This is a genomic window from Alteromonas sp. KS69, assembly GCF_003989595.1.
In the GTDB taxonomy this organism is placed as follows: Bacteria; Pseudomonadota; Gammaproteobacteria; order Enterobacterales; family Alteromonadaceae; genus Alteromonas; species Alteromonas naphthalenivorans.
In genome coordinates, this window is the sequence record NZ_PYHU01000017.1 from 1 (window position 1) to 115,343 (window position 115,343).

107 protein-coding genes and 3 tRNA genes (1 of these 110 running past the window's edge) are annotated in these 115,343 nt (G+C 44.4%); 54 read left to right on the top strand and 56 right to left on the bottom strand.

The annotated features are described in order from the left end of the window. The 3 genes from C7Y69_RS12110 to C7Y69_RS12120 form a co-directional block, all read left to right on the top strand. The coding region (locus C7Y69_RS12110) for a hypothetical protein (protein WP_221885331.1) at positions 1-282 on the top strand (282 nt) is incomplete at its 5' end. 440 nt (positions 283-722) lie between these two features. Beyond that, positions 723-935, top strand: coding sequence for a hypothetical protein (locus tag C7Y69_RS12115; protein ID WP_013785567.1), 213 nt, complete (start codon positions 723-725; stop codon positions 933-935). Between the two features lie 149 nt (positions 936-1,084). Continuing rightward, positions 1,085-1,573 carry a GNAT family N-acetyltransferase gene (locus tag C7Y69_RS12120; protein WP_013785568.1) on the top strand — a complete coding sequence of 163 codons (489 nt, stop codon included), beginning with the start codon at positions 1,085-1,087 and terminating at the stop codon, positions 1,571-1,573. A gap of 399 nt (positions 1,574-1,972) precedes the next feature. Here C7Y69_RS12120 and C7Y69_RS12125 read toward each other — a convergent pair whose 3' ends face one another. After that, positions 1,973-2,884: a 2OG-Fe(II) oxygenase family protein gene (locus C7Y69_RS12125; RefSeq protein ID WP_013785569.1), complete on the bottom strand. Its 912-nt coding sequence runs from the start codon at positions 2,882-2,884 to the stop codon at positions 1,973-1,975. Positions 2,885-3,140: 256 nt separating this feature from the next. Here C7Y69_RS12125 and C7Y69_RS12130 point away from each other — a divergent pair, with 256 nt between their 5' ends. The 3 genes from C7Y69_RS12130 to C7Y69_RS12140 all read left to right on the top strand — a co-directional run bounded on the left by C7Y69_RS12130 (position 3,141) and on the right by C7Y69_RS12140 (position 4,826). After that, the gene (locus C7Y69_RS12130; protein ID WP_126872888.1) at positions 3,141-3,800 is read left to right on the top strand and encodes an NADPH-dependent FMN reductase; all 660 of its coding nucleotides are present in this window, start codon (positions 3,141-3,143) and stop codon (positions 3,798-3,800) included. Positions 3,801-3,980: 180 nt separating this feature from the next. Continuing rightward, positions 3,981-4,235, top strand: coding sequence for an RNA recognition motif domain-containing protein (locus tag C7Y69_RS12135; RefSeq protein WP_013785571.1), 255 nt, complete (start codon positions 3,981-3,983; stop codon positions 4,233-4,235). A gap of 105 nt (positions 4,236-4,340) precedes the next feature. Then, positions 4,341-4,826, top strand: coding sequence for a GNAT family N-acetyltransferase (locus C7Y69_RS12140; RefSeq protein WP_013785572.1), 486 nt, complete (start codon positions 4,341-4,343; stop codon positions 4,824-4,826). Positions 4,827-5,118: 292 nt separating this feature from the next. On the opposite strand, the gene C7Y69_RS12145 is transcribed toward C7Y69_RS12140, so the two are convergent. The 4 genes from C7Y69_RS12145 to C7Y69_RS12160 form a co-directional block, all read right to left on the bottom strand. Further along, positions 5,119-6,381, bottom strand: a complete 1,263-nt coding sequence (locus tag C7Y69_RS12145) for an NRAMP family divalent metal transporter (protein WP_013785575.1) — start codon at positions 6,379-6,381, stop codon at positions 5,119-5,121. 114 nt (positions 6,382-6,495) lie between these two features. After that, positions 6,496-7,932 (bottom strand): alginate export family protein, encoded by a 1,437-nt coding sequence (locus tag C7Y69_RS12150; RefSeq protein ID WP_126872889.1) that lies wholly within the window; start codon positions 7,930-7,932, stop codon positions 6,496-6,498. 268 nt (positions 7,933-8,200) lie between these two features. Continuing rightward, positions 8,201-8,998: a substrate-binding periplasmic protein gene (locus C7Y69_RS12155; protein WP_126872890.1), complete on the bottom strand. Its 798-nt coding sequence runs from the start codon at positions 8,996-8,998 to the stop codon at positions 8,201-8,203. Between the two features lie 9 nt (positions 8,999-9,007). Further along, the gene (locus C7Y69_RS12160) at positions 9,008-10,126 is read right to left on the bottom strand and encodes a hypothetical protein (protein WP_126872891.1); all 1,119 of its coding nucleotides are present in this window, start codon (positions 10,124-10,126) and stop codon (positions 9,008-9,010) included. Positions 10,127-10,344: 218 nt separating this feature from the next. Between C7Y69_RS12160 and C7Y69_RS12165 the strand changes: the two genes are divergently transcribed. From C7Y69_RS12165 to C7Y69_RS12175, 3 genes are all read left to right on the top strand, one after another. After that, the gene (locus C7Y69_RS12165) at positions 10,345-10,746 is read left to right on the top strand and encodes a VOC family protein (RefSeq protein WP_013785579.1); all 402 of its coding nucleotides are present in this window, start codon (positions 10,345-10,347) and stop codon (positions 10,744-10,746) included. 37 nt (positions 10,747-10,783) lie between these two features. After that, complete coding sequence (locus C7Y69_RS12170; RefSeq protein WP_013785580.1) at positions 10,784-11,086, top strand: hypothetical protein; 303 nt, start codon at positions 10,784-10,786, stop codon at positions 11,084-11,086. Positions 11,087-11,277: 191 nt separating this feature from the next. Further along, a complete protein-coding gene (locus C7Y69_RS12175; RefSeq protein ID WP_126872893.1) occupies positions 11,278-11,967 on the top strand; it encodes a YitT family protein in 690 nt (229 codons plus the stop codon). A gap of 350 nt (positions 11,968-12,317) precedes the next feature. On the opposite strand, the gene alr is transcribed toward C7Y69_RS12175, so the two are convergent. Then, positions 12,318-13,385 (bottom strand): alanine racemase, encoded by a 1,068-nt coding sequence (gene alr, locus C7Y69_RS12180; RefSeq protein WP_126872894.1) that lies wholly within the window; start codon positions 13,383-13,385, stop codon positions 12,318-12,320. A 306-nt stretch (positions 13,386-13,691) separates the two neighbouring features. On the opposite strand from alr, the gene murQ reads away from it, so the two are divergent. From murQ to C7Y69_RS12195, 3 genes are read left to right on the top strand one after another with little or no spacing between them, the layout of a single operon-like run. After that, positions 13,692-14,633, top strand: coding sequence for an N-acetylmuramic acid 6-phosphate etherase (gene murQ, locus C7Y69_RS12185; protein ID WP_013785583.1), 942 nt, complete (start codon positions 13,692-13,694; stop codon positions 14,631-14,633). Positions 14,634-14,649: 16 nt separating this feature from the next. Further along, positions 14,650-16,026: an exo-beta-N-acetylmuramidase NamZ domain-containing protein gene (locus tag C7Y69_RS12190; RefSeq protein ID WP_126872895.1), complete on the top strand. Its 1,377-nt coding sequence runs from the start codon at positions 14,650-14,652 to the stop codon at positions 16,024-16,026. Beyond that, on the top strand, positions 16,023-19,136 hold the full coding sequence (locus tag C7Y69_RS12195; RefSeq protein ID WP_126872896.1) for an FAD-binding and (Fe-S)-binding domain-containing protein: 3,114 nt from the start codon (positions 16,023-16,025) through the stop codon (positions 19,134-19,136). Before C7Y69_RS12190 ends, C7Y69_RS12195 begins: the two co-directional genes overlap by 4 nt. Here the strand turns inward: C7Y69_RS12195 and C7Y69_RS12200 are convergent. Together C7Y69_RS12200 and C7Y69_RS12205 are read right to left on the bottom strand one after the other, a co-directional pair. Beyond that, entirely contained in the window at positions 19,089-20,111 is a 1,023-nt protein-coding gene (locus C7Y69_RS12200) for a mechanosensitive ion channel domain-containing protein (protein ID WP_312847919.1), read from the bottom strand. The two genes, C7Y69_RS12195 and C7Y69_RS12200, sit on opposite strands and share 48 nt — an antisense overlap. Before the next feature lie 247 nt (positions 20,112-20,358). Next, a complete protein-coding gene (locus tag C7Y69_RS12205) occupies positions 20,359-22,221 on the bottom strand; it encodes a glycoside hydrolase family 3 N-terminal domain-containing protein (protein ID WP_126872898.1) in 1,863 nt (620 codons plus the stop codon). Positions 22,222-22,562: 341 nt separating this feature from the next. Here C7Y69_RS12205 and C7Y69_RS12210 point away from each other — a divergent pair, with 341 nt between their 5' ends. After that, positions 22,563-23,939 (top strand): Na+/H+ antiporter NhaC family protein, encoded by a 1,377-nt coding sequence (locus tag C7Y69_RS12210; protein WP_126872899.1) that lies wholly within the window; start codon positions 22,563-22,565, stop codon positions 23,937-23,939. Between the two features lie 129 nt (positions 23,940-24,068). Then, positions 24,069-25,703: a gamma-glutamyltransferase gene (gene ggt / locus C7Y69_RS12215; RefSeq protein ID WP_260563509.1), complete on the top strand. Its 1,635-nt coding sequence runs from the start codon at positions 24,069-24,071 to the stop codon at positions 25,701-25,703. A gap of 56 nt (positions 25,704-25,759) precedes the next feature. Here the strand turns inward: ggt and C7Y69_RS12220 are convergent, their stop codons facing one another. From C7Y69_RS12220 to C7Y69_RS12235, 4 genes are all read right to left on the bottom strand, one after another. Then, positions 25,760-26,179: a VOC family protein gene (locus tag C7Y69_RS12220; protein WP_126872901.1), complete on the bottom strand. Its 420-nt coding sequence runs from the start codon at positions 26,177-26,179 to the stop codon at positions 25,760-25,762. Positions 26,180-26,188: 9 nt separating this feature from the next. Beyond that, positions 26,189-27,595: an aldehyde dehydrogenase family protein gene (locus tag C7Y69_RS12225; RefSeq protein WP_126872902.1), complete on the bottom strand. Its 1,407-nt coding sequence runs from the start codon at positions 27,593-27,595 to the stop codon at positions 26,189-26,191. A gap of 237 nt (positions 27,596-27,832) precedes the next feature. Next, positions 27,833-29,131 (bottom strand): adenylosuccinate synthase, encoded by a 1,299-nt coding sequence (locus C7Y69_RS12230; RefSeq protein WP_126872903.1) that lies wholly within the window; start codon positions 29,129-29,131, stop codon positions 27,833-27,835. Positions 29,132-29,304: 173 nt separating this feature from the next. Beyond that, positions 29,305-29,487: a DUF2065 domain-containing protein gene (locus C7Y69_RS12235; protein WP_013785593.1), complete on the bottom strand. Its 183-nt coding sequence runs from the start codon at positions 29,485-29,487 to the stop codon at positions 29,305-29,307. A 283-nt stretch (positions 29,488-29,770) separates the two neighbouring features. On the opposite strand from C7Y69_RS12235, the gene C7Y69_RS12240 reads away from it, so the two are divergent. After that, on the top strand, positions 29,771-30,196 hold the full coding sequence (locus C7Y69_RS12240; RefSeq protein ID WP_013785594.1) for a hypothetical protein: 426 nt from the start codon (positions 29,771-29,773) through the stop codon (positions 30,194-30,196). 28 nt (positions 30,197-30,224) lie between these two features. On the opposite strand, the gene trxA (C7Y69_RS12245) is transcribed toward C7Y69_RS12240, so the two are convergent. Next, positions 30,225-31,094 carry a thioredoxin gene (trxA, locus tag C7Y69_RS12245; protein WP_013785595.1) on the bottom strand — a complete coding sequence of 290 codons (870 nt, stop codon included), beginning with the start codon at positions 31,092-31,094 and terminating at the stop codon, positions 30,225-30,227. 175 nt (positions 31,095-31,269) lie between these two features. Here trxA (C7Y69_RS12245) and C7Y69_RS12250 point away from each other — a divergent pair, with 175 nt between their 5' ends. After that, positions 31,270-31,599 carry a DUF962 domain-containing protein gene (locus C7Y69_RS12250; protein WP_126872904.1) on the top strand — a complete coding sequence of 110 codons (330 nt, stop codon included), beginning with the start codon at positions 31,270-31,272 and terminating at the stop codon, positions 31,597-31,599. 150 nt (positions 31,600-31,749) lie between these two features. Here the strand turns inward: C7Y69_RS12250 and C7Y69_RS12255 are convergent, their stop codons facing one another. The 6 genes from C7Y69_RS12255 to purE form a co-directional block, all read right to left on the bottom strand. After that, entirely contained in the window at positions 31,750-32,883 is a 1,134-nt protein-coding gene (locus C7Y69_RS12255; protein WP_126872905.1) for a PQQ-dependent sugar dehydrogenase, read from the bottom strand. 29 nt (positions 32,884-32,912) lie between these two features. Further along, positions 32,913-33,386, bottom strand: a complete 474-nt coding sequence (locus C7Y69_RS12260; RefSeq protein ID WP_013785598.1) for a Dps family protein — start codon at positions 33,384-33,386, stop codon at positions 32,913-32,915. A gap of 139 nt (positions 33,387-33,525) precedes the next feature. Continuing rightward, positions 33,526-34,011, bottom strand: coding sequence for a copper chaperone PCu(A)C (locus C7Y69_RS12265; RefSeq protein WP_126872906.1), 486 nt, complete (start codon positions 34,009-34,011; stop codon positions 33,526-33,528). Between the two features lie 170 nt (positions 34,012-34,181). Next, positions 34,182-34,257: transfer RNA gene (locus C7Y69_RS12270), tRNA-Thr, on the bottom strand. Positions 34,258-34,318: 61 nt separating this feature from the next. Continuing rightward, positions 34,319-35,455, bottom strand: a complete 1,137-nt coding sequence (locus C7Y69_RS12275; RefSeq protein ID WP_126872907.1) for a 5-(carboxyamino)imidazole ribonucleotide synthase — start codon at positions 35,453-35,455, stop codon at positions 34,319-34,321. Beyond that, positions 35,452-35,946, bottom strand: coding sequence for a 5-(carboxyamino)imidazole ribonucleotide mutase (gene purE, locus C7Y69_RS12280; protein WP_126872908.1), 495 nt, complete (start codon positions 35,944-35,946; stop codon positions 35,452-35,454). Before purE ends, C7Y69_RS12275 begins: the two co-directional genes overlap by 4 nt. A gap of 241 nt (positions 35,947-36,187) precedes the next feature. On the opposite strand from purE, the gene nhaA reads away from it, so the two are divergent. Further along, positions 36,188-37,465, top strand: coding sequence for a Na+/H+ antiporter NhaA (nhaA, locus tag C7Y69_RS12285; protein WP_013785602.1), 1,278 nt, complete (start codon positions 36,188-36,190; stop codon positions 37,463-37,465). On the opposite strand, the gene C7Y69_RS12290 is transcribed toward nhaA, so the two are convergent. The 4 genes from C7Y69_RS12290 to trxA (C7Y69_RS12305) form a co-directional block, all read right to left on the bottom strand. Then, on the bottom strand, positions 37,427-40,237 hold the full coding sequence (locus C7Y69_RS12290; protein ID WP_126872909.1) for an ATP-binding protein: 2,811 nt from the start codon (positions 40,235-40,237) through the stop codon (positions 37,427-37,429). The genes nhaA and C7Y69_RS12290 overlap by 39 nt on opposite strands. Before the next feature lie 27 nt (positions 40,238-40,264). Further along, positions 40,265-41,554, bottom strand: a complete 1,290-nt coding sequence (locus C7Y69_RS12295) for an amidohydrolase (protein ID WP_126872910.1) — start codon at positions 41,552-41,554, stop codon at positions 40,265-40,267. Between the two features lie 211 nt (positions 41,555-41,765). Continuing rightward, complete coding sequence (gene rho, locus C7Y69_RS12300) at positions 41,766-43,031, bottom strand: transcription termination factor Rho (RefSeq protein WP_013785605.1); 1,266 nt, start codon at positions 43,029-43,031, stop codon at positions 41,766-41,768. 279 nt (positions 43,032-43,310) lie between these two features. Beyond that, complete coding sequence (gene trxA / locus C7Y69_RS12305) at positions 43,311-43,637, bottom strand: thioredoxin TrxA (protein ID WP_013785606.1); 327 nt, start codon at positions 43,635-43,637, stop codon at positions 43,311-43,313. Between the two features lie 99 nt (positions 43,638-43,736). Between trxA (C7Y69_RS12305) and rhlB the strand changes: the two genes are divergently transcribed. Next, positions 43,737-45,044 (top strand): ATP-dependent RNA helicase RhlB, encoded by a 1,308-nt coding sequence (gene rhlB, locus C7Y69_RS12310; RefSeq protein WP_126872911.1) that lies wholly within the window; start codon positions 43,737-43,739, stop codon positions 45,042-45,044. A gap of 13 nt (positions 45,045-45,057) precedes the next feature. Then, positions 45,058-46,569, top strand: coding sequence for a guanosine-5'-triphosphate,3'-diphosphate pyrophosphatase (locus C7Y69_RS12315; RefSeq protein ID WP_126873000.1), 1,512 nt, complete (start codon positions 45,058-45,060; stop codon positions 46,567-46,569). Positions 46,570-46,733: 164 nt separating this feature from the next. Here C7Y69_RS12315 and hemB read toward each other — a convergent pair whose 3' ends face one another. From hemB to tatA, 7 genes are read right to left on the bottom strand one after another with little or no spacing between them, the layout of a single operon-like run. Further along, positions 46,734-47,732, bottom strand: a complete 999-nt coding sequence (hemB, locus tag C7Y69_RS12320) for a porphobilinogen synthase (protein WP_126872912.1) — start codon at positions 47,730-47,732, stop codon at positions 46,734-46,736. Positions 47,733-47,735: 3 nt separating this feature from the next. Further along, positions 47,736-49,637 (bottom strand): diguanylate cyclase, encoded by a 1,902-nt coding sequence (locus C7Y69_RS12325; RefSeq protein WP_185864171.1) that lies wholly within the window; start codon positions 49,635-49,637, stop codon positions 47,736-47,738. A gap of 5 nt (positions 49,638-49,642) precedes the next feature. Next, a complete protein-coding gene (locus C7Y69_RS12330; protein ID WP_126872914.1) occupies positions 49,643-50,422 on the bottom strand; it encodes a TatD family hydrolase in 780 nt (259 codons plus the stop codon). A gap of 1 nt (position 50,423) precedes the next feature. Beyond that, positions 50,424-50,957 (bottom strand): hypothetical protein, encoded by a 534-nt coding sequence (locus C7Y69_RS12335; RefSeq protein ID WP_126872915.1) that lies wholly within the window; start codon positions 50,955-50,957, stop codon positions 50,424-50,426. Between the two features lie 26 nt (positions 50,958-50,983). Beyond that, the gene (gene tatC / locus C7Y69_RS12340) at positions 50,984-51,739 is read right to left on the bottom strand and encodes a twin-arginine translocase subunit TatC (RefSeq protein ID WP_013785613.1); all 756 of its coding nucleotides are present in this window, start codon (positions 51,737-51,739) and stop codon (positions 50,984-50,986) included. Beyond that, positions 51,740-52,039, bottom strand: coding sequence for a Sec-independent protein translocase protein TatB (gene tatB, locus C7Y69_RS12345; protein WP_013785614.1), 300 nt, complete (start codon positions 52,037-52,039; stop codon positions 51,740-51,742). It lies immediately after the preceding gene. Further along, positions 52,039-52,278 carry a Sec-independent protein translocase subunit TatA gene (gene tatA, locus C7Y69_RS12350; protein WP_013785615.1) on the bottom strand — a complete coding sequence of 80 codons (240 nt, stop codon included), beginning with the start codon at positions 52,276-52,278 and terminating at the stop codon, positions 52,039-52,041. Before tatA ends, tatB begins: the two co-directional genes overlap by 1 nt. Positions 52,279-52,457: 179 nt before the next feature. On the opposite strand from tatA, the gene C7Y69_RS12355 reads away from it, so the two are divergent. Beyond that, a complete protein-coding gene (locus C7Y69_RS12355) occupies positions 52,458-53,417 on the top strand; it encodes a hypothetical protein (protein ID WP_126872916.1) in 960 nt (319 codons plus the stop codon). A 71-nt stretch (positions 53,418-53,488) separates the two neighbouring features. Here the strand turns inward: C7Y69_RS12355 and ilvN are convergent, their stop codons facing one another. The 8 genes from ilvN to orn form a co-directional block, all read right to left on the bottom strand. Further along, entirely contained in the window at positions 53,489-53,986 is a 498-nt protein-coding gene (gene ilvN / locus C7Y69_RS12360) for an acetolactate synthase small subunit (RefSeq protein WP_013785617.1), read from the bottom strand. Then, a complete protein-coding gene (locus tag C7Y69_RS12365; protein WP_013785618.1) occupies positions 53,986-55,704 on the bottom strand; it encodes an acetolactate synthase 3 large subunit in 1,719 nt (572 codons plus the stop codon). Before C7Y69_RS12365 ends, ilvN begins: the two co-directional genes overlap by 1 nt. 202 nt (positions 55,705-55,906) lie before the next feature. Continuing rightward, the gene (gene maoP / locus C7Y69_RS12370) at positions 55,907-56,287 is read right to left on the bottom strand and encodes a DUF413 domain-containing protein (RefSeq protein ID WP_013785619.1); all 381 of its coding nucleotides are present in this window, start codon (positions 56,285-56,287) and stop codon (positions 55,907-55,909) included. A 260-nt stretch (positions 56,288-56,547) separates the two neighbouring features. Continuing rightward, a complete protein-coding gene (locus tag C7Y69_RS12375) occupies positions 56,548-57,042 on the bottom strand; it encodes a DUF4442 domain-containing protein (RefSeq protein ID WP_013785620.1) in 495 nt (164 codons plus the stop codon). A gap of 139 nt (positions 57,043-57,181) precedes the next feature. After that, entirely contained in the window at positions 57,182-60,553 is a 3,372-nt protein-coding gene (locus C7Y69_RS12380; RefSeq protein WP_126872917.1) for a TonB-dependent receptor, read from the bottom strand. A gap of 751 nt (positions 60,554-61,304) precedes the next feature. After that, positions 61,305-61,380 (bottom strand) — tRNA-Gly (locus tag C7Y69_RS12385). Between the two features lie 183 nt (positions 61,381-61,563). Further along, positions 61,564-61,639, bottom strand: a tRNA-Gly gene (locus tag C7Y69_RS12390). 104 nt (positions 61,640-61,743) lie between these two features. Further along, complete coding sequence (gene orn / locus C7Y69_RS12395) at positions 61,744-62,289, bottom strand: oligoribonuclease (protein ID WP_013785622.1); 546 nt, start codon at positions 62,287-62,289, stop codon at positions 61,744-61,746. Positions 62,290-62,373: 84 nt separating this feature from the next. Between orn and rsgA the strand changes: the two genes are divergently transcribed. The 4 genes from rsgA to C7Y69_RS12415 all read left to right on the top strand — a co-directional run bounded on the left by rsgA (position 62,374) and on the right by C7Y69_RS12415 (position 66,117). Further along, complete coding sequence (rsgA, locus tag C7Y69_RS12400) at positions 62,374-63,420, top strand: small ribosomal subunit biogenesis GTPase RsgA (RefSeq protein ID WP_126872918.1); 1,047 nt, start codon at positions 62,374-62,376, stop codon at positions 63,418-63,420. 168 nt (positions 63,421-63,588) lie between these two features. Continuing rightward, positions 63,589-64,539: an archaetidylserine decarboxylase gene (gene asd, locus C7Y69_RS12405; protein WP_126872919.1), complete on the top strand. Its 951-nt coding sequence runs from the start codon at positions 63,589-63,591 to the stop codon at positions 64,537-64,539. Positions 64,540-64,542: 3 nt separating this feature from the next. Further along, on the top strand, positions 64,543-65,427 hold the full coding sequence (locus tag C7Y69_RS12410; RefSeq protein WP_126872920.1) for a DMT family transporter: 885 nt from the start codon (positions 64,543-64,545) through the stop codon (positions 65,425-65,427). Beyond that, positions 65,428-66,117: a glycerophosphodiester phosphodiesterase gene (locus tag C7Y69_RS12415; protein WP_126872921.1), complete on the top strand. Its 690-nt coding sequence runs from the start codon at positions 65,428-65,430 to the stop codon at positions 66,115-66,117. 97 nt (positions 66,118-66,214) lie between these two features. Here the strand turns inward: C7Y69_RS12415 and C7Y69_RS12420 are convergent, their stop codons facing one another. Both C7Y69_RS12420 and C7Y69_RS12425 read right to left on the bottom strand, forming a co-directional pair. Next, on the bottom strand, positions 66,215-66,643 hold the full coding sequence (locus tag C7Y69_RS12420; protein WP_126872922.1) for a MerC domain-containing protein: 429 nt from the start codon (positions 66,641-66,643) through the stop codon (positions 66,215-66,217). A 396-nt stretch (positions 66,644-67,039) separates the two neighbouring features. Beyond that, positions 67,040-67,840 carry a divergent polysaccharide deacetylase family protein gene (locus tag C7Y69_RS12425; RefSeq protein ID WP_260563508.1) on the bottom strand — a complete coding sequence of 267 codons (801 nt, stop codon included), beginning with the start codon at positions 67,838-67,840 and terminating at the stop codon, positions 67,040-67,042. Positions 67,841-68,184: 344 nt separating this feature from the next. Between C7Y69_RS12425 and C7Y69_RS12430 the strand changes: the two genes are divergently transcribed. Then, a complete protein-coding gene (locus C7Y69_RS12430; protein WP_013785629.1) occupies positions 68,185-68,517 on the top strand; it encodes a hypothetical protein in 333 nt (110 codons plus the stop codon). Between the two features lie 70 nt (positions 68,518-68,587). Here the strand turns inward: C7Y69_RS12430 and C7Y69_RS12435 are convergent, their stop codons facing one another. Continuing rightward, on the bottom strand, positions 68,588-69,688 hold the full coding sequence (locus C7Y69_RS12435) for a murein hydrolase activator EnvC family protein (protein ID WP_409513431.1): 1,101 nt from the start codon (positions 69,686-69,688) through the stop codon (positions 68,588-68,590). Positions 69,689-69,999: 311 nt separating this feature from the next. On the opposite strand from C7Y69_RS12435, the gene C7Y69_RS12440 reads away from it, so the two are divergent. The 4 genes from C7Y69_RS12440 (at position 70,000) to gpsA (ending at position 72,283) form a co-directional block, all read left to right on the top strand. Further along, complete coding sequence (locus C7Y69_RS12440; RefSeq protein ID WP_013785631.1) at positions 70,000-70,425, top strand: rhodanese-like domain-containing protein; 426 nt, start codon at positions 70,000-70,002, stop codon at positions 70,423-70,425. A 12-nt stretch (positions 70,426-70,437) separates the two neighbouring features. Continuing rightward, complete coding sequence (gene grxC / locus C7Y69_RS12445) at positions 70,438-70,698, top strand: glutaredoxin 3 (RefSeq protein WP_013785632.1); 261 nt, start codon at positions 70,438-70,440, stop codon at positions 70,696-70,698. Positions 70,699-70,760: 62 nt separating this feature from the next. After that, on the top strand, positions 70,761-71,267 hold the full coding sequence (gene secB / locus C7Y69_RS12450) for a protein-export chaperone SecB (protein WP_126872925.1): 507 nt from the start codon (positions 70,761-70,763) through the stop codon (positions 71,265-71,267). Between the two features lie 11 nt (positions 71,268-71,278). Then, on the top strand, positions 71,279-72,283 hold the full coding sequence (gene gpsA / locus C7Y69_RS12455) for an NAD(P)H-dependent glycerol-3-phosphate dehydrogenase (RefSeq protein WP_013785634.1): 1,005 nt from the start codon (positions 71,279-71,281) through the stop codon (positions 72,281-72,283). 59 nt (positions 72,284-72,342) lie between these two features. Here the strand turns inward: gpsA and trmL are convergent, their stop codons facing one another. The 4 genes from trmL to C7Y69_RS12475 all read right to left on the bottom strand — a co-directional run bounded on the left by trmL (position 72,343) and on the right by C7Y69_RS12475 (position 76,037). Beyond that, the gene (gene trmL, locus C7Y69_RS12460; RefSeq protein WP_126872927.1) at positions 72,343-72,807 is read right to left on the bottom strand and encodes a tRNA (uridine(34)/cytosine(34)/5-carboxymethylaminomethyluridine(34)-2'-O)-methyltransferase TrmL; all 465 of its coding nucleotides are present in this window, start codon (positions 72,805-72,807) and stop codon (positions 72,343-72,345) included. 84 nt (positions 72,808-72,891) lie between these two features. Then, positions 72,892-73,857 carry an alpha/beta fold hydrolase gene (locus tag C7Y69_RS12465; RefSeq protein ID WP_126872928.1) on the bottom strand — a complete coding sequence of 322 codons (966 nt, stop codon included), beginning with the start codon at positions 73,855-73,857 and terminating at the stop codon, positions 72,892-72,894. A 72-nt stretch (positions 73,858-73,929) separates the two neighbouring features. Beyond that, on the bottom strand, positions 73,930-75,246 hold the full coding sequence (locus C7Y69_RS12470) for an ATP-binding protein (protein ID WP_232363150.1): 1,317 nt from the start codon (positions 75,244-75,246) through the stop codon (positions 73,930-73,932). Between the two features lie 50 nt (positions 75,247-75,296). Continuing rightward, the gene (locus tag C7Y69_RS12475) at positions 75,297-76,037 is read right to left on the bottom strand and encodes a response regulator transcription factor (RefSeq protein ID WP_013785638.1); all 741 of its coding nucleotides are present in this window, start codon (positions 76,035-76,037) and stop codon (positions 75,297-75,299) included. A 249-nt stretch (positions 76,038-76,286) separates the two neighbouring features. On the opposite strand from C7Y69_RS12475, the gene C7Y69_RS12480 reads away from it, so the two are divergent. Beyond that, complete coding sequence (locus C7Y69_RS12480) at positions 76,287-77,099, top strand: Spy/CpxP family protein refolding chaperone (RefSeq protein ID WP_126872930.1); 813 nt, start codon at positions 76,287-76,289, stop codon at positions 77,097-77,099. A gap of 53 nt (positions 77,100-77,152) precedes the next feature. Here C7Y69_RS12480 and C7Y69_RS12485 read toward each other — a convergent pair whose 3' ends face one another. Both C7Y69_RS12485 and C7Y69_RS12490 read right to left on the bottom strand, forming a co-directional pair. Continuing rightward, positions 77,153-78,343: a flagella assembly protein FlgT middle domain-containing protein gene (locus C7Y69_RS12485; RefSeq protein ID WP_126872931.1), complete on the bottom strand. Its 1,191-nt coding sequence runs from the start codon at positions 78,341-78,343 to the stop codon at positions 77,153-77,155. Positions 78,344-78,355: 12 nt separating this feature from the next. Beyond that, a complete protein-coding gene (locus C7Y69_RS12490) occupies positions 78,356-79,105 on the bottom strand; it encodes a flagellar basal body L-ring protein FlgH (protein ID WP_041453066.1) in 750 nt (249 codons plus the stop codon). A 159-nt stretch (positions 79,106-79,264) separates the two neighbouring features. On the opposite strand from C7Y69_RS12490, the gene C7Y69_RS12495 reads away from it, so the two are divergent. Then, positions 79,265-80,104 (top strand): hypothetical protein, encoded by an 840-nt coding sequence (locus tag C7Y69_RS12495; RefSeq protein WP_013785642.1) that lies wholly within the window; start codon positions 79,265-79,267, stop codon positions 80,102-80,104. A 65-nt stretch (positions 80,105-80,169) separates the two neighbouring features. Here the strand turns inward: C7Y69_RS12495 and C7Y69_RS12500 are convergent, their stop codons facing one another. Further along, positions 80,170-80,580 (bottom strand): methylglyoxal synthase, encoded by a 411-nt coding sequence (locus C7Y69_RS12500; RefSeq protein ID WP_013785643.1) that lies wholly within the window; start codon positions 80,578-80,580, stop codon positions 80,170-80,172. A gap of 527 nt (positions 80,581-81,107) precedes the next feature. Between C7Y69_RS12500 and argC the strand changes: the two genes are divergently transcribed. The 8 genes from argC (at position 81,108) to C7Y69_RS12540 (ending at position 91,147) form a co-directional block, all read left to right on the top strand. Continuing rightward, positions 81,108-82,121 carry an N-acetyl-gamma-glutamyl-phosphate reductase gene (argC, locus tag C7Y69_RS12505; RefSeq protein ID WP_013785644.1) on the top strand — a complete coding sequence of 338 codons (1,014 nt, stop codon included), beginning with the start codon at positions 81,108-81,110 and terminating at the stop codon, positions 82,119-82,121. Further along, positions 82,121-82,927: an acetylglutamate kinase gene (gene argB / locus C7Y69_RS12510; protein ID WP_126872932.1), complete on the top strand. Its 807-nt coding sequence runs from the start codon at positions 82,121-82,123 to the stop codon at positions 82,925-82,927. The genes argC and argB overlap by 1 nt, the downstream gene beginning before the upstream one ends. Continuing rightward, the gene (locus C7Y69_RS12515; protein ID WP_126872933.1) at positions 82,924-83,835 is read left to right on the top strand and encodes an ornithine carbamoyltransferase; all 912 of its coding nucleotides are present in this window, start codon (positions 82,924-82,926) and stop codon (positions 83,833-83,835) included. The genes argB and C7Y69_RS12515 overlap by 4 nt, the downstream gene beginning before the upstream one ends. A 14-nt stretch (positions 83,836-83,849) precedes the next feature. Then, complete coding sequence (locus C7Y69_RS12520; protein WP_013785647.1) at positions 83,850-85,055, top strand: argininosuccinate synthase; 1,206 nt, start codon at positions 83,850-83,852, stop codon at positions 85,053-85,055. Positions 85,056-85,065: 10 nt separating this feature from the next. Continuing rightward, positions 85,066-86,448: an argininosuccinate lyase gene (gene argH, locus C7Y69_RS12525; protein WP_126872934.1), complete on the top strand. Its 1,383-nt coding sequence runs from the start codon at positions 85,066-85,068 to the stop codon at positions 86,446-86,448. A gap of 4 nt (positions 86,449-86,452) precedes the next feature. Next, positions 86,453-87,763, top strand: a complete 1,311-nt coding sequence (argA, locus tag C7Y69_RS12530) for an amino-acid N-acetyltransferase (RefSeq protein ID WP_126872935.1) — start codon at positions 86,453-86,455, stop codon at positions 87,761-87,763. A 146-nt stretch (positions 87,764-87,909) separates the two neighbouring features. Beyond that, complete coding sequence (locus C7Y69_RS12535) at positions 87,910-90,165, top strand: EAL domain-containing protein (protein WP_126872936.1); 2,256 nt, start codon at positions 87,910-87,912, stop codon at positions 90,163-90,165. 91 nt (positions 90,166-90,256) lie between these two features. Continuing rightward, complete coding sequence (locus C7Y69_RS12540; protein ID WP_126872937.1) at positions 90,257-91,147, top strand: alpha/beta fold hydrolase; 891 nt, start codon at positions 90,257-90,259, stop codon at positions 91,145-91,147. Positions 91,148-91,260: 113 nt separating this feature from the next. On the opposite strand, the gene C7Y69_RS12545 is transcribed toward C7Y69_RS12540, so the two are convergent. Both C7Y69_RS12545 and C7Y69_RS12550 read right to left on the bottom strand, forming a co-directional pair. After that, positions 91,261-92,376 (bottom strand): DUF2855 family protein, encoded by a 1,116-nt coding sequence (locus C7Y69_RS12545; protein ID WP_126872938.1) that lies wholly within the window; start codon positions 92,374-92,376, stop codon positions 91,261-91,263. Between the two features lie 18 nt (positions 92,377-92,394). After that, complete coding sequence (locus C7Y69_RS12550) at positions 92,395-93,816, bottom strand: NAD(P)/FAD-dependent oxidoreductase (RefSeq protein ID WP_126872939.1); 1,422 nt, start codon at positions 93,814-93,816, stop codon at positions 92,395-92,397. Between the two features lie 152 nt (positions 93,817-93,968). Here C7Y69_RS12550 and C7Y69_RS12555 point away from each other — a divergent pair, with 152 nt between their 5' ends. Continuing rightward, positions 93,969-94,559 carry a TetR/AcrR family transcriptional regulator gene (locus tag C7Y69_RS12555; RefSeq protein WP_126872940.1) on the top strand — a complete coding sequence of 197 codons (591 nt, stop codon included), beginning with the start codon at positions 93,969-93,971 and terminating at the stop codon, positions 94,557-94,559. A 97-nt stretch (positions 94,560-94,656) separates the two neighbouring features. Here C7Y69_RS12555 and yghU read toward each other — a convergent pair whose 3' ends face one another. Then, positions 94,657-95,514, bottom strand: coding sequence for a glutathione-dependent disulfide-bond oxidoreductase (yghU, locus tag C7Y69_RS12560; RefSeq protein ID WP_126872941.1), 858 nt, complete (start codon positions 95,512-95,514; stop codon positions 94,657-94,659). Between the two features lie 521 nt (positions 95,515-96,035). On the opposite strand from yghU, the gene C7Y69_RS21575 reads away from it, so the two are divergent. Then, positions 96,036-96,173: a hypothetical protein gene (locus C7Y69_RS21575; protein WP_185864172.1), complete on the top strand. Its 138-nt coding sequence runs from the start codon at positions 96,036-96,038 to the stop codon at positions 96,171-96,173. A gap of 118 nt (positions 96,174-96,291) precedes the next feature. Here C7Y69_RS21575 and C7Y69_RS12565 read toward each other — a convergent pair whose 3' ends face one another. Together C7Y69_RS12565 and C7Y69_RS12570 are read right to left on the bottom strand one after the other, a co-directional pair. After that, positions 96,292-97,983 (bottom strand): NAD-dependent malic enzyme, encoded by a 1,692-nt coding sequence (locus C7Y69_RS12565; protein ID WP_013785657.1) that lies wholly within the window; start codon positions 97,981-97,983, stop codon positions 96,292-96,294. A 71-nt stretch (positions 97,984-98,054) separates the two neighbouring features. Beyond that, a complete protein-coding gene (locus C7Y69_RS12570) occupies positions 98,055-100,733 on the bottom strand; it encodes a penicillin-binding protein 1A (protein ID WP_126872942.1) in 2,679 nt (892 codons plus the stop codon). A gap of 139 nt (positions 100,734-100,872) precedes the next feature. On the opposite strand from C7Y69_RS12570, the gene pilM reads away from it, so the two are divergent. From pilM to C7Y69_RS12615, 9 genes are all read left to right on the top strand, one after another. After that, positions 100,873-101,940 (top strand): type IV pilus assembly protein PilM, encoded by a 1,068-nt coding sequence (gene pilM / locus C7Y69_RS12575; RefSeq protein WP_126872943.1) that lies wholly within the window; start codon positions 100,873-100,875, stop codon positions 101,938-101,940. Further along, positions 101,928-102,512, top strand: a complete 585-nt coding sequence (locus tag C7Y69_RS12580; protein ID WP_013785660.1) for a PilN domain-containing protein — start codon at positions 101,928-101,930, stop codon at positions 102,510-102,512. Before pilM ends, C7Y69_RS12580 begins: the two co-directional genes overlap by 13 nt. Further along, positions 102,509-103,120, top strand: a complete 612-nt coding sequence (locus C7Y69_RS12585; protein ID WP_013785661.1) for a type 4a pilus biogenesis protein PilO — start codon at positions 102,509-102,511, stop codon at positions 103,118-103,120. Before C7Y69_RS12580 ends, C7Y69_RS12585 begins: the two co-directional genes overlap by 4 nt. Further along, entirely contained in the window at positions 103,120-103,650 is a 531-nt protein-coding gene (locus C7Y69_RS12590) for a pilus assembly protein PilP (RefSeq protein WP_013785662.1), read from the top strand. Before C7Y69_RS12585 ends, C7Y69_RS12590 begins: the two co-directional genes overlap by 1 nt. Further along, a complete protein-coding gene (locus C7Y69_RS12595; RefSeq protein ID WP_126872944.1) occupies positions 103,650-105,410 on the top strand; it encodes a type IV pilus secretin PilQ in 1,761 nt (586 codons plus the stop codon). The genes C7Y69_RS12590 and C7Y69_RS12595 overlap by 1 nt, the downstream gene beginning before the upstream one ends. A 272-nt stretch (positions 105,411-105,682) precedes the next feature. Then, the gene (gene aroK / locus C7Y69_RS12600) at positions 105,683-106,198 is read left to right on the top strand and encodes a shikimate kinase AroK (RefSeq protein ID WP_013785664.1); all 516 of its coding nucleotides are present in this window, start codon (positions 105,683-105,685) and stop codon (positions 106,196-106,198) included. A gap of 27 nt (positions 106,199-106,225) precedes the next feature. Then, the gene (aroB, locus tag C7Y69_RS12605; protein ID WP_013785665.1) at positions 106,226-107,293 is read left to right on the top strand and encodes a 3-dehydroquinate synthase; all 1,068 of its coding nucleotides are present in this window, start codon (positions 106,226-106,228) and stop codon (positions 107,291-107,293) included. 88 nt (positions 107,294-107,381) lie between these two features. Then, entirely contained in the window at positions 107,382-108,908 is a 1,527-nt protein-coding gene (locus tag C7Y69_RS12610; RefSeq protein ID WP_126872945.1) for an SPOR domain-containing protein, read from the top strand. Positions 108,909-109,119: 211 nt separating this feature from the next. Then, on the top strand, positions 109,120-109,998 hold the full coding sequence (locus C7Y69_RS12615) for a Dam family site-specific DNA-(adenine-N6)-methyltransferase (RefSeq protein ID WP_126872946.1): 879 nt from the start codon (positions 109,120-109,122) through the stop codon (positions 109,996-109,998). Here the strand turns inward: C7Y69_RS12615 and C7Y69_RS12620 are convergent, their stop codons facing one another. The 3 genes from C7Y69_RS12620 to C7Y69_RS12630 form a co-directional block, all read right to left on the bottom strand. Continuing rightward, positions 109,999-110,199 (bottom strand): DUF2970 domain-containing protein, encoded by a 201-nt coding sequence (locus C7Y69_RS12620; RefSeq protein WP_013785669.1) that lies wholly within the window; start codon positions 110,197-110,199, stop codon positions 109,999-110,001. It abuts the gene before it with no gap. Positions 110,200-110,244: 45 nt separating this feature from the next. Then, entirely contained in the window at positions 110,245-110,523 is a 279-nt protein-coding gene (locus tag C7Y69_RS12625; protein WP_126872947.1) for a hypothetical protein, read from the bottom strand. A 193-nt stretch (positions 110,524-110,716) separates the two neighbouring features. Continuing rightward, positions 110,717-111,442 carry a TorF family putative porin gene (locus C7Y69_RS12630; protein WP_126872948.1) on the bottom strand — a complete coding sequence of 242 codons (726 nt, stop codon included), beginning with the start codon at positions 111,440-111,442 and terminating at the stop codon, positions 110,717-110,719. A 387-nt stretch (positions 111,443-111,829) separates the two neighbouring features. On the opposite strand from C7Y69_RS12630, the gene rpe reads away from it, so the two are divergent. From rpe to C7Y69_RS12650, 4 genes are all read left to right on the top strand, one after another. After that, positions 111,830-112,507 carry a ribulose-phosphate 3-epimerase gene (rpe, locus tag C7Y69_RS12635; RefSeq protein WP_126872949.1) on the top strand — a complete coding sequence of 226 codons (678 nt, stop codon included), beginning with the start codon at positions 111,830-111,832 and terminating at the stop codon, positions 112,505-112,507. 30 nt (positions 112,508-112,537) lie between these two features. Then, complete coding sequence (gene trpS / locus C7Y69_RS12640) at positions 112,538-113,545, top strand: tryptophan--tRNA ligase (protein WP_126872950.1); 1,008 nt, start codon at positions 112,538-112,540, stop codon at positions 113,543-113,545. Positions 113,546-113,575: 30 nt separating this feature from the next. Then, positions 113,576-114,151, top strand: coding sequence for an anthranilate synthase component II (locus C7Y69_RS12645; RefSeq protein WP_013785675.1), 576 nt, complete (start codon positions 113,576-113,578; stop codon positions 114,149-114,151). A gap of 231 nt (positions 114,152-114,382) precedes the next feature. Then, positions 114,383-115,343, top strand: the 5' portion of a protein-coding gene (locus tag C7Y69_RS12650) for an HDOD domain-containing protein (RefSeq protein ID WP_126872951.1). Its footprint extends 206 nt past the window's final position; the window shows 961 of its 1,167 coding nt (coding positions 1-961); it begins with the start codon at positions 114,383-114,385; its stop codon lies beyond the right edge, outside the window.

Consider the following 115,343-nt stretch of genomic DNA (forward strand, 5'->3'; position numbering starts at 1 on the left):
AGGGAGTCATTGTGTCTATGTAGTAAAGTAAATTTTAAGGAAGTAGAGAATATGCCTGAATGGGGAAAGACTGCGACGTGGTTAATGTTAGTTACTGCTATCGTAGTGTTTTTGGCTGCTGTATTTGTAGTTGGTTCAACGATTGGGAGGCTATTCATATTAGGGGCTATTGAACTATCCATTCCCCAAATCGGAATCATTTGTGCTGGGGTCACTTCTGTTTCTGTTTTTGTACGTTGCGTTAAAAAATTGGAAGGTCGGGTAAAGAACGTGGGTGTGTAACATGCCACTTTATAAACAGCATGGATATAAAATTCAGTGGGTTTAACACGGGTATTCTAAAACAGATTGTAAGTAAAGTACTGCTAATAAGGTTTTCAAAATGGGCAATGAAAGTCATAACATGCACCTGCATTCATACTCACTAAGGTAGTTATGAGTATTGAAAAACCAACAATTTGGGGGAATGGTTCATACAAGCCTTCAGCTAAATGTCCTCAATGCGCATTGATAATGCACCTCAAAAACCAATGCCCACACTGTCATTATTGGTTAACTGATTTTGAAAAGCGGAAGCAGCAATACTTTTGGAAACAACAAAAGAGAGCTTCAATTCTAAAAGGTATTGTACTATTTCCTGCATTGCTCTTATTGTTGTACGTGGTTTTTACGTTATTTCTATACTGAGATAGCTATTTTGTATATTCACGCAAGGATGTTCCATGAATATTAGTGTAAATTTCATTTATATCGTTTTAATAGTTTTCTCCATCGCTCCAACCATCCTGTCTGTTTTTCTAGCTCGAAAACAAAAGCGCTCAATGTGGATTGCGGGTCTGGTCACTTTTTTTCTTGGCCTGTTCACATGGATAGGTAGTTGGATTTATCTTGGTGTTATGAATCTCATGCCTCCCAAACATGCAGCTAGTGAGTAGCCGTATAGCATCGCGCTCAACGTTTTACATGACCACATGAGCAAACCATTTGAGCACACGTCAATACGCCTTACACTTCGGCGTCTATCGGGCTAAAAAAGAGTGATAATTTTGCTTAGGTGAGTTATTGAAATATAGAAAGGATTAGAATGGTTACCCTGAGAGACTTCAATCAAAACGATATTGATAGGTTAGTGCACATCTTAAATGATGAGGCGGTCACCAAGTTTCTTTCTACTAAAATCCCTAATCCTTATACAAAAGAGGATGCGGCTTGGTGGGTTAATGAGGGCAGTCAATCTGGCATCATTAAAGCCATTTCTTACGACGATGTTTTAGTTGGTTGCATTGGCGTTAATCGAGGGCAGTTTGAATACGAGCGTTCTGGTGAGGTTGGCTATTGGCTTGATAAGCGCTATTGGCGTAAGGGCATAACAGCCGAGGCTATTCGGCAAATATCTGACTTTGTATTTACCCATACCAATATCGTGAGACTGTTTGGCGCTGTGTTTGCGGGTAACCACGCCTCTATGCAGTTGCTTTTGAAATCAGGCTTTAGCGAAGAAGCTATACTGAAAAAAGCCATTTATAAAAATGGAGGTTTTTACGACAAGCATGTTTTCGCGAAATTGAACTAGATTCATTACTGACTTTTTAACGCTATGTATAGTTAAAGAGCGCTTCTCAGGTAAAACCATAAAAGCTGTAGGGAAATAAAACACTTCTTTTAATACATCCCTAGCGAGCATATATCTCAGCCTTCGTTCAAGTAACAATATGATAACAACATGGGCTAATCACACGTAGTGATGGTATAAATAGAAATATTGTCACTGCGAGCGCCGGTGTGCTCGCCAATAACTTAAAAATTAAGGTGCTATTGTGGACTTTTTACTCAATATTTTAATTTCAGTTGGGTTTGTTATTTTTATCATTTTTATTGTCGGGTTGATGGCGGCAAAGAAGCTAAATTCGAAACAAGATTAACGGAGGCTCCCTCCCCCGTTATTACTGCTACTTATTGATAGATACCGCACTTAAAAAGGCGCAAATTTATCTTGCGGTTGAGATGGTACTGTCCACCTTTCAAGGGCATCAACATCAACGCTTTTTACACTTTGTGGTGGCATCTGACCGCGATTACCATACAACCAGAGTACGAAGTTGGTTCTTTCGCCACTGGTGATAGGCTGTGCCGCATGCGGTACGTTTCCACGGTGAAGCATAGCGCTGCCAGGCGTAAACGTTAGTGGGTTTACTTTCCCTGCTTTTACATCATAAAAATCCACTGTCGAACCCGTAAATGTTTCACCCGGAACGTTTAGATTAATATTTAACGTTACTGCTGACGCGTCGGTATGCGGTCTTATCGACGTATCGGTATTTGGCTGATAATGAATTGAAAAGCCAAAGGTTTGCGCGTCGTATCCCATAATTTCTGGAAACAACAATCGAGCGATAGGGCGCATATATGTGTCTAGCATAGTGCGATAAAACGCTTGGAAACTTGGCGCAGCCAAATAACCTTCTGAACGCTTATCTAGCATGGCACCACGGCGATTTAATACTATGCCGTACGGCGGTCTTAGTGCAATTTTGGCATCCCACACTTTTTCAAGATAGGCGCGTAACTCAACCAGCCTTTCAGGGTCGAAGAATTGGAATTGATACACGTCAGGTGATACCTCTTCTAATAGCGCTTTCACCTCTGTTTCTTTTTCAGGATTTTCCCACGCTTGCGTGACTGCGCTGCGTAATTTGGCATCTAGTAAAGAATCATCAAGGGTGAATAGGTTGTCTTTTTCACTGGCTTCCCACTCGCTCCACGCGTTGCTAAGCAACTCGTTATTTGAACTCCAAAACTGTTGCACGGATGGCGCACGATGAAGCATAGCCTCGCGGCTTGGTAAATCTAAAGCACGTGCTTGCTGTAATTGAGTAAATGTCATAATAAATTATCTCCAATGGCAAAATGGGGGCCAGGCGTTGTATTTCAAACCGGGCCCCAAACCTATGCCTATAATCTATTACACCTGATTTAGTTAATAAATGCGGCTATTCTGGAAACAGAATTAAGATTTAGAAGATAATCAAAAATGGATATTCGCTGCGATGATTTGCGATTTTCGCTTCAGTACATCAGTATTGTTTCCACCAGCGGTGTTAGTAAACTACATCGAATAGTTTTGGAAAAGGAGCATACCAATGAAGTTTCTTATTTTTTTAGGCACTGTTCGGGATAGCACGCCACCTAGGCCCGCTCGTCTTGGGGAGCGCGTGGCAAAAGCGGTAATGGCCTGTTTGCAGCTTCGCTATGACGAGCATGAAGTGGAGTTAATAGACCCATTAGATTATCCCTTAGACGCTATCTTTAAGCCCCATTTTGCCTATGCCAAAGGTAAGGCGCCTGCAGAATTAAATACATTGGCAGAGAAAATTGCCAATTGCGATGGTTATGTCATGGTTAGCCCCGAGTACAATCACTCTATGAGCCCTGCCCTTGCTAATTTGCTTAATCACTTCGGTAGCTCGTTATTTGCTTACAAGCCTAGTGCTATTGTCACTTATTCAGCTGGGCAATGGGGTGGTATGCGGGCAGCGGTAGGCATGCGTACTTTTTTGTCTGAGTTAGGCTGCTTGCCAGTGTCGGCTATGATTCATATTCCCAAGGCGCAACAAGTATTCGAAGAGAATGGTGAGATGTGTTCAGGGGAAGACCAGTCTTCGTGGTTTGATTACTTCACTCGTACTTTGAATCAATTGATGTGGTGGGCAGAAGCAGCCAAGCGCCATAGTGAAGATGTTAACCCTCATGAGGTGATTCAAAATTTTAAAACAGCACCGTCAGAGCGTAATGCGCCCTAAGGTAAAAAGCGCAATGCCTTCTAAATTAAAGAGGGCAATCGGGGCAAACTACCCAACCCGCACGTTGACGTGCTTTTAATTTGAGTTACTGCCGGTAAGTATGACGAAACCTATCTACATCGCTTTAGCTTTGCTGTATAACAAGCCTCTTCTTACCTTGTCGAGCGCACAGGAAACAAAATGAAAATATTAATACGTAATTTAGACAGACAAACTACACAAGAAGAGCTTGCGAGTTTATTCGAAGCTTTCGGTTCTGTGCAGTCTTGCACCATTGTGGTTGATGAAAAGAGCGGTGCCTCTAAAGGCTTTGGATTTGTAGAAATGCCTAAGCCAGGTGAAGCTAAAGCGGCCATTAAGTCGTTAAACAATCATGCGTTAGGCGATGCGAATATCCGCGTTAAGAAAGCAGAAGATAAACCCGAAACAAAGTAAATCCGATACAAAGAAAATAGTGGTAGTGCAAACCCTCCAGCATTGGTTCTCATTTTAAGTGGGATCTATATCAAGCTGGGGTCATATAAAGAAGTGAAGGTATGTATGAATATAGAAATCATAAAAGCAGATTATTTTGACGACGCACATAAGCAAGCTATTCCTTATTTGCTAAACGAATATGCGAAAGATCCTATGGGCGGCGCTGAGGCACTTTCTAAACATACCTACGACAACTTAGTCGATAAACTCTCTACACTACCCCATGCCTTTAGTATTCTTGCTTATGTTGACGGCAAACCCGCTGGGCTAATAAATTGCTTTGAAGCATTTTCTACTTTTGCCTGCAAACCACTTATTAATACTCACGATATCGCTGTGTTGCCAGCGTTCCGTGGTTTAGGGCTTAGCCAAAAAATGTTAGATAAAGTAGAGGAAATAGCGCTAGAGAAAGGCTGCTGCAAGATTACCTTAGAAGTATTAAGTAATAACACAGTGGCAAAATCGGCCTATGAAAAGTTTGGCTTTACCAGCTATGAACTGGCGGAAGGTGAAGGCCACGCGCTATTTTGGCAAAAGAAGCTAGGATAGCCTAAACGTGGAAAACGCACTTTTAATTATAACCACCGTGGTAGTTGGCCTAATTTGCGCCACGGCACTTATATTAGGCGCTATAGACTTACTTGCTAGGGCGTCTGAAATAGGGGTGAAAGGGCTTGTTCTTTACGTGTTGTGCTGGCTCTTGTTAAGCCCATTTATTGCAGCAGTTTCATTGCTGTAGGCTTTTACGTACTGTACAAGATAGTTGCACTTGCCTTCACAAAACGCACGCCATCGTAACTTGCCGCGCCTAGCTCAGTCTTAGCCAAACCTAAGTTCCAGCCTAGCCCCACTTCCACCAAACAAACAGCAGTAAAAAGCCAAACAAATACACCAAGCCTACATAGCTAAGCAATGTTACCCACCAGCTGGCTTTTGCATCTTCATGCAGCGAAGCACTTTTTACCAAACGATGATTTAGCCATGCAAACATGGGCGTGGTAACAAAGGCCAGTGTCATAGCAAAGCCTAACATGGCCAGCAGCGCAGATTTGAAAAACAGTACGATACTAAAACTAATGGCTGCCATAGCCAGTAGCACGGGAACGAATACTGCGTCACGCGCCATTTTCTTTGGTAATACCAACGAAATGGCTTCGGCAATCACGCGGGCATAGCCATCATAAACGGTTAATGCCGACCCGAATATACAAAGAAAGGCTACCACGGCAATAAGCCAGTGTGCCCAATCGCCAATGGTATTGGCGTAAAGGCTAACTAATTGCTGGGAAAAGCCTATACCGCCTGTTGCAAGTGTTTCGCCACTTCCGTGTAATACCAATGCGCCTAAGCCTAAAAAAAGTAAGGCTAGAATGGTGGTCACCGCATAACCTAGGTTAAAGTCGAACAAGGCATTTTTTGGCGTTACTGGTTGGTTTTGGCACTGGCGCCTTAACCATAACGACGTGATGCTAGATATCTCTATTGGTGCGGGCATCCACCCCATAGTGACCACTAAAAACCCTACGGTCGCGAGCGTCCAGGGTGATGGTGATTCAAAGCTAGGTGGCCTAGGCTCTAAATTCACCACTGCGGCGCAAAAGGCAGCGACGGTAGCCAACACCAGCACCCCCATGATGGCTTTTGCCACCCCTTCAAGGGCTTCAAAATGCCCTGCTAGCAATATAAACAGTATAGCCCCTAAAATAGCGGCCGACGCGATGGCAATAGAGACATTGAAAGGCAAAAAATAAGACAACAAACTTGCAGCAAATAACAAAAGTGCGGCGGCATTCACCACTGAAGCCAAGGCATTTAGGCACAATGCCACAATTAAATAACCCTTACCCATCTTATGGTAACCGAACTGCAAGGTTTGCCTAGTACTGATGGTATAGCTAACGCCTGCACGGAAAAAAGGGTACTTTAAAACGTTAACCGCCAGAATAAGTACCACCAACTGCCAACCGAATTTCGCACCAGCTTGGGTGGAGGCAACAAGATGGCTTCCGCCAACGGCGGCAGTGGCCATTAGAACGCCTGGGCCAAGTAACTGCACCATGCGCATGAAGCGTTGATAATGTGTGAGTGAAGTACTGTCGCTCAATCTTTTCCCTTAATCGCAAACTGCTAGAAGCGGTTACGGAGTATACCTATTCCCGTCACAAAATTGCGAGCTTCCAACAGTATTAGATTAAAATGAGTAAGAATTAGTACTTATTTAAAACGTATATAGCGCGCCGGTAAATACAAATTGGCTATCATCAGGGTAATCCCCTCGCTCGAAGCCGTCGCCTTTCAGCAGATAAGCCGCACCAATAGCTAGCCTAAGTGAAGGTTTTACCTCCCAACGCCATCTTGCTTCTAACTGTTGCCCAATGAAGTTATCTACAGACTCTGGGGCTTTTTGATACCACATGGCCTTATAGCTCACCATGATATTATGTTCTTTCGAAGGTTTGGTCACACTTCTCGCGCCCACTGTGTATAAGTTTTTTCGGGGCATAGCCTGATAAACATCTGTTGGGCCAAAATCGAAACGTCTTACACCATAAAGGCTATCAAAGTCGGTAATGGTATTATCTGCGCTATCATTGTCGCCGCTAATCGCGTCTATTTCCGCCCTTAGAAAGGTAAAGTCAGTGATTTTTTTACCCAAATTAGCGTGCACCATCCAGCTTTCTACATCTAGCTCAGTAGTATCACTTGCACTTGCGGTTTGGTGTGACGTGCCGGTTTGCCCAATCACTTCAATATTGGCTTTCCATAACTCTGCAAACGGTTTGGTGTACTCAACGGCAAGTGTATATATGTCACGATTTTTCGTGGCAAGTTTTTCAGAGTCTTCCTCTTTTAACCAGTAACTGTGAAGCTTCACGTTTTTATCTGGTGAAGTGACATATAAACCAAAGAACTCACGCTCACTGTAGCTTTTATCAAAAGCCCGTTCTGCGTCGGCCACTGCCCCGCTGTCGCTGGGTAATCGACTGACTGGCAGCAAGTAAAAACCACGGATGTTCCAATCGCTAACTTGATAATCTACCAGTACCCCATCGAATGCATTTTTGGTATTGCGGTACACGCCTTGTCCTATCAGCCTTCGACTGCCATGATCAAAGGTCACTCGTCCCGCCGTAATACCTTTTAAATATTGACTGTCTTGGGGCGTATAACGAGCGAAAAACTGTAAGGGCTCTAGCGTATTCACCTGCGCTGATTTTAACGTGGGGTCATTATCATCTAGCCATACGCGGGAGTCGGCTAACTCAAGAGTTACATTGAACACATCCCAATTAGCCTGTGCTTTCACTAACAGGCGAGATGAAACTCGTCGATTTACTTGGGCTCTATCTTCACTGGATGAAGGAAAAATAGGGTTATTGAGGTGTTCGTATTTAAGTCTATAAGAGCCACTAATATCAAATCTGGGGGCCTGGGCTTTCAAGGTCTGAGGTTTCAATGTTTTGATTTTCAAACTGTCAGCAGAGCTGATATTTGGGCTAGACGTAACACTTACTTCTGGAATGGGCTCTGCGCTGGCATTGGCATTGGCGGAAAACGCGAATGCGGCAGCCACAACAGTGCAGGGTAAAAAAAGATAAAACGCAACATTCTTAACTGGGTTTAGCCACCCATTTATACTACTGCATGTATACATTTACTGCTCTCTCGCTGGTTTTCCGCCGCTTTGGCAATGCTTATAGCTTGGTTAAAATACCAATTGGCAGACTAATCATTGAGCATATTCTCAACGCCTGAAGTAAATATGTGCATTGAAAGTTTTCCTTATATCTTTGGTATACACAGAGAGTAAATATATGTTTTACCTTACTTTGAGCTCACAAAAAAAGAGAGCAAGCTCTCTTTTTTAATAAAACTCTGGTATAGCCTTTACCGGTTATCGCATTGTCGCAAGTACTAAACCGTTAGCGCCTGTCGAAGTTAACCGGCTTTTTAGGATCTTGGTAAAAACCGTCTTTTAACAACCGTTTAAAGCGAGTTAGTTTCCCTTCTAATGTCAGTTCTTCTAAGCCTTTGTTGAAAAGCTCAATAAGAAGCCTGTCGTCATTTCTCCCCTTTGCTACCAGTAAATGCGTGGTGACGGTAGAGATAAACGGGTCGATAGTCATTACCGCTTGGCGCTGCTCTGCTGTAAAGTCTCGTTGAAGCAAGTACCAACCAGTAAGATCATCTATTGGAAATAAATCTATTTCACCGCTTACTAATGCCTCTAAATTCTCTTTGTCTGTAGCGTAAGTCGTTACTGTTGGGGTATTTTTAATATAAGTCGCTAGCTCGTTATTGTACAAATAGCCTTCTGTCACCCCCATTTTTTTGTCTTTAAGTTCGTCAAAACTCGACCATGACGCTATGTCAGACTTAGCATTTACATAAAAGACTAAGCTTTCGGCAGTGATAGGGTCGCTGTGCCAGAATTTCTCGCCTCTAGCGCGCACAAAATTACCGTAAGACAGTGCATCAAATTCGCCATTCAATGTGGCTTCTACCGCTTCATCCCACGGCATTGAGACAAATTCAACCACCACTCCGGTTTCTAAAAAAGCCTGTGAAATAATGTGGTTAATATAGCCGTTGTGCTCCATCTCTGAAGAGGTGTAAGGTGCATATTCAGTGGTAGCAATTTTAATTTTTAGCCAGGCATGCCCCCAGCTTTGCAGTGGGACTAACGCCAAAAGTAGTGTGAAAATAGCTAATAAACGCATAATCTTCCCTTAGAAATAGATACCTAAATTAATATTCAATCTGTGTGTTGTTTCTTGTCGACCACCTAGGTCTAAGCCCACGCCTGGACCGCCAGAAAACCACATATTTTTCCCTTGAATACTATCTACATAAACAAACAATTTGTCCCAGCCAAAACTACAGCCATTTATCCACTGCGATGAATCTCGGCCTGACGCTTCGTCACCCTGCGCCACACTGTACTCGGTATAACACGTAAGTGAGTTAATACGGGTGAATTTATAAGGTACGGAATACACCAAATTCGCCGAATATGTCGACCCATCGGCAGCCGCTAAGAATGGAAAGGTAAATGCAGAAAGCGAAATTCTATCGGTCGCTTGGCCTTCCGGTGCAGCTAAGTCGTACTCGTAATCAATGTATTGTAGTTCTACTTTAAAATCACCTTGCTGATGACGAACGTGAACGGCGTAAGCCGTCATGTCACCCTCTTCTAGTGTATCTAAATTTAATATATCGCCATATTGGTAAGACACACCAATGTCGGTAGTACTCCTAGGCAGCAGCTTCGCGGTATAGTTTGCACGTAAGTTGTATTGCCCATCTTCTTGGTTACGAAACTCACCATCATCGGCCACATCGAATGAGTAACGGCCAAATTCAGCGGCATCGTTATATTCATCATTCATGAAGTAAGCAGCTTGAAAGTCCCAATTACCGTAATCATGATTTATCTTAATACCGGCTTCATAGTCATCTTCAAAGCCTAAGTAGTAATTTACCGAAAACCAGAAGTTGTTTGAACCAAAGGGCTGTAAGCCGAAAGGAGTTTGGGTGATACCTGCGGTAATGTCGGTCGATTCGTCCCAATGGTAGGTAAGTTCGGCAAAGCGAATAGTGTCGAAATCGGTATTCTCGTACCATCGGTATTCTGCTTTATAGCTAAACTGATCTGACTCGCCAGCGACACCTAACTTAATAGATTCAAATTCGAATCCATCTCTTATCTCAGGTAGCTGCCAGTCTTGATGACCATAGTTAACCCGCACGTGGCCGCTTAAGGTAAAGGGCAGTTCGTCCGCCTTCACTGTTTGCGTATTGCAACCAAGAAGTACAGCTAAGGAAAGTAGTGGAAGTTGTCTGTTCATTCCTTGTCCTAATGTCAATTTACTCACAATGTGATGCACTCCATCATGGAAACCATTACTGTGATATATATTCCTTCAGTACAAATTATATAGAGTGAACCTTACAAAAAGATCATTGTCGTACACGAAATATGTAAAGCGCATTTGTCGATGAAGTACATTTCATTTGCGTTAAATAGTCGGTAATATTTCACAAAATTTACGTAAAACAAGATTCTATGCAGCATCACATTTCAGCTATTACCTTCCTTGTAGACAATTACGACAGTGCTATTGCCTATTTCACCCAAACCCTTAATTTTTCACTTACCGAAGACAGAGATAAAGGGGAAGGATCGCGCTTTGTATTAGTCACACCGAAAGGCAGTGCGACGTCACTCTTGTTAGCTAAAGCTAAATCGGACGAAGATAAAGCGATGATTGGAAAGCAAGCTGGGGGTAAAGTTTTTATGATTTTACATACCGATGACTTTTGGCGCGATCATCAATCAATGTGTGATAAAGGCGTTGAATTTTTAGAAACGCCGCGAGAAGAAGCTTACGGTACAGTAGCTATTTTTAAAGATTGTTTTGGCAATAAGTGGGATTTACTTCAGCCTGCGCCTGCCAACCTTAATTAGGTGTAACTACACCCTCTGGAGATTTGTTTTGTCCCCCATGAAGCGTTCAATCATTACCGACATTGTGGCTATATTAGCCATTGCGATACTCATTGCAACGGCGTTTTATGGGCTTGAAGCCAGAAAAGAAGTTATCTATTTATGTGATAACTTTACGCCAGGGGTATCGAAAAATAGTGTTGAACGACAATTAAATACCACCAATTTACTGGTATGGGATACCGAATTTTTAGCGGTTGGTAGCCGAATAGTGGCCTATAGCCCGCTAAACTTCGGCTACATGCACTGCCGTGTTGAATTCAACAGACAAGACATTGTGGTGTTTTCAGTGGTGGAATAACCCATTTTTCGCTCAGAAATAGTGCAATATTTACAAGTCAGCAACTTACCGTTTACTCTGCGGTTAAAAGTCGTAAAGCTGTGCGTACCAATAGATTTTAAGCTAAGCATGTTATCTAACCACAGCCCTGTATACCCTATCAGCGTAAACGTATAATTACAGCGTGTCTTATCAACTAAGAATCGCCACTTATGCAAAACTCCAATCACAGTGTTATCGAAGATATCTTTGCATTAGTTAGTGCCGGGTTATTCGTGGCATTTGGTGTATTTCTATTCCAGTCTCAAGATTTGATGGTGGGTGGCGCTGCGGGTATCGCATTGCTGGGGACTTACGCAATTGATATGGACTTTGGTGTTCTATTTTTCCTAATTAACTTGCCCTTTTATACCCTTGCTTGGACTCGCATCAGCAAGCGCTTCACATTGAATACGTTTATTTCTGTGACCACGGTATCGGTCTTAACTGAGCAGATCCCAGCCTTCGTCGACATTTCTAGCATTGATCCTATTTTTGCTGCCATTTTTGGTGGCTTGCTTATAGGCGTGGGCATGCTGATTATGTTCAGACATAGCTCTAGTTTAGGCGGCTTGGGTATTTTAGCGTTTTACCTGCAGTCTCGATTTAATGTGCGCGCAGGTACATTTCAACTTACGGTAGACAGCGTTATTCTGCTTTGCGGGCTTTTCTTTATTCCATGGCATTTAGTGCTTATTTCGATTCTAGCCGCGTTCTGCTTAAATATGGTCATTTCGTTAAACCATCGCCCAGAACGTTATATACCTGCGAATAAAGAGAGTGAAAAGTCGCCTGAAAAAAAGGGGCCTAGCGTGCAGTCGTGTGCAACAGTAAACACTAATCTACACGCTCAAAACAACTAGTCTGTTAATTTTTCACCTGCGCTAAACGTAAAAAACCCGGCCATATCAATGCCGGGTTTTTATATTATTCCTAACGTAACGCTTTGTATCCTTGTCGCTACCCTACTGCTTTTTTCTGCACAGGCTTAAACGGTCGACTTACTAGTCCTCGATTCACCCTAGGGCGAGAAAACGAAGTACGCATACAAACCTCACTTACGTGATATACCCACAACAGTCGAAGATGAAATATTCATCTCAATACTGAAAGTGGGACGTTAGTATAGGCACAAGCGAGTGAAAAACACCCCATTGTTTCGGTGAATGGTCATTCATCAGCGCATTTACAAGAATGTAAACTACTGTAAGTACTAGCGATATTTCACTATGCGAGGTACACGGGCTGATACTCGGGTTAACAATTCGTAATCTATGCTACCGGCAGCTTCTGCCACCTCGTTAATAGGTACATTCTCACCCCAAAGTTCTACCCTATCGCCAATGTTAACGTTCGAAATATGGGTAACGTCGATGGTGATCATGTCCATAGACACACGCCCTGCTAGGCCAACGCGCTCGCCGTTTACGGCAACAGGCGTACCGTTAGGGCAATGTCTTGGGTAACCATCAGCATAACCAATACCTACCGTAGCAATGCGGCTATCTTTTTGCGCCACCCAGTTTTGACCGTAACCAACCGACTCGCCTTTTGGCACATCGCGAAGGGCAATAATACTAGAACGTAACGTCATGGTAGGGGCTAATGCCACATTGGCCGTATTTGGCTGGCCGCCGTAAACCGCAATGCCTAGGCGGTTCCAATCGCCACGGCTTTGTGGCCATTCAATGGTGGCCGGAGAATTAGCGATACTGACAGGAAGCGCTAACTGTGTAGCTATCTGTAAAAACGCACTAAGTTGCTTCTGCGTGAAGTCGTTACTGGTGTCGTCTGCACAGGCTAAATGAGTAACTAGCACGGTATCTTGCGTAATAAGCGACGCATATTGCTTAACAATACTCGGTAGCGTGTTCAGCACGAAACCCAACCGATGCATACCACTGTCGGCTTTTAGCCAAATAGTAGGCCGACGGTCTTCAGGGCAGGCTAACATCCATTCTAATTGCGCTTGATTGTGCATTACTAGAATACAGCCATGTGATGCAGCCATAGCGCACTCTTTAGCTTGGTGTGCACCTTCTAACACTACGATAGGCGCTGTTATCCCTGCCTCTCTAAGTGCAATAGCTTCTTCAATAATTGCCACTGCAAACCGAGGGGATACATGTTGTAGAATACGTGAAACGTTAACTGCACCATGCCCATAAGCATCTGCTTTTACCACCGCCATAGAACGGCTTGTAGGGGCTAATTCTGCTAATAGTTTAAAGTTACTTAAAATAGCATCAGCGTGAATAATGGCTTGGGTTTGACGGCTCACAGTAAACAGATAATCCTTTGTATTTGCATAGGGGCAGAGTGTATCACGAGTTGAATGAAATCGAATTCTCGGTACACAAATTTATGAACGCACGTACGAACTATGCTTCTGTTATCTTTTGCCCTATGGAGCACGCCTTGTTGGTTTGCGCCTCTCTGGTTTACGCTACAGGTTCGCCACATTATAATGCGTTGTAAATATGGTTAATTTGCTCTTACACATATATGCAAATTCAGTATGCTAGCCAAGACCTCCAGCATGAATGTATAGCAAATTAACTCCCATTGTCTTTCGTAAGGTATCACCATGCAGCCCACCGACTCATCACGCAGTATTCACCACCTCGCTAAAGATTTAGAACGGGTAGTGTCTGAAGGGCGAAACCCCAATACTGTAGATATTGATACCCTTTCCACAGAAGGAATGCTGGCGCGAATTAATCATGAAGACGCCAAAGTTGCCCCAAGTGTGGCAACCGAAATTCCTGCCATCGCCAAAGTGGTAAACGCCGCTGCACAAAGCATCGCAAAAGGCGGGCGACTCATTTATATAGGCGCGGGCACCAGTGGCAGGCTAGGTATTTTAGATGCAGCTGAATGTCGGCCAACCTTCAGTGTGCCAGATGGGGTTGTAATCGGCATTATTGCTGGCGGCGAACGAGCGGTTTTACACGCAGTTGAAGGGGCAGAAGATAATCGAGAAGCCGGCAAGCAAGATGTTATTAATATTACGCTTAGTCAACACGACACACTGGTTGGGTTGTCAGCAAGTGGGCGCACGCCTTATGTTTCAGGCGCCCTTGCGTATGCGCAATCTATTGGCGCGGCTACTGCGGCTATAGCCTGTAGCCCAAACTCGGCCATATTTGAACATGCCGATATTGCCATTTGCCCAGTGGTGGGCCCCGAGGCACTTACCGGTTCAACAAGAATGAAATCTGGCACTGCGCAAAAGCTGGTACTTAACATGATAAGTACCGCTACCATGATCAAGCTGGGCAAAACCTTTGAAAACTTAATGGTGGATGTCAACGCAACTAACGAAAAGCTAAAAGCCCGCGCCCTACGCATTGTGATGCAAGCCACTGAATGTAATGAACACGACGCCGCTACCGCGCTAAAAGCATCGAACAACAATGCAAAGCTGGCTATCTTAATGGTGCTAACGGGGGCTAATGCCGACGACGCGGCTAAACAATTGGTGGCCAGCAATGGCTATTTGCGTCACGCTGTAAAACAACCGCTTTAAAAGGCCACCTTCATAAATGCCTATCAAGTCGCTACTTACATTCGTTTTGCTATTAAGCGCTGCTATTACTTTTAGTACGCCAGGCTATGCCAAAGTTCATGAGGAGGCTGACGTTGCCGAACGTAGGTTACAAGTGGGCGCAGCGCAATTTGAAGAATACTTGCCTTTACTTGAAGGCAAACGAGTCACACTGGTAGTTAACCAAAGCTCGATTATAAAAAACTCAACGATAAAAAGCTCGGGTGTAAAAAACAGTTCGTTGGAGCCTATTCACTTAGTCGACGCGTTGCTAAGTCGTGATATCAATGTGGTGAGTATTATGTCGCCCGAACATGGCTTTCGCGGCAAGGCGGGAGCGGGTGAAAAAATAGATAACGATGTTGATGCTAAAACGGGTCTTCCTATTCACTCCCTTTACGGTAAAACGAAAAAGCCAACGGACGACATGTTAGCCAATACCGATATTTTGGTGTTCGACATTCAAGATGTAGGGGTGCGTTTTTATACGTATTTAAGTACCTTACATTACGTGCTGGAGGCCGCTGCTCAGGCGCATATTCCTGTCATAGTATTAGATAGGCCCAACCCTAATGGCACCTTTACTGATGGCCCTATTTTACAGCCTGATTATGTATCGTTTGTAGGCATGCACGCCATTCCTGTATTGCACGGCATGACGTTAGGCGAGCTCGCATTAATGATAGTGGGTGAACAGTGGATTGCGACCGATGCCATTGATGCGAAACAGCCAGCGCAGCAGCAATCTAAGTCGCTGGCGCATCAAACCAAGCAGCAGGCGCTGTTAACGGTTATTCCCGTGGCAAATTATCATAAACAAATGCCTTACTCTCTGCCTGTTGCCCCCAGCCCGAATCTACCTACTGATGCTGCCATTGCCTTATACCCCACCCTTTGCTTTTTTGAAGGCACGGACGTAAGTGTAGGAAGAGGTACACCGCTTCCTTTTCAACTTATCGGCCACCCTGTGGTAGCGCTTGGCGATGAAAGTATAGACGTAGCTGCTAACCAAGCAGCCCCATCCCCTAAACACAATAACACTGCCCTGAAGACTTCGTTATTCGTAGATGCCCCCTTTTCAGGAATAGATGTTGAGATCCTACTTAGCGCTTATGCTCAGTTTAAAGAAGAAGGCATTACCTTTTTCACTCGCCCAGATTTTTTCGATAAGTTAGCCGGAACGGATTCACTCCGACAGGCCATTATCGCGGGGAAAACCAGCAACCAAATACAAGCAAGCTGGGCTGAAGGCTTGGCTACATTTAAACAGCTTCGCGCTCCCTATTTGCTATATCCGGCAACGGCTTCTGAATTACCTAGCGAAGGAAAAGGCAGCGTTGTAAACCGTAAATTTCAAAGCGATGACGCCAAATGAATAGCCACAATACGCCGGAAAAAGCTCAAACCGAGATAGCAGTGGATCACGCAACTGATAACTTTCATGCCTTTTTAACGGGCATTAGTGAATGGTTAGCGCCTGAAAATATTATTGGCGATAAACCTAGGCTAATTGCCCTTGCTACTGACGCCAGCTTTTACACCAAAATTCCTAAGTTAGTCATAAAAGTGCCGAGTATTCACGTTATGTGCCGCGTATTAGCAATGGCAAATCGCTTAAATATTGCCCTGACATTTCGAGCGGCGGGCACCAGTTTATCTGGTCAAGCAATTACAGACTCGGTATTGGTCATGCTAACCCCAGATTGGCAACAGTATGAGGTAATAGATAACGGCGAAGCAATATCATTAGCGCCAGGGGTTATTGGCGCAAAAGCGAATCGAATATTGGCAGGCTATGGCCGAAAAATTGGGCCAGATCCGGCTTCGATTAACGCCTGTAAAGTGGGCGGCATTGCAGCGAATAATGCATCGGGCATGTGCTGTGGGGTGAAAAACAACTCGTATCACACTCTGCGTCACATTCACGTATTGTTGCCCGACGGCAGTGAAGTCAATACCGCTGATGCACAAAGCATTTCCGCGTTTGAGCAAAGCCATAGTGTATTGTTAGCCTCTCTTGCTGCGCTTCGCAACTCGCTACTAGCGAATACAGCATTGACTGAAAAAGTACGCTATCAATATCGCCTTAAAAATACTATGGGGTATGGCCTCAACGCCTTACTTGATTATGACAACCCGCTAGATATTTTTACACACCTAATGATTGGTTCAGAAGGTACATTGGGCTTCATTGCTAACATTACCTACAACACCGTACCTTTGCCTCGGGCGCGAGAAACCGGGTTGTATTTATTTGAAAACTTCAAAGACGCTTGTGCAGTTATTCCTGCGCTAAAAGCCTGTGATGTAGATGCTGTAGAGTTGATGGACGCCAGAGCATTGCGCGCCGTTGCGCCGTTGCTAGACAAGGTGGTGGTTAGCAAACGCAATATTAGCAATCCAGATGCTGTTGCCCTACTTATTGACGTGGGTGCCCCGTCACAGGCTGAACTAGATAGTACGCTTAAGACGGTGCGCAAAATTTTAACCCAGCCAACAGTGGGTATAAGTAAAGAATATGAGCACCCACCTAAACAAGAGCATAAGCAAGAGCAGAAGCAAGGCCAGCCTCTGCAAGATTTTACCGCAGAGCCCAACATCATCGAAAACTTGTGGAGCATTCGAAAAGGGCTATTTCCCGCAGTAGGCGCAGTAAGGCCCACTGGTACCACGGTCATTATTGAAGACGTGGCCTTTCCATTAGAAAGTTTGGCCGATGGGTTAAATGCGTTAGTCGCCTTATTCGAAAAACACGATTACCACGACGGCATTATTTTTGGTCATGCACTCGATGGCAATGTGCACTTTGTGTTTAGCCAAGGTTTCAATACCCCAAATGAAATCAACCGCTATCAGGCCTTTATGGCCGATATAAGCGTGCTAGTGACACAGCGCTTTGCGGGGAGCTTAAAGGCCGAGCATGGAACGGGGCGTAATATGGCGCCGTTTCTTACTGCACAATGGGGTGATGAAGGTGTGGCGTTAATGCGCGCGCTAAAAGACATTATCGATCCTAAGGGTATTTTAAACCCAGGGGTTATTTTAAATGACGACCCTCAAGCGCATATTACTCACCTTAAGCCGATGCCTGCAGTACAAGACACGGTAGATGCCTGTATTGAGTGCGGCTTTTGTGAGCCTCAGTGCCCCTCGCTTAATTATACGTTGTCGCCCCGTCAACGTATTGCATTAAAGCGCCGACAAACGTCTTTGACAGAACCTGCGGCTGTTAATGAAATTAACGAAGCGTTTTCACACCTAGCCGTAGATAGCTGTGCAGCAACGGGGCTATGCGCTAGCGCTTGTCCGGTAGGCATTGATACTGGGCAGTGGATAAAACAAATACGTGGCCAGCGTACTAGAGGTTCTGCGACCAAATTAGTCAGTGATCTTGCCGCTAAACATACCGATAAGGCGTTATCAATTGCACGTTTTTCACTAAACATCGGCCATAAAGTAAAAGGGGTAATTGGCGAAAAGGCATTTAATTCTATTACAGGTGCACTACATTTACCCCAGCTTCATAGTGCTGTTCCCCAAGCTTCGCAATATAACAAAAATACTTCGCAGTATAAAAACGAACCAGATTTTAACGCTACTACTCACGCTAATGAAACAGCTTCTGAAGCACATAAAGCGACTGAAAAAGAAGCTGGGTACATCGCCGAGTTACCTACCCATTTAGGGCAGCAAAACTGTTCTGAGAATACCGCTGGGAAAGTGACTGAGAAAATGGCTAGGAAAGCGCTTTCTGAGGCGCTTTCTCAGACGGTTTCAAAAGTAGTTTACATGGTAAGTTGCCCAAGCAAAGTTTTCGGTGGCAACGCTAATGAAAAAAGTGTTATTCAGGCTGTGGTCTCTTTGTGTGAAAAAGCCAACGTGGAAGTGGTGTTCTCTAGCGCAAAAGACCATTGTTGTGGCCAGCCTTGGGATAGTGAAGGTGAAGCAATCACCGCGAGAGATAAACTCGCGGCGTGGACACAAGAAGTTTACACACTTTCAGAACAAGGACGCTGGCCTGTCATCATTGACAACAGCGCTTGTGCTTATAACGTAACTTCAAAAAACACCAACAACTCAGACTTCAACAAAATAGAGATATTGGAAGTTAGCAAGTATTTACTTCAGTACATTTCACCTCGGGTAAAGGTGGTTAAAACAGATGCCCCTACAATGCTTCATATTGGATGTTCAAGTACTAAGCTAGATTCAGGGGTTGCTATTAACGCGTTGACGAACCTTTGTACTTCAAACGTTATTGTTCCTACTGACATCACCTGTTGCGGCTTTGCGGGTACTAAGGGCTTCACTAATCCGGGTTTGAACCAAAGTGCACTGGCACCGCTTGCCAGTCAGGTGCCTGAAGATTGTTATAGAGGGGTATCGAATAGCGCAACCTGCGCGATTGGTTTAAGCCTGCACAGTGGGGTGATTTATTCACACATCGCGGTGCTGCTCGACGAGGTCAGCCAGCCGCTTTTCTAACGTCGCTTTGTGTGTTTTCAACTGTTCTTTTTCGTCACCCTCTGCGGTCTCAAGTTGCTTGCTGATAGCCACAATTTGCTCGGCTAATCCTTCTCGATTTTTCTCGTGCTGCTCAGCCTCTTCCGCTTTATCAAAAATGATGGCCTCGGGATTAGTTTCCTCATCTTCCTGAGAAGCAGCTGCCTCTTTTGATGAGCCAGGTTGCCGAGGAATCATTTGCACACCGTCTACTTGAGGCCGCTGATTCATGAAGGTCGGTGAGACAATTTCAATGCCCGTGTTATGCAATGCATCAAGCACCGATTTGTGTAATCGCGAGCGCGCACTTAGCATGCTTTTCACTTCTTTAAGCAAGCCTGCAACTCGGTAGCTTACCGAGAAATCTCCTAAGGAGATCACTTGAACGAAAGGGTCTTCTAATTCAGCATTGGCCGCTGCAGTTAGTAAGTGCTTCTCAACCTCTGAATGGTGAATATCGTATCCTAAACTTAAATCAACCGAGACAATCGCACCTGAGGCACGTGTTACTCTCACCGGTGTGTTCACCATTAGGGTGTTTGAAAAAGCAATTAACTCACGAGTTTCGGTTTGAATTTCCGTATCTAGTAAGCCCATCTCAGCTACCCTTCCGCTGTAATCTTCTACGCGAATAAAGTCTCCCACTTTGAACGGTTTATTTACCCGTAATACCAAACCCGCCATCAAATTTCCCACCATGGTGGTAGATGAAAACGCGATGACACCGGATAACAAAACGCCAATTAAGGCGATCACCTGATTGCGCGTACTTTCGTTCACCGGAAGTGCCATGGAGATGACGACCAAACCTACAATAGTAAGTACTAACAAAGTAACTTGGCGTGGCAATTTTTCTTCACTGGTTAAGTGAGATTGTCGCGCAAGTAGCACGTAATGAAGTGCACCTAGCCCCAATACCACCAGTACAATTGCTAGTACTAGCGGAATAAAAGGCATGAGAAAAGCCACCACTGTATCCACACTGAAACTCCATTTTATTCTTATTGCCAAGTCACACTTAACTTAGTGTTTCGCCGTATGGCGTCGTATTTTTACGTTACTTTGTTTTTAGTTTATTAGCACGAATCACTGTAAACCACTAAACTTAATTATTTATTATCAATAATTTACACGCAACATCGATTATTTGAATTTCTACTAACTGGCCGGCGCTATAACACTAACACTAACACTAACACTAACACTACTCAGATGCGCCGCTCCACTGAACAGGCACATAGTCGTTGGGTCTGTTCAGGCCTAATATGGTTTCTATTAGAGCATCAAAAATAGGGCTATATATCTCACTATCTACGTTGTAACTGAATGTAGCAATAGCGATATCGGTGTGCGGCTGCATTTCTTTAGCTATATAGGGCATACGAAGCGGCACTAAAACCGTGGTAAGCCCTTGTTTTTTAGCTTGTTGCAAGGCTGATTTAGTAAATCTATGCACATCATCTAGCGGTGCCCTTGAAGCCATCGCTTCTTCATTATCGAAGCCTTTCATCTCATAAACGGCATGTTGCGGTGAGATATCCCCCACGATTAACAGGTCAGCTTGCTTCAATGCATATTCGAAGGTGGCTTTGTTTGGCAGCTTAGTAAGCGGCAGGCAAGCCATTCCCAGCGTGGGCGCAATACTAGTCAAACTTTTTTCAAGCGCTAAACACCTAAGCGCATCAGGCATTAACGCCAGCCAGGTTTTCTGAGTAACAGGGAGTTTTTCGGCGCCATAAAGTGATGTGATCGCCGCCCTAGAAAGCGCTTTCTCAATTTGAATATTACGTGTTTTTTTAACATTATTCTGTACGTCTGAAACCCGCCAGGAAAGCGCTTTCTCAGCGTACCTATTCAGGCTAAATTTAGCTTTAAGCAACGCAATGCGTTGTACGGAAGTTGCAAGCTGTGTTGAGGGCACTTCACCACTGCTTATTCGCTTACTTACCTTGCCCATTAATGCAGCAAACATGTTGATATCTTGTGGCGTTCTAATGGTGAACGGCATTAAGGCAATGTCGGCACCCGCTTGATAGGCTTTTATCATGGCATCTTCTGGTGAGAAGTATTTAGCAATGCCCGCCATATCTAATGCATCGGTAACAACCACGCCTTGGTAACCCAGCTCGTTTCGCAATACATCGTGGAGAATCTTTCGTGACAAAGTTGCGGGAATGGTCATCTCCCTTCCCTGTTTGTCTTTGACGGTAGTGCTATCTAATGATGGGTATTGGATATGCGCACTCATCAACATACCTGGCGGGTTTCCACCGCTGATAATTCGGCTAAAAGGTAATAGGTCACCTTTTAGCGCTTGCGCTTTTGAATGCTTGACGTTGGGCAGGCCGGTGTGGCTATCTGTTTGTGTATCGCCATGACCAGGAAAATGTTTAATAGCACTTATTACACCACTTGATTGCAAGCCATCTACAAATGATTGCCCTAGTACCGCAACATCGCTAGGTGTTTCGCCAAAACTACGTACATTAATGACTGGGTTTTTAGGCTCACTGTTAATGTCTACGGACGGGGCGAAATTTGTATTTATCCCTAAGGAGCTCAAACTACTACCAATGCCCTTCGCTACGTTTTCGGAAAAAGCCGTGCCGTGCTGATAGTAGCTTGCCCCTATTGCCAAATTTCCGGGAAAAGGCGTGAGCATAGAAGAAGGTAAGCGAGCCACTCTTCCCCCTTCTTGGTCTACAGCAATAAATAGCGGTGGCAGCTTCGCTTTTGCCATGGCCTGTTGCATGGCGTAGTTCAACGCTATTAGCTGCTTGTTGGTTTTAATATTTTCAGAAAATAAGATAACGCCACCAATGTTGTGGGTGATGAGTAAGTCTTTAAGCGCATTTGGTAGCGTGGTTACCGGCTTTTTACATGCTTTCGAGCTAGTGCCATCATCGCAGTAGAATCGAAAATCTAGAATGATTTTTTGGCCAAGAGATTTTTTTATCTGTTCATGCTGGTTTGATTGGTTCGCATAAGTACTAGGCAACAGTAAAATGCATAGACTAAATAAAAAAACGCGAGATAAAACGGTTGCTAACGAGGGAATAAGGCGCAAATAAGATCCTAGGTAATTATAGATTTTTTAACAGTTAACGGTGTACTTATAACGATAAGTTAAGCTTTGATACGCATAATAATTGCCATAGTATCAAAAACCAATGCATACAGAATAAATACGTGTCATTCTGTGGAATTAACCGTGTGCTCTGCGGTACGCTAGTCGCTATTGCTCACATTAATGCATATGAATGGCTAATAGATGTGCAGTTTACTAGCAAGTCGATGGTTTCACATTCTCGAACATCGACGTTTCGATTTAGTATCAACGTACAAGCTCAGATATTCGCTCTTTAAGCGAATGGCAGTATTTCACAATAATAAAGTATGGAAAGTAGTATGGATTGGGTATCAATTATCCCCCCATTGGTTGCGATCATTGTCGTATTCTGGAAAAAAGAAGTTATCTTGGCATTGCTATTAGCGGTGCTGTGCTCTGAAGCACTTATTTTGTTAACTGCAAGCCCCGCCACCAGCTTTCTTGCGCCAATCAATGCTATAGAGCGCGTTGTCGATACCGCTTCAAGCCCAGGTAATACCCGAGTCATTTTATTTTCTGTTTTAGTTGGCGCCCTGCTGGCGTTCATTCGCGACTCCGGCGGTGTAACCGCTACGGTTAATTACTTAGTGGGCAAAGGGGTGGCCAAGAACAAGAAACAGGTTGGCAGCCTGACAATGTTTACTGGTATCGCAGTATTTATTGAATCGAATTTAAGTGTGTTAACGGCAGGGATCTTTGCACGAGGTTTATTCGACCGCTTCGGCATGAGCCGGGCTCGCTTAGCCTATATTATCGATTCTACCAGCGCACCAGTATGCATACTCATTTTACTTAATGGTTGGGGAGCGTTCATATTAAGCTTGCTCGACACCTACGAGCTACCAGCATCTTCAGCCTCAATATTATGGGGCAGCGTGTTTTTTAATTTCTACGCTATTTTTACCTTACTAATTGTGGCTTACACCATAGCCGCAGACAAAGTGCACGGGCCATTGGCTTTAGAAGAGAAAACCCTATCGAAAACAGACATTCCCCAACAAACTGAAACCGCCACTAAAGCGCGTTATATGTTAGTGCCATTGTTAACGATGGTATTCAGCATGGTGGGCTTTATGTTTTGGACCGGCAACGGCACCTTGTCTGAAGGCAGCGGCAGTAAATCTGTGCTTTATGCCACGGCACTTGCCACTGCTATCGCTTATGGCCTTTTACTTTGGCACAAACGATTCACTCACAAAGAAGCCGTAGAAATTGGCTTTAAAGGTATGGGCGAATTACTACCACTGGTCACCATTGTTTTGCTTTCTCTTACCTTGGGCAATAGCTTAAAAGACTTAGGCACAGGTGTATTTGTGGCAGGCGTGGTAGGTGAATACCTTCCCCTTGTTTTCATCGTACCTATGTTATTTATTGCAGGGGCGGTGATGTCTTTTACCACAGGCACCTCATGGGGTACCTTCGCTATTCTTATTCCCATCGGCGTACCATTAATTCAAACCCTTGGATTACCCCCTTCTTTGGTTGTTGCGGCCATTCTAGGTGGCGGAATTTTTGGTGACCATTGTTCGCCTATTTCCGATACCACTGCCGTGTCGTCACTAGCCGCAGGCTGTGATGTATTAACCCATGTAAAAACCCAGTTTCCTTACGCGCTTGTGGCGGGCGGGTTAACCTTGGTGGGTTATCTTATTGCTAGCATTATTATGATTGGCTAGCGCGAGTTACGACAAGCTTGTGCTAGGTCTATTTTTCACAATTCTGATAATAAGTTTTATCTAAGTTTTTTAATTTTAAGGAGTTAGGCAGTGTTGAAGAAAACGTTTTTTCTATTCTCATTTGTATTTCTGACAGCATGTAGTCAAACAGGCGGTGATTCAACGCCAACTCAACAACAAGCCGTAGCGATGCCCGATACCTTTAGCGCCGACGCCGCTTATGCGGTACTAGAAGAGGGTGGAAATGCGGTAGATGCTGCCATTACTGCGCAATTTGTTCTGGCAGTAACCCTACCTGAAGCGGGTAATGTAGGCGGCGGTGGCTTTATGACCATTGCGTTTGAGGGCAACACTGATTTTCTCGATTACCGCGAAATGGCCCCCTCTGAGGCACATCGAGATATGTACTTAGATGACGAAGGAGATGTAAAACCCTACGAGTCACTTTTTGGCGCGAAAGCATCAGGTATTCCAGGTACGGTTGCCGGTATGTGGGCTGCCCATCAGAAATACGGCAGTTTGCCGTGGAGTCGCTTAGTAGCACCTGCGGTTGAACTTGCTGAAAATGGCTTTTTAGTGCCTGAAAAACTTGCTAGCAACATCACTCGATATTTAGCTCGTACCCGCGAACAAGGATTAAACAGCAACTTTGCTAGTTACTTTGAACAAGCTAAAGCCAATACAATATTCAAGCAACCTGAACTCGTCACTACGTTAAAAGCAATTCAACAGCATGGCCAAGATGGGTTTTACCAAGGCGAGGTTGCTGAGAAAATTGTTTCTTTTATGCAAGAAAACGGTGGGCTAATTAACCACAGCGACCTTGCGGCTTATAAAGCGGTATGGCGTAAACCTCTTGAACTGAATTGGCAAGGCTACACCCTAGTAACAGCACCACCACCAAGCTCAGGCGGCGTGGCTGTGGCGCAGTGGATTGGCATGCTAGAAAGCTACGGCAGCAATCATACTCTGCCAGATCATAACAGCGCCGAATACCTGCATGTTATGTCTGAAATTGGTAAACGCGTATTTGCAGATAGAGCAGAATACTTAGGCGATCCTGACTTTGTCGAAGTCCCTGTAGCTAAGCTTGTTGCCCCTGATTATATCAAAGCCCGCGCAGCCCTTATTCAACCCAATGGTATTTCAGACACGCCAAGTGTTAAACCTGGCTTGAAAGAAAGTGAAGATACCACTCACTTTTCTATTATGGATAAATGGGGCAATGCTATTGCTAACACCACCACCATTAACCTTACCTTTGGTAGCGGCGTGGTAGTAACGGGTGCAGGGTTCTTGCTTAATGATGAGATGGATGATTTTAGCGCTAAGCCTGGCGTACCCAATTTCTTTGGTGCTGTCGGCGGTGAAGCGAATGCTATTTCGCCTTATAAGCGCATGCTATCCTCAATGACACCTACCCTAGTAACACAAGGCGGTGATGTGGTTTTAGCAACCGGTTCGCCTGGTGGCACTACGATTATTTCATCGGTAGCACAGTCGTTATTAAACGCGTTATTGTTTGATTTTGATGCCACAAAATCTGCTAATGCTCCTCGTTTTCACCATCAATTACTGCCTAAAGATACCATTCGTGTTCACCCAGGGTTTGATGAGTCAACATTGGCTGAATTAACTGATATGGGCTACACCATAGATGCCCGCCGCTTTGGAGATGTGCATTTAATTAAGCGCACAGCGCAAGGTGTAGAGGCCGCTTCTGAAGCAAGTGGTCGCGGTAAAAGTATAGTGTCTGCACGCTAAATCATGCTGTTGTTGTAGCGCTTTCACCTATGAAAGCGCTCACGGCTCAATACAGGCTAATCAGTCGCAAATAACTGTTCGATAGCGGCAAATGCTTTGAACTCCAGCGCATTACCGCAATAGTCCATAAAGAACATAGTGGCTTGTTCTCCTGGCTGGTCTTTAAACCGAATATACGGCTCAATAACAAACTCTATATCGGCGGCACTTACTTTGTCAGCCAATGCCTGCCATTGAGACATTTCGAGCACCACGCCAAAATGCGGAACTGGTACAGCATGGCTATCTACCCCATTATGGGAAGGGGGTGAAGGCATTTTCTCAACGCAATGGGTGACCAACTGATGACCGAAGAAATTCCAATCAATCCATTGGCTATCACTACGCCCTTTTTCACAGCCTAATAGTTCGCCATAAAAGGCCTCTGCATTGGCAAGGTTACTGACGGGTATTGCTAGATGAAACGGCTGCGCCATGGTCACGTCCTATAAGAATTTCTTCAATAACGATAGTTTGAATTTAGAAAATGGCGCATAACGTACGGGAGCATCTAAAGCGAAGGCCCGCTTCATTACGGTCTTAACATGGCTAAAGGTATCAAACCCAGCTTGGCCGTGATAACTGCCCATGCCGCTATTACCCACGCCGCCAAAAGGAAGCTCTGGGTTAGTCATGAAAATCATCGTGTCGTTGGTACACACACTGCCCGAGCTGGTTTTTTCAATGATATTATTAAGTGCTTTATCGTCATCACTGAACGCATACAGCGCTAGTGGTTTTGGCCTATCGTTGATAAACCCGATAGCTTCGTCGATAGAGGCGACGGGCACTATGGGTAAAATAGGTCCGAATATCTCTTCTTGCATGATTGCGCTGTCTTTCGCAGGGTCGAGCACCAAGGTGGGTGTCATCGCAGGTCGCGCTTCGTTGATATCGCCACCATAAACTACGTTAACCCCATCTAAGTACCCTTGCAGGCGATGCAAGTGGCGAGTATTGATGATATTGCCATAGTCTTTTGACGAAAAAGGATTTTTACCGAACTGGGATTTAAGCTCTTTCTTAATGGCGTCTATTAGCTTTTGTTCAAAACCTTTCACTACTAGCACGTAGTCAGGCGCAATACAGGTTTGCCCTGCATTCATCCACTTACCCCAAACGATTCGACGCGCGGTAATTTTCAAGTTGGTGCTGCTATCAACAATACAGGGGCTTTTACCGCCAAGTTCCAGCGTAACAGGGGTTAGATGCCTAGCGGCTGCAGACATGACAATTTTGCCAACCGCTTCGCCGCCAGTGTAGAAAATATGATCCCATTTACACGCAAGTAACGCCGACGATTCTTCCTTCCCGCCCTCAATCACTTCTACACATGAAGTATCCATGTACTGGGGGATGAGTTTTGCCACAATCGTTGAGGTTTCAACGGCCAGCTCGGACGGCTTTAAGACCGCGCAATTACCCGCTGCTAGTGCTGCTATGTAAGGCGCTAGCAACAACTGAAGGGGGTAGTTCCATGCGCCTATGATAAGCACTGTGCCCAAGGGCTCTGGTTGCTGAAAGCTTTTACCCGGCCACGCAATAAGTGGGGTGGATACCTTACGAGGCTGCATCCATTTATTTAAATGCTTAAGGGTATGCTTAATATCCGATAGCAAAAAGCCATGTTCAGCCACGTAGGCTTCACTTTCGCTTTTGCCTAAGTCTTGATGAAGTGCGTGCAATATCTCTTTTTCGTTTTCAATCAGCAGGCGCTTTAGCGCGTCTAATTGACTCTTACGCCATTCTAGTGAGTGGGTTTTGCCAGATTTAAAACTAGTTTGAAGCGAGGCCACCGTATCAAGAAAGCAAATGCTGGGTTCTACGGCGTGAAGCGTTGGTTGATTAGACATAATACATTCCACCTACATATGAAGACTGTTGACCTGCTGGGATTTAAATTCAGGTTCAGGGGCAATCGGATAAGCTGTTATTCATCTTATAGTAATGAGGGCGATAAAACACAACCCAATTATTTTGTTAATTGATGTTTAATTATTACCTGAATATCAGTTGACTGCCTACACGAAAAAGCCCGGTACTTAAAAATAAGTACCGGGCTTTTAAAGTGTCTAACTAGACGGGTTAGTTTACGCGTCGTATGGGTTACGTAAAACAATCGTCTCGTTTCGATCAGGCCCGGTAGAAACGATATCTACTGGAACACCGGTAAGGTGCTCTAGGCGCTGAATATAATTTTTCGCAGCTTGTGGTAAGCCCGCAAACGTAGTGACACCATACGTGTTGTCGCTCCAACCTGGCATTTCTTCATACACTGGGGTGACTTTATCGTAACCGTCAGCCGCCATTGGAGGCACGTCTTTTACGTTACCGTCTGCATCTTTATAACCGATACAGATTTGTAAAGTTTCAAGGCCGTCAAGCACGTCTAGCTTCGTTAAGCAGAAACCGGTAATCGAGTTGATTTGTACCGCACGTTTCATTGCCACGGCATCGAACCAACCAGTACGGCGTTTACGACCGGTAGTCGCGCCGAACTCATGACCTTTAACACCTAAATGATTACCCACTTCGCAATCAAGCTCGGTAGGGAATGGGCCAGAACCTACACGTGTGGTGTATGCCTTAACAATACCCAATACATAATCTAACTTTAACGGACCAAAACCAGCGCCGGTGGCTACGCCGCCAACAGTAGTATTAGAAGACGTTACATAAGGATACGTACCGTGGTCGATATCAAGTAATGTACCTTGCGCACCTTCGAACATGATTGGCAAACCCGCTTTGTGGGCTTTATCTAGTTCGTCGGTAACATCAACCACCATCGCTTTAAGGATGTCAGCAACGGCCATGGCACCTTTTAAGGTTTCATCAAAATCGACCGCTTCTTCACCGTAGTATTTAGTCAATGTGAAGTTGTGTACATCAAGTACTTCTTTGAGCTTAGCTGCAAAGTCTTCTGCATTGAATAAATCGCCAACGCGCAAACCACGGCGAGCCACTTTATCTTCGTACGCTGGACCAATACCACGGCCAGTAGTACCAATTGCTTTAGCACCACGGGCTTTTTCACGCGCCACATCTAAAGCAATGTGATAAGGAAGAATAAGCGGGCATGCTTCACTGATTTTCAAACGCTCACGAACTGGAACACCACGCTCTTCAAGCATAGTCATTTCAGTCATCAGAGCGTCAGGGCTGAGTACTACGCCGTTACCAATAATGCAGGTAACGTTGTCACGCAGAATGCCTGATGGGATTAAGTGAAGAACGGTTTTTTCACCGTCGATTACTAGAGTATGACCTGCATTGTGACCGCCTTGATAGCGAACCACAAATTTTGCTCGATCAGTAAGTAGGTCTACTACTTTGCCTTTACCCTCGTCACCCCATTGAGTGCCGAGTACCACAACGTTCTTTGCCATGAATCATATTGTGTAAGAAAATTAGGCGGGGATTCTACCAAAATTTCATACCCTTTATCATCTGTTTTATGCGCAAAAATACGCCAGTTATTGCAGATTTATGGACTTTATTAGTCTGAACCTCGCTAACCATCTGTATATTAGAGCTATTTTTAGTTACGCATTCGAGCTTATTAAGACAAGTAAAAAAGGCAAACCACACCGATGACAACTAAAACACCGCCGGTTTGGCGTAATTGATTGGTCGGCATCTGACTTATTTGCAATAAATATAAGCGCCAGCGCGTAGGAAATAACAAAGGGCCAATTCCCTCTACAATAAGCACTATTGCTAGCGCGGGCCAAAGCCAGTCCATTCTATACCTCATTGTTTTATTTAAATTATTGTTACCTAAACCGTGTAACATACCATAAAGCGTACTAGCAGCTAGCGGCGCTTAAGGTAATCACGTAAGCATAGTAATCACTCATCAGAGAATAACGCACACATAAATACCTTATTTTGCTAACCTAATGGTTATTTGAGTATTTAATATTCAACCTACTGAAATTTTTCACTTTTTTTAACGCAAAATAGTGCAAAAAATCTATCATCTGCTATACGTAAAGTATTGCACTTAATCACACGGAAACAAATTCATGCGTTTTCCTAAATATGGAAACTATGCGTTAGATATCTCTGGGAATGTATTGGAAGTGTTTGCTACGGGTGCGTGGAATTTAAAAACCGCTGAAGCCTTTTCTGAAGAAATGCATGACCTAGTGGACAGGTTCGAAGATAAACCATGGGGCGCCATTCTAGATGGCCGCAGATGGGTATTGTCTACGCCAGATACACAACAAGTCGTCATTGACGCTATTAAATATAGCATTACTAAAGGGCTACGACGCTCTGCCTATGTGTTAGACACCGGCATGGTAAAGCGCGCGCAGCTAGAATATACCCACCCTGCCAAAGAAAGAGACTTTAATCTTCAAGGCTATGAAAGAAACTACTTTCAGCATTACTTCTCGGCGCTTAATTGGCTAGACAAAGAAGGCTTTTCACCTATAGCCAAAACGTAAGGGCACATAAGCGCCCTTACATTCAATGTTAATAAAGCAAGCTGTAGACCTTGCGTCTATATTCAGATTTGAGCGCATCACCGTCGGTTAATGCATTAATCATATCCAGCATTATTTTACGTGCATCCCCAAAGCCTAGCTCTTTTTTAAGTACGCTGAGCAACAAGGATAACGCCTCTTCCGATTTATTAGCTTGGTGTAACTGCACAGCCAAATCCACTTTAAGTTGTAAGTCATCTGGATTAGCCGCTACCGACGCCTGCAATTGGCGAATTTCAGGTGTATCAGCTGCCTGTTCAGCAAGTTCTATTTTACCGTTAAGGGTATTATAACGCGCATCTTGATCGACTAACTTAATCTCGTCCAACATGGCTTTAGCCTGTGTTATCGACCCTGTCTCAATGTAGCAATCAATAACCATATACTTGGCATTGATGTTGTCAGGGCTCATCTCTAAAACTTGTTTCGCATTCGATAAGCCTTCTACATAGTCGCCCCGTTGAATAGCTTGTCCTGCCGCCGCAAGAAAATCATCTTCTGGATTAGGCAGATACTTAGCTAGCATCTCACGAATTTGCGCTTCGGGTTGCACACCCGCAAAGCCATCTACAGGTTGACCGTTTTGCACTACCATTACGGTCGGCAAACTACGGATACCAAATTGGCCTGCAACTTCCTGCTGCGTTTCACAGTCTACTTTGGCAAGAATAAGGTGTTCGGCATACTCTCCTGCTATCTTTTCTAAGATAGGCAGTAAATCTTTACATGGCTCACACCAGTCTGCCCAAAAATCAATAAGCACTAGCTTTTCTTGTGATGCTTCTAAGATAACTTGCTGAAAATTTTCAACAGTGATATCAACGATAGTTGCCGCATTGTTCGCAACAAGATTGTCCATAACGTGGGCCTTTTAAAACATTTATTTTCTGACAATGAATATGGGGTAACTGATAGCAAAAAACAACCGCTACAAAAAATCGGCAACAATGTCGTATTCACGACATACTTACCTTGGCTGGCGTGTTAATTTGTTGTTAACTCACGCATAACGATACTCACTGGAGGGCTACGTCATGGCTACCGAGTCAAACGTTCAAACTCAATTTCAATCTTTTAGCGAGTTCTATCCTTATTACCTTGCAGAACATGCCAATGTAACCTGCAGAAAATTACACTTTGTTGGTTCTTGGTTAGTGTTAGGTGTCATCGCCAGCAGCTTAATTACGAGTAACTTCGCATTGTTATGGCTGATCCCAGTAGTAGGCTACGGCTTTGCGTGGGTGGGGCATTTCTTTTATGAGAAAAATAGGCCTGCGACTTTTCGCCACCCGCTTTATAGCCTGCTGGGAGACTGGGTGATGTTTAAAGACATTCTAATAGGTAAAGTAAGTCTTAGCGCTTAACGACGGTAAAACCCTACCACCTTTTCAGTACAAAAAAACAAAAGAGCCAGACGCACGCAGTGAAGTGACACCCAGTACGCTGGCTTTTGAAATCATAGTCTCAGTATTTAGCCGTTTTCAACACGGCAAAAATAAGGCTACGCCACTCATTTACTTGGCAGGGGTAAGCTTTAACACTTTGCCGTTGGTGGCATCGGTTAGCAGATAGATAGCGCCGTTAGGCCCAACTTCTACATCACGAATACGGGCTTGATTGTCACGCACATATTCATGCTGCTCACCAGGCTTACCGCCATCCATCTCGATACGTCGTAAGTGAGTGAACTTTAACGAGCCTACCAACAAATCTCCGTTCCACTGTGGAAACAAGTCACCTTGGTAGAACGTCATACCGCTTGGTGCAATAGAAGGGTCCCAGTAAAGTACTGGTTGTTCCATGCCATCCATATGCGTTTTATCACTGATAATGTCGCCGCTGTAATCAATACCATAGGTAATGACCGGCCAACCGTAGTTTGCACCTTTCGACAGCAGGTTAACTTCATCACCGCCCTTTGGCCCGTGTTCCATTGCCCATACTTCACCCGTTTCTGGGTGAATGGTAATGCCTTGAACATTTCGGTGGCCGTAACTATAAATTTCAGGCGCTTTACCGTCAGTAAAAGGGTTATCGCTAGGCACACTGCCATCGCGGTTAATTCGCACAATAGTACCGAAATGGTTATCGGTATTTTGCGCTTCCTTCATATATTTATAACGGTCGCCCAGGGTGATAAACAATTGCTTGTTCGCATCAAACGCTAAGCGACAACCAAAATGAAAGCCATTATCAATAAGTGGCGCGGCACTAAAGATAGTTTCTACATTTACCAGCGCATTACCGCTTAGTGTTGCTTTGGCAACACTGCTGCCACTTCCACCCTCGCCAGGTTGGCTGAAACAAAAGTAAACCGTGTTGTTAGCTTCAAACTCAGGGTCGATAGCAATATCTAACATACCGCCTTGGTTGTTCGCTTCTACCTTAGGCACATTTGATAAGCGTGGCGATAGTTCACCGGATTGACTTAGGCGCCTAATACCGCCCTCGCGCTCGGTAATCAGCATGTCACCGTTAGGGAGGAAGGTCATCCCCCAAGGGTGAACTAACCCTTGTGCTAATTCAGTAACAACAAGATTTTCATCTGTCGGTGTTTTAGCGTCTGCTTGTTGCGAAAACGCTGGCTGAGTTGCCCCAGCCAGCGTTAATGTACAAACAGACAGCACGTTAATCATAGTGCGTGTCATAATTTTTCCGCCGTGAAGTATATTCCGACTTATTTTGCCAACATTGCGCGAAGCATCCAAGCAGACTTTTCGTGAACGCGCATACGATCGCCAATAAGTGCAGCAGAAGACTCGTCATCTGCGTCTTGCGCTAACTTAAGTGAATCACGTGATGTTTTAACTACTTGCTCATGACCATGGGTAAGTAACGCCACCATTTCTGATGCTTCAGGTACACCTTCCACTTCATCAATTGCGCTTAATTCAGCGAATGATTTGTAAGTACCTGGCGCCGAAACACCCAGTGTACGAATACGTTCAGCAATTTCATCTACGGCTTCTGCAAGCTCTGTGTATTGCTCTTCAAACATCAAATGTAGTTGTCTAAATTGTGGACCTTCTACATTCCAATGGAAGTTATGGGTTTGTAGGTAAAGCGTGTAAGAATCTGCTAATAGTTTTTTAAGGCCTTCAGCCACTGCATTACGATCTTCTTCTGAAATGCCGATATCAATCTTGCTCATATATCTCTCCTTGGGTTAGCAACTAATTCACTAATTTAGAATTGGAAATACCATTCAAATGTTACCTTAATGATACTCTAAGAATATTGATTTGGATTATAATTTTAACGATTGTACACATCTACTTTGACGATTTACTTCAATGATGATGCTGATGACCTGCTTCTTTATCCATTCCTTTTACCGGTAATTCTACGATGTAGTCAGCGGCGGAATCAAAAGACAAGGTCAATGACACACTATTGCCTTCAACAAGACCTTTTTCTAATCCCAACAACATCACGTGATACCCGCCAGGCGCAAAGGAAAGCGAATCATTTGGCGCAATGACTATCCCTTCTTTTACTTCTCGCATACGCATCATGTCATCATTCATTTCGGTGGTATGAATTTGCGCGTCGCTGGCAATATCACTGCTGACCGAAACGCCCGTTATTTTAGTCGGTGTTTCGCTTTGATTATGCAAAGTGAAATAAAGTGCTGCAGATTGTGCCATTGGAAACGTAGCGCGGGCGTAACCGTCACTAATAGAAATAGGGTGCGTAGCTTGAACCCTGCACGCCGACAGCGCAAACATAAACAGGGCGAGTAATTTAAAGGGTAAAGAATGAGTAATAGGTGTCATACCGCTGCTTCCAAAAAAAAGTTGGCTGCTAGTGTACGGTAGGTTTATTTAATAAAGAAGAGAATATAGAAAATCTGGAGATATATCCCGAAAGGGAAAAACTATAACAACGAAGCTAACCTAGAAAGCACTAGGTCAAAACATTGTATGAAGACCTTTATGTGAGAGAATGGTGCCGACTGCCGGAATCGAACTGGCGACCTACTGATTACAAGTCAGTTGCTCTACCAACTGAGCTAAGTCGGCACACTTTTCACACCCGCTGGGTTAACAGCGGATGCGTATAATAGCCACAATTAAAAGGTTGTCAACCTTTTAAACGTTTTGCCTCGCCAATCAGTTTCGGAAAGTACTCTAACGGCAAATATTGGCTCAAATCGTGTAATTTTTCGCCCAATTTTGCGTAGTTGTCAGTAGTCACATTAATATGACCCATCTTGCGTTTTTCGCGCACCGACTTTCCATACCAGTGCAAATGACTGCCATCAATACTCAAAAGTTCTCTTGAGAAACTGCTGCAGCCAATAATATTAATCATTGCGCTTGGGCCAATAGCCGATGTGTCACCCAAAGGTAAACCACAAATGGCACGAAGATGATTTTCAAATTGACTGGTTACTGCTCCCGATTGACTCCAATGACCAGAATTATGCACTCTTGGCGCAAGTTCATTAACCAGGAGTTCATCACCACACTGAAATAATTCCACCGCTAACACGCCGACATAGTCCATGCCTTCAGCCAGTTTCACGAAAATATCGTGCGCTTTGGCTTGAAGTGCTTCGTCCACGTGGGTAGCAGGGGCAACCGACACATGAAGTTGGCCTTGATAATGTAAGTTTTCAGCAAGCGGGTAAGTGCGCACATCACCCTGCTTATTTCGTACTCCAATTAATGAAAGCTCACGTTCAAAAGGCACCATCTTCTCTACCACAAGAGGCACTTTCTCTAAATTTAAGGTAGCTAAAGCCCGTTTAAGCTCAGGCAACTCTTCTTTATTGGCTAATCGCCATTGGCCGTAACCATCGTAGCCATCACGACTGGATTTTAGAATGAGCTTTTCACCAAGCGTTTCAATGCATTCATCAAGCTGTTCTAGGTGAGTCACAATGCGGTGCGCACTGTTAGCGACCTTCATGCCCTCAAGCAATGCTTTCTCTCGCACTCTATCAGCACCGACTAAAATGCTTTCAATGCTGGGCATTAACTTACCCGTTTTGGTAGCTTCTTCAAGCAGGTGCTCTGGCACGTGCTCAAATTCTACCGTGAGTGCATCAGCACCTTCTAAGGCTTGATCTAAGGAAGTATCTAAAGGGCTTTTACTTACAGGGTGCACGACAGTATCGTTGTTTACGTCGACAGCCTGCACTTCAATGCCAAGCGGACTGCCCGCCAAATACATCATTTGCGCCAATTGGCCTGCACCGTAAACGACTACTCTCATTCGTCAAGCTCCAAAGTATTGCTAGAAGCCAATACTGTTTCAGTCTGCTGCTTTCGAAAGGTAATAACCGCATCGCGCACATTCGTATCTTGCAATGCCACCACTTGCGCCGCTAGCAAACCTGCATTGGCTGCACCCGCTTCGCCGATGGCTAATGTGCCAACCGCAACGCCTTTGGGCATTTGTACAATTGATAACAGGGAATCAAGACCACTTAATGCTTTAGACTTTACTGGACAACCGAATACTGGCAAGTGCGTGTGCGCAGCAATCATTCCCGGTAAGTGTGCTGCACCACCTGCGCCAGCAATAATGGCACTAAAGCCTTCATCTGCTGCCCCTTCGGCAAATTCAACCAACAAGTTTGGCGTTCTGTGTGCTGACACCACTTTTGCGTCGAATTCAACACCAAACGACTTCAGCATTTTTGCTGCTTGTTGCATGGTGGGCCAGTCTGAGGTCGAGCCCATAACTATTGCGACTTTTGCCATCTAGAAATCCTCTGAGATAGGTAAATTGGATAACCGGAAAAGCCCGCGATTGTAGCCTAATTCGCCAACAAATCCCACATATTAGCCGTAAGTGATCTGGCAAGGCCTTCATTTTCGTAAAACCCCTATATAATTACAAATAGTTAATCCTTCCAGTGCCACTTGGTATTCTTTATGACTACCTTTTTCACTTGGCTGGTTGTGGGCCTTCATAAGGCTAAGGTAAACGGAGGTATCGATAATGTCGAAAGCACATCAAACAGACGTAATTGATGACGCGATTAAAGAAGTACAGGTTGTAGTATCAGATTTTCTCAATCGAGAAGCCGCGCCTGGCATTTTACTGATGATTGCTACTGTACTGGCACTTATCATTGCTAACTCCCCTCTTAATCACCTATACGACCAATTAATTAGCCTTCCAGTGCAAATTTCAGCGGGCACGTGGGCAATTGATAAACCCTTATTGTTATGGATTAACGACGGCTTTATGGCCGTTTTCTTCTTTCATGTTGGATTAGAGTTAAAACGTGAAATATGTGAAGGCGAGTTATCAAATCCTAAAGACATTGTTTTACCTGCCACCGGTGCGATTGGTGGCATGCTTTTACCTGCTCTGATTTACGTAGGCATTAACTGGGATAACCCTGTGGCCATTGCCGGTTGGGCAATTCCAGCGGCAACCGATATTGCCTTTGCATTGGGTATTTTGGCGTTATTAGGAAGTCGAGTACCCACTAGCCTTAAGATTTTCTTAGTCACCTTAGCCATTATTGATGATATTGGCGCTATTGTGATAATTGCGCTTTTCTATACTAACCACATCACTATGGGGGCGCTGTTAGTGGCAGCGGCGTGCTTACTGCTGTTGTGGCAAATGAACAGACGAAATGTAGTGGATATTCCCGCCTATATGATGGTAGGTATTATATTGTGGGTAGCCATGCTCAAATCTGGGGTGCATGCTACGCTAGCAGGTGTGATATTAGCGGCTTTTATCCCTATGCGAGATAGTAGGGATGAAACCTATTCACCGGTTACGCGCTTAGAACATAGCTTGAATAGCACGGTAAGTTTCGCCATTTTACCCCTTTTTGCTTTCGCTAATGCAGGAATAAGCTTCGGTAATATTAGCCCCGAGGGTATTTTCCACCCCGTTACTTTTGGCATATTTTTAGGCCTAGTACTCGGTAAGCAGGTTGGTGTATTTGGTTTTTGTTATCTGATGATTAAACTCAAGCTAGCGACCTTGCCTGATGACCTTAACTTAAAACATATTTACGGGTGTGCACTGCTGTGTGGTGTGGGCTTTACCATGAGCTTATTTATTGGTGGTTTGGCTTTTGAAGAAACCGGTATTAATCAGATTTTTGATGAGCGAGTAGGTATTTTGGCCGGGTCAGTTGTATCAGCAATCTTGGGTTACATTGTATTGTATTTCGTAGGCAATAAACCGGTTAACAATGAAGGTAAGATAGCCTCAAACGCGAGCAAGCTCACGGGCAATACTGTCGATTAATACCTGCTTCCTAATTGGCTTGCTTAAATGTGCATTCATACCCGCGGCTAAACATGCCGCTTTATCATCTGCATAAGCATTTGCCGTTAGTGCGATAATGATTACTTTGTCTTTATTTTTAGCTTGTTGGCGAATGTGTTTCGAGGCAGTCAGCCCGTCCATAACGGGCATTTGGTAATCCATCAAAATGACATCAAACGCATGACGCTTTGCGGCTTCAATCGCTTCCATACCGTTTTTAGCCCTGAAGCGCTTAACGCCAACAGAGCCAAGCATATCCATTACAATATCGGCATTTACATCGTTGTCTTCAGCAAGCAATACCCGTAATGTACTTGGTAAAGACTGTACTTTTAAATTGGAGGAAGCTTCTTGCGCTTCGCCTTTCTCACACGGAAAACTAAAACAAAACGTGGTTCCCGTGCCTTCATTGCTATCAACTGAAATACTGCCACCAAGTAGCTCCACTAAGCCTTTTGTGATGGCTAAGCCCAATCCAGTTCCACCATAATCTCGGGTTATAGTGGCATCAGCCTGTTCAAATTGGTCGAATATACTCTCTACTTTTTGTGCAGATATGCCAATGCCCGAATCAGTAACCGAACAAGAGAGCTCGCCCTGTCTGTACTTGGCCTCAACCAAAATGATGCCTTGGTGAGTAAACTTAATTGCATTACTGACCAGGTTATTAATGATTTGACTAAGCTTACCACCATCAGTAATGACCGCTTTTGGCACACTTTCATCAATATTAACGTTAATCGAAATGCCCTTCTTACTAGCACTTCGCTCATATAGCACACTACATGCATCGATAGTTTGCGCGACGGAAATACTACGCTTATCTAGCAACATTTTACCAGATTCAATTTTTGACCAATCTAAGATGCTATCAAGGATCATTAATAGGCGGCTGGCAGAAGTCGAAATCGTTTCCGTTCTATGCCGTGCCCCGCTAGGTAAGGGTAATTCCATCATTAATTCACACGATCCAATAATGCCGTTCATTGGGGTACGTATTTCATGGCTCATATTGGCTAAGAATTGGGTTTTAGCCACGCTCGCCGCTTTTGCTTCTTCGAGCGCCTTAGCTAAATGTCGCGTTTTCTCTTCTATCTTATTTTCTAAGCTATGGTTAAACTCAGCAAGCTCTACGTTCAACGTTTGTTCTTTAACGCGGGCAAATTCAAGGGCTTTAAATGCATCAACTAGGCGCCCTTCTAAGCTGCTGAACTCGTCATTAAGTGAAGCGAGTTCCTGTATATGCAACGTACTCCCCACCAAGTTAGGCTCTCTACGCACTTCTGAGGGCGTAAAATTGGCAATATAACGTATAAGCCCGCGAATAGGAGACTCAATCATTCGTGCCACCACAGAGCCCATAAATGTACCAAATACAGACAAGACAAGTAGCAACAATAAATCAGTCAACAAATACTCACTCATTACCGACAACAAACGTCGATAATCGTAGTAATAGCTAACCTGCCAATTTGCAGTAGGCAGCTGACCTTGCAGCCTCAACCACTCCTTATTGAGCGGTCCGTCTTCAATTTTTATATCACACTCACCTTCGCACAAATACGAAGGTGCTTTGTTCAGTGGTTTTAAGCCTAGCTCTGATGATGCGTAAATAACCTCGCCCTTTGCATCTTCGAGCAAAAGCGAAAACCCATCGAGATTAAGGGCATCTACTGAAGAGAAGCTGCGTAAAGATAATGAGCCCTCCACGATACCAACAGGTACGCCATACTCATTAATAATAGGTGAAGACATGGCGACAATGGCGTCGTTTCCAAACCCTTGGCCTTGGAAAACGTTAGAAAGATACGGCCCGCCCATTTCCATTGCCTGAGAAAAATAAGGCCGATAAGCCACATTTGCAGCCCCAGCTACCTGTGCTTTATTTAGCAGCCCAGGTGGGTAGGAATGGGTTATATTCCCACTTTCATCAGCCACTAAGAAAGTGATGAATTCAGGATAGTGCGCGGCTAAAACTGAAAGTTGATTGTTGCTAGCCTCTTCTAATTTTTCAATTGCATAGGGCGTAGAAAGTGACTGCGAGGCAACCGCTATCGCTTTTTGGTGTTGCCCAATAAAATCGGATAGTTGTTGCTCTAATACCGCGACACGTTGTTGCATGTAGCGAATAATTTGTGCTTCTTGATCGTCTTGATAAAGTGCCACAGATAAATACACCACCGCCATGGAGGCGGCAAAAAAACAACCTGAGAAGAAATAACTGAACAGGAAATGCAGTGAAACTTTTTCTTTTGAACCTGTATTAGTGTGTTTAAGCCCTTTATTCGCTAGAAAGACAAAATGCCCAGAGATAAGCCCAAACACGCCACTTACCCAAGTAACAAGCACGCCAGAAAACATCATCGTTGGCTGGTCGGCTTCGTAAAGCGCGTGCTCTAATAATAAAATGGGGAGGAAAATAAGTGACCAAAAACCAGCACCAACTTTAATGACTCGGCTCAGGGATTTTTTATATCCAAATAAACTTACTACGATAGGCAGTAAAGACAGGCTTTCTTTACCCACAATACTGCCGTGAGTTAGCCATAAGGGGACGCAGATAATTAACGCAATAGGAATTGCGACTATAGGAGGGAACCGTAGTGCGGCGTATACGCCAACCCCTACCCCGAATACAGCGATACCGCTGCTATCAAATGGCGCAGGCACTGCATTTAATGCAATACCCACAACCACTACAAGTAACAGGTGTAATACCAGAGATAACGACCACCGATGTTTATCGTACAACAACGCCCCCCACTGGCATCACCATGATTAATGTTGCGCCATGTAATCTAACGTAAAGTTAGTCAGTAGTTTCACGCCTAACTTCATACCCGAATCGTCTACGTAAAATTCAGGTGTGTGGTGAGCAGGGCTATCTTGCTCGGAAACATCTAGAGGCTTACCACCTACCCAAACGTACAAACCTGGTACTTTTTCTTGGAAAAAGGAAAAGTCTTCAGCACCGGTAACCGGCTTTGAAACGATAGCATTTTCAGCCCCTGCGGTGCGTTGCATGGTTGGTACCATGGCTTGCGTAAGTGCGGGATCGTTATAGGTAATGGGGTAGTAGTAATCTAAAGGAAGCGTAAGTTCCGCTTTTGCGCCCATGCTCTCGGCGATAGCGTTCACTTTTCGCGGAAGCGATTCGTAAATATGTTCACGGGCCGCTTTATTTAGTGTGCGAATGGTGCCTACCATCTCTACTTCATTGGGAATGATGTTAGAGCGGTTTCCACCATGAATTGAGCCAATAGAAACCACTGCTGCATCGTCAATAAGCTTAAGTTCACGACTAACAATGGTTTGAATAGACATGATCATTTGCGCCGCAGTGACCACTGGGTCGACACTTTTCCACGGGTATGCGCCATGGGCTTGCTTACCATGAATAACAATTTTGAACGGGTCTACCGCAGCCATGGTGCCACCAGAATTGTAGCGCACTGTGCCTACATCAGTGTTCGAACTAATATGTAACCCGAAGATAACGTCTACATCAGGGTTTTTAAGTACCCCTTGTTTAACCATGACTTCAGCACCGCCGGTTTCACCAGCAGGGGCGCCTTCTTCAGCAGGTTGAAAGATAAACTTCACTTTACCTTTAAGTTCGCCTTTAATACTGGTCAGTATTTTTGCCGCCCCCATTAGCATGGCCATGTGCGTATCGTGCCCACATGCATGCATAACAGGCACTTCTTGGCCGTTATATTCACCCATTTGCGTAGAACGGTAGGACAAATCACCCTGTTCTTTAACCGGTAAGCCGTCCATATCTGCACGAAGTGCAACTACAGGGCCTGGTTTGCCGCTATCGAGTATTGCAACTACGCCAGTGCTGGCCACACCCGTTTCAACTTCTAGGCCTAGCGATGTTAGGTAGTTAGCTACGTATTTTGCGGTGTTAAATTCGCGATTAGAAAGCTCAGGGAATTCGTGAAAGTGGTGGCGCCATTCAATAACGTCTGTTTCTACTTCCGTAGCCAATGCATCAACATCGACTTGTGCAAAGGCAAAAGTGGCACAACTTGCCATTGCGAGCGAGATTAACTTTCGATACATAACATCTATTCCGTTGTAGAGTAAAACGCCAGAATAAACTATCTGGTAGCTAAAAAATACGAGTACCAATTGCGGTGTGACTTTTAAAACTAACCTATTTAATGGGCAGTGAACATTAGACAGAAGTATAATAAGAATTATTTCGATTAAGTGGGTAGTGAAATTCGGACACAAAAAAAGCGCCCTTAGGCGCTTTTTCTATAAAAACGGGTTAGCTCTTTTGACGCTTCATTGCGTTGAAGAACTCATCGTTAGTCTTAGTCATAGCGAGCTTATTAATAAGGAACTCTATGGCATCAATCTCTGACATCTCGTGCACAATTTTGCGTAAGATCCACATTTTCTGTAGTTCTTCTTGTGACGTTAATAGCTCTTCACGACGGGTACCTGAACGGTTGAAGTCGATAGCTGGGAATACACGCTTTTCAGCAATCTTACGATTTAAGTGTAATTCCATGTTACCGGTACCTTTAAACTCTTCATAGATAACTTCATCCATTTTAGAGCCAGTATCGATAAGCGCTGTAGCGATAATAGTTAAGCTACCACCTTCTTCAACGTTACGTGCAGCACCAAAGAAACGCTTAGGCTTATGCAGTGCATTGGCATCAACACCACCGGTAAGTACTTTACCTGATGATGGGATAACCGTGTTGTAAGCACGTGCCAAACGAGTAATTGAGTCAAGTAAGATAACCACATCTTTTTTGTGCTCAACCAGGCGCTTCGCTTTTTCGATAACCATTTCAGCTACCTGAACGTGACGGCTTGCAGGTTCATCGAACGTTGAAGCAACCACTTCACCTTGTACCAGGCGATGCATTTCTGTTACTTCTTCTGGACGTTCGTCGATAAGCAATACCATCAATTCACATTCTGGGTGATTGGCTGCGATAGACTGGGCAATATTTTGCAGTAGTAATGTTTTACCTGCCTTTGGCGGCGCAACAATAAGACCACGCTGACCTCTTCCGATTGGCGACGCTAAATCAAGTACACGAGCCGTGATATCTTCGGTTGAGCCATTACCACGCTCCATACGCAAGCGATCGTTTGCGTGTAAAGGTGTGAGGTTTTCAAATAAAATTTTGTTTCGTGAGTTCTCTGGTTTATCAAAGTTTACTTCACGAATTTTAAGTAATGCGAAATAACGCTCACTGTCTTTCGGAGGACGAATTTTTCCTGCGATAGTGTCGCCGGTTCGTAAGTTAAATCGACGAATTTGGCTTGGTGATACGTAAATATCATCAGGCCCTGCTAAATACGAAGAGTCTGCTGACCGCAAGAAACCAAAACCGTCCTGTAAAATTTCCAGAACCCCGTCACCGAAAATATCTTCGCCGCCTTTCGCATGCGATTTCAGTATCGAGAATATGATGTCTTGTTTTCTAGCGCGAGCCATATTTTCCAGGCCCATTTCTTCGGACATGGCGACTAATTCGCTAATCGGTTTGTTCTTTAATTCTGTTAAATTCATACTGGTGGGTCTTTGTGCTTGGGGTTTGCTTACAGGACTGGTAGTCACTCTGTTCTAATTTTTGATTTGATTATGCCTGAATAGAGGCTAAGCAGAATGCTGCTCGGGTGAGCGCTAAGGAAAAGTTAGCACTAAAATTAATCAACGTCCAGCGTTTTACTCGTCAATTGTTAAATAACTTGTATTCACACTGTTGTAGGCGTTGTAACTACTTATTTTCACGTGAAAATAAAAAACCGGTAGCTCGGCCACCGGTTTTTTCTGTACTACTCTATTTTACTAAAGGTTTTCGTTTAAGAACTCAGCTAACTGAGTTTTAGATAACGCACCTACTTTCGTTGCCGCCACGTTACCGTTTTTGAAAAGTAGTAATGTAGGAATACCACGAATACCATATTTAGGTGGAGTTTCGTTATTTTCATCGACATTCAACTTGCCAACTGTTAACTTGCCTTCAAACTCGTTCGCAACTTCTTCTAAGATTGGCGCGATCATTTTACAGGGGCCACACCATTCGGCCCAAAAGTCAACCAGTACAGGACCTTCAGCATTGATAACATCTGCTTCGAATTTATCGTCAGATAACTGGATAATTTTGTCGCTCATTCTTTTCTCCATTTTTGGTCGGTCGCTGATTTGTTTCAGCTCTACCATAAGTGTTATATAGAAACCGTTTTTAATGCAAGCACTGATAAGCTATAAGCTATGCCTACTCACTTAACTGATACTCATTTTTCCGACCTGCCGATTAATAGCAAGGTTGTTGACGCCTTAACGGCGGCAAATTTTAATAATTGTACACCAATACAGGCGTTATCTCTGCCTCCGTTGCTTGAAGGCTTAGATATTGCCGGACAAGCTCAAACGGGTACAGGTAAAACTATTGCCTTCTTGGTTGCTACTTTTCACTATTTGCTAAGCAAAGCAGATAATGACGAGAACAGCAAATCAAAAGGACCTCGAGCCATCATAATGGCACCGACGAGAGAGTTAGCCGTTCAGATTTTCAACGATGCCAAACTGCTCAGTGAGCATACCGGTTTATCGCTTGGATTGATTTATGGGGGCGAAGGTTACCAAAGTCAACGGGAAACCCTAGAAGAAGGGGTAGATATCATTATTGGTACGACAGGACGCATTCTGGATTATTATAAACAGAACGTGTTTACCTTGAATAATATTCAAGTTGCCGTACTTGATGAAGCCGATCGCATGTTCGATTTAGGCTTTATTAAAGATATCCGCTTTTTGTTCCGTCGCCTACCGCCTGCTACTGAACGCCTAAGCATGCTGTTTTCAGCTACACTTAGTTATCGCGTTCAAGAACTCGCTTACGAACACATGAACAACCCAACTCACGTTCAAGTTGCGCCAGAGCAAACGACGGCGACACGGGTCTCGCAAGAGCTGTTCTACCCTTCAGATGATGACAAGATGCTGCTGCTTCTTTCGCTATTTGAAGAAGAATGGCCAGATAAAGCTATTGTGTTTGCTAACACCAAATACAGTTGTGAGCGCGTGACCGACTGGCTTACCGCCGATGGCCACCGTGTGGGCTTGTTAAGCGGCGATGTACCACAGAAAAAACGCTTGGGTATTTTGGAAGACTTTACCAAAGGTAAGCTAGACATTTTAGTGGCTACGGATGTTGCCGCACGTGGCTTACATATTGATTCTGTCACCCATGTGTTTAACTATGACTTACCTGATGATGCAGAAGACTACGTTCACCGAATTGGTCGAACCGGTCGCGCTGGTCAAAGTGGAATAGCAATAAGTTTTGCGTGCGAAAAATACGCGATGAACTTGCCAGATATTGAAAAATATATTCAACATGCTATTCCTGTTACTGATTACGATGCGAGTGCTTTGCTTGATGATGTAAATGCGCCTAAACCAAGACGCAGACGCACACCAAACACGAGAAACTCGTCTCGACGCGGCAACGGTAAAGGTCGTGGCAACAGTGGTGGAAATAGAGGTAAGCCGTCTAACCGCGGAAATAGTAACTAACATTCGAGACAATATGCAGGCAGAACTTCAACACGACTCTGAAAGCTATGGCGAGTATTACGCCGCTGTAGACTTAGGCTCTAATAGCTTTCACATGGTCATTGTTCACGTAGTTAATGGTAGCGTTCAGATCATTGGTAAGGTGAAACAGAAAGTACGTTTAGCGGCAGGGTTGAATGACGACTTTGCACTAGATGAAATGAGCATGGAGCGTGGTTGGCAGTGCCTGCAAACCTTTTCCGAACGGTTACAAGATATTCCTCCCTCAAATATTAAGGTAGTGGCTACCGCTACCTTACGCCTTGCGACTAACGCCCAAGTGTTTATTGGGAAAGCCGAACAAATTCTCAAGCATAAGCTCAACGTGATAAGCGGTGAAGAAGAAGCGCGCCAGATTTATCTTGGCGTAGCCTATACCTCTGCGAATCAAGGTAATAGCTTAGTGATAGATATAGGCGGTGCCAGTACTGAAATTGTTATTGGCAACGACATGCAACCCATCCACTTAAAAAGTTTAGATATGGGCTGCGTGACCTTTATGGAACGCTATTTTGATGGCGGAAAAGTCACTGCTGAAAACTTCGAAAATGCCAAGCAAGCGGCGAAAGCATTACTTTTACCCGAAGCGGACGCCTTTCTTTGTTTTGATTGGGAAAATTGCTTAGGTGCCTCTGGTACTCCACAGGCCATCACTGAAATACTGGTGGCGCAAGGCATTAGCGATTCAATACGACTAGATTACCTTTATCACCTAGAAAAACAATGTGTTGAATGTGGTGAAATTAACCAGCTTAACATTGAAGGTTTAGAAGAAAATCGCAAGGCCATTTTTCCTTCTGGCTTAGCCATTTTAATTAGTTTATTCGAAGCCTTAGCCATTCAAAATATGAATATTTCTGGTGGCGCCCTTCGTGAAGGGCTTATTTATGGCATGTTAGATAACATGCAGGAGAATGACCGTCGCGATCAAACGCTAAACCAGACGATGGCGCGTTACCATATCGATAAAGCACAAGCGAATTCAGTTAAAAGTGTAGCAACCCAGCTGTGTTCACAGTTATGTTCACAGCAAAATATTTGTCACCTTGATACCGAAGCTATTTTAGGTGCAGCGGCACTTCTTCATGAAACCGGCTTGCATATAGAGTATAAAAAGCATCATGAGCATGGCGCTTACATTCTGTCTTTTATTGACTTGCCAGGCTTCACACGCTTGCAGCGAGCGGCTATTCGCGACCTTGTTGCCCATCATCGTTTAACCATCCCCACTGATGCTTTTAGCAATTACCATGATGACTCTCAACCTATGTTACAGGGTTTGCTTAGGCTATTACGTATTTCTGTGGTGCTGTGTTTACGAAGACAAAACAAGCATATTCCCCATGTAGACTTAGTCTGCGAGGGTGATAAATGGGAAATCTCCTTCCCTGATGGCTGGCTGAAAGCTCACCCGTTGATTAACGCTGAATTGGCCAATGAAAGCTGGTTACAGCACAAAGCAGGCTGGGAACTCGTCTGTAAATAGCCGGTGCAATAAAGAACCAAGAATAAAAAAGGGATGCGACATTAAGTCGCATCCCTTTTTTTTAGCAACTGGCCTATTGGCCTATATGCTTTTCTCTTTATTTCTCTATTCGCTTTTCTCTTTATTTCTCTATTCGCTTTTCTCTTTGCTTTTCGGTCGCTGCGCTAGTTGCCAGCGAGAAGTGCTGCCGCTTTAGGGGCGAAGTAAGTAAGAATGCCGTCTGCGCCAGCGCGTTTGAAAGCCAATAAAGATTCTAGAATTACCGCCTCTTCGTTTAGCCAACCATTCGCAAATGCCGCTTGATGCATGGCATATTCGCCGCTGACTTGATACGCAAAGGTAGGTACCTTTAACTCGTCTTTGCAACGGCGCACAATGTCTAAATAGGGCATACCTGGCTTCACCATCACCATATCAGCACCTTCTTGCACGTCTAAGGCAATTTCGTGTATGGCTTCGTCGCTGTTAGCAGGATCCATTTGATAGGTTTTCTTATCACCGCCTTTTATGTTCGCTGAAGAGCCGACAGCGTCGCGAAATGGTCCATAATAAGCAGATGCGTATTTTGCTGAATACGCCATAATGCAGGTGTTAATAAACCCCTCGCGTTCAAGTGCATCACGAATAACCCCAATACGTCCATCCATCATGTCAGAAGGTGCCACAATATCTGCGCCTGCTTCTGCATGTGACAATGCTTGTTTGACTAACACATCGATAGTCACATCATTCATCACGTAACCGGCCTCATCCACCAAGCCATCTTGCCCGTGAGACGTAAAGGGGTCTAATGCGATATCTGACATTAACATCACATCAGGAAAATGTGCTTTTAATGCACGCATAGCCGTTTGTGCAAGGCCATCTGGATTAAACGCTTCTTTGGCACACTCAGTTTTAAGTGACATAGGAGTAACAGGAAACAGGGCTAGCGTACGAATACCAAGCGCTACCCATTTTGCCGTTTCTTCTAATAATAAATCGATAGATAGACGCTCTACCCCTGGCATTGAAGGCACTTCTTCACGCTGGCCAGTGCCAGGAAGAACGAATACAGGGTAAATAAGATCGTTGGTAGTAAGATGTTGCTCGGCAACTAAATCTCGCAGTGCATCTTTGGCACGAAGGCGTCGCATACGACGAGCCGGGAATGAAGCATTCATAAATTATCCTGAAATCGGTTTAAAGAGTACTTTGTTTCGTCCTGATTCTTTCGCAGCATAAAGCTGCTCATCAGCCAACCGAAGCAACGCTGCAGCATGATCTTCATCCGTGATAACACTGGTGGCCAGCCCTGCACTTATGGTTAGTTGTATTGCTTCTCCATCGAACGTGATGGGAGATTTTTCGATACGATCGCGAATCGCTTCTACCACATGATAGGCGCCATCGCTGTCGGTATTCGGGAGAATAAGCGCAAATTCCTCCCCGCCTATTCGACATAAATCATCGGATAAACGAAGCAGCATACTTTGAATAATACCTGTTATATGGATAAGACAAGCATCTCCGCCAGCATGTCCGTACTTATCATTAATACGTTTAAAATGGTCAATATCAATGACTGCAATAGACAAAGGTGTTTGCTCGCGTCGACTCCTTCTGCCTTCTGATTTTAACTTTTTATCAAAGTGACGACGATTATTAATACCAGTAAGCGGATCGATTGCCGTTAGGCGCTCTAATTCTTGGTTAACTTCAGACAGCTCACGCAAGGTAATTTCAAGCTCTAACGTTCGCTCTTCAACTTTGTATTCTAAGTCATCTTGGTAACGCTTTTGCACTGCTAGTAAATCTTCTTTTGCCTTACTCGCCTGCTGCTCTTGTTCAAGGGCAAACGCTTGCGTGGTAATGAGTTCATCGTAACTGTGGCTATAATTAATTGCCAAAATAAGGGCTAAAATCACTGTTTCGACGGTGCCAGCGATAATAAGTAAATAACTCGTAGAAATACCTAAATTAATTATATTCACGCTATCTAGGCTAACAACAAAGCCGCTAACCAATAAAAATAGCCACGCCACAGAGAAATATCGAGCAATCGCCACGCCTTTAAAAGATAGCCAACCACCTGTGTACATTGCTACAAACACAATTATCGTCAACATAACTAAATACAGCTTTATCGCGAATGGGTAAGGCAGCAATGTACTCGTTAATATACAGATCCCAAATGCCCACGCTGCTACCTTGGAAATTTTATCGACCAAAGGGCTAAATTCAGCAATAGGCAGTAAATGCCGGGAAAACAGTACGGCAAACAAAATCGTCGCATTACCAAAAATGAGTACCGCCTTACCCTGCAACCATACCTGTTCAGGCCATAAATAGGCATACCCCAACCCCTGCAATGAAGCCAAGGTTAAGCCTAAGCTCAGTGCATAGCCGGTATAGAATAAAAACGAGCGATTTTTGGTAGTAAAAAATAAGAAAATATTGCTTATGGCCATGGCACATAAGAAGCCGAAAAACAGCCCTAACGCTAGATTTTGGCTTGCTGCGTATTCTATAAATTCTTTTTCTTCCCATACCGCGATGGGCATGCGAATAGTGCCGCTAGATTCAACGCGAACCACTACGGTTTGCGGTTTAGCACTTAAGGGCAAGGAAAATAGCGGCGTATTATTTGCGATGGGACGTACATCAAAGGCGAGGTTATCTCCCGCGTGGTAACGCACAACGGGTGAACTTGATGACGGCGGGTAAACCGCAACTTCCACACTATCTAGCAAAGCATAGTCAATCTCGAAAAGGTAACTTACTGCGAGGGAACTATCAGGCGTGACAACAAAAGAAAACCAATGTACGTCGCTGCTCATTCCTAAATTAACTGGCGACAGCGTTGGCGTCCACCGTTCTGGGGAGTTATCCGCGGTGTTATCAAGTACTGTTTCAAAAGTTAACCGCTCCTCGGGATCGCTAATAAAGGCTAACTGAGAAATTCGGCTATTTGTGGTTCGCTCGGGTACTACACTCAGTGCAACAAACGCAAAAATCGATACCGCAATAACGGTAATAATGAAGAGATAAAGATCGTAATTGCGAACCTCTTGACGATTTATGTGCATTACCATTAATCACTGATACAAAATAAACGACAAGTATTAGCATAACTGCTATCTCGCAATTTATCAGGGGCAACCTGCATTAGTTCGCTAATTTGTTCACCAATATGGGGTAATAGCGCAGGCTCGTTGTTACGTTTTCTTGGACGTAGGGTTTTGGGGAATAAGTAAGGGGCATCAGTTTCTAAAATGATACGTTCTAAGGGAATGGTTGGAATGGCGCTACGAAGGGCTTCTCCGCGCTTTTCATCGCATGCCCAGCCGGTAATGCCAATATACAGCCCCATGTCTAAATACGTAGTAAGCTGCTTGGTATCGCCTGTAAAACAATGGGCAATACCGCCGCTAAGAGACGGCAGCACCTTTTGCAGACAGGACACTTGTTGTTCAAACGCATCTCGCTCGTGAAGATACACTGGCAAGTTCAATTCTACCGCCAACGCTAATTGGGCCTCGAACACACTTATTTGAACATCTTGGGGAGAAAAGTTGCGATTAAAATCTAAGCCACACTCGCCCACTGCCACTACGCCAGGCTCTTTTGCCATGCTTCTTAATCGCGCGTAATCACTATCAACGACATCTTTAGCATTATGGGGGTGTATGCCTAAGGTATAGCTGCATATCTGCGGGAACTGCTGATGAAGTGCTGCTGCCGCATCCCACTCATTAGGGTGAGTGGTAATGATACACAGCTTGGAAACACCGGCGTCCAGAGCATTTGAAATAATCTCTTGAGGATTAAATCTGCGATCTAATAGATTAACGCCAGCGTCAAACCAGGGCATATTATTTTACACGTTTTACTTTCATGCGTTTGTTAAGCCCTTCTTTTTTCAAATAGAAAGCACCTAATAATCCACGCTCAATGAGCACGGTTTCACCCTCTTTTACTTTCAACGTGGTATCTGTAGTTTGCTGCCAAACCGAACCGTTATCAAAGGTTAAAATGAGCTTACCCCGAGCGGTTTTCTTAATCTTAGTTACCTTACCTGCGAATGTGTCGGCTAAGGTTTCGGTTTTTACTTTGTGCTCTAAACCAAACTGTTCGTCTTTAGGCGCTGGGGTTTTGGTTACCGGTGCTTCGCGGCGACGTTCAGAGGCAACAGTCGGTGTATTGCTAGGTATTGCTGCGGGTATACCCGCCTGAGTACCTGAGAGGCGGTTTACTTGCTTTTCTACGCGGTCATAACACACTAAACGTTGAAGGCTATTCTTAGTCTCGCTGCACTTAGCTAGTGCCTCGCCTACGGTTTCCGCTTGTGCTAAAAAGGCACTAAAAGGGAGCACACTTACTAGTAGTAATAATGCACGTTTGTTCATAGTAAATCCTTTGTTCTACTTAATTGTTATTCGATTTCAGTGCCAGTTTCTTCGTCGCTATTCCGGCGGCCTTTACCCGCATACAAACTGCCTACCACGACACCTATTTCAAACAGTATCCACATAGGAATAGCTAAGAGCGTTTGAGAAATAATATCTGGTGGCGTAAGTAACATGCCCACCACGAACGCACCAACTACTACATAGGGGCGTTTTGCTCGAAGTGACTTTGCATCGGTTACCCCTGTCCAGCACAGTAAGATAATGGCAATGGGAATTTCAAATGAGACCCCAAAAGCAAAGAAGAGTTTCAATACAAAATTAAGATAACTAGAGATGTCGGTACTGACCGTAACACCTTCTGGTGCCACACTATTAAAGAACGCAAATGCGATAGGAAATACCACAAAATACGCAAAGGCCATGCCCGCATAGAACAATAAAGTACTTGAGAGTAGAAGCGGCGCAACAAGCTTTTTCTCGTTACGATAAAGCCCCGGCGCAACAAAGCCCCATACTTGGTAAAGTACATAGGGAATAGCGATAAAGAATGACAACACCAGCGTAAGTTTAAACGGTGCGAAAAAAGGTGAGGCAACATCGGTAGCAATCATGCTAGCGTTTTCTGGCATAGAATCCAGCAACGGCAACGCGAGCCATTGATAGAGGTCTTGCGAAAAGTACGCCAAACACAAAAATACCACCAGCACACTTAACAGTGCTTTTAGGATGCGGCTACGAAGCTCAATTAAATGAGATATTAAATTGTTTGCGTCAGACATTTACTGTTTTTTATATGGTTCCTGAACCGACTCAGCCGCTTTTTTAAGCTCATCAACACTTTGTTCAAGCTCTGGCGAGAGATCTTTCAAGCCTTGCTGCTCAGCTTTCTTCAGGTTTTCGTGTAATTCGTGCACGCGCAACTGATGCTCAACTTCTTGCTTAAAGCCCGTTGCTGTATTTCGTACACTTCGAATAGTGTTAATGGTGGACCGCATGGCACCTGGCAAACGTTCTGGACCTAGTATCAACAAGGCCATCACACCAATTACCAATAGCTCCCAAAAGCCAATGTCAAACATCAGGATTTTTCTTTAACGTCGCTCTGCGTTTTCGTTGAAACAGTGTCAGCAGTATCATTGTCTTCTACCTGCTTCTTCTGCTCGAAATCGGCATCTTGTTCGTTTTCAGTTACTGCTTTTTTGAAGCCTTTGATTGCGCCACCTAAGTCGGTGCCAATCCCTTTCAAACGTTTTGTGCCAAAAAGTAAAACTACAATTACTAAGATAATGAGTAACTGCCAGATTCCAATACCGCCCATAAAAATAATCTCCGATACAACAGTAAGGACAGTATGCCACCCAAAGCGCTAGCTTTCACGTGAATATTTACGTGGATGAATAATCGTTGACGTTTATTATCACAACAAGCATCCTGATGGTAATTAACTGATACGGATATCATTTCACCGAGTAATCGTTAGAGGGAGTTTGGGTTGTTATGTTGTGTTTAGCAGTCTCATTGTGTTTATTGCTTACTGACCAGAGTGATAACCAGCCTATTCCTACCCATGAGGTAGTGAATAATGCACAAAACAATGTTGAACCTCACCAGCCTATGCAATGGTTTGATGTGTGGCAACGCAGCTTCACCGACTCTATGGACTTTACCGTAAGTAAGTTCGATGGCTTGTTCTCCGATGGTTCACAAGCCAAAGGAAAGGCGAAAGCAGAAGGGAGAATTCAACTTAGCTGGGAGCCTAGAACCAGAGATATCGCAGAAACCGATCTTCGTTTTCGTATTCGTGTTTCACTCCCCCACCTCGAAAATCGCGTAGACTTGCTATTAAGTGACAACGAAGATGAAACCCAAAGCGATACGATAAAAGCGGCGCGTTCTCCCTCACTGGGAAGACAAGACAATACGACCATTTCGCTGCGGTTTCGCCCCAATATAAACTCTCACTATTCATTTCGTGTTGGTGCAGGAAGACGGGATCAGCTCTATGTAAAAGCTCGTTACCGTGATGCCTATGCATTTAACTCCCATTGGGCCATGCTTTACGACACTGAAATATATCAATACACGCGGGATCAATTTGGCGCAGAGTTAGGCACCTCTATCCAGCATGTTAGTAGTAACAACAACGTCACTCGGTTAAACAACCGCTTTTATTTTCGAGACAATAGCAACGACTGGTTGTGGCGACACGAGATACAACACTTGTACCCTATCAACAACCACAATGCTTTGGTTTATAGCTTTATGGTGGAAGGCTTGAATAAACCTACCTATCAAGTAGAAGAGGTGTACACAGGTTTACGTTGGCGCAGCAATCCAATAAGAGAATGGCTTTATTTCGAGGTAGAACCATTTGTATTATGGCTTCGAAGTGAGGACTTCTCGCCGTCTTATGGTATGGCACTTCGCTTAGAAGCTTATTACGGAAAAGGCGAGTAACTCTCGTTACTCGCCCTTTTTCATTTCTTTGGCGCTTTATGTGCTTCGCTTTGCACGTTAATTTTCACCCGTTAAGGGCGTAACGCGCGCTCGCCTCTTGCTAAACCACACACGCCTGTGCGTGATGATTCAATCACTTCCGCACATTGGGCCATGGTAGCCGCAAAAGCGTCTAGTTTGTCGGTAGTGCCCGTAATTTCAATGGTGTAGTTATTCGCATGAACATCTAAGATGCGCCCACGGAAAATATCACTATTGCGCTTTACTTCAGCACGTACTGATTCAGTGCGAGTCGCCACTTTAATTAGCATCAACTCACGCTCAATATGAGTGCCTTCAGTTAAATCCACCACTTTAAGCACATCAATAAGCTTATTCACTTGCTTAGTAATCTGCTCAATGACTTTATCATCACCATGGGTAATGATGGTAAGGCGAGATAAGCTGCCATCGTCAGTAGGGGCTACACAAAGAGAGTCTACGTTGTAACCACGCTGTGAAAAAACACCTACGATACGAGATAACGCGCCAGGTGCGTTTTCCATTAATACAGAAATTATACGTTTCATTAGGTACGCTCCGTCTTACTTAAGCGCATATCATCCATAGCGCCAAACTTAATTTGCATTGGATATACGTGCTCGTTCTGATCTACCGCTATGTCCATAAACACAAGGCGGTCTTTAAGACTGAAACATTTCTCCATCGCTGCATCTAATTCATCTAATTTATCTACTTTGATACCTACATGGCCATAAGACTCTGCAAGCTTCACAAAATCTGGCATTGAGTCCATATAGGAATGCGAGTGACGACCTTTGTAAATCATATCTTGCCACTGACGAACCATGCCTAATGCGCGGTTGTTCAAGGTAATGATTTTAATCGGCAAGTTGTACTGCAAACAGGTAGATAGTTCCTGAATATTCATTTGAATACTACCGTCACCCGTTACCACTACCGAGGTAGACTCAGGGTGTGCAAACTGTACGCCCATCGCTGCAGGTAAACCAAAGCCCATGGTGCCTAAGCCACCTGAGTTAATCCACTGGCGAGGTTTATCAAATGGATAATATAAGGCAGCGAACATTTGATGTTGACCAACATCAGAACTTACATAAGCTTCACCATTGGTGTGCTTGTAAATGGACTGGATAACTTGCTGTGGCTTAATTACCGTATCGCCTTGCTCGTAGTTCAAACATTCACGAGAGCGCCACTGGGTAATTTGTTGCCACCAATCCGCTAACTTCTCTTTTTGACCAGACAAGTCTTTATTAACAAGCTGTTCTAAAATTTGGTCGAGTACTTTATCGACTGAGCCAACTACCGGAATATGCGCGTTAATGGTTTTAGAGATAGACGCCGGGTCGATATCCACATGAATAATATCGGCATGCGGACAGAATTTCGCTACGTTGTTAGTAACGCGATCATCGAAACGTGCACCCAAGGCAATAATGCAATCAGCATTATGCATGGTTTTGTTTGCTTCAAGTGTGCCGTGCATACCTAGCATACCCACGAACTGCTCGTGTGTGCCTGGCATGGCACCTAGCCCCATTAACGTACAGGTAACTGGTGCATTTAACTTTTCAGCTAATTCGATAACTCGTGACGACGCTTCAGATGTAACCGCGCCACCACCAACATAAAGTACTGGACGTTCGGCTTTTACCAAAGAAGCGACGGCTTTCTTAATTTGCTTTGTATGCCCACGCTCGGTTGGGTTATACGAACGCATTGTCACATCGGTTGGGAACACGTAAGGGTGATCTTCAGCAACATTAACAATGTCTTTTGGTAAATCGACTACCACTGGGCCAGGGCGACCCGTATTTGCAATGTAATACGCTTTCGCAATGGCTTCTGGAATATCTACCGCGCGCTTTACTAGAAAGCTGTGTTTTACGATTGGACGAGAACACCCTACCATATCAGTTTCTTGGAAGGCATCTTCACCAATATGCATTGAAGGTACTTGCCCAGACAATACAACCATTGGAATTGAATCCATATAAGCGGTAGCAATACCGGTGATGGTATTGGTTGCGCCAGGGCCTGAAGTGACGAGGACTGTGCCGGTTTTGCCAGTTGAACGTGCATAACCATCCGCCATATGAGCGGCTGCCTGTTCATGACGCACGAGGACATGTTCGACATCTTCTTGCGCATATAAAGCGTCATAAATGTCTAGTACGGCACCACCTGGGTAGCCGAACACATGTGTTACTCCTACATCTTTTAGCGCTTCTACCACCATGGCAGCGCCCGACATCATTTTCACAGTTCTCTCTCCTGTATCGGTTTGGTGTATTGTCAGCGAATGTTGACGATGAGCGGACTATAACGAAGGAAGTAGGAAGATAAAACACCAAACCGCACAAAAGTGAGATATATATCCCAATATTCAAGATAATTAGGATGAATCTTTTGATGCGATGAAATTAATAGCTAATATTAGGATAAGCTTCACAATAATTTAACAATTAATCGTCATCTATATTTATTTCTAGGTCATTATCGTCATCTATTTCGACAGTATCGTCTGTATCTTCGGTAACTACTCGCTTTGAACCATAAATACTGGCTGCTTTGGGCCGGTTAATTCGGTTTTGATATTTTATCCATGCTTTTGCCTGAGGCGTTTGTGGCTCACATTGCCCTAACGCAGCATTAAGATAGTTAATTTCGACATCAGAACTAGGTTCAATCTTGCCATCTACTAAGGCTGCAAACAAACTACCATGGGCTTGCAATAACTTACTTTCAGAAATTGAAAAATCACCGGAGCGAGCGAAGCCATATGGGTAATGCTTTTTATCAGCAAACGGACGGTTGATCAGTTTCTCTCTGGATAATGTTGTCATATGACCCCTTATCTCAGCCTTTATAGCTATTATCATACTCCCCATCGTGCGCCGATGAGGACCCATTAGCCGCGCATCTGTGTCGCTTGGCTCATTACACTGATAATTAGATAGTTGGGATTAAGAATGCTGTCAAACTGAAAAACGAGATAAGAGAAAACTTAATAAAACTGTAAAATGCTTAGATTGAACATGCGCGTTACATACGCAACGCACACATGGTAATCAGGCGTACTCGGCCTATTTTTTAAATACAGGTACTACTTCCTGCTTTTAGGCACCCAAGCCCAAATCATTTCACACAGAACAGGCTCGATACCTTGAGCATCGGTTACTTTAACCGCTACCGTAACTTCACCTTTCTCTTGAGTTTGCATTAACGCTATTTGTTCATCGGTAAGGTGCGCTACTGCATGCATATCGCCCTGTGCGCGCTTCACATATTTAAAATTCATTTCTTTAATCAGCGGTAACTTGTCACCAGGAAGGTTAACTCCAACTACAAAGCCCGTAGAAGACTCCGCTAGCAATGCCATTGCAGCCGCATGCACACTGCCAATATGATTTTGTGCTTTCTTGTAGTTTTTTTGACGAAACGTTACCGATTTCAAATCGGTTTCCAGAATATCGATACTGACCGTGCCCGTTAGTTTCACTTTGTAGCGGAACATCCAAGTCAACATGCGTTGGCGAAGCCATGTTGGATAGGTATTGGCTTTTTTCGCAAAGTTGCGCAACGGGTTTGGTACGGACATAATTTTCTCTCTGAAATACACTTCTTCTGGTTAGACCAGTTAACTTAATATTAACGCTGTGCTGTTGCAAGTATATTTGTTGTATAGAACAAAAAAGCAGCGCTGAGCGCTGCTTCTTAAGTCACTTAACTAATTAATGTTACTCAAGTCGCATATCTATCCCTACGAAGTAGAATCGACCTCGAGCACTAGCTGGGTAGGCGAAATTGGTCAAAAACGGCTCTTCGTTAGTCACATTTTTGATTCCACCATACACCATAAGCTCTTCGTTAATATTGTAAGAGAAATTGATATCGTGCTGCCAAAATTCATCCATAACGACCGAGTCATCATAATCGCCTCGTTCGTAGTCTTCAATTTCCACGTAACCGACTAGCTGCTCATCCATATATTGTGTTTGCCAACCAATTTGAATGTCTTCCCACTGCCAAGTCAGATTAATGTTGCCAGCAAGCTCTGGTTTATTAACCTCGCCCAACTCTGGATTTACATCGTTTAGATCATTAGGGTTAGTGTACTGATCAATCTCATTAACTTTAGTACCAGATACTTTCGTCATAAAATTATGTGCACCGACGGCGAAATCGTAACCTACGCTAAAATCAACTCCTGATGTTTCAAGACGTGCAAAGTTAACCGCCGTTGTACGAAGAAAGTTGAACCCACCAAATTGTGGAGAGCTTGAATCAGTATTTCTTGTAAATAACGAACAAAAGTTTTCGTTCAGCGTTTCGCCAGAATAACAGCCATTAACTATATCGTCTGATGTTACTGAACTGATTGCTGATTCAATTTCGATACTCCAGTAGTCTGCGGTTAACGAGAAGCCTTCTAGCCAACTCGCCTGATATACAAAACCTAGGGTTGTGGTATCTGCCGTTTCTTCTTGAAGTTCAGCGTTACCTCCGGTCACACCAGGGAAAGCTGCCGACAATGGATCGGTGTAGATATAATTGCCATTTTCATCAATAGGATCGAAGCCGATGGACTGAAGGTCAGCAACACAGTTTGCTTGAATAATATCGGCAGCATTTGCGTCGTTGCCTCTTATCCCTTCGATAACACTCGCATTACATGGATCGGTAGGACGGAACGTGGCTCCGACCTCAGGCCCGAATAACTCATTGATATTCGGAGCACGGATGGCTTGCGACTGAGACAGACGAATCATCAAGTCATCAAACGGCGAGTACATTAAATTTGCTCTCCACGTTGTTGTATCACCGATGGTAGAGTAATCAGAATACCGAGCTGCCAAATCTAAAGTAAGCTCTTCTACCAGCATCTCTCCTTCTATCAGAGGTAAAGACACTTCAACAAATATCTCGCTAACATCAAAATCACCTGTTTCGTTCGCAACTTTGATTGAAGGTTGAAACACTAAGGAGTTATTGGTCGAATACTCAGATATTAACGTACCAGATTGGTATTGTGAGCCTTCAGGAAGGACACCTAACTGCCAATTATCAAACGTTGCTTCAGATTTCTCTTTGCGATATTCACCACCTAGAGCGAAAAAGACTGGGCCGTAAGGCAACTCAAAGTAATCAGAAGAGTCGCCAGCAATAGAGCCGCTTATAACTAGCTGTTCTAGCGTGGTTTGATCACGGCTATCATTGGTGATCCAATCTACTGCTTCTTGTGAAATACCCGTCGCACCTGCCCATATATTCAGTGGGACACAGCTACCGTCTCCGGGTGTAAATGAAAAATATCCAGGGTCATAAACCGGAATGTTAAAGGCGGTTGTTACCTGAGGAGTATTCGCGTCTAGATTGACGCGACAAGTAGCTTCACCGGTAGAGGGGTCGGTAACAGCGTCAATTGCTGAGAAAAAGCGATCAACAATAACGTTATTTTCAGTTCCTTTTTGTTCGAATTCGAACCTGCCATAATTTACAGCTAAGTTGTATTCCCAATCATTTTCAAAATAACCTTCAATACCTAAAACCGCACGAAGTGTGCGACGTTCGTTTTCAATTTTACCTTGGCCAATGCCAATAGGGTCTGCGGTAATTGCAACACCACCAAGCTCATTAGCAATAGGTTGGATAAACTCTGGCAAATAAGGGTTATCAGCTGCACCAAAAAGTAGATCCCAATAAGAGGACGGTTGGCTTTCATTTTCTGTTGTTTGCACCACGTACTTTAATTCACCAAAAACTGTCATGCTCTCGGATAAATCGTAGTGACCTAAGAAATTAAGCGATATTTTATCGTTAGGCGTAATAAGGTAACCGCGTTGCTGTTGAATTGTATTAAAAGAGTCTCCACCGAAACCTTCAAAATTCCCAGAAACTAAACCATCTTGAATAGGTCGGTATGAACCGTTTTCTGTAACATTCCAACACCCACCTAATGCACCGAATGACGCGGCACCAAATGAACTGTTGTAGCCTGAAAATGAGTCTAAACAATCGGGAGTTCCGTTGCCATCTAAGTCTATGTTGGTTGAAGGATCGAACCCTTCAAACGTGTAGGGGTTACCCGGCACGATATAGCCATACCCAGATGTAAATGGAAATGTCCTGTAAGGAAGAACTGCACGAGGATTAACGCTAGTAGCACGTTGGAATAAGGCTAATTCTTCAGCGGTAAGATTGGGCGCACTACCAAATTGATCAGTGAAATTTTGTATAAAATCATCTTGACTTGGTATGCTTAAACCAAAGTTGAATAGGCCTGTATTATCGTAGTTGTAATACTGTGACAAATTCGGAGTACTGCTTCCAATATCCCCTTGCTGAAAGCGTAACGCAGGGTTTGTCCAATCTCGTGCTGAGCCAATGATCAACCCATTATCACGCTCACTTACCCTTACACCTTCGTCATTCTGATACTCAACACTAACGGCAAAATTACCTTTATCGTTATCAAAGTTCCTACCATACAAGGCCGACATGCTAATTTGCTCACCGTCGCCTTCTGATGAAATCCCAGAATTTACATCAAATTCGAACCCTTCATAATCATCACGAAGAATAAAGTTAACTACACCTGTAACAGCATCGGCACCGTATACAGCAGACGCGCCACCGGTAAGCACCTCAACAGATTTGATAAGCTTAACCGGAATAGAACCAACATCAACGGCGGCCGAACCCGCTACGCCACCAACATGTCTTCTACCATTTACCAAGGTTAACGTACGGTTGGTCCCCAAACCTCTCAAATTTAAAACGTTTGCCCCATCAGCGAAAGTTCCTGAGTCGATAGAGCTTTCTGAACTCGTAGATGAAAATAACGCAGGAATATCATTGATGACGTCAGTAATTGAGAATTCGCCTGAAAGCTGAATATCTTCTTCTGAAATAGATTGAACAGGTGAAGGAGATGCTAAATTTGGATCTCTAGCAATACGTGAGCCCGTAACAAGTACCTTCTCAACATCCTGTTCTTTTACTTCGGCATCTTCCTGTGCCTGTGCTAAGCCTGCATTCAGTGCAAGCGCAGATGCTATTGCACTTGCTAATAATGTGGTGCAGTAATGCTTCGATGATTGAAAAGCCATTTGTGTGTTTCTCCAGCTAGTTTTTATTATTCGGTAACGATTGTGTTTTATAATGTTTCTTAACAATGCATGGGCGCGAAAATGGTGCGTTTACGAAAACTGTTGATTTATAGTTTTTATTTCGACAATTTATGCAGCTCAATTGCAAGGTCCATGCCTATGTAAATTAGGCGTAAAGTGCATTGACGGCCTTATTGCGCCGAGAATTATGCATAAGTATTTAATAAAATCTATTTAAAATGCAGAGAAATTAATTTGAACAACATGGAAAGCTCTAAATAAGTGCAAATGTTTTTTTAAAAACACAATTAAGCTTAATTTGCACTACAGAAATGCACAATTGCACTAAATTTAAACAATTACTTGTACCTAACTTCGAATAAGTATTCACTATTGAATAATTGGAGCGGGAAAAGTGATTTGTGACTGGCCGACATTCGCTGGGCCGACACTCGCACGCCGGGAACCGGTCGCGGGCCCACGGGGGTCGCATTATTCAAACTGAAGTAGGTTGATTTAATTTTACATTTGAAAATTTGGAGCGGGAAACGAGATTTGTGACTGGCCGACATTCGGTCGCGAGCCCACAGGGGTCGTATTAATCAAACTGAAGTAGGTTGATTTAATTTTACATTTGAAAATTTGGAGCGGGAAACGAGATTTGTTGCTCGCCGGGAACCGGTCGCGGGCCCACAGGGGTCGTATTATTCAAACTAAGTAATTTTAATTGATTACTTAAATCATGAAAATTTGGAGCGGGAAACGAGATTCGAACTCGCGACCCCGACCTTGGCAAGGTCGTGCTCTACCAACTGAGCTATTCCCGCATAGAGTCGATGCTGTTGCATCTGATGATACTCACTACCATTTGGATTGTGATAGGAGTTTTTTTTGGAGCGGATAACGAGACTTGTAACTGGCCGACACTCGGTCGCCGGGAACCGGTCGTGACCCGTGGGGTCGCGCTTTCACACTCTGAGTATAAACCTTTCGATTCACACTAAGTTTTTTGGAGCGGGAAACGAGATTCGAACTCGCGACCCCGACCTTGGCAAGGTCGTGCTCTACCAACTGAGCTATTCCCGCATACAAAAAAAGGCACTTCGTTTTGAAGTGGTGCGCATTGTACAAAAATATTTTTATTTGGCAACCATTAATTGGATTTTTTTGTACAAACGCACCTTTCCCGCTTAAATCGTGAACACTTTCTCACGATAGTAGCGCATTTCTTCAATAGACTCTCGAATATCATCAAGGGCTAGGTGAACCCCCTTTTTATCAAATCCATCTAATACTTCTGGCTTCCATCGCTTAATCAGCTCTTTTACGCTGCTCACATCAATACTGCGGTAATGAAAGTAATCTTCTAGCTCTGGCATGTACTTCACCATAAAGCGTCTGTCTTGCCCTATAGTGTTTCCGCACAAAGGAGATTTACCGGCATCAACATAGTCAGATAAAAACGCCATCGTTTGACGGGCGGCTTCAGCTTCATTCACCGAACTGGCTCGACAACGTGCAGTAAGCCCAGTTTCACCGTGTACACGGGTGCACCACTCATCCATATTATCAAGTACATCATCAGGCTGATGCACTGCAATAACGGGGCCTTCAGCAAGCACATTTAGCTGTGCATCTGTCACTATGGTTGCAATTTCCATCACCACACAAGTCTCTGGATCGAGCCCTGTCATCTCCATATCAATCCACACTAAATTACTGTCGTGCTTTGTCATCGGCTTCCTCTTAGTACTGAGGCATGGCAACCATGCCCTACAAACGTTATTATAAGCGCAGTATACGTGAACTAGAAAAGAATCGTGGCGAAAAAACCAAAACTTACACATAGACAGAAACGCCAAGTCGCAGCTAACAGAAGCAAACGGCTGCAAGATAAGCATGGTGACAACAAGCAAACGTCAGTAGATGAAAGCCAACTGATGAGCGGCGTTGTGACGGGTCGCTTTGGCAAACATGCCGATGTTGAAGACGCCGAGGGCAATGTGTCACGGTGTCATATCCGCCGTACAGTAGACTCTGTGGTATGTGGTGATAAAGTACTATTCAGTAAAGGCGACGATGCCGACTCTGGTAGTGTACGTGGTGTTATTGAAATAGTTAACGATCGCCATTCAGTCCTCACCCGCCCCGACTTTTACGACGGCATAAAGCCCATTGCGGCTAATATCGATAAAATTATTGTGGTAAGCGCTACCCTTCCATCACTCTCTACGCACATTATCGACCGCTATTTAGTGGCTTGTGAAGACATTGGCATTACCCCTTTTATTGTTTTAAACAAAGTGGAGCTTCTTTCACAAAGCGAAAGAGAAACCATTAATGAACAATTAAAGGTTTATAACGATTTAGGTTATGAAGTGCTTTTCACCAGCTGTAAGACCGGTGAAGGTATTGATGAACTTAATGCCTATCTTGATAACAATGTAAGTGTTTTCGTAGGTCAGTCGGGTGTAGGGAAATCTAGCTTAATTAATAAAGTATTACCTGGTGCCGACATACTCACCGGGGAAGTATCAGATAACTCAGGCTTAGGCCAACACACCACCACCGCAGCCAAGCTACTGCATTTACCGGCTGGCGGTGATTTAATAGATTCTCCAGGCGTCCGAGAATTTGGCTTATGGCACATTCCTACCGAACGCATTACTTGGGGCTTTATTGAATTTAGGGATTACTTAGGTGGGTGTAAATTCCGTGACTGTAAACACCTTAACGACCCTGGCTGCATTCTTCGGGAAGCCGTAGAAGAAGGTAAGATTAATGCCGAGCGTTTTGCTAGCTACCACAAAATATTAACCACCATGGACGAGCAACGTCCGAGCCACAGCCAACCACCTGGCGCATAAGGCTTATATTTACGCTTTGTTTGGCTTGTTGAAACAGAATATAGACACGACTTCAACAAGCCCAACCTTTCTGGCTTATTCCAAGTTTGTAGCATACATAATCTTAAAGTTGCTTACGCGCTTATAAGTTAGGGTACAATTAACCTGTCTTTTTAATGGAGAGCTTTCGTGCTGGACTGGCTTAAAATAAACTTACAATACATTACCCCTAAACATTTGTTGTCTCGCCTAGTAGGCAAATTAGCGGCAGCAGAGCTTGGTGGTTTCACTACGTTTCTTATCAAGCTTTTCATCAAGCAATATAATGTTGATATGAGCGAGGCATTGCATTCAGATCCTGCGCATTATCGCAGTTTTAATGCCTTCTTTACTCGCCCACTAAAACCTGAAGCGCGCACCGTTGACCCACGAGAAGACGTGTTAATTCAAGCGGTAGATGGGGCGGTAAGTCAATTTGGCGACATTGAAGCTGACAGTATATTTCAAGCTAAAGGACACGATTACAGCCTAACCAGCTTATTAGGCGGTAAGCCAGATTTAGCGGCGCCGTTTAAAGACGGAAAATTTGCCACCATTTATTTAGCCCCTCGAGATTACCACCGCATTCATATGCCGGTAGAGGGCACGCTTACCGACATGGTTTATGTGCCTGGTGAGTTGTTTTCTGTAAACCCGCTTACCGCACAAAACATTCCAAGTTTATTTGCCCGTAACGAGCGCGTTGTGGCGTTATTCGATACGCCAGTAGGCAAAATGGCTATGGTACTAGTGGGCGCTACGATTGTTGCCAGTATAGAAACCGTTTGGGCAGGTACTGTGTCGCCGCCTACAGGTAAAAATGTACAACATTGGACTTACGAGAAAGATACCGAAGCGAGCGTACACCTTGCAAAAGGTGACGAACTAGGTCGCTTTAAACTAGGCTCTACCATTGTGGTATGTTTCGAAAAAGACATGATAGATTTTGATGCATTAGCGCCTGGGCAAATAACTCGCCTAGGTGAACCCATGGCTTTTGTTACGAACGCGCCAGTAAATACTGATGCGAGCGCTGATTTAGGCGATAACACTGGCGATGACGCAAGCGCTGATTTAGGCACGCAAGCGACAACAAGCTAGTTTATGAATGCAGTAAAACGAAGTTTGATATCACTGCACTTTACCGTTGTATTATTGGGCGGTACCGCACTTTTTTCACATTTAGTGCCCCTGAGTGCCAGTGATATTACGCTAATGCGATCGGTATTTGCCTGTATCGCATTATTTCTCTTCCTGAAATTTTCTAGCGAAAATTTGGCGCTGGCAAGCCGCAAGGATTATCTTATAGCCATAGGGCTAGGTATCTTAATGGCCTTGCACTGGGTAACCTACTTTGCGGCGATGCAATACTCTAGTGTGTCGGTGGGTATGATTGCACTATTCACGTTTCCGGTGATTACGGTACTGATAGAGCCGTTCTTCGAAAAAGTAAGCTTGGTATGGCAAGATATTGTATCTGCGCTGACCGTTATTGCAGGCGTGTATTTTATTGTGCCTGAAACGTCACTGGATAATGACATCACTTTAGGGGTGCTGATTGGCGTGGGTTCTGCGGTGCTTTACGCGTTCAGAAACCTAATACATCGAAAACACTTCAAACAATACAGTGGCGCTAAAGCCATGGCATGGCAAACCTTGGTGATTGCTATTTTCCTGCTACCTACCGGCAGTAATGAAATTGCAAATGCCCCGATGAGTGCATGGTTAATGCTTTTGCTATTAGGTACGGTTTTTACCGCGTTGCCACATGCACTCATTGCGGCAAGTTTACGGCATTTACGCGCTAAAACCTTTTCGCTGATTGCCTGTATGCAGCCTTTCTACGGGGTTATTCTTGCCGTATTGCTGCTAGATGAAAACCCCAGTGGGAGCACACTTTTAGGTGGTATTCTTATCACCTCAGCATCTATCTACGAAACCTTAAATACCCATAAGCTACACGGTAAGTCAGAAAAGGACAGCGACTAAATGCTTATTATTGCCCACAGGGGCGCGAGTACGCTTGCGCCTGAAAACACGCTTAAAGCATTTACGCTAGCCTTCGAGCAGCAATCTGATGGTATAGAATTCGACACCTACCAGCATGATGACGCCATTATAGTATTTCACGATAAAACCCTTGGGCGCACCACAAATGGTTCAGGATTTTTATTACAAACTTCACTGGCGGATTTAAAGCAGCTAGATGCTGGGGAAGGTGAAGTTATTCCTACCTTGGAAGAAGTGCTGGCTACCGTACCAGATGGTGCGCTGTGTAATATTGAAGTGAAGCACTTGCGCAATGCTGAAGCTTGGGTGCAAGACGTAAAGCGTGCAGTAGAAGATGCACAGATAAACCCAAATTCCCTACTTATTTCTTCGTTTAATCACCATTGGCTAGCCGAAATAAGCGCATTATGGCCACAGGTGGCCATTGGCGCATTAACCGCCACCTACGCACTTGATGCAACGTACTGTGCCCGTCAGCTTAAAGCGAAATCTATTAATATTGCGTTAGATGTGGTGAATGCTGATTTTGTAAATGCGGCGAAACAAGAAGGATTGGATGTGTATGTTTATACGGTAGACGAGCCAGAAGATATGCTTCAATTGAAGCTATGGGGCGTAACCGGTATTTTTACCAACGTGCCCGAAATTGCAAAGCGAGTTGTGGGTTAAGGGCTAAGGATTAAGAAGCTAAAACTTAGCGTTATTTATAAAGCTTTGGGCGTAAAGCTTGAGTTAAAAATTTACGCCGGTTGGCTTACAAAAGCGCCTATTCTACTTCGGTAGATAAGTGACTAGAAAATACCGTTTCTTTACAGCACTTACATTGACGGCACAAACGCATGTTAACCCAATGCCCCGCCACGATAAGTAGCGCACCCACAGCGATGGTGAACGGCTCATAGGCTTCACCAAACATGTTTTTGTTCCAATAAATTGCACCACCCGTAAACAGCAATGCCAACGGATAATAACGGCCATGATAGCGAGTGGCCCCGCCGATAAGTGCAACCGCACCAATAATTAACGATATAGTTAATATGGTTCGTTCAAACCAAATTTGGGCGAAAAACGAAGAACCGATAAGTGGCAATAATGGCACAACAACAGGTAACGCTAGGCAATGCAACGCACACAAGCTCGACACCCAAATGCCCAGTCTGTCTAATTTTGTTGGATTGTCTTCTACCGGATTCATTTACTGTACCTTTACAACATCAAAAACTTTAAAACACGCCACTTCACACACGCTTTAATCATATGACTTGTGTCACAGAAGCTCTTGTTATAAGCGCTTTCGTGATATCACAATAGCCGCACGTGCACTGTAGCCGCAGAATAACTCTGCAAGAGACGTTATAATATAACATTTTAAGCAAATGCGAAACTTTCCCCTATGATATTTTCAATCTTTAAAAGAACAAAATGCCATAAGTGGAGATTAGAGTCGGGAAATGGCTGATTATTAATAAAATTAAATGCCGAGGTGCGAATCACTGAAAAAGTAGAAAGGAAGAAACTTATGCTTGTTGCACGAGTAAAATTAACGAGGGCTATTCATTTGGCGCAGAGACTATTCACTTCGGCGCGGAGACTATTCATTCGGCGCGGCCGCTTCAGTTTCTAACAGCGGCTTTGTATGAACCTCTTTAACCAAAGCGTTATTGGGGATGCTATTGGGGGTATTAGCCACCTGTGTGAAATAATCGTTTACTGACGCTAAAGCAATTCCTTCGTTTGCCAGGCTAGGCAACGTGTGCGCTAAAAAGGTAATTGTTTCTGGGTAAGGATGTGCAATAACCACAACGGTGCCGTTTCGTTTGGCCAATCGTTTTGTGTATTCGAATTGCTTACTAAGCGATGCAATCGAGCGATCATTATCAAGAAATACCTGCCGGCTTGCATTCGGCACCCCCACTCTATCCGCTACCTGTTGCGCTGTAGTATTTACGCTAGTTCTGCTATCTACAAAGAAAAGTCCTTGGCGCTTTATCTCTTCCATAATGGTTTGCATGGCGGGTTCTTCAACCGTAAATGCACTGCCCATGTGATTGTTCACTCCTACTGCGTTTGGCACACTTTTAAGTGCTGCTCTTAGCGTGTGAGTAATGGCAGCAGGATACATATCGGTAGATAATCCTAAGGGCCCCATGGCTTTGCCGCTGGTCGACTGCATCGGCATGTGTAACATGACCGCGCGGCCTTGCTGCTCGGCTTTACGTGAAATTGTTTGTGCAAGAGGGGTTCGCGGTAAAATGGAAAAGGTCACTTCGCTGGGAAGCGCAAAGGCCGCCATATCTGATTTTCTGTAACCCAGATCATCAAGAATAATAATAACACGAGGCTTTACCGGGATAGTCGCTGACGCCGCAGCATGACTCGTAAAACTCGTCATTATAATTAACGATAAAACACACAGACGCCAAAGCACCTTCATCTACGTTTCTTCACTTCCATTATTGATTTTATTATTTCCACGCGCACTGCTGATATTAACAACGAGATACTAAACCGAATAAGAAATAAGTCTTATAAGAACTGAGCCAGACAACAATAGTATGGCTGCATCTCGGCTCCATTGAACCAGCATTTATGCAGCATACCAATTTACAAAAAGGAAACAAGCACTGCTCAGCCGTTCTTAGTGTGTAAAGGTTGCGTAAAGAGTGACCGCCAAGCTCAATTTCAGCTTTAATTGTCGATAAGGTTACAACGTATACTATTTATTGTGGAGTAATTATGATTTCTTCTGTTAACAGTTCAACCATGCAAGCTGGCATGCCGCCACGCCCTGAAGGCCAAGCCCTTAGCGATACACAAAAAGAATCTGTGAGCGCTATTTTGTCATCTTACGATCCAGAAAATTTATCAAGCGAAGATGCGGCTTCTATTGTAGAGCAATTCAAAGAGGCAGGTATTGAGCCAAGTAAGTCTTTGAATACGGCGTTAAGCAGTGCAGGTTTTGAAGGTAAAAATATTGCTGAATTAGCAGGAATAGGCAAACCACCGCCGCCTCCACAACAAGAAGCATCGAATTTACCAGACAATTCCACATTTTCAATAACGGTATAACCGTCAAAAATGTTTAACTCTTCACTGAGTCGTCTGCTTAAGTAGCCTGTTTATATAGCGTGCTTGACGATTAGTTAAACCAAGCGGTGGGATTTAACGCTTTTCCCTTATGGCGTATTTCAAAATACAAATTAGGGTAATCTTGTCCGCCGCTTCTTCCTACCAAAGCAATACTTTCGCCTAAAAGAATATCGTCACCAGCTTGTTTCAACAACGCTTGGTTGTGCCCATAAACACTCATGTAACCATCGCCATGATCGACAATGGCCACTAAACCAAACCCGCGAAGCCAATCGGCATAAAGTACTTTGCCCGATGCCACGCTCTTTACCGCTTCGCCTTCCGAACCATCGATAATAATGCCTTTCCAGCGCACTTGTCCTTGCCTGCGATTGCCAAAGAGTTTACGAATGTGACCTTCAACAGGCACTGACAACTTCCCCTTTAACTTGGCTAACCCATCCAGCGATACCTTAGCTCTAGCCGCAGCGCGTTCAGCAGCAATACGGGCAGCTTCAATAGCATCAAGTAACGCCTTTTCATTTGCCTGCAAGGTGGCAATTCGTCCGCTTTCACTGGCGATAGTTTTATTAAGTTTGGCTAAGGTTTGCTTTCTATCATCTTGGCGAGTGAGTAACACCCCCCGCTGACTTTCTTGTGTCTTGCGAAGGGCAAGCAAGGATTCCGCTTTTTCAGCAAGCTCTTCGGTTACCGCTTCAAGGCGAGCCACGTTGTCTCTAAATCGGGTAATTTCTTGCTGACGTGCCTTTGCCAAATATTGATAATACGTAATGACCCGTTCGAAATTACGGGCATCTTCTTGATAAAATAACATTTTGGCGTAGTCGTAATGCCCCGCCATAAACGCACTTTTCAATTGACTTGAAAGCAAGGACTGTTGCTGGCGAATAGCTTCTTTTAACCCTTCCTGCTCTTTTACAAGCACTTCTTCTTCCGCTAACACACTATTTAATTGCTGTTTGTTTTGCGCCAAGGCTTTCGCCACTTTCGCTATTTCAAGCTCTGAACGCTTGAGCACTTGCTCTAGTTCTTGTGCGCTAGCTTTGTTATTTTCTAAAACCTGCTGACGCGCTCTTAATTCAACTTGTAGTTCTGCCAGCTTCTCTTGGCTAACATCTTGCGCCTTTACGGTAGATGAGACTAAACCCATACCGAATATGACAGCAAGTAAACAGACAATTGGGCAAAATCGTTGAATAAACATAAAAAGGTAATAGCGGCCTTTGGCGGTGTATTGGTGGCAAAAACAGATTGCAGAATTCGCCTACAATCATGATGATAGTTAGCGTATCAGTGTATCTGAGGGCTAGATTAAATCCCAGTGCAATTTGGTTGTAATATCAATCCGCTATTGTACCGCACACAATTACAAGACACGCTTGACTATTGCAGGGTGGTTTCTCGCCCGTTTTTCTATATACTTTGCACTCTTTTTATGGTCTGTAGACAAGGTTAGAAGTAATGGATCAGCTAATAGCGTTTGCCAGCGATAATATTGTACTTGCTGGTGTATGGGTTGCTTTGGTGGGCATGTTGGTGTTTAGCTACATTTCAACGTTTACCTCTTCAATCAAAGAAGTTAATACACACGAAGCCACTTTGTTAATGAATAAAGACGACGCGATTATCTTTGATACTCGCGCGGCTAAAGACTTTAAAGCGGGGCACATTTTAGGTGCTAAGCAAATAAAACCAGAAGAATTGCGCGAGAAAAACTTCGCTAAGCTTGAAAACAGCAAAGATAAACCCATTATCGTTGTATGCGCTATGGGCAATCAAGCTCGTGGTACAGCCGGTGCGATGTCAAAAGCGGGCTTCACTAATGTCAAAGTCCTTAAAGGCGGCATGAACGCGTGGCAGAGTGCAAGTTTACCGATTTCAAAATAATAGGTGATCATAGTGAGTAAAGTAGAAATTTACACCAAGGGCCATTGCCCATACTGCCATCGTGCTAAAGCACTTCTCGCACAGAAAGGTGTTGAGTTTCAAGAGTACCCTATTGATGTTCAACCAGAATTGCGTGACGTAATGATTGAGCGCGCGAATGGCGGTTGGACAGTGCCACAAATTTTCATCGACGATAAGCACGTAGGTGGCTGCGATGACATGATGGCACTAGAAGCACAGCAAAAACTAAATCCTATGCTTGGGTTAGCATAACGCGTCAGCGCGTAAAGCAACGCAATACATTAAAGTAAAACGACAATTAAACAGGAAATATCATGGCTGACGATAATCAGACTACTAACGGCGCCGCAGCAGGCGACCAAGTGCAAGCCCCTCAATTCAACATTCAGCGTATCTTCACTAAAGATATCTCTTTTGAGTCGCCAAATGCGCCAGCTATTTTCACTAAAGAGTGGAAGCCAGAAATTAAGCTAGATATTGACACTAGCACCAACAAACTAGACGAAAACGTTTACGAAGTAGTGTTGTCAGTAACCGTTACCGCCACACTTGGCGAAGAAACTGCATTCTTATGTGAAGTGCAGCAAGCCGGTATTTTTGCCATTGGTGAAATGCCTGATCAGAACAAAGCGCATACGCTAGGTTCATTCTGCCCGAACATGCTTTTCCCGTATGCACGTGAAACGATTTCAAACCTTGTGAACCGTGGAACTTTCCCTCCACTAAATTTAGCGCCAGTTAACTTCGACGCTATCTTCGCTGCTTACGTTCAAAAGCGTGCACAGCAAGCCCAAGGCGAAGCGCCTAAGATGGACGCGTAAGCACCATTATGATGAACCCGAATTCGGTTTCAGTATTAGGGGCGGGGTCGTATGGCACCGCCCTTGCTTTTTGCTTAGCCAGAAATGGTAACCCTACCTTGTTGTGGGGGCGCGACGAAAAGCATATGGAAGCGCTGGCTTCAAGCAGAGAAAACGCGCGCTATTTGCCAGGTGCTACCTTTCCTGATGCGCTTAATGTAGATGCCAATTTAGAAACGGTCATTGCCACTAGCCAAGATATTCTTGTGGTAGTGCCAAGCCACGGCTTTGCGGCAATGCTTCAAAGCATTAAGCCTTTGTTGCAGCCCAACCATAGAATTATTTGGGCAACCAAAGGGCTTGAACCTAAAACCGGCAGATTGCTTCGAGAAGTTGCAGAAGAAATTCTGGGTACTGCCTATCCGCTAGCCGTATTATCTGGCCCCACATTTGCCAAAGAAATGGTGGCAGGCTTGCCTACGGCTATTTCGTTATCGTCCACTGACGAAACCTTTGCTGACGAATTTGCCGCTAAGCTACATTGCGCGAAATCGTTTAGGGTATACAAAAACCCAGACTTCACCGGCGTACAATTAGGCGGTGCAGTGAAAAACGTGATTGCCATAGGCGCTGGTTTGGCAGATGGGTTAGGTTTTGGTGCGAATGCCCGTACCGCATTGATTACTCGTGGTCTTGCAGAGCTTACTCGTCTTGGCGTGAAGCTAGGTGCTCAGCCAGAAACCTTTATGGGCATGGCTGGCCTTGGCGACTTAGTGCTCACCTGCACCGATAACCAATCACGTAACCGTCGATTTGGCTTAGCCTTAGGCCAAGGTAAATCTGTCGACACGGCGATTGAAGAAATTGGGCAAGTGGTAGAAGGCTATCGCAACACGGAAGAAGTACATGTGTTATCGCATAAAGTCGGTGTTGAGATGCCAATCTGCGAGCAGATTTACGCGGTACTTTATCACGGTAAATCGCCAAAAGAGGCCGCATTAACCTTACTGGGTCGCGATCTTAAAAACGAAGCCTGATTAAAAATTATACAAAACTGATAAAGCGCGCAGCATCAACACTGCGCGTTTTTTTATGTCTAGCGTGCGCCGTCGTAGCCTAGTTGACGCCAGCTTTCATAAACAAAAACCGATACCGCATTCGATAAATTCATACTTCTGCTGTCGGGTAGCATTGGAATACGTACTCGCTGTTCTGGCGGTAGCGCGTCAATAACATCGTCGGGCAAACCTCTGGTCTCTGGCCCAAACAATAAAGCATCGCCTTTTTTGTATTGTGCATCGCTGTGAAATGCTTTGCCTTTGGTAGTACAAGCAAAGATTCGGCTTGGCTTTTCACTTTCAATGTAAGCTTCTAATGATGCATGACGCTTAACGTGAGCAAATTCGTGGTAATCCAGCCCTGCCCTACGTACACGCTTATCGTCCCACTCAAACCCAAGAGGCTCAATCAAATGCAGCATAAAGCCGCTATTGGCGCATAAGCGGATAATATTTCCCGTATTGGGGGGAATTTCTGGCTGGTAAAGTACGATGTCTAACATGCTGGCTCACTGTCGAAATGCTAAATTGCCACGCTTTTAAATGGCGATATGACGAACGGGCGCTCATCGCCCATTAGCGTTATTTTACGCGCTTAAAAAATCAAATACAGTAGAGAGTGCAGCATCACGAATGTCGTCCGATTCGGTAAGCACCTCATGATACGCCACAGGAATAATTTCTACCTGAGCATTGGGGAACTTAGCGGCTACGCGACGTTGGCGTTTATTCTCTATAATACTGTCGCCATCTGCACTTAAAATTAACGAGCGCGTAGTAATAGCAGCCGCATTAAGTTCAATGGTATTCATCGCGGCTTGTGCTGCCCGCAACCATTCAGTGGTTACACCACCAAGTTGAATTTGGCGCTCTTCATCATAAAGCTGGCGAAATAAGCTATAGCGATTCTTACTATGCGTAAGTTTATTTAAGGCATAAGGAAATGCAATGTAAGGCGTTTGCCCAAAGAAATAACCTGACTCACGCTTTTTCATTTTATTAATACTAAGCCCTACTTTTATAAGGCTATTGGCCAACCAATTTGGTAGTGCAGGCTTAATACCGAACATCGGGGATGCGAGTACTGCTTTGTCGAATAAGCTAGGGTCTCTTAATAGGGTTAGTGCGCCAATTGCGCCGCCCATAGAATGGCAAAGTAACTGCAACTCACCCTGTTGGCGCGGCTTCACAATATCGTTTACGAAGGTGATTAAATCATCCACGTAATCGGCGAAATCCGCCACGTATCCATGTTGAGGATCGTGAGTCATACGCCCCGATAACCCTTGCCCTCGGTGATCAAGAATAAAAACTGCAAAGCCATTTTGATACAAATCGAAAATGAGTTCTTTGTATTTTAAGTAGGACTCGATACGTCCAGAACTGATCACCACCGTGGATTTGGGGGTTTCTGGTATGCACCACGCGTAATGCACATCGATGTTATCTTTACCAACAAACTCGCCAAGGGTGACAGAAGTTTGCCAAAAAGGGTTTATTTCAGTGGCAAAGGTCGAAGCTAAGTCTTGCTCTGACGTAAACGTCCAGCTCATACAGGCATATCCTAATAGAATCGTGAGGCAGTGATAACTTGAACGCTACACGGCAATGAAAATTTATGCGCGTTAAGTGTTTTCTAACTTGCGAGGGAAGGACAGTGTGACGCTTAGGCCACCTTCTTCTCTTGTCACTGCTTTTATTGCGCCATGATGCAATTCTACAGCAGCTTTTGCAATGGATAAGCCCAAACCTACCCCACCAGAAGCTCTTTCTCTGGCTAAGGTTGCACGATAAAAAGGGGCAAATACCCGTTCGCACTCTTCACTTGATAAACCTTCACCGTCGTCGCAAACGGTCACCGACCATTCGGTGTCGGTGACGGTAAACTCAACCGTTGTTAAATAGGTGCTGTGGCGGATGGCGTTACGTAGAACATTCTCAACTGCACGGCAAAGTAAAACTTGGTCTACCAGCACGGTCAGCTTGGGTATTTCATTTATATCGAGGGCTTTATTGCTATTTGCGGCTTCAAACTGACCATCAGTAAAAATATCGCGAAACAACAGAGATAAAGAATAAGATGAGAAGGTGGTTACCCCATTTTCAGCGCGGCTTAATTCCAGCAATTGGCTCACTAAAGCTTCCATACGCTCAGCCTCTCGCTCAATACGGGCCAGCGATGCTGGGTCTACATTTTGCTGATGTGCTAAACCAAGTGCCATCTGCAGTCGAGCCAAGGGAGAACGAAGCTCGTGAGATATATCGGCCAGGAGCCGTTTTTGTCCGGTCCACATTTTCTCTAACTGACCTGCCATTGAATTGAAGTCGCGACCTAGTTGACCAAGCTCATCCTGTCGCTTCTCAGTATTATCAATTCTCGCTTCCCAGTTACCAGTAGATAATGAACGCGCAGACTTCTGCAGCCGAAGAATTGGTCGTGTGAGAGATTTCGCAAACAGCCAAGATAACAACGTCGTTGTCACTAAGGCGATACAAAGAAACAATACAAAGGGAGGAGCATTTTCACCAGGCAAATCCATTTTGGCAAAGAACAAAGCAAACCTTTTACCATCACGCTCAAAGAGCATTGGCCCAGTTATTTTTAGCGCGCCCCGATTTAGTGTGATTGGTACTTTTTGATCGACGATGCGCTCTATATCTCTTCGGTCGTCTTCACGTAAAGGCGGGCCGCCAGCAGCGATCATCCGGCCTGTGTCGACATCAACTGCGATTGCTCTTCCTCTAACGGCACGTCCATTTCTATCTAGCGCTACTCTTAGCGGCGCTTGCATGGCGCGCTCGCTAGTTATGCCGCCAAGCAAACGCTCTAAATGTTGAATTTCCTGTGGAGACGCGGTGTTTACCTGAAGTTCTTCAAAGAAGAATCGACTTCCCCAAACAGCCAGTACAGCAGTAACAATGAAGGTAGCCCAGAACCACAAAAAAAGGCGCCCCACAATGGCGCGAGCAGGGTTTATTTTACGGAAAAACGTCATTGACCAGATAGCAACATATAACCCACGCCGCGGATGGTTTTAATTTTTTCGATATTACTAATAGCGGCTATTTTTTTGCGCAAGTTACTTACGTGCATATCGATACTTCTATCAAACGCTTGAAGAGATTTACCTAATACCTTCAAACTGATTTCTTCTTTCGTCACTCGGCTTCCTGTGTTTAGCATAAGCAACCGAAGTATAGAAAATTCTGTACTGGTCAAGGTCATTTCAACCTCACCGACTTTGGCGACTTGGCTACTACTACTTAAAAATAATTCATTCACAATCAAGTCTTGTTCAATAGTACCACCGCTGTGAGTCAATGACAGTCTTCGGAATATGGCTTTTATTCGCGCTACCAACTCTCTATGATTGAACGGCTTTGGCAAGTAATCGTCTGCTCCAAGCTCTAACCCTAGAATGCGGTCGTAGTCATCACCGCGCGCCGTTAGCATAAGCACGGGTGTCGCATGACTCACTCTTAACTTCTTAAGTACATCGAAACCGTCCATTTTAGGCATCATGACATCAAGCAGAATGAGGTCGTAATGACCACCTGCCGTTGCTTCTGCTAACCCTGCTTGGCCATCATTACTGACCTGAATTTGATACCCCATGCTTGATAGATAGGTGGCTAGCATGTCAGTTAGTTCATTATCATCATCGATAATAAGAATGGACTGTAAATGAAACTCTGAACTCATGTTTTTGAAACCTACGACGGCTTGATTCATCTTTCGGATACCCAAGTATAATGCATAGAGGAATGACAACGGTTAAATACTGCGCGTTGCGTTAAAAAAACTAGGAAACGCCACAAGCGACGACCTAGCCATTCCCACACACAAACGATGGAAATGATAAGCTTTGTGACCGATAGAATCTGCGCATGGTTCAAACTTTACACAAGCTTTACAATGCGTTGACTGCTTTTGGCCGCAGAGCTAGTAAGATTCTGGGGTGCGAATACAAAGGAGACGCCCGTGAAATCAATTCTCATTGCTGGGTTATTAGCGACAACTTTTAGCCTAGCCCACAGCGCAAATGCGGCCCCTCAAGGCCCCAAAATGCGTGATCATGCTCCTGGGATGGAAATGATCAAAACCTTAAGCCGCCTTTCTCTTTCTTCAGAGCAAATGGATGAGGTGAAAAAGCTTGTTACCGCGTTTAAAGCCAATCATGAACGCCCAGACGCCTCGTCGGAGCACCCAGATAAGCCCGACCTCGCTACCCTTTCAGAAAGTGAAATTCGTAGCCTTGTTGAAACCAGGATACTGAAACAACAATCGCGTCATTTTGCTATTGCAGAACTTCGCAGTGAGATTTACAACCTGCTTTCAGCGTCGCAACGTAACATGCTAACCGAGTTTGAAGCTAAACGAGAAGCCAAACGAGAAGTCGCGCACGGTGGGAAAAGAAATACTGTCAGAAGCGCTATGCGAGGCCAGCCGCCAAGAGGACCTCGCCTGCCGTTTAAAGAACTGCAACTGACTGACGAGCAGTTAGTATCACTTGAAACCTTAAACGCCACTTTTCGTGAAACCCGCTTTCAACATAAAGTCACAATGGATGCACTCAGAAACGCTGAGCAAGCCCTTGTGCGAAGTGGCAATTTCTCCGAATCTGCATGGGATGCACTTTATGCTGAATATAAAGATGATCTCGTTAATGCAGCAATAGAAAACATGACTCATAAACAAGCCACGTTTGCAGTGCTTACCGACGCACAGCAAGCCGAGGTATTGGAGAAGCGCGAAAACGTAGACGCGCTTCGCCGTTTGTTTAGCGATAATTAAGACTACTCGCTAGAAAAAGATAACAACTTGGAACGTAAGCAAAGACGCAAACTTTAGTTTGCGTCTTTTTTTTGTACTGGCGAAACGATGTCATATAAGTGAACTGCCGATTCTGCGCCTTCAACCTTTAATACACTCACTTCATCACCTAAATGGGTAATAGCAAACTGCCCATTCTCTACCGGCAACATCACGCTCTTAGTTGGCGATAGAAGTACCGGCAACGACTGCTGTTTGTATAACTGAAAGCTATCGCCTTCGCGAATACCTTGGGCAATACCTAAATCGACAATCAACTGCTGGTTACTGGTATTAACCACCCGCGCAAAGGTAGGCTCGCAGGTAATGGCGGCAGAAATATCGGTTAGCGCAGCATTTACGGTGTTTAATACCATTCGCCCGTACTCGCTACGCCAAAATAAGCTGTTATTGGTATCCACTTGGTAGCTGTTTTCAAACTCCCAATCTGCTTCACTGTGATAACTGTCGTTATAAATGATACGTTGCCTGAAGGTATCTAGCACGAACACTTGAAGGGTAAAGTTGCGCCTAACCGCCACCTCGTCGCTGTCGAAAAAGGACTCACTTTGTGCTATTTGCTCAAACAAGCTTACATCTTTAATGTAGCCGAATAGTGCGAACTGCTGACCATAGGTATCGCGTAAGTAAGTCGATTTTTGTTGTAACTCTACGCCTGAGAGTGCTTCGGCAGACCACATATCGGCGCTAGCCATGGCTTGTGATATCTGCATGACATTAGGTGTATCCGCGGTATTTTTCAGTTGCTGCGCAAATCGTTGTGTAATGTGTTTACCAATATTATAAATACCGCCTGTGGCCGCCTGTCGTGAGTCGAGTAGGGCAAAATGAGTCACCAGTAAGCGCTTTTGAAAGCGATTGGGTTCACAATCAAACAAGGGGGTTAAATTGACATTCACCACTACCGATAGCACATTATCTTGAACACTTTCGCTAATGATTTCGACTCGCTGTATTCGGCCTGCGGTACGAAGCTCTGCTTTGCTGCTGAGTATTAACCCATCGATTAGAACATCTTCGGCGGCAATAACACTTCCGCTCTTATAAGACGCATCCGCGATAGCATTTTTAATCACCGTAGGGCGCACAGAATCTAAGTCGGCACCGGTAAAATTAAGACTTGCTTCACCTTGTACCCATATGGCCATGGCCGTGCCATGCCACATAGTTATTATTGCTATACCTAGACGAAGATAGCCTTTCATGCTTTTCACCTACTAACCGAATATTGCGAACAATTTATCTATCACAGAGCGCTCTTGATTCTCTTGCAAATCCCCAGTGCCGCTATATTCAATGAGTGCATTACCCACTTTTGAAGACACCACGGTATTGCTTTCATCAACATCTTGCTTGCGTACTTCACCTGAAAAACGAATATATTCTTTTCCTTTATTCATGGTTATCCATTTTTCCCCTGTGACCAGCAAGTTTCCTGCTGGCGTAATAGCGGTGACATAAACGGTAATGCTGCCTTGCAATGAGTTTGACTGGCTTGATTGTGCCGAACTGGTAAATTCGCTGTCCTGTTCATGGTCTACTTCAAGGTCATCGCCTTCAATTTGAATTCCCCCTACCCGCACAGTTAAAGGTTCTATATCAAAGGTGCTGTTTTTATCTTGGTTGTAATCAAGTGACTTCTCAGACTGGGTGGTCTCATCCAGCTTTATTAAAATCATATCGCCCACTTTGTACTGGCTGTGGCGCTGGTACAGCCCCATGGCAAGCTCCGGATTAAACAAAGAGCCGCTAGGAATACGAACTTGTTCAACAGAATACGCCCGCGGCGGCGCATAAGTAGGATCGCCCGGAGCAGGTTCATCAGAGGTGGGCGATATAGCGCGCTGCTCTACTTTTGGATTAGTTGGACTGCTTGCCACCACTTCTTCTTCATGTGAAACCGTTTGGGCACAGCCGGTCATTGTAAAGATTAGGGCAAGAAACACTTTCTGGCATCGAATTTTCATAATGTGCTCTGAAGGAAATAAAAAATAACGTTGATTAAGTGCCATCCATGACCCGAACAGGAGCAAGTTTAAACGAATAATTTCAACACGAAATACGTTCTTTAGTAACTTTGCAAAACCTTTACAAAACAATGACATGCCTGCGGGTATGGGGAAGTTATGGCCATTGAAACATCTACACAAGGCACAATAAATTCGTTGCTTTCAGCAGTGCCATTAGCGGGGGAAAATTCCACCTCGAATACGGCAGAGGAAGCGGCAACTACTAGCCAGTCTTTGCCGTCTATGTTTGCCGCTTTGTTGTCAAATGAAGAAGCCAGCAATGACGACACGTCAGAAACGACAGATTCACAAAGCAGCACTACCACAAGTCAATTTGATACCAGCTTGTTGTCGAACCTTGTCACCGATGACGCTATTAGTCTAATGCAAAACCAATTGCTTGGTGCGCTACAAAATAATGTCTTCGCGGCACTTACTGCGGCAGCATCAACGTCTTCTACCGACACTGCAACACAAGCATCAAGCAGCGCTGCCACTTCAACTACCACTTCAACTTCTGTTGAAGCAGCAACGACTGCAACCGAAACAACCTCGATGTTCGATAACATGATGACATCGGCATTCGGTGAGGACGGACTGGGGCTGCAAGACGGATTCGACGCGCTCAACATTGTGAACCATTTGCCGGTAGTGTCTGATATTTATGAGGCGACGACATCAAGCCATATTGCAGCGGCATCCAGTATGGCAGGCAGCTTCTTATATGGCGGACTCGGTGGTTTGCTTTATAACGCCGTCGACCTAACCGTAGAGGGGCTTACCGGTAAGAGTATCTCAAATAATTTATGGGATGCGGGCAAACAAATAATTAATGGCAATGCCACCACTGAAAGCACAGGTGAAAATAGCCTAATGATAGATGCGGCCGATGGCGAGACATCATCAACACCTGCTAGTGACGTTTATGAATTTGTACGTCGACAAGCTGGGGGCTAAGGGGTTACGCAAACTTTGGGGAGGTAACGTACGAGAGCTATAAGCGGCGGTTAGCGCCGCCACGCTTAAAAATTGGGTTTGATTGGTTTGTATTCAGACGATAAGAAAAGCGGAGATGTTACCATTAAATCGGCGGTGGCTGGTGTACATGCCACTGGCACATTCCACACTGAACATAATCGCAATAGTGCGCGAACATCAGGATCGTGAGGCGCTGCATTTAATGGATCCCAAAAGAAAAACAGCGCATCAAGCCTGTTTTCAGCGATTAATGCACCAATTTGCTGATCGCCGCCAAGTGGTCCACTTTTAAACCGTTTTACTTCTAATCCAGTTTCGTCACTGATGAGCCCGCCCGTAGTGCCAGTTGCCACTAGGTCACATTGCTTCATTATTTCGATGTGATTATGTACCCATGCAAGTAATTCGGGCTTTTTATGATCGTGAGCCACCAGCGCAACGGTAAGTTTACTCATACTTAGAAATTCCACCTGTCGATTGTTTAACCATGCTTAATCTGTATCATCGCCGATTTATGCGATAATTAGTATAAATATTCAGTTTTATACACTCAATTGTCAACATTATGTCATATCTCAGTGGCTACTATAGGTAAAACTCTTACCCATCTGTTTATTGGTATATCTGTAGCGCTCAAGACCAAAAATATTTATACATTTTTATTGCATAAATATTCCATATAAGTAAACTAGTCGACGGTTAAGGCATCCATCCCATTTTTAGGGTTGATACAGACACAGGAAGCACTGATGACACAACCAACTCTCGTTCGTGGTAGTAATACTGGGAACGTCAATGAGTTAACCACTCCCCTGGATAGCTGCACATTGCATTGCTTGCGACGACGAATGTCTGCGATTATGCTTTTTCGGTAGCACACTTTTTACCTTTGTAATGTGGTAGCGGTTAGGCAATGCATTTCGCCAAATCAGTTTACAAAGGTAAAAAGTGATTTTTTTCTCCATTTATTGAATTTCTCATTATGTATAACGTATCGATTATTGGTGCCAGTGGTTACACCGGCGCACAGCTAGTTCAATTAGTTCATCAACATCCTGCTTTGTCGCTTGAGGGTACTTATGTTTCAGAAAACAGTGCCGATGCGGGAAAAAACATTGCGGCTCTTCATGGCAACCTAGCACACCTCAACTATACGTTGACGCCTATTAGTAATGACATATTAGTAGAGTTGGCGACGGAGATGGACTTCGTATTACTGGCCACGCCACATGAAGCCAGCCACGATTGGATGGAAACCTTGTCTGCGGGCAAAGCAAAAATACTCGACTTATCTGGTGCGTTTAGAATTAAAGATACCCAAGTCTTTGAGCAGTTTTATGGTTTCCCTCATACCGCAACAACAAGTTTGAAAAAAGCGATATACGGGCTGGCTGAATGGTACGAAGACGATATTGCACAAGCCGATATTATTGCCGTACCTGGCTGCTACCCAACTGCGAGTTTGTCAGCGCTAAAACCTTTGGCTGCGAGTGGCCTATTAGATGATGCGGTTCGCCCTGTGATCAATGCGGTATCGGGTGTATCCGGTGCCGGCCGAAAAGCCAGCCTAACGTCAAGCTTCTATGAAGTGAGCTTGCAAGCTTATGGTGTGCTCGGTCATCGCCATACGCCAGAAATTGAAGCTTATTTAGCGACACCGGTTATATTTACACCTCATTTAGGCAACTTTAAACGGGGCATACTTGCCACTGTTACCGTTAAGCTTAATCAAGGAGTGACTAGCGCTCAACTAGATGCTGCATTTACCGAAGCTTATGCTAATGCGCCAATAGTAAGGTTACGTGCTAGCTTCCCCAAAATTGACGATGTGGCGCATACGCCTTTTGTTGATTTACACTGGAAGTTTGATGAAGCATCTGGTTATGCAGTTATTACGGCTGCTATCGACAACGTCATGAAGGGGGCAGCATCGCAGGCAATTCAATGCCTTAATATTATGACTGCCCAACCGGTTGAAACAGGACTCGTGCAATAATGAACAGTTCACCTGTAGTAATTAAAGTAGGTGGCGCGTTGCTAGACGACGCAGCCGCAATGCAAAAGCTATTTTTAAGCATTAAACAAGTTAGCGAATCGCGCCCTGTTGCCGTGGTTCACGGTGGCGGCCCTTTGGTTGAAACCCTGATGGCAAGTTTAGGTTTAGCAAGCACCAAAATTGATGGTCTTCGGGTAACGCCTGATGAACATATGCCTTATATCTGTGGTGCGTTGGCGGGCGCGGCAAACAAACAACTATGTGCTGCGGCGATTGCCTCAGGATTAACGCCCGTCGGCCTTTCTTTACTTGATGGCAATATGGTAGTGTGCCAACCGATGGCACAGAAGTATGGCGCTGTAGGTATTCCTTCAACTGCCGATGCTTCTTTCCTTAAGAGTGCGCTAGCGCAAGCCACCTTGCCGATAATAAGCTCAATTGGCAGCAGCCCTGAAGGGCGTTTATTAAATATAAACGCAGATCAAGCCGCCACTGTCGTTGCCGAGTTGCTTGATGCTGAATTGCTGTTGTTATCGAACGTTGATGGCGTACTTGATGCTGATAAGCAGCTCATTGAAGTGCTTAATCAAGACTCAATTGCCGAGCTTGCTCAAGCTGGGGTAATTACTGATGGTATGAAAGTTAAGGTAGATGCCGCGTTGCAGTCTGCCAATACCCTTGGACTCCCCGTTTATATTGCTAGCTGGACAGCTGACATTACTGACATTTTAAATAAGATTACGGGCACGCAGGTATTACCTACATCGCAAGCACCGGAACATGGCGTACTAGGAGACGCATTATGAAACAAGACCTACTGACTTTTTCCAATTGGACACCCGAAGCAATGCATAAGTTGTTGAATTTGGCTGTTGAAATTAAACAATCACCTTCAAGCTACAGCAATGTATTAGCCGGAAAATCGGTAGTCGCCTTGTTCGAAAAGCCATCTTTGCGTACCCGTGTCAGCTTCGATATTGGTATTAACCGCTTAGGCGGCCACATGGTGTATTTAGACAGCCAAAGCGGAAAGCTTGCTGGCCGTGAAGACGCGGTTGATATGGCGGCTAATCTTGCATGCTGGGCTGATGCTATTGTTGCTCGTGTATTTTCTCACAGCACACTAGAGCAGTTTTCTGCTGCCTCTAAAGTACCTGTAGTCAACGCACTGTGTGATAAGTATCACCCTTGTCAGGCATTGGCCGATTATCTCACCGTATTTGAACGTTTCGGTAAGACCCAAGGCCTTACCATGGCCTACATTGGAGATGGCAATAATGTAACCCACTCTTTGTTAATTGCAGGCGCGTTACTAGGCTGTAATCAAGTAGTGGTTACGCCAGAAGGTCACGAATGTGATGCCGAGATTGTTGCGCATGCTAAAAAGCTTGCTGAGCAAACTGGCGCGACTATTGTAGAAAGCTATGATGTTAGCGCTGCAAACGGTGCAGATGTCATCTACGCTGATACCTGGTTGTCCATGGGTGACGAAACACCGCTGGCTGATATCAAAGCGAAGTTTATGCCTTACCAGGTGAATGAAGCGCTAATGGAATCTACCGGTGCAAGCTATGTTATGCACTGCCAGCCAGCCCACCGCGACCTAGAAATTACAGGCTCGTTGATTGATAGCGACAAGTCGTTATTGATGCAACAAGCCGAAAATAGAATGCATGGCCAAAACGCCATTCTCACTCAATTATTAAGTGCCTAAGAGGACTCTTTTAGATGCAAAACGTAAAGAAAATCGTACTCGCCTATTCAGGCGGTCTTGACACTTCAGCCATCATTCCATGGCTTAAAGAAAACTATAACTGCGAAGTCGTTGCCTTTGCGGCCGATGTCGGCCAAGGCGACGAAGAGCTTGAAGGCTTACACGAGAAAGCGATTGCTTCTGGTGCTAGCGAATGTCACATCGTTGACTTGAAAGAAGAGTTTGTACGCGAATATATCTACCCAACGATTAAAACCGGTGCGGTATACGAAGGTGAATACCTACTTGGTACGTCTATGGCGCGCCCTGTTATTGCCAAAGCACAAGTAGAAATCGCCTTAAAAGTTGGCGCTGATGCACTTTGTCACGGTTGTACGGGTAAAGGTAACGACCAAGTACGTTTTGAAAGTACATTTGCGGCCCTTGCTCCACAGCTTACGGTAATTGCGCCATGGCGTGAGTGGGACATGGTATCTCGTGAAGACTTATTAGCTTATTTAGCTGAACGTAATATCGAAACTACAGCGTCTGCTACCAAAATCTACAGCCGCGATGCAAACGCATGGCATATTTCTCACGAAGGTGGGGAATTAGAAGATCCATGGCAAGAGCCTACTAAGCAAATCTGGACGATGACAGTTGACCCAGAAGATGCACCAGATGCGCCAGAGCGCGTCACGCTTTCTTTCAACGAAGGTGAACTTACTCACGTTGACGGTGAAGCCTTATCGCCTTACCAAGCATTAGTTAAGCTAAACACAGTGGCAGCTGCACACGGTGTTGGCCGTATCGATATTGTTGAAAACCGTTTGGTTGGCATGAAGTCTCGTGGTTGTTATGAAACACCAGGGGGCACGGTAATGCTTAAAGCATACAAAGCCCTTGAAACGATGGTGCTTGATAAAGCCGCGCTTAAATACCGTGAGCAAATTGGCCTTGAGTTCTCGCACGTAATGTACGACGGCCGTTGGTTCACAGCCTTAAATGATGCCTTACTAGCGGGCGCAGAATCTTTCGCTAAGAAAGTGACTGGCGACATCGTAGTGAAACTTTATAAAGGTCAGGCAACCGTTACACAACGCCGCTCACCTAACAGCCTTTACTCTGAAGATTTTGCTACCTTTGGTGCAGATGACGTTTACGACCAAAAACACGCTGAAGGCTTTATTCGCCTGTTCAGCCTTTCAAGTCGTATTGCTGCATTAAAAAATCAAGGTTAAGGAGTAACACATGGCATTGTGGGGTGGTCGATTCGAATCAGGCGCTAGTAGCATGTTCAAGCAGGTTAACGATTCGTTGCCGTTTGACCAAGTGATGGCAAGCCAAGATATTCAAGGCTCTATTAGCTGGTCTCGTGCACTGCAAAAAGCAGGTGTACTAACCACAGACGAACAAGCACAACTTGAAGGTGCACTTAGCGATTTAAAAGCGAAAGCTGACGCGGGTGAACTAGACTTCAACGCTTCTAGCGAAGAAGACATTCATAGCTTTGTTGAGTCTGCACTTATTGAGCAACTTGGTGACATTGGTCGTAAATTACATACGGGCCGAAGCCGTAACGATCAGGTAGCTACAGATTTTCGCTTGTGGGTACGTGAGCATATTGCGTCACTTCGTAGCGATGTAGTGGCCGTTATTCGCTCACTCCTTAATGCCGCAAGTCGTCACCAGGAAGCCATTATTCCTGGTTACACCCACTTGCAACGTGCTCAGCCTATACACTTCGCTCACTGGTGCTTAGCGTATGTTGAAATGTTCAAGCGCGATTTAAGCCGCTTAGACGATTTAAAAGTACGTATGAACCAGTGCCCTCTAGGCTCTGGTGCGTTGGCTGGTACAACTTACCCGGTTGATCGTCATGCTATTGCCGAAGAACTGGGATTTGACTCTCCGTGCTTAAACAGCCTTGATGCTGTTTCAGATAGAGATTTCGTACTAGAGCTATTGTTTGTCGCGAGTACCAGCATGATGCACTTGTCTCGCGTGGCTGAAGACATGATTTTCTATAACTCTGGTGAAGCGGGCTTCTTGCAACTTGGCGATAGCGTAACCTCTGGTTCTTCACTCATGCCTCAGAAGAAAAACCCTGACGCATTAGAGCTTATGCGCGGCAAATGTGGCCGTGTATTCGGTTCACTACAAGCCTTGCTTGTGACTATGAAGGGCTTACCACTTGCGTACAACAAAGATATGCAAGAAGACAAAGAAGGCGCTATCGACACGGTAAATCAATGGCATATTTGTTTGTGTATTGCTACCGAGGTGCTCGATTCATTGCAACTTAATGAAGACCGTTGCCGTGAAGCTGCCACACAAGGCTTTGCTAACGCGACTGAGCTTGCCGACTACTTAGTAGGTAAAGGTATTCCGTTTAGAACGGGTCATGATATTGCCGGTAAAGTGGTGCTAGAGGCCATTGAAGCAGGCTGTGCGATTGAAGATTTACCATTAGAAAGCTTGCAAGCAGTATGCGATAAAATTGAAGACGATGTTTATACCGTATTGCAATTAGAGTACGGCGTAAATCAGCGCAATATACTAGGTGGCACTAGCAAAGAAACAGTGACTAAAGCACTGTATCAAGAGCTAGAAAACCTAGATAAGCAAGGGTAATCACATGGTGCTTGCCCATCATGACGGCGTTAAACTTTTCAGAAGTTCACTGCCGTATATCAATGCTCATCAAGGGAAAACCTTTGTTTTGATGTTCGGTGGCGAAGCCATTGAACATCAAAACTTCCCCAATATTATTCATGACATTGCCCTGCTGAATACCTTGGGTGTTCGCGTGGTAGTGGTGCATGGTGCACGGCCGCAGATTGATCAACGTGTTGCGCTTCGCAATATTGAAGGTCGATTTGAACATGGCGTGCGTATTACCGATAAGCAAACCCTAGAGTGCGTTAAAGATGCCGCAGGCTCTGTGCGCTCACAGGTAGAAGCCTTACTTACCATGGGACTACCTAATTCACCGATGCACGGCGCACAAATTCGCGTGTGCTCAGGTAACTTGGTCGTTGCTAAGCCTATGGGCGTAAGAAACGGTATTGATTTTGAGAATACCGGCATGGTGCGTCGAATAGATACCACGGGTATTAATGACCACCTGAACGATGGCTCTATTGTGCTGCTCTCCCCTATGGGGTATTCCGCTACAGGGGAAGTATTTAATCTTTCCCATGAAGATGTAGCAACCCAAGCGGCCATTGCCCTTAAAGCTGACAAGCTTATTGTTTTCTCTAACTTAGACGGTATTTACAATAGTGAAGAAAAGTTACTTCGCACTATTGAGCGCCCTCAGTTAGAACAGCTTATTTTAAGCGGTAATATTACTACTGAAGATACGGTGTTAAAGGCGTTAACCACCAGCGTAGCAGCTGGTATACCTCGTGCGCACTGCATTAGTTACGAGAAAGACGGCGCGTTGCTGCAAGAGCTATTCACCCGCGATGGTACAGGCTCGCTGGTAATGGAGCACCACTACGAACAACTTCGTGCCGCGACTATTGACGATGTGGGCGGCATTTTAAAGCTCATTAAACCGCTAGAAGAAAGTGGTGTGTTGGTAAAACGCTCACGTGAACGCTTAGAAAGTGAAATCAATCAGTTTATTGTGATTGTTCGCGATGGCATGATCATCGCGTGCGCGGCACTTTACCTTTACCCCGAAGATGGCTGTGCTGAGTTAGCCTGTGTGGCTACCCACCCTGATTATCGTGGTAAAAATCGTGGTGAGCGAATTTTAGATGAAGTTAAAATACGCGCCCGCGAAGCGGATATCAATCGTGTATTCGTACTTACCACAGTGACTGCACACTGGTTCTTAGAGCAAGGTTTTGAACACGCAGATATTAGTGCTCTGCCTGAAGTGAAAAAAGAACTTTATAACTTTCAGCGAAACTCTAAAGTGTTCACCTTAAACATTTAGTAAAGTTATAGCGCGCTAAAGTGTTAGCGCGCCGTTTTTTAACACAGAAAATTACTAATAACTATCAGTTATTTAAAACAATATTCTCGACAAACAGGCTAGGCTGAGATAACGTTGACGATAGAATAATTACTCGGTTATATGTAGTGTTTAATCGTTGCAGTACGTTACTCAAACGTTATCTTCTTCTTGATGTAGAGCATGTTCGCGCCCCAGACGCTGATACATGGAAGCTTAGCGTGCTGCGAATTATCCTTCTTATCGGTGTTACCCTAACTTCAGCCATCGTACTGCACTCTTCTTATGCTGCCTATCAAAAGGGCATGTATTACGTGTTGTATCTTACCATCGGCTTTTCAGCATTACTTTACGCCACACTGGGGCTTCGTAAAGGTCAAATAAAACTCGCGTCAGCCAGCCTTACCCTCACTATTGTATTAGCCGGGCTGTGCATACTTTTCTTCACGATAGATATTGCCTCGGCTCGTTACGGCTTACTATTTTTCTTCACGCTTCCCATTATTTTACGGCTATTTTATGGCAATAAAGCTGCCATAATCGGCATGTTTTTGAACCTCATTCCTTTTGCGGTACTAATAAACAACCAGCCAATTGCTCCACTTTTCGGCATCGACATCACGTTACCCGACACTCACACCTATTTAAGTTCGCTAATATTCATGTTTTTTAATTTTTGCCTTCCCATGGCAGTGATTCGCGTGATGACATCATTGGAAAGTCAGTCATCGTTAAACTTGAAGCAAACGAAAAAGATGGAAAAACTGGTAAGTCGCTATCAAGAAATTTTTAACAACGGCGGCACCCCTTCCCTTTTTTGTGATCAACAAGGGAAGATATTACAAGCGAATAAAAGCGCCCGAAAACTGATTAATCAATTACCGGAACCCTGCCATTATATTCATCAACTTTTTGAGCTAAATGAGCCGCTAAGTGCAGGTCATCGGCAAAAGACACATATATCGGGCAATCCACATGCCACCTTCGAGCTTCAATCTGCCAGCCTTCAGCACCACAAAAAACAATTGATCCATTGCTTCGACGTATCTGAGGCAACGGAACATGACCGCAAGTTTGACGCTTTTAAACGCCAGCATTTTGAAAAGCATTATTACGATGAGCTCACCGGCCTGCGAAACCACCATTATTGGAATTGCAGTATTAATCAGCCCGTTCCCGCAAACACACACGCGGTCATGCTAAAACTTGCGAATTTACGTGACATTAATTTGCAGTATGGTTACACCCAAGGTGATAAAGCATTGGCCAGATGTGCGGCGCAGATACAAAGTGTGCTGCCCGCATCGGTGAACGTATATCGATTACCTGGCGCTAGATTTCTGGTCTCAAGTCAACATGACTCCCGCAAGTCCAAAGACTTTAATACTTGGCTTCGGAATAAGCTTCCCCGCACTATTCAGATTGATGACAATTTCGTAAAGCGAACTCAAACACTAAACTGGCTGGGCGGTTTTGTACATGTGAGCACCCCCCAGTCTCCCTCTCAGGTTACTGAGTCTTGTGCCATTGCCTTAAGCCAAGCCAGTCGCGACAAAGATTTCAGTCAGTTCGATAGCAATGTAGTAAAGCTTATTCGAAAAGACACGCAACACAGAGACAAGGTAAAGCGGTTACTCGACAACCGCTGTTTAGCGTTATGGCTACAACCTCAGGTTTCAATTGATAATGCAATTGTAGGTTTTGAAGTGCTTGCTAGGCTCAAAGATGATGAAGAAAATAAGATACTTCACCCTTATCAATTTCTTCCTGTTATTGAAAAGAACAACTGGCACATTCTCTTTACCCAAAAAGTGCTTAATAACACTATTGAGCTTATTGAAAACTGGCCAAGCAGTATTCCGCCAGTTCCTGTGGCTATAAATTTATCGGGCCCTGAACTCCTCAGTGATTTGTTCTACGAAAAATTACTGCGCCGCTATTCAGAGAGCGCATTTTTACGAGATCGCCTGAAACTGGAATTGACAGAAACGTCGGTATTGGCGAGCCACCAAGAAACAAAACGCAGGCTAACTTCATTGGCCAATGTGGGCGCGACTATTATTATTGATGATTTTGGAACTGGCCATGCGTCACTGTCGCAACTTATCGATATGTCTGCATCGGTGTTGAAAGTAGATAGAGAATTCATAGACCGGATAGATAGCTCAGAACGTCACCGTAAGATTGTTCAAATGACAATAGAGTTGGCAAAAAGCCTAGATATGCAGACCATTGCTGAAGGAGTAGAAACTCAAGCTCAGCTTAACTTACTTGTCGACATGGGCTTCACACTTTTCCAAGGGTATCTGTACGGAAAACCAGCCCCAATTGAAGCATGGCAGGGAATGGACAAGGCTATTACTGTAGGAAAACCTGCCGTTTAATAACAGTCTATAACAAATTTAAATACCTATTCTCTTGCATTTTCAAGCACTCCTCGCTTTACTGGTAAGACCAGAAGAGCGAGAATGATAGATGATCAAAGATATCAGCGTTACCTGTGAAGACAGTACTCACTTAACCGCAACACTCTACACACCGAAACGCGCTATTAAAGGCGCAGTAATGATAGCGCCTGCCACGGGAATTAAGCGTCAGTTTTACGCGGCGTTTGCTAACTATCTTTGTGAGCAGGGTTTTGGTGTGATTACATTTGATAACCGGGGTATTGCTGAATCGTTAAAAGGTAAGATTAAACACAGTAAAGCGTCGCTAGTCACCTGGGGGCAACAAGATATGCCCGCCGTTTTAGAAACCCTAAAAATACACTTCCCTAAGACCCAATATTTTTTAGTTGGCCATAGCGCAGGTGGGCAACTTTTAGGGCTAATGCCAAACGTTAACGACCTTACTGCATTTTGTAACTTCGGTAGCTCTTCAGGCAGCTTACGTAACATGCGAGCAGGTTACTTGCTCAAAGCGCACTTTTTCATGAATTTCTATATCCCTTTGAACAACTTACTTTTCGGGCACACTAAGTCTCACTTAGTCGGCATGGGTGAGCCCTTGCCTAAAGGCGTAAGCCGGCAGTGGCAAAAGTGGTGTAATGGTCAAGGGTATGTGAAGGAAGCCTTTGGTAAAGAAGTACTCAGGCACTGGTATGATGATATACGCCTGCCATCTAAATGGATATTGGCCACCGATGATGACATAGCAAACTTGTCGAATGTGAAAGACATGATTAGTGTTTTTCCAGAGCTCGAAGCGGATATTCGTCTGCTCAACCCCGATGACTATAAGCTTGCAGAGATAGGCCACATGAAGTTTTTCTCAAGAAAATGTCAGGCATTGTGGCCTGAGGTTAGTGATTTTCTATCATCACATAGTGTATTGTCCGCGTCCGAGACTCAATCCCCTGTAATATGAACCCAGTCTCTGCAGTATAATTTCCACAGAGACTGGGATTAAGCTTATCTAGTCGCAACTATCTGGGCTGGTGTGATTACCAAGGGACTAGGCTTGATCTCACAAAAATAAAACTATTGGGGGCTATAAACTAGCCCCTCGCTGGCAGGCACAAGCCCATTGCAAATCGACTCAAAATCGCTCGCTAGGCTGTCAATACTACGTTGGTTTTTGACCGTTAACCACGACGCAGTCCACATCATAGCTTCTTTAACAAAAGCCCCGCTCCTAGCGTGAAACACACTCGCACCTAACTCAGCCATTCTGGTTTGTATATGTGCAGGGGCAAAGAAAAACTCATCTTCCTTATCAGCGGTCTCCAAAGTGTTTGATGGGGCCTCATCGGCTTTAGCATCTTGCCAATGGGTTAATCCCACTTGCACATAGCGCATTAGATCATCGCCAAGCCTATTCTTAAGCCGCAGCTTTATCTTATTGTTGCCTGACATATCTACTACAATGCTGGCTTTGCTGGCGATGTCATCTAGGTTGTCGTAACAAACCACTTGATGGTAAACATCTAGTCCTTCAACAAACTTTTGGCTTTTACCTGAAGTCACACCTACTACGTGATAGTCATCTTTTCTAAGGGCATAAGCCAACCCTAAACTGGTTTTGCTTGATGCGCTTAATACAATCACCTGTTTTGGTTTAGGCATATTGCACTGGTCAATTAAATCCCACAGACAATAAGACGTAATATATAAAGGCCAAAGTAACATTTGCAGACTTTCGCGGTGTGTTTGCATTTCGTCAGCATGACTATCTAACGGGCGATACAGATTATATCCCTGTGGTAACGGCCTTCTATGCGCGCTGGTATCAATCAAGTTGTTTTGAGCAAAGGTGACAGAGTCCATATGAAGGTGTGTTGCAGGCGGGAAATACCCAAAATAGCGACTGCCTATGTCCACACCTTCTACACTAGATGCTGTTACCTTCCCTATTCCCCATACCGGAATAACGCCCCAATTTTCTTCGTTATTGTTTTTAGTTGAATGACTATTGATAGGTGGGAAAAACTGCCAATAGCCAAGCTTATCGCCCATCATAAAGTAGGTGAGATTATTAGCAGTAAACGCAAAGCGCTCAACCTCAAAGGCCACCCCTGCTTGGGTTAAGGGTAAGTCTTCACTCTGCACTACACGGTATTTACTTAACTCTTTTTTATTAACTTGAAACTGTTTCACAGCCTTCTCCCTTATTAGCTAAGACGCTAGTTTTCCACTTGCTTTTAACCCATGCATGTATTCCATTAGTTTTCCCATAGCAGGTTGCGACGCAGCTTTTAGACGCCCTAGCACTTGTAGTTTCGACATATCGTCTTTGGCCACACCATGAACAATTTTTGAAAAACCATCGAGCCTGCAATTGTGGATCCATGCACGAAGCTCAGGCTGCTCCCCCCAAATATGCATATTTCGCAGCATTGCTGCTGTCATAGGTACCCAATCAATATCACGATTAGGCAACGGGACAACTTGCGTCAGTTTCTGCTTTGTAGCTTCATCATCGTAGGCCGCCTCAACGTGCGCAATTAACGCTGCACTGAACACCGGCTGGTAAGCTCGCACGGTTTGCGGCGTAATAGTATTGCCTTCAAAAACAGGCTTTATCTCTAAATTGGTGAGTGCTGACGCCGAACAGTCCACCACCAATGCATCTTCTGGCATTGCCCACTGAGCATCCTTAAATGTAAGCGCCTCTTTTCCCACATGCGTTACTCTGCCATGGCGAATTATATTAGGTAAGGTTTGCAGCGCTGCCAGCTCGGCTTCACTTACCGTTGCACCATGGAACATTGCGGGCCTAACGTCTTTATCAATACGCAACATGACGCCCTTTTCCTCTAATTTATCGAACATGTCATCGATAGAGGTCGACTGTGCAATGGCTTCCATTTGGTTAGCTTGTGCGCCAATGGTATCGAAGAAAAAATCACTGAGTGGCTGGGTGTTTTTTCTATTTAGCAGCCATGCGTCACGAGATACCACCCAATGAATGTTTTCAGGATTTACAAAGTTGCTAAGCAACCATAAACACGTGTCAATCCCCGTTTTACCGCCGCCTATGACCACATAGTTTTTATGACCTCGTACTCGTTGGGTTAAGGTATTTACCGGTGTAAAATCAACCTCGTCGTCAAGGGTAAAACTGGGCTTGTGGGTAATAGGAATACTGGTTTTTAAGTAGGTCGCATCCACGATTTTTTTGTTGACGGTAACGTCGAAAGTTTTACCGCCAGTGATATTGGTAAATTTGCCGTCGCCTTCGTATTGGCTGAGGGGAAAGTATTGAACGCGCCCCGAAGGCAAAAAGGTTTCTTGCATGACTGAATCGAAGTAAGCACTCACCTCAGCACCAGAAGCTAAGCCCATCAAGCCCTCATTCATTCCTGTTTTATCAATCACTCCGCGATTTAGCTCTCGTGAACAAACACCATAGAAAGCAGAAGGCTGATGTAAGGTGACAAAAGGGTAAGCTAAGTTCCAATGGCCGCCAGGCTTGGCATATTTATCGACTATGATAATGCTGGCATCGGTTTCCCTGAGTAGTACATCGGCAAACGCCATACCTACCGCCCCACTTCCCACAATCAAATAATCGCAAGTTAATTGTTCTGCTTTCATATACTATGTCCTTTATGTATAAACCTGCCTGCTCGCGGGTTTAATAAATGTAGTCACGCTAATCGACAATCTAATGGAACGATTGAATATAACAGTGTTATATTCAATATATATAACGCCGTTATATTGCGCAACATGTAAATTCAATGTAAATGAAAAAAGATACTCGTCAGAAAATTTTAGAAGCTGCTTCAACCTTGTTTTTAAAGGGCGGAACTCACGCTCTTAGCGTTCGCGCTATTGCTGAAGGTGCAAGCATGTCTACAATTGGCATTTACAGCCATTTCAAAGGGAAGCAAGGAATTCTTGATGCCTTGTATATTGAAGGCTTTACGCTTGTCGATGAGATGATGAAGCAGTCTGAGGGTAATACCCCGGCAGATAGGTTGCTTAATGCCTGTGAACACGTACTTCAATTCTCAGAAGCACATGCAGCACATTACAATTTGATTTTTGGCTCTAACTTAAAAGACTACGCCCCGAGTGAAGACGCACTTGCTGCTGGAGAAAAGGCATTTATCACCTTAACTAAAGTAGTATCAGCGATAATTAAAAAAGAGATTGCTGTAGAAGAGCGTCAAGATATAGCCATGCAAATTTGGGCGCTGTGTCATGGTTATATCAGTTTAAACCAACATGAAATTCGCAATAGAATAAATTGGGTAGACTGGAAAGCACGGGCGTTAAATGCTATTCGCTTACATGTTTACGCGTTGGTTGCTGCGCACAACAGTCACTCATAAAAAGAGCACAAAGCAGCAACACATTAACCGGCCTATCACGAGTAGGTACGAAATAGGCGGCGGTTTATATGTTGCTAACTTATGCAGTGATCGAGGCTTATTTCGCTTCGTTTAGCGCATCATCGATGTCTTTCGCGCTGTGCCTATCTTTAAGCTGCGCATCGCCCCACGTACGATTAACAATCACGCCGCGCTGAACTGCAGGACGGGCTCCAACCTCAGTAGCCCAGCGTAGAACATGCTTGTAGTCATTAACTTGCAAGAAAGTGGCTGCGTCATAAAGATTACCGAGTACCAGATTGCCGTACCATGGCCAAATAGCCATATCAGCAATACTGTATTCCTCACCGGCAAAATAGGTATTTTTGGCGAGATGTTTGTCTAGCACGTCCAGCTCTCGCTTCACTTCCATGGTAAAACGGTTAATAGGATATTCCATTGGGTACGGCGCATAACTGTAAAAGTGCCCAAACCCGCCGCCCAAATAAGGCGCTGAACCTACTTGCCAAAATAACCAATTGAAACATTCTACTTTTGCAGCAGGGTCGTTAGGAATAAACACATTAAACTTATCCGCTAAATAACGAAGTATTGACCCCGATTCAAATAGCTTTGTTTCCGGTGTCGTCGATGTATCTACCATGGCAGGAATTTTTGAATTTGGGTTTATATCAACGAAGCCAGATGAAAATTGATCACCTTCGCCGATATTCACCAACCACGCATCGTAATCAGCGTCAGCAATACCTGCGGCTAAGAGCTCTTCCAACATGATCGTGACTTTTTGTCCATTGGGCGTTGCTAAAGAATATAGTTGAAGTGGATGCTGGCCTACGGAGCGTTCTTGCTCATGAGTGGCTCCCGACACTGGTCGATTGATGCTAGCCCACTTGTTACCGTCACCTTCATTTTGGCTCCATACTTTGGGCGGCGTATAGGTATTACTGTCAGACATATCAGATCCTTTTCTATTGCATTAGCATGATTATAAATTTGATGTGTGTGCTGAATAGGGAATTACAAGGGATAGGCTAAATGATATACGACCAAGCGCTTCTCGCTGGGACAATTCGCAAAGAAGGCAGAGTAAAATCGTTTTAAAGCGTATTTTAAACTGCCCCCGCGTTAATAAAAGGCGCGCAATCCATTGCCCGCAAACTGTGTGGTTATTCGGTGCGTGCTGTTAAAAAGCGTATTCGCTACAACTAGCATCACCAATAACCGAATTTTTTCTAACAAGTACTAACCGCTGTTTGAAAAAGCCTAGTCTTGTTCCAAAGAGGACAGTGCATCAATCAACATGCACGTATTGAAATCGTTCGACATGAGCTCGTTTGACACAAGCTCCTTAGCAAAAATGGTTTTGGTAAAATTCCTTACTATTGCAAACATACACTTCCTACCTGTGGGTATTGCTTTGAGGCGCAATACCGATGCAGCCATTACTTCACTCTTAACCTTGATTAAGCAGTATTTATGCCACCACAACAAAGGCATGAATATCAACACCTTACTCAAAATCATGGCGCAGGTAAGATAAGCGTCGTTGAGAAAATGTTGCACTCTCGCAACACTTTTTTACTGACTAAGCAAATAGTGGGAACGTGTGGCTAAAGCATGGAGTGAATAAAAGAATGCGTCAGAGCGAGTAAAACCTAACGGGAGGGATAAAAAAAGCAGCCCTAGGGCTGCTCTTATAGACTTTAATTAACACTTACACAAATGCGCAGGTTTAAATGCTAACGCGCTTGTATGGTCTGTATTCAGCTTTCCAGAAATTACGCTCAATATGGTCATTCAACGCATCGTCTGACAACTCAAGGGCTAGCCCTTGCGCCATTGCTACCTTACCTACTTCAAAGGCTATTTTACGGCTAAGCTCAGCAATAGCACCGAGTGGAGGCAATAAGGAACCCTCGCCGGTGTTTACCAAAGGCGACGCGTCTGCAAGTGCGTTACTTGCAGCCATCAGCATTTCATCACTAATTAATTTTGCTTTTGCAGCAACCACACCTAGGCCTATGCCAGGGAAAATATACGAGTTGTTACACTGGGCAATGGTAAATACTTTGCCTTTGTATTCAACTGGCTTGAACGGGCTTCCCGTTGCAATAACCACTTCGCCATCGGTCCATTCAATAACCTGCTCTGGTCGTGCTTCAACCTGACGAGACGGGTTACTTAATGGAAAGATAATCGGTAGCTCACAGTTTTGCTTCATGGCGCGAACCACCTGCTCAGTGAACAAACCAGGTTGCCCCGATACGCCAATAAGAATATCTGGCTTGGCACAGTGCATAACATCAAGTAGCGATGCGTAATCGCCGCTAAAGGTCCAGGTTTCAAGGTCAACTAACTGCTGATTGAGCTTTTGCTGGAAATCACGTAGGCCTTCCATGCCTTCGGTTACTAATCCGAAGCGGTCTACCATGAAGACTTGCTTACGCGCCTGCGCATCGCTAATACCTTCATGCACCATTTGCTGAATAAGCATTTCAGCAATACCACAGCCGGCTGAACCTGCCCCAACAAACACCACTTTCATGTCAGATAGCTTTTGTTGCTTCATGCGACACGCCGCTAAGATAGTGCCTAATGTAACCGCAGCAGTACCTTGAATATCGTCGTTAAAGCAACACACTTGATTGCGATAGCGGTTTAGCAATGGCATAGCATTTGGCTGTGCGAAGTCTTCAAACTGAATCATTACTTCAGGCCAGCGGCGTTTTACAGCCTGAATGAACATATCGACAAATTCATCGTAGTCTTCTTGCCCAATACGAGGATGACGTGCCCCCATGTACATTGGGTCGTTAAGCAACTTCTCGTTGTTCGTTCCTACATCAAGCATAACCGGCAAGGTGTACGCAGGGCTAATACCACCACAAGCGGTATATAAAGATAGCTTGCCGATTGGAATACCCATACCACCAATACCCTGGTCACCAAGACCAAGAATCCGTTCGCCGTCAGTCACTACAATCACTTTGACTTTACGCTTCGTGGCGTTACGAACAATATCATCTATTTGGTGGCGCTCTTCCCACGATACAAACAATCCGCGCGAACTACGATAAATGTCCGAGAACTGCTCACAAGCATCACCCACTGTTGGGGTGTATATAATTGGCATCATCTCATCAATATGCTTTTGAATAAGACGATAAAACAAGGTTTCGTTGTTATCTTGAATAGCGCGTAAATAGATATGCTTGTTCAGTACTTCGTCGAAACTACTGTATTGCATGTACGCACGCTCAACTTGCTCTTCAATACTTTCGTAACGAGGCGGTACTAAGCCTGTTAAGTTAAACGCAGCGCGCTCTCTCGAGGTAAAGGCACTGCCCTTATTTAATAGGGGCGTTTCCAGCAGCGAGGGTCCAGCATGAGGAATATAAAGATATCGATTTGAATCTTCTGACATGGGTTATCCGGTTTTATTTACAGGCAATTACTTAGCAGCAACCTGATGAGCGCGCTTTTGCACGCTCTTTATTAAAATATTTCTTCAGGCTCAGGCGTCGTTGTTTTATCTTGCGAGGCAGGGTCGACCACTTCATCATCAAGAACATATGAGGTGGGTTCGGTGCCTTGCAAGAAATATTCAAACAGTGTCGTATGGTCTGTCCTTCGGGTCAACTTACCACTGCTACGATCAATGCGAACACGTACTATCTTCTCAGGCACAGGGATCGGTGAATGCGGCTTCTCTGCCAATGCATATTCCATAAATCTTATCCATGCCGGACCTGCTGCTTTTGCACCGTCTTCAGTGCCAATTAACGCATTACCGATCCAATTAAATTTTTCAGGGTTACGATTAATGAGATTTTGGTTACGAGTGGCACGGCCTAGTTGTCTGCCCATGTTGTCAAAACCCACCCACGCAGTCGCAACGATATCTTTTTGGAAACCACTGAACCACGTATCTCTTGAATCGTTTGTAGTACCGGTTTTACCGGCAATATCGGTGCGCTGAAGAATATTTCGTGCACGCCAACCTGTACCAAGCCAATAAGTCTTCTTACTCCAATTCCCATTTGCTCGCACACCTGTACGCATCATCTCACCTACCAAGAAAGCATTTTGTGCGGTAATAACTTGCGGTGCACTTTGTTTTTCAGTTACTTCGCTTTCGGCTAGCAATACATCTTTATTAAGCTGGGCTTCAAGTAAGGCTTCGACATCAACCTCGTCATTGTCTACATCGCTTTGTGAGTCACTTTCTGGATAGCTTTCAGGTGCATGTGCTTTAGTGCAGTTGTCGCATGCCCAAACAGGATTGGCTTGCCACAACACTTGATTATGTTCATCCAGCACTTTAGCAATAAAGTGAGGGTTTACTAAGTAGCCGCCGTTAGCAATAACTGACATACCACGAACCACTTCAAGCGGTGTATGAGAGCTAGACCCTAAGGATACGGTTTCGTCTAATGGAATATCGTCTGGATCAAAACCAAAGCGAGTCAGATAGTCTGCCGCTTTGCGAAGCCCAACTCCCCGCAATAGACGAACTGACACTACGTTCTTCGATTTACCCAATGCTTTACGCATACGAATAGGGCCATCGTACTCTGCCGGTGAGTTTTGAGGACGCCACGCCACACCGGTCGCCGCATTCCATTGATTGATAGGGGCATCATTAATAATTGAAGCAAGAGTATAGCCACTGTCTATCGCCGCAGAATAAATAAAGGGCTTAATATTAGAGCCTACTTGTCGTTTTGCTTGCGTGGCACGATTAAACTGGCTTTGATAAAAACTGTATCCGCCGACTACCGCTTCAACCGCACCATTTTTTGGGTTAAGCGCGATAAACGCCCCGCTCACTTCAGGCAATTGCGCTATACGCCATGCATCATCTTGCTCGCGAATATAAATAACTGCGCCAGGCTGGGTAACATCCGATGCCGTTTCAGGCTCGCTGCCTTGTCTAAAGTCAGTGATATAACGTCTTGCCCAGTCTAGGCCTTCCCACGTAATCGTGCGCTTGTCGCCGTTTACATCAAGCACATCAATCGATTGTTGGGCAACTGAAAGCACAACTGCAGGCACAAGAGGCTTTATGTACGCCACTTGTGACAGCGCAGAAAGCATCTCGCGCTCACTCCAATCACTGGCAAGCAACTTGTCACTGATATCGGTATTTAAAGATAGCTGAGGCACTGGCTCATCTTGGCTGTCAGGCGAAGGGGCGTCCCATAAATAGCCAAGTGGTCCTTTGTAACCATGGCGCTCATCATAATCGTGTAGATTTCTTACCACCGCGCGCTGAGCAGCAAGTTGCAAGTCAGAACCTGCGGTTGCATAAACTTGATATCCACCAGTTTCCGCTTCATCTTTACCGTAAATATCGACCATTTCGTTATAGATGATGTCGGCCAAATAAGGGGCATCTACTTCAATTTCAGCCCCATGTTTACGCGCAGTGATAGGCGCGTTTGCCGCATTATCAAAGTCCGCTTTAGATATGTATTCTTCATCAAGCATGCGCAGCAACACTACGCGGCGGCGTCCTGCTGATGCTTCAGGGTCAGTAATAGGATTTAGCGCTGAAGGCGCTTTAGGCAGGCCAGCAATTGTGGCAAGTTGTGCCAGCGTGAGTTCATTAAGCGATTTGCCGTAATACACCTGGGCAGCGGCACCAAAACCAAACGAACGATGGCCTAGCTCCACTTTATTTAAATAGAGTTCCAGGATCTCTTCTTTGCTAAGTTCCTGTTCCATGTGCCAAGCGATAAATATCTCTTTTACCTTACGAATATACGTTTTTTCTCGACTTAAAAAGAAGCCTCGGGCAAGCTGCATAGTTAATGTACTGGCGCCTTGCCTTTTTTCACCCGTTATAATTAAGCTTAAAGCAGCACGAGCGATTCCGATGGGGTCAATACCGTGATGTTCAAAGAATCGACTGTCTTCGGTTGCCAATATCGCGTGGATTAATTGTTCAGGTACTTCCTCAAGTTTTACGGGGATCCGCCGTTTAACGCCATATTGGGAAATTAATTTTCCATCATGGGTATATATCTGCATGGGCGTTTGAAGTCTAACATCCTTAAGTACAGTAACGCTTGGTAGGTTAGGTTTGATATAAAAGTAAATACCAACAAGCGCGACAAAACCAATAAGGCCTGAGATGACAAAGAATAATAATAACGGTTTAATGTACTTCACAATTTAAGGATACCAAGGCATTTTTGCGAAAATGACGTATATTTTCATACGTATGTGTTATCAATAGAACCATACGCACAATAAAAACTGAGTAATATTGTACTTTAGAGCAATTACCATTGAAACCGGACACTTGTAAATGAAATCGCTGTTCAAGAAAAAGATGCCTCCCATTGTGGGTTTAGACATAGGCACACGTCAAATAAAAGCGGTATGGCTAGAACATTCAGTCAATGGCTACATGCTTCAAGGCTATGCTTGTGAATCTATCAATAAAGTGGCTTTTTCAGAGCGCGATATTAAAGATTACGAGGCGGTAAGTTTAGCACTTAAAAAAGTGCGTAACAGCTTAAAAACTAAAATAAAGCAAGCTAATGTCGCGGTAGCGGGTACATCGGTAATCAGTAAAATCGTTTATATGGAGCCCGACCAAAATGATTATGAACTTGAAAGCCAGATAGAAATTGAAGCTGACAGTCTTATTCCTTTTCCCCTTGAAGAGGTTTACTTAGACTTTGAAGAGCTTGGCCCAAGTGAAACACACTCTGGTAAGGTCAATGTTCTGTTAACGGCTGCACACAAAGATTTAGTCGATAGCAGACTGCTATTGTCTAGAGAAGCGGATTTCGAACCTAAAATTGTTGATGTGGAAAATTACGCGATTGGGAATGCCATCGACTTTTTCTACAATGGAAAAGTAGAAGATGAAGCCATTTGTGCCATTAATGTAGGTGCATCATTACTTCAAGTGAGCGTGCTACGTAACGGCAATGTTGTCTACACAAAAGAGCATGCATTCGGTCTAAATAACTTAATCAACGATATCAGCGCTATTCAAATGATTGAGCGTGAGGAAGCCGAACGTCTATTAATGGATGATTCATCATCTAACAGTTGGGTAGACGAAGTTTTACCTATCTTTGCCGCTAACTTACAGCAAAACATAAATCGTGCGTTACAAATGTATATGACGACATTTCACGTTGACCGCCCTGCAAAAATTTTACTTTGCGGCGGCGCTGCCACTATTCAACCTTTAGTCGACATATTACGCCAAGACTTAGGCTTACAAGTTGATGTATTCGATCCCTTCTTAGGCATGACTATGAACCCTAAGTTAGATTCTCAGCGGTTACGTCGTATCGCCCCACAGCTAACTATTGCTGCAGGCCTTGCTAGCCGGAGTTTCACATCATGGCACATGTAAACTTACTTCCTTGGCGAGAACAACAGCGCCAACATCAGAAGCAACAGTATCTAATGGGGCTCGTCGCCGTTGCCGCTATCGTGGGGTTAATTTTTTGGTTTATCGGTCAAGCCATCGACCAACAAATTAATCATCAGAATTCAAGAAACCAGTTTCTTGAACGAGAGATTGGCTTACTAGATGCACAAATAGCAGATATAAAAAATATAAAAGAAAGCAAAAATGCGATTGAACAGCGCATGGCCCTAATTGAGCAATTACAGGCTAGCCGAAATGTAGCGGCCATTATTTTTGATGAGCTGGCTAAAATCGTACCTGTGGGTGTGACCTTCCAATCCATGAAGCGCATAGGCAATAAGTTAGAAATTGAAGGCATCAGTGATTCAAATAACCGTCTTTCTGATTTTATGCGTTCATTAGACAACTCTGATGTTTTTGTGGGGGCTGAATTATCCTCTATAAAAGCTGACACCAATGCTTCTCGCGCAATAAGCACCTTCACGCTTACCTTTATGGTTAGCCCTTCGGTAGCACCGTTGGAGCAAGACGCTGAAGGGGAGACTAAACAATGAAGTTTGATGTAGAAAAGCTCAAAGAACTTAATGAACTAGACTTTGAGCAAATCGCAATTTGGCCCAACGAAGTACGCATCGTGGTTGCTGCTTTTGTGGCAATCTTAATTGGTGCGCTTAGCTATTATCTGCTTATAAGCCCTAAATTACCTATTCTTGAGGCCGCAGAATTAAAGGAACAAGAGCTTAAACTGCAATACGAAGCTAAGTACCGAATAGCGGTAAACAAAGAAGCGTACCGGGAACAGCTCGCGCAGCTAGAAGACGACTTTTCTTCCATGCTGAAAAGCTTACCGACTAGCAATGAAACGCCAGGTTTACTGGACGATATCACCTATGTAGGCACATCATCTGGCCTTACTTTTAAGCTATTGAACTGGCAACAAGAGGTACCTAAAGAGTTCTACACCGAACTGCCTATTGAAATTGAAGTCAGCGGCGGCTATCACCAATTTGGAGAGTTCGTCTCTAAAGTGGCTGGACTACCTCGTATTGTCACCTTGCATGACTTCGATATTTTACGGCAAAGCAATGGGCTCACCTTGCAATTGCAAGCGAAAACCTACCGTTCAGAAAATAGTACCGGTATAGGCGGAGGCTCTGACTGATGCGCTATTTCTTAGTTCTTGCCGCGGTTGTTATGATAACCGCTTGCTCACCAAAACTTGATGACTTGCAGGCGTACACACAGAGCGTGAGCGATAGTGCGGTTCATAATATTGAACCCTACCCTGAGTTTGCCACCCCTAAAACCTTTATATATTCGGCGGGCGAATTGCCTAGCCCTTTTGATTCGCCCAAAGAAAATACGCCACCACTAACACAAACTCGACAACAAAACTGTGTTCAACCTGACTTTGAACGCACAAAGCAGAAATTGGAAAGATATGGCTTAGACTCATTAGGGTTGACTGGAAACTTTAAAAGCCAAGGCGTTGAATGGGCGCTAGTCACTAGTAATGACGGTATTCTACATAAAGCCAAAATTGGCAGCCGCATCGGTTTATTTTACGGTAAAATCACTGGAATTAATCCAAACTCACTAACAATAGAACAGCTTATACCTGATGGCGCAGGTTGCTGGCAGAAAAAAGAGATAACGTTGAGCAAAACCTCAACGTCAGGAGAGAAAAAATAATGGCTGAGCGTTACTTATTTAACAAATCTTTAAATCGTAGAAGCTCTCGCTGGCCTTGGTTGCTGTGCTTTGCTGCCATTTGTACGGTAGTGATGGTTTATGTTTCGCCCGCCAAAGCGTTACAGCCCGTATTGTACGACCCAAATGACGACACCCCGTCAACGCGAATTACCGGCGTAGACTTTACCCGAGAAGCCAATAATACCGGCGTTGCGTTAGTCACCTTTGAAGGTGCTTCGCCTACACCACAACTCGTTGAATCTCAGGGAAAGGTCACCATTACCCTCGCTGATAGCGTGTTGGATGAAAGTCAGCTCGTTGAATTAAACGTGACAGAATTTTCCACGCCAGTATCAACCATTGAGACCTTTCAAGACGAAAAGAATACGCGCATAGAAATTCTCTACAGCGATACCGTGACCGCTCGCCACGCGATAGACGATAACGTCATTCGCATCAAAATTGAGCCGATGAGCTTGTCGCAACAAGAAGAGTTAGAGAACAAGAAAACCTATACGGGCGACCCTATCTCGCTAGATTTTCAAGACGTTCCTGTACGTCAGGTATTACAAATTATCGCACAAGTTAACGGCTTCAACTTAGTGACCACAGATACGGTGACCGGAAATGTCACCATAAGTCTATCTGGTGTACCTTGGGATCAGGCCCTTGATATGATTTTGCGCGTTAAAGGCTTAGATAAACGCTTAGAGGGCAATATCTTGTTGATTGCGCCAACCGAAGAGCTTACCGCCAGAGAGACCCAAGCACTGCAGTCGAAAAAGCAGGTATCTGATTTAGCGCCTCTTAGCACGGTAAATATCTCGGTAAATTATGCCAAGGCAGCTAACCTCGCAACTATCTTAAAATCTTCAGAGGGCGGCATTTTATCTGAGCGCGGGACAGTTACCGTAGATGAGCGCACCAACACGATGCTTATTCGAGATACGTTACCTTCCATTGATGAAGCAAGAAAAATGATTGATGCGTTGGACATTCCCGTCAAACAAGTATTAATCGAAAGCAGAATGGTGACCGTACTTGATAACGTGGATGAAGAGCTAGGCGTTCGCTGGGGCTTAAGCGATAGAGAAAGTGACAGTGGTGTTTCCGGGAGTATTGAAGGCGCTGAAACTATTGCAGGCGGCTCTATTCCGAGTATTGACGACAGACTAAACGTAAACCTTCCGGTTTCGGGTGCAACGGGCACTATTGGCTTTCAAATCGCCAGCTTGGTTGATGGCACCATATTAGATTTAGAGTTGTCAGCACTTGAATCTGAAAACAAAGGTGAGATTATCGCCAGTCCACGTATTACCGTGGCGAACCAACAAGAAGCATATATTGAACAGGGAACCGAAATTCCTTATGTTCAAGCTACCTCAAGTGGTGCTACGTCGGTTGAATTCAAAAAAGCGGTGTTATCGCTTCGTGTAACACCGCAAATTACGCCAGATAACCGTATTATTTTGGATTTAGTGGTTACCCAAGATACCCGTGGTGAAACCGTGTCTACTTCAACCGGTGATGCGGTGGCCATTGATACCCAAGAAATCAAAACTCAGGTCTTGGTAGAAAACGGTGAAACCATCGTATTAGGCGGTATTTTCCAGCAAACGAGTACCGATAGCGTGTCAAAAGTGCCATTATTTGGTGACCTGCCGTTTTTAGGTGTGCTGTTTCGGAATACTTCGGAGTTTCAAGAGAAACGTGAGCTACTTATATTTGTAACACCGAAAATAATTACAGAAAAACCGTAACAACCTATAATTCAAGGTAAAATGCGGGCTGAGAGCTGTCCGCTTTTTGCGTTTTCTCGTACTGCAATGCCCCTGTATTTACATTATAGTGCTAATTGTTTTCAACAATACTTGCAAGGGCTTGTTAGAAACTGAGATAATCGCGGTCTCGAAATTTTAGCGAGGTTAAAGGAGTAGTGCTTATTGGACATTAAATAAGCACGAGTCAATGGGTAGGCTGGTAAGGCAACAGTGCATGCCCCTAACATGATAAAGTTGTGATATAAGCAAATATGGCTGAAAAACGTAATATCTTTTTGGTTGGCCCAATGGGTGCTGGCAAAAGCACCATCGGTAGACACCTGGCAGACGAACTTCACCTGGATTTTTATGACTCCGATCAGGAAATTGAGCGCCGTTCTGGTGCTGATATCGCCTGGATCTTCGACCTTGAAGGCGAAGATGGATTCCGTGCGCGTGAAGAAAACATCATCAATGATTTAACAGACAAGCAGGGTATCGTGCTTGCCACTGGTGGCGGTTCAATTGTAACCAAAGCAGTTCGTAATCGTTTGTCTGCACGAGGCATTGTTGTTTACTTGCAAACTACGATTGATAAGCAAGTTGCTCGAACACAGCGCGATAAGCGTCGCCCTTTGCTTCAAAACAACGATCCGGAGCAAGTACTTCGCGATCTTGCAGATTTGCGTAATCCTCTTTACGAAGAAGTTGCAGATTATGTAGTTGATACTGATGACCAATCTGCTCGCGCAGTGGCAAATCAGATCATTAGTAAAATCGGTTTATAAATAAAATAATTAGGAGGTGCTACGCCCATGTCAACCTTAACTGTGGAACTTGGCGAACGTAGCTATCCTATACATATTGAGGCCGGGTTGCTTAAGCAGCCTGGCCTTTTTGTGCCTTATATAAAAGGTCCGTTAGCGGTTATTGTTACCAACGAAACCGTTGCACCTTTGTACCTTGATACCGTGAAAGCGGCATGTGCTAGTAAGCAAATTGAAACCATTGTATTACCTGACGGTGAACAATATAAAAACCTTGAGCAATTCGAGGTAGTCATGACCCGCTTACTTGAGCTCAACGCGGCTCGAGATACCACCCTAATAGCATTAGGTGGCGGGGTTATTGGCGACTTGTGTGGTTTCGTAGCTGCAACATATCAACGTGGCGTACCCTTTATTCAAGTGCCCACTACCCTACTTTCACAAGTAGATTCTTCTGTGGGTGGTAAAACGGCGGTTAATCACCCTCTAGGCAAAAACATGATTGGCGCATTTTATCAGCCAATCTTGGTCGCTATTGATACGCAATCACTGTCTACGCTACCTCCTCGTGAATTCTCTGCTGGTATGGCGGAAGTCATAAAATACGGCATTATCTATGATGAAGCCTTTTTCTCTTGGCTTGAAGCGAATGAGCAAGCATTAAAACAGCTAGATGAATCAACCCTTAATGTTGCCATTAAACGCTGCTGTGAAATTAAAGCAGAAGTGGTCGCTAAAGATGAACGTGAAGGCGGCCTGAGAGCTATTTTAAACTTAGGTCACACCTTTGGTCACGCCATTGAAGCTGAACAAGGCTATGGTAACTGGTTACATGGCGAAGCTGTGTCAGCTGGTACTATAATTGCTTGTGTAGCTGCAGAGCAGTTAGGTTGGTTTACAGCGTCAGAAACTCGTCGCGTACGATCACTCTTTGAGGCATTTTCACTTCCAGTGGAAGGGCCTAGCACAATGAGTAAAGCAGATTATGTTAAGCATATGAAGCGCGACAAAAAAGTAGAAGCCGGTAATATTCGTTTTGTGCTTCCTAAGAATATGGGCAATGCTGTCGTCACTAAAGATGTGACTGACGATATGCTTACTGAAATTCTACGCTAGCCATTTACTGGCACACCTAACTAACACCAACATTCGTTTTCTTTGCTAGCCCTTTACACATGTATCGGGCTTTATGGGGTTATTGCGCATGCACAGTGAATTGCATGAACGTCTTGAGTATTTAGTTAATTATTCCTCTCAACTGGTTTTTGTCAGCGGCGACTCTATTGCAGAGCAACAGCAAACCCTTGAAGCCTTCGTCTACCAGCAGCATGACGATACTGAGATAGCGTATTTAACCGCTGAATCCAATATGGAAATTTCTGACTACCGTGGTCAGTTGTGCCGTCAGTTGTTAGGTCAAGTAGTCGGCAGTTTCGTACGCCCTCTTAACGAACTTTTATCCGCGCTAAATAACCATGAGGGTCCAGTCCTCATTGCTATCACGCAAGCCGAGCACATGCCCGACAAACTGCTTCAAGAATTATGGGATTTGGTGTTACAAAGCCGCTTTGCAGGTAACAAGCAGCATTTGAACGTATTACTATTTGCCACAACCAAGTGGGCTGAAAATGCTAAAAAATGGCTTCCAGCCAAAAATACCGATACGCCATTGCTTATTAGTAGCCAGTCCATTTCTTCAAACCTTCAAGGTTCAAAGCCCCAAGGCTCTGAATTAGATAGGATGATTTCCCAGCGCAGAGAAGCGTTTCAAGCTCATCTTGATAAACGAAACCTTCCTATGGAAACTGCCCCGTCTAATCCACTTACTTCTACGGGGTTTTATATTGCGATTGCCTTAGTATTCTTATTAACTTTTGGCGGGTTGGTTACCTGGCAGTATGGTGATTCAATATCGTCATTATTTTCACCTATTGAACAACAACCTAAGCCTTCTGAGGCTGAAATTGTGGTACCAGGCTCTGCTTTTAGCAAAGTCGCAGACAACCACGTTGAGCAGCCTAACGCGCCAACGTCAGATAATGAGAGCAATGTAGAACTGGTGACTGACTGGAAAGGGGCCGTTTCTTCGCTTAATGGCGATGTAACAAATAACACCTTGGCAGGCAGCACTGACACCGCTAATGGCTCTGTGACAGACCTCGCAGTTAAAAGTAGCCCTGTTGTGCCGGCATCGCCAGTAGTGGGTACAACAACGCAAAGCAGCAACCAAGAGCCTCGACAATCAGTAGTCGCCCGTGAAGTGGCTAATAGCGCACCTTCGAACACAACTGATAGCAGTGCATCTACGCCCGCAACAAATCAAGCCCCGCCGCAAGCCCCCTCGGTTCAACAAAGTAGCGCAACGGTGCAAGAGCAACCATTAAGCGATGATGGGACAACCCGTGAAGGTGTTACCGCCACTAGCGCAGAAATTTTACGCCCTGACATGGTTTTACCCAACGACTTTGTGATTCAAATGGTAGGCATTAAAGATAAAAGCGTGGTTCGCCAATTTATTGCTCAACATAACTTGTATGCCGTGACCCGACAGTATGTGACTACGCGGTATGGCGGTGATTGGCATGTAGTTGTTTTTCATCAACCATTTCGCTCATTAACAGAAGCTCGAGCAGCGCTGTCCGCGTTGCCCGATTACCCGACTAAGAACGAAGCGTTCATTAAACGTGGGCAGCAAATTCTAGACGAAATGGCACTGGTAGCTGGCGAATAATAGTACGTTGTGCCCATTGTACTGACTTCAAACAAAAGAAAAGCCGTCAGCTTTACGTTTCATGGTTGTTCCATCGTATGAGGAAAGATACAATCTATCTTTAGCGTGGTATTGCGAAGTAATTGCAACGCCACTCCCCAGAATTACGCCAAACTCGGCGAGTACCGGATTGACAACCGTCTATATTCCGTGCAGGTAGTAACGTTTACGCATGATGCAGAAGAAAAACCGGGCCTTTTTAAAATGGGCCGGTGGCAAGTACAGCCTAGTAGAGCATATTCAGGCAAGGTTACCTCAAGCAAACAAACTTATTGAACCGTTTGTAGGCGCGGGGTCAGTGTTTCTGAACACTCAGTATAAGCGGTATTTGCTGAACGACATCAACCCTGACCTTATAAACTTGTACAACTTCTTAAAAGTTCAGCCCGATGCCATCATCCACGACGCACGCAGTTTCTTTAACGGCGAACGTAACGATGAGAAAATGTACTATGCATTGCGAGAAGAATTTAATGCAACCGAAGACGAGTACTACCGAGCTATTTTGTTTCTATACCTCAATAGGCATGGGTACAATGGATTATGTCGCTATAGTTTAGCGGGCAGGTTCAACGTCCCTTTTGGGCGCTATAAAAAGCCTTACTTTCCTGAGCATGAAATGTTTGTGTTTGCAGAAAAAGCGCAAAAAGCCACGTTCACTTGTTTACCCTTTGAAAAAGTATTTACTCGTGCTCGCCGTGGAAATGTCATTTATTGTGACCCACCCTACGCGCCTATCAGTAAAACAGCTGCGTTTACGAGTTATGCGGCACGCAGTTTTGGGCAAGACGCGCAAGAAAAGTTAGCTGAACTCGCGATGCGATCAGCAAAAAAGCGGGGGATCCCCGTATTGGTGTCTAATCACGACTTGCCACTTACCCGCTCCTTGTATAAGGGCGCAGACTTCAGCATGTTGTCGGTAAAGCGCTCCATCAGTCAAAATGGTGCTACTAGAAAGCCTGTAGATGAAATTTTGGCGTATTTCCCGCCTAGCACAGTAGTAAAAAAGCCAAAACGAAATCAACGCAAAAGTATGGTAGCGAAAAAATAATTAGTAACCGGTGAGCCACTTCACAAACATCATTAAAGAGACCACCATCATGGCAACTAAAATTATGCCAATGATCAGAAAACTAACAAAAGTTCCTTTCGTGAAATCACGCTCGTAGTTTTTATGGCTTTGTACACCGAACACACCCGCGACAACACTCATAAGCACTGACCAGAAGCCGGTACCCGGTTGTTGACTCATTACTGATAAGTCTTTTGTTGGGGAATTGTCATGCTACTTGAAGTCTTACTTACTGTCATCATCATGAAGTAGCTCAAGCAAGTCGAGAAAATGGAACTGAAATGAAGGCGATTTTCCCGCTATCCAAGACAGCCAACTGACTTCAGTAACGCCGTCTCTGTCTCTGGCACACTGATTTTGCACATGGCTAGCAGGTAACTTAGGGTTAAAACGAGAAGAAGGTTGAAACTCGCACACCGAGGCTTCCGAGCCCGAACGTGGATAGACCGCTACACTAACTAGCGCAACAATGCCGCATACTGCATAAAATGGAAGTACTTTCATCCTGAACACTCCTTACGCTATTTTGCTTTGAACTTCATTATAAATAAAACCTTATTAGTCACAAGATAATATTCAATAATGATGAATATTAATACTAACTTCATCAGTAAAAAAAGCCTGACACATAAGTATCAGGCTTTTAGATTCAGACATTCGAAACAACTAATCTATTGTTTTCGAGGTCATTTTAAACTTACAGTTCGAAGTCCATGCTGTAAGCAACAGTGAACTTAACTGCATCGTTATCTAACGAATCTTCATCACCACTGTCATCTAAATCAGTACCGGTTACTGCGAAGCTAAATCCATCTTTCGCAATAGACACACCCCAATCTGCGTAACCGCCAACTACACCGTTGAAATCTTCCGCAAAATCACCTTGGTGGTAACCAACGTGGAAACCTAGTTCCGAACCATTTAGTACTTCTAAACCATAATCAAGAGAAACATAAGTCGCTTCACCAAAACCGTAATCACGGTTATCAGCTTCATCCGCTTCGGTATGAGCAAGAACAGAAAGGGTCAGACTTAAACCACCCATACCAACAGAGCCGTATACTTCAGCGAAGTCAAAGTTTGCTGCAGCATCATAGTTGTAATAAAGGTAACCGAAGTCGTAGGAGATATCGTTAGACTCACCAGAGAATCCAAAATACATATCGTGTTCGTACGAGTAATTATCATCTGAACCGTATTTCACGTTTGATGCCCAAGTACCTGCGTAAAAGCCACTTTCGTGTGCGTAGTCAATTCCGCCCTGAACGGCAGCTTCATTCATTGTTTGCGTTAGACCACGCCAAATGTAGTTACTTGTCGCGCCAGCGTTAGCTGTAACTTCTGCGTAACTAGGTAGCGCAGTAAATAGGCATGCAGACGATACTGCAGCAGCAAGCAATGTGCTTTTAGTAGATAATTTCATGTGTGTGTTCTCCGTGAAGTTCCAAAACTTGTTTTAATTAATTTTTCTGTCTTGATTTTTCTTATATTAGAGTTGGATTACGCAAGAGTGATGCCCACTTATTGCACATATACCAGCACTTGCAAAAAACGCATAAGCACTTGATTTATATTAATTTAAAATAAAAACACTTAAACAAAAAGAATTTAACGGCTAAGATGAGTGCACAGAAATGCACCAAAAAAATGCAACCTCACCAATAGCGTGCAATTAATTTAATCTTTTACCCCCCTAATATTTACTTATCTGTAACACGTCATCGAATGCAATCAGCGCTGTTTTCAACTGCTAACTTTCGGTAAACTTCACCTTTTAGCACGTGCATTGCCTCGTAAATAGGGAAAACCGATGAAACCATTTTTGATTGCACCCTCAATTCTGTCTGCCGATTTTGCCCGGCTAGGAGAAGAGGTAGAGAACGTACTGAGCGCAGGTGCCGATGTGGTTCATTTTGATGTAATGGATAATCACTATGTGCCCAACCTCACATTTGGCCCTATGATCTGCGAGGCTTTAAGAAAATATGGCATTACTGCACCTATTGATGTGCATCTGATGGTGAAACCGGTTGATGACTTAATCGAAAAATTTGCCGATGCCGGTGCCACTTATATTAGTTTTCACCCTGAAGCATCAGAGCATATCGACCGCTCACTACAGCTTATTATTGATGCAGGGTGTAAACCTGGCTTAGTCTTTAACCCTGCCACGCCTTTGCATTATCTGGATCATGTCATGGACAAGTTACACCATATCCTTATTATGTCGGTCAATCCGGGCTTTGGTGGGCAAAAGTTTATTCCTAGCACTTTAGATAAAGTGCGCGCCGTTAAGCAACGAGTGTTACAAAGCGGTCACGATATAAGAATAGAAATTGACGGCGGCGTAAAAGTCGATAACATTCGCGCCATTGCGGAAGCTGGCGCTGATATGTTTGTAGCCGGTTCAGCTATTTTTTCCGAGCCAGATTATCGCGCAGTTATTGATGACATGCGCAGTGAATTATCTCGTCTTTCTAAGGCGTAACTAAACAACGTTAACGTACAGGTACACATTATGAGTAACAAGCCTATTGTATTAAGTGGCTGTCAGCCTTCTGGACAACTTACCCTTGGTAACTACATGGGTGCGCTTAAACAGTGGGTTTCCATGCAAGACGATCATGATTGCCTATATATGTTGGTAGATTTGCACGCCATTACGGTTAGGCAAGATCCTAAGCAATTGTTTGAGGCCTCGCTTGATGGACTAGCTCTATACCTTGCCTGCGGTATTGATCCAGAGAAAAGCACATTATTTTTGCAGTCTCACGTGCCTCAGCACGCCCAGCTTTCATGGGTGCTAAATTGTTACACCCAAATGGGTGAACTAAATCGCATGACACAATTTAAAGATAAGTCGGCAAAAAACGAGAATAATATTAATGTTGGCTTATACGGTTATCCGGTATTAATGGCCGCAGATATTTTAATGTACCAAGCAGACAAAGTACCTGTTGGTGATGACCAAAAACAACACCTTGAGCTTACCCGTGATATCGCAAATCGTGTGAATAACTTGTACGGCGAAATATTGCGCGTACCTGAGCCTCATATCCCTGAGTTCGGCGCTCGTATCATGAGCCTACAAGAGCCTGAAAAGAAGATGTCGAAGTCTGACGTTAACCCAAATAACTTTATTGGTTTGCTTGAAGATCCTAAAAAGATTACTAAGAAAATTAAACGCGCGGTAACCGATTCAGACGAGCAAGCTGACATTTACTTCAATCCACAGGAAAAGCCAGGGGTATCGAACCTACTTACTTTACTGTCGCTGTCGACAGGTAAGACGATAGATGAGCTGGTTCCCGCTTACGAAGATAAAATGTATGGTCACTTGAAGGGTGACGTAGCAGAAGCGGTAGTGGGACTACTAGAGCCAATTCAGCAACGCTATGCCGATATTCGTACGAATCGTGACTACTTAAACGATGTTATGCGAAATGGCGCTGAAAAAGCATCAGCCCGCGCAGAAGAAACCCTTAAAAAGGTGTATGAAGCCGTTGGTTTTATTCCAAAGCCTTAATTAGTGTTGCATTGAACAGGTTAGATTGCCGTGTTGCTGTTAATTGATAATTTCGATTCATTTACTCACAATCTAGCCCGTTACCTTACTGAATTAGGTGCTTGCGTTAAAGTGGTGAGAAATAACGCCCTAAGCATTGCCGATATAGAAGCCTTATCGCCAAGTCATTTAGTGATTTCACCCGGGCCCTGTACACCTAATGAGTCAGGAATTAGCGTAGAGGCGATTAAGCACTTCGCTGGGAAAATTCCTTTACTTGGTGTGTGCTTAGGCCATCAAGCCATCGGCCAGGTTTTTGGTGCTTCTGTTATCGGTGCAAAAGAAATTAAGCACGGCAAAACCTCTGCGCTCTTTCATAAAAACCGAGGCCTGTTTAATGGGTTTGAACAAGGTTACGCGGTAACTCGCTATCACTCATTGGTGCTTGATGAAAACCACTTCCCTAACGTTTTAAATATAGATGCGTGGTGCGTGACTGATGATGGGGAAAAAGAGATTATGGGAATCTCTCATAACGCACTCCCTATCTGGGGTGTACAATTTCACCCTGAATCCTTACTAACCGAGTATGGTCACGATATTTTAAATGCTTTTCTAAATGCTTAGGCCGTCAGTCTTATTTATTCTGCCAAGGGTTCAGAATAAACTTAAGCTATATGGCTTCCTGCCGATAAAAAAGTTCTGCAGTTATTCGCATTTGGCGTTGTTTTTGTTTACTTTTTATAGGTTAATCAACAAAGCGCCTTTGTAAGTAGTATATTTAGGAAGTAGGGCGACCCAATGCACGGCATCTATGAACAGACGCACGAACAGTTACTTAGCAGGAGCTACTTTGAGATGACGACCCCAGCATCGACCCCGCCGCCTATCGATGAGCGCTTTGAGAGCCTATTAATTTCTCCAGAGCTTGCGATGAAAATGCTGGGAAAGCGTGGTCCTGGTGAAATCAGCTTTGAACAATCTGAACAAGGTGACGCCCGCAGACAATTACTTCACGTAGAAAAAGTCGCTATTGAGAATAAGCGCCTAAAAGCGCAGTCTGATGCCTCATATACCGAAACAGTTAACCATTACTTACATGAAGTGTTATTAGGTGAGCTTACCGAGCAGTTATCGTTTACCTCAGACGTATTCAACAACACATTGAATTTAAGTGACGACACTGGTGCATTACTCGATGCGCTCTCGGTACGCGCCGCATCGGTATCAAAACTAGAACCTATTGCAGCTAACTTACCTTGGCTTTATGACGAGTTGATGCAAGTCGTGAACTCTCCGGCTTTTAGAAGACGAGACTCCAAAGGTAGGGTAATCGTGGTGGAAACTTTCAGAACGGCACTTAGCTTCTTAGGCATTGAGAATTTACGCCTGCTTATTCCTTCTCTTATTGTAAAACGTGCCATGCCTCAGGTAACCGACCCGTACCCTTGCATTAAACTTAAACTCACTCAGTTTGCGCACGGCACGGCGGTATCCGCTAGGCACCTCGCGCCGCACTATAAGCTTAACCCGGTTCAGGCTTATAGTTTTGGTATGCTCAGTCAATTAGGTCGCTGTGCCATCATCCGCTTGTACTTCAAGTTGTTTGATAAGGTGCAGCTTCACCTATTGACCGAAAGCCAAAAAGACAAAGAGCGCATGCGTCATGAAGCTTTATTAAAGCTGGCACCATCGGCGAATTACCTAATTGCATTACAAGATGAATATGCTGATGCATTATCCGCCGACCTTATTGAAAACATGATGTTGAAACGCTTATTTATTGGTGATGCGATGCGTCAATGTGTCAACAGAGAGC

What these genes read in the sequence shown, in the direction of transcription:
- C7Y69_RS12115 (WP_013785567.1), top strand. Translation starts at nt 723, where the DNA reads ATGAATATTAGTGTAAATTTCATTTATATCGTTTTAATAGTTTTCTCC.
- C7Y69_RS12120 (WP_013785568.1), top strand. Translation starts at nt 1,085, where the DNA reads ATGGTTACCCTGAGAGACTTCAATCAAAACGATATTGATAGGTTAGTG.
- C7Y69_RS12125 (WP_013785569.1), bottom strand. Translation starts at nt 2,884, where the DNA reads ATGACATTTACTCAATTACAGCAAGCACGTGCTTTAGATTTACCAAGC.
- C7Y69_RS12130 (WP_126872888.1), top strand. Translation starts at nt 3,141, where the DNA reads ATGAAGTTTCTTATTTTTTTAGGCACTGTTCGGGATAGCACGCCACCT.
- C7Y69_RS12135 (WP_013785571.1), top strand. Translation starts at nt 3,981, where the DNA reads ATGAAAATATTAATACGTAATTTAGACAGACAAACTACACAAGAAGAG.
- C7Y69_RS12140 (WP_013785572.1), top strand. Translation starts at nt 4,341, where the DNA reads ATGAATATAGAAATCATAAAAGCAGATTATTTTGACGACGCACATAAG.
- C7Y69_RS12150 (WP_126872889.1), bottom strand. Translation starts at nt 7,932, where the DNA reads ATGTATACATGCAGTAGTATAAATGGGTGGCTAAACCCAGTTAAGAAT.
- C7Y69_RS12155 (WP_126872890.1), bottom strand. Translation starts at nt 8,998, where the DNA reads ATGCGTTTATTAGCTATTTTCACACTACTTTTGGCGTTAGTCCCACTG.
- C7Y69_RS12160 (WP_126872891.1), bottom strand. Translation starts at nt 10,126, where the DNA reads ATGAACAGACAACTTCCACTACTTTCCTTAGCTGTACTTCTTGGTTGC.
- C7Y69_RS12165 (WP_013785579.1), top strand. Translation starts at nt 10,345, where the DNA reads ATGCAGCATCACATTTCAGCTATTACCTTCCTTGTAGACAATTACGAC.
- C7Y69_RS12170 (WP_013785580.1), top strand. Translation starts at nt 10,784, where the DNA reads ATGAAGCGTTCAATCATTACCGACATTGTGGCTATATTAGCCATTGCG.
- C7Y69_RS12175 (WP_126872893.1), top strand. Translation starts at nt 11,278, where the DNA reads ATGCAAAACTCCAATCACAGTGTTATCGAAGATATCTTTGCATTAGTT.
- murQ (WP_013785583.1), top strand. Translation starts at nt 13,692, where the DNA reads ATGCAGCCCACCGACTCATCACGCAGTATTCACCACCTCGCTAAAGAT.
- C7Y69_RS12190 (WP_126872895.1), top strand. Translation starts at nt 14,650, where the DNA reads ATGCCTATCAAGTCGCTACTTACATTCGTTTTGCTATTAAGCGCTGCT.
- C7Y69_RS12195 (WP_126872896.1), top strand. Translation starts at nt 16,023, where the DNA reads ATGAATAGCCACAATACGCCGGAAAAAGCTCAAACCGAGATAGCAGTG.
- C7Y69_RS12200 (WP_312847919.1), bottom strand. Translation starts at nt 20,111, where the DNA reads ATGCCTTTTATTCCGCTAGTACTAGCAATTGTACTGGTGGTATTGGGG.
- C7Y69_RS12210 (WP_126872899.1), top strand. Translation starts at nt 22,563, where the DNA reads ATGGATTGGGTATCAATTATCCCCCCATTGGTTGCGATCATTGTCGTA.
- C7Y69_RS12220 (WP_126872901.1), bottom strand. Translation starts at nt 26,179, where the DNA reads ATGGCGCAGCCGTTTCATCTAGCAATACCCGTCAGTAACCTTGCCAAT.
- C7Y69_RS12225 (WP_126872902.1), bottom strand. Translation starts at nt 27,595, where the DNA reads ATGTCTAATCAACCAACGCTTCACGCCGTAGAACCCAGCATTTGCTTT.
- C7Y69_RS12230 (WP_126872903.1), bottom strand. Translation starts at nt 29,131, where the DNA reads ATGGCAAAGAACGTTGTGGTACTCGGCACTCAATGGGGTGACGAGGGT.
- C7Y69_RS12235 (WP_013785593.1), bottom strand. Translation starts at nt 29,487, where the DNA reads ATGGACTGGCTTTGGCCCGCGCTAGCAATAGTGCTTATTGTAGAGGGA.
- C7Y69_RS12240 (WP_013785594.1), top strand. Translation starts at nt 29,771, where the DNA reads ATGCGTTTTCCTAAATATGGAAACTATGCGTTAGATATCTCTGGGAAT.
- trxA (WP_013785595.1), bottom strand. Translation starts at nt 31,094, where the DNA reads ATGGACAATCTTGTTGCGAACAATGCGGCAACTATCGTTGATATCACT.
- C7Y69_RS12250 (WP_126872904.1), top strand. Translation starts at nt 31,270, where the DNA reads ATGGCTACCGAGTCAAACGTTCAAACTCAATTTCAATCTTTTAGCGAG.
- C7Y69_RS12255 (WP_126872905.1), bottom strand. Translation starts at nt 32,883, where the DNA reads ATGACACGCACTATGATTAACGTGCTGTCTGTTTGTACATTAACGCTG.
- C7Y69_RS12260 (WP_013785598.1), bottom strand. Translation starts at nt 33,386, where the DNA reads ATGAGCAAGATTGATATCGGCATTTCAGAAGAAGATCGTAATGCAGTG.
- C7Y69_RS12265 (WP_126872906.1), bottom strand. Translation starts at nt 34,011, where the DNA reads ATGACACCTATTACTCATTCTTTACCCTTTAAATTACTCGCCCTGTTT.
- C7Y69_RS12275 (WP_126872907.1), bottom strand. Translation starts at nt 35,455, where the DNA reads ATGAGAGTAGTCGTTTACGGTGCAGGCCAATTGGCGCAAATGATGTAT.
- purE (WP_126872908.1), bottom strand. Translation starts at nt 35,946, where the DNA reads ATGGCAAAAGTCGCAATAGTTATGGGCTCGACCTCAGACTGGCCCACC.
- nhaA (WP_013785602.1), top strand. Translation starts at nt 36,188, where the DNA reads ATGTCGAAAGCACATCAAACAGACGTAATTGATGACGCGATTAAAGAA.
- C7Y69_RS12295 (WP_126872910.1), bottom strand. Translation starts at nt 41,554, where the DNA reads ATGTATCGAAAGTTAATCTCGCTCGCAATGGCAAGTTGTGCCACTTTT.
- rho (WP_013785605.1), bottom strand. Translation starts at nt 43,031, where the DNA reads ATGAATTTAACAGAATTAAAGAACAAACCGATTAGCGAATTAGTCGCC.
- trxA (WP_013785606.1), bottom strand. Translation starts at nt 43,637, where the DNA reads ATGAGCGACAAAATTATCCAGTTATCTGACGATAAATTCGAAGCAGAT.
- rhlB (WP_126872911.1), top strand. Translation starts at nt 43,737, where the DNA reads ATGCCTACTCACTTAACTGATACTCATTTTTCCGACCTGCCGATTAAT.
- C7Y69_RS12315 (WP_126873000.1), top strand. Translation starts at nt 45,058, where the DNA reads ATGCAGGCAGAACTTCAACACGACTCTGAAAGCTATGGCGAGTATTAC.
- hemB (WP_126872912.1), bottom strand. Translation starts at nt 47,732, where the DNA reads ATGAATGCTTCATTCCCGGCTCGTCGTATGCGACGCCTTCGTGCCAAA.
- C7Y69_RS12325 (WP_185864171.1), bottom strand. Translation starts at nt 49,637, where the DNA reads ATGCACATAAATCGTCAAGAGGTTCGCAATTACGATCTTTATCTCTTC.
- C7Y69_RS12330 (WP_126872914.1), bottom strand. Translation starts at nt 50,422, where the DNA reads ATGCCCTGGTTTGACGCTGGCGTTAATCTATTAGATCGCAGATTTAAT.
- C7Y69_RS12335 (WP_126872915.1), bottom strand. Translation starts at nt 50,957, where the DNA reads ATGAACAAACGTGCATTATTACTACTAGTAAGTGTGCTCCCTTTTAGT.
- tatC (WP_013785613.1), bottom strand. Translation starts at nt 51,739, where the DNA reads ATGTCTGACGCAAACAATTTAATATCTCATTTAATTGAGCTTCGTAGC.
- tatB (WP_013785614.1), bottom strand. Translation starts at nt 52,039, where the DNA reads ATGTTTGACATTGGCTTTTGGGAGCTATTGGTAATTGGTGTGATGGCC.
- tatA (WP_013785615.1), bottom strand. Translation starts at nt 52,278, where the DNA reads ATGGGCGGTATTGGAATCTGGCAGTTACTCATTATCTTAGTAATTGTA.
- C7Y69_RS12355 (WP_126872916.1), top strand. Translation starts at nt 52,458, where the DNA reads ATGTTGTGTTTAGCAGTCTCATTGTGTTTATTGCTTACTGACCAGAGT.
- ilvN (WP_013785617.1), bottom strand. Translation starts at nt 53,986, where the DNA reads ATGAAACGTATAATTTCTGTATTAATGGAAAACGCACCTGGCGCGTTA.
- maoP (WP_013785619.1), bottom strand. Translation starts at nt 56,287, where the DNA reads ATGACAACATTATCCAGAGAGAAACTGATCAACCGTCCGTTTGCTGAT.
- C7Y69_RS12375 (WP_013785620.1), bottom strand. Translation starts at nt 57,042, where the DNA reads ATGTCCGTACCAAACCCGTTGCGCAACTTTGCGAAAAAAGCCAATACC.
- C7Y69_RS12380 (WP_126872917.1), bottom strand. Translation starts at nt 60,553, where the DNA reads ATGGCTTTTCAATCATCGAAGCATTACTGCACCACATTATTAGCAAGT.
- orn (WP_013785622.1), bottom strand. Translation starts at nt 62,289, where the DNA reads ATGACAAAGCACGACAGTAATTTAGTGTGGATTGATATGGAGATGACA.
- C7Y69_RS12410 (WP_126872920.1), top strand. Translation starts at nt 64,543, where the DNA reads ATGAATGCAGTAAAACGAAGTTTGATATCACTGCACTTTACCGTTGTA.
- C7Y69_RS12415 (WP_126872921.1), top strand. Translation starts at nt 65,428, where the DNA reads ATGCTTATTATTGCCCACAGGGGCGCGAGTACGCTTGCGCCTGAAAAC.
- C7Y69_RS12420 (WP_126872922.1), bottom strand. Translation starts at nt 66,643, where the DNA reads ATGAATCCGGTAGAAGACAATCCAACAAAATTAGACAGACTGGGCATT.
- C7Y69_RS12425 (WP_260563508.1), bottom strand. Translation starts at nt 67,840, where the DNA reads ATGACGAGTTTTACGAGTCATGCTGCGGCGTCAGCGACTATCCCGGTA.
- C7Y69_RS12430 (WP_013785629.1), top strand. Translation starts at nt 68,185, where the DNA reads ATGATTTCTTCTGTTAACAGTTCAACCATGCAAGCTGGCATGCCGCCA.
- C7Y69_RS12435 (WP_409513431.1), bottom strand. Translation starts at nt 69,688, where the DNA reads ATGGGTTTAGTCTCATCTACCGTAAAGGCGCAAGATGTTAGCCAAGAG.
- C7Y69_RS12440 (WP_013785631.1), top strand. Translation starts at nt 70,000, where the DNA reads ATGGATCAGCTAATAGCGTTTGCCAGCGATAATATTGTACTTGCTGGT.
- secB (WP_126872925.1), top strand. Translation starts at nt 70,761, where the DNA reads ATGGCTGACGATAATCAGACTACTAACGGCGCCGCAGCAGGCGACCAA.
- gpsA (WP_013785634.1), top strand. Translation starts at nt 71,279, where the DNA reads ATGAACCCGAATTCGGTTTCAGTATTAGGGGCGGGGTCGTATGGCACC.
- trmL (WP_126872927.1), bottom strand. Translation starts at nt 72,807, where the DNA reads ATGTTAGACATCGTACTTTACCAGCCAGAAATTCCCCCCAATACGGGA.
- C7Y69_RS12465 (WP_126872928.1), bottom strand. Translation starts at nt 73,857, where the DNA reads ATGAGCTGGACGTTTACGTCAGAGCAAGACTTAGCTTCGACCTTTGCC.
- C7Y69_RS12475 (WP_013785638.1), bottom strand. Translation starts at nt 76,037, where the DNA reads ATGAATCAAGCCGTCGTAGGTTTCAAAAACATGAGTTCAGAGTTTCAT.
- C7Y69_RS12485 (WP_126872931.1), bottom strand. Translation starts at nt 78,343, where the DNA reads ATGAAAGGCTATCTTCGTCTAGGTATAGCAATAATAACTATGTGGCAT.
- C7Y69_RS12490 (WP_041453066.1), bottom strand. Translation starts at nt 79,105, where the DNA reads ATGAAAATTCGATGCCAGAAAGTGTTTCTTGCCCTAATCTTTACAATG.
- C7Y69_RS12495 (WP_013785642.1), top strand. Translation starts at nt 79,265, where the DNA reads ATGGCCATTGAAACATCTACACAAGGCACAATAAATTCGTTGCTTTCA.
- C7Y69_RS12500 (WP_013785643.1), bottom strand. Translation starts at nt 80,580, where the DNA reads ATGAGTAAACTTACCGTTGCGCTGGTGGCTCACGATCATAAAAAGCCC.
- argC (WP_013785644.1), top strand. Translation starts at nt 81,108, where the DNA reads ATGTATAACGTATCGATTATTGGTGCCAGTGGTTACACCGGCGCACAG.
- argB (WP_126872932.1), top strand. Translation starts at nt 82,121, where the DNA reads ATGAACAGTTCACCTGTAGTAATTAAAGTAGGTGGCGCGTTGCTAGAC.
- C7Y69_RS12515 (WP_126872933.1), top strand. Translation starts at nt 82,924, where the DNA reads ATGAAACAAGACCTACTGACTTTTTCCAATTGGACACCCGAAGCAATG.
- C7Y69_RS12520 (WP_013785647.1), top strand. Translation starts at nt 83,850, where the DNA reads ATGCAAAACGTAAAGAAAATCGTACTCGCCTATTCAGGCGGTCTTGAC.
- argH (WP_126872934.1), top strand. Translation starts at nt 85,066, where the DNA reads ATGGCATTGTGGGGTGGTCGATTCGAATCAGGCGCTAGTAGCATGTTC.
- argA (WP_126872935.1), top strand. Translation starts at nt 86,453, where the DNA reads ATGGTGCTTGCCCATCATGACGGCGTTAAACTTTTCAGAAGTTCACTG.
- C7Y69_RS12540 (WP_126872937.1), top strand. Translation starts at nt 90,257, where the DNA reads ATGATCAAAGATATCAGCGTTACCTGTGAAGACAGTACTCACTTAACC.
- C7Y69_RS12550 (WP_126872939.1), bottom strand. Translation starts at nt 93,816, where the DNA reads ATGAAAGCAGAACAATTAACTTGCGATTATTTGATTGTGGGAAGTGGG.
- C7Y69_RS12555 (WP_126872940.1), top strand. Translation starts at nt 93,969, where the DNA reads ATGAAAAAAGATACTCGTCAGAAAATTTTAGAAGCTGCTTCAACCTTG.
- yghU (WP_126872941.1), bottom strand. Translation starts at nt 95,514, where the DNA reads ATGTCTGACAGTAATACCTATACGCCGCCCAAAGTATGGAGCCAAAAT.
- C7Y69_RS21575 (WP_185864172.1), top strand. Translation starts at nt 96,036, where the DNA reads ATGCCACCACAACAAAGGCATGAATATCAACACCTTACTCAAAATCAT.
- C7Y69_RS12565 (WP_013785657.1), bottom strand. Translation starts at nt 97,983, where the DNA reads ATGTCAGAAGATTCAAATCGATATCTTTATATTCCTCATGCTGGACCC.
- pilM (WP_126872943.1), top strand. Translation starts at nt 100,873, where the DNA reads ATGAAATCGCTGTTCAAGAAAAAGATGCCTCCCATTGTGGGTTTAGAC.
- C7Y69_RS12580 (WP_013785660.1), top strand. Translation starts at nt 101,928, where the DNA reads ATGGCACATGTAAACTTACTTCCTTGGCGAGAACAACAGCGCCAACAT.
- C7Y69_RS12585 (WP_013785661.1), top strand. Translation starts at nt 102,509, where the DNA reads ATGAAGTTTGATGTAGAAAAGCTCAAAGAACTTAATGAACTAGACTTT.
- C7Y69_RS12590 (WP_013785662.1), top strand. Translation starts at nt 103,120, where the DNA reads ATGCGCTATTTCTTAGTTCTTGCCGCGGTTGTTATGATAACCGCTTGC.
- C7Y69_RS12595 (WP_126872944.1), top strand. Translation starts at nt 103,650, where the DNA reads ATGGCTGAGCGTTACTTATTTAACAAATCTTTAAATCGTAGAAGCTCT.
- aroK (WP_013785664.1), top strand. Translation starts at nt 105,683, where the DNA reads ATGGCTGAAAAACGTAATATCTTTTTGGTTGGCCCAATGGGTGCTGGC.
- aroB (WP_013785665.1), top strand. Translation starts at nt 106,226, where the DNA reads ATGTCAACCTTAACTGTGGAACTTGGCGAACGTAGCTATCCTATACAT.
- C7Y69_RS12610 (WP_126872945.1), top strand. Translation starts at nt 107,382, where the DNA reads ATGCACAGTGAATTGCATGAACGTCTTGAGTATTTAGTTAATTATTCC.
- C7Y69_RS12615 (WP_126872946.1), top strand. Translation starts at nt 109,120, where the DNA reads ATGATGCAGAAGAAAAACCGGGCCTTTTTAAAATGGGCCGGTGGCAAG.
- C7Y69_RS12620 (WP_013785669.1), bottom strand. Translation starts at nt 110,199, where the DNA reads ATGAGTCAACAACCGGGTACCGGCTTCTGGTCAGTGCTTATGAGTGTT.
- C7Y69_RS12625 (WP_126872947.1), bottom strand. Translation starts at nt 110,523, where the DNA reads ATGAAAGTACTTCCATTTTATGCAGTATGCGGCATTGTTGCGCTAGTT.
- C7Y69_RS12630 (WP_126872948.1), bottom strand. Translation starts at nt 111,442, where the DNA reads ATGAAATTATCTACTAAAAGCACATTGCTTGCTGCTGCAGTATCGTCT.
- rpe (WP_126872949.1), top strand. Translation starts at nt 111,830, where the DNA reads ATGAAACCATTTTTGATTGCACCCTCAATTCTGTCTGCCGATTTTGCC.
- trpS (WP_126872950.1), top strand. Translation starts at nt 112,538, where the DNA reads ATGAGTAACAAGCCTATTGTATTAAGTGGCTGTCAGCCTTCTGGACAA.